This window comes from Paraglaciecola sp. 25GB23A (genome assembly GCF_040012495.1).
Taxonomy (GTDB): domain Bacteria; phylum Pseudomonadota; class Gammaproteobacteria; order Enterobacterales; family Alteromonadaceae; genus Paraglaciecola.
In genome coordinates this window covers 1-115,343 of sequence record NZ_JBDYKM010000003.1, presented here as the reverse complement: position 1 = coordinate 115,343, position 115,343 = coordinate 1, and the positions used below count along the sequence as shown (strand labels likewise).

Genomic DNA, 115,343 nt, shown 5'->3' with positions numbered 1-115,343 from the left:
TCAAGGTTGTAGCTTTTGTCATTAATTTTAATACTTTTACTCATTGCTCACTCCTAATGGCCAGTTACACATATCGCTAAAGGCGCACTGTGCACCAAGGCACTCTGACGGTTTTAATTAATTACAGACTATTATTAATCACTATGTAAAGCTTCAATGGGATTTAATTGTGAGGCTTTGATGGCTGGAAACACACCAAAACCAACGCCAACCGCAATACAAATTCCCAAAGACAAAAAGATCGCTACCATAGACCAACTTACGGCCCAACCAGAATAAAAGCCTATTATTTCTGATAAAGCTAAACCAAAGACGATACCTAATAAACCACCTAACACCGAAATGGTAAAACTCTCAGCGATAAACTGGAATTTAATGTCTTTTTGGGTCGCACCCACCGCACGTAATAAGCCAATTTCTTTAGTGCGCTCTAATACGTTAGCTAACATTATATTCATTATGCCAATACCGCCAACTAATAGCGATATACCGGCAACACAGGCCATCACAATATTGAATATCTGTTGGGTTTGCTTTTGCTGCGCTAACAAGGCTGCAGGCACAATAAGCTGATAATCTTCTGCCTCGGCATGACGCAATTGAAATAATTGTTCTACTGCTTTGGCAGCAATGCTAGGGTCAACTTGTTCAGATATTTTTAATTTAATGGTATCTAACTCGCTGGCTAGTGCCACGCCACTGAGTTTTTTTAAGCTGGTGGACAAGGGCACAAACAAACGTGCGCTATCACCACCAATTTTTACCCCTTGAAACTCATCTTTGCCCAAATAAGGATTATAAAGTACACCCACTACTTCGAGCCATAAGTGATTGATTTTAACATATTGTCCGATGGCATTACCCTGCGGAAAAAGTTCTTCTGCTGCGGAAGCACCTAAGACTACGACTTGTGCAACATTACGGTCATCATCTTCGTTTAGTAATCGACCCAAAGCGGGTTTCATATTAGATAAGGTAAAATGGCTGGCGGTTACGCCAACAACACTGGCATCTGAACGACCTTGGTCACTGTATATGGACTGGGTTTTTACTTTACGCTCTGCGCTAAAACTTTCGACAAAGGGCAGGGTCGCAGCCGCTGCATCTAAATCAGCTAAGGTTAAACCCAGTGAGTCTTCTCGTATCTCCATTAGCTCATCATTGGCAAATTGTTTACTTTCGACAATAAGATTGCGCAGGCCCATGGAATCAATCAGTTTTAAGGCTTGGCGTTCAGCTCCCTCGCCAATATTTAGCATCGCAATAACGGCACCTACACCAAAAATCATGCCCAACAAGGTCAGTAAGGTGCGGAGCTTATGAGCGGCCATTTCTTTTAACGCATCGACAATGAGTGGTTTAAAGGTCGAGATCATATTATCTATACTCCCTCTGGAATGCTGAGGGCAATAACATCGCCTGGCTTAAGACCATCAATGATTTCGACAAAATGCAGGTTTTTTTCTGCGGTTGAAACAGCACGTCTAATAAAGTGCTTACCTTGTTGTAGATAGACAAAATTTTCGCTCTTATCGTTAAAAATAGCTTGCAGAGGTATGGTGATTTTATTGCTTGTTTCACTTGCTTTGATATTGGCCAGCACTTTTTGGGCCGGCTGCAGTTTAATATCACTTTGTGGAATATTGACTGTTAGTTCAAAATATTTCGTTGGATTTCCACGTTTTATGGTGCGCGAAAAGCCCGATACGCTGTCAACCACACCATTGAGTAATTGCTCTGGTAAGGCTTCTAGGTGTAATTCAACCTTTTGCCCTTCTTTTAAACCAATTGCATCTTTGTCGAGCACATACACTTTGGCCTGCATCTTTTCTAAATTCGGAATTTTAGCGATGGTACTGCCGGGAAATACGGTTTGCCCGACACTGGGTTTATCGCCACGAAAGTTTTTTTCATAAACCAACAATCCATCATAAGGGGCATATATCTCTAATTGAGACAAAGCCTCTTGGTGCTGCAAATATTTGTCTTCATGGCCCTTTTTACGGATATCTAATATTTGTACCGAACTTTGATTACGTTCACCTATGCTGTCTTGTTTCCAATCAATGAATTCTTCTTTAGCCCCCAAATAATCACGATTCGACAAAGTGTCGATAATTTCTATTTTGGAATATAAACGCATGTCATCAATGGCAAAAGTATCGACAAATTTAAACTCTTTGCCAACAAACACTTCTTCTGAATTGAGTTCATTCTCTTGTTTGGTTTTTTCGGCATAGGTTTGACGCATGTCTTTGTCGAGCAACATCATTTCTAGCTCTTCTTCGCGACTATCCAATAACAATAGTTCAGCGTCGAAACGCGCCACAACTTGCCCTTTTGTCACCTTGCTATTTTCTTGCGCCAGCCATTCAATCATCATCGGACGTCGCCCAGGTGCTGCTATAGTTTGAGCTTCTGCCGCTTCAAGTTCGCCAAATGCAGGGATCACGATTTCAAAAGGACGTGAACTTACCTCGAAGGTAGGAATGGTGGCAATGTCTGGGTCGGCGCAGGCGCTTAACCCCAAGGCAGTAAATAAAGCAAAATATCGAATAGTCAGTCTATTCATGAGCCTATTACCTCCACTTTGGCTTTCATGCCAGGACGCATAACCTCAGGTTTGTTATCATCTAGTTCAATGAGTGCATCAAATACCACTTTGGCATTAGAGTTTGATTTGGGGTAGTAGCTTTTGCCCAGTTCGGAAATTTTGCCCATATAAGCATTTTCTGGATAGGCTTCAAATATCACTTTAACCACCTGCCCTGTATGTAATTTTGCCGTATCCGGCTCGGCAAACTCAGCTTTTATTGCCACGTCGTCTAAAGAGGGTAACTGCATTAAACTGCGGCCCATCCAAACCGTTTGGCCAACTGCGGCTTTTTCGCCATCATCATCAGCGGTATACATGACTAACCCATCTTTTGGGGCCCTGACCGTGAGTTTGGCAATGTCGCGTTCAATGCTAGTAACGCGACTTTGCAGCATGTTAATCGCGCCTTGATCAACTTTTCGGTTGATGTCCATAGCTCTTATGTGGTGTGCCAATTTTTGTTTGGCCTGGGCTAGGTTTTCAGTTTGGTATTCGTATTCAGCCTGTTGTTTGTCGCGCTCTATTCGTGAACGAGAGGCATCAGTGATGTCGGCTTTACGTTTGGCTTTTTGAAAATTCATCTCGGCTTCAGCTAAAGCTAAAATTAAATCTTGTTCAGTCGCATCATCCTTAAGCTTTTCATTTTCTGCCTTTTTGACCTCAGCAGCTAAACGACTGGCATGACCAATTAAGTCTGTTTTTAAGCGCTGAGCATCAAACACAATTATCTTGTCACCTTGTTTGACTAATTGATTTTCTCGGGCCATAAATTCAATTTTGTATTGCCACATACGTGACACACTAGGGGGGCCGAGTGTGGCGTTTTTTAAGGAAATTAATTCTGCCGAGGCCGTCACGTTAATGGTGGCAATCTCTTGTGGTTCAACTACGTCTGCTTGGCATGCAGCTAGCAAAGATATACAGGCGGCAGCGAGCAGGCTATTTTTAGTTTTCATCCATACTTCCTTCTTGCTGTTCAATGCGCACACTCATACCGGGAAAAATATCGTCTTTTACCGCTTCATCGAAGGCAATGTCCAAACGGTAATAAGCGCTATCGCTCCATTGGTTGCGCTGCTCAGCTTGACTACTCATGCTCAGTATTTTGCCTTTGTATGAGTGCTGAGGATAGGCATCTAACGTTAATTTTAACACACCGTCATTGATATTGAGTTTCATTGCATCAATCTCATGGACCCACGATGTTACTTGATATAAAGACTGCGATTGCACTCTAATCACTTCCCATGAGGTTTGCACATTTGTGCCTGCTGAAATTTTTTGCTGCATCCATGGATGCATAACATGGGATATTGGACCTGTCATAGCAGCACTGACACTGAGCTTTTCGATTTGCCCCTGATCATAAGTGATTTTTTCTTCTAGTTTGGTTATTTCAATTTGTTGCTTTGATATACCTACATCACGTTCAGTACGTTTTAAAATGAGATTTTCTTGCGCTTTAAGTTGTTCCATCAGGGCCTTTTCATAGGCAATAACAAATTTTCCTTTTTCATAGTCACTCACTTCGCCATCTGGGATGTTTGCTTCGATACGGGTCTTTTTGACTGAAATAGCCGCCAGTTTGACTCGACCTTCTGCTTCAACTAGGGCTTGGTTTAAATCCATTTCGGTTTTGATCAACTGCAATTTTTGCGTTTGCAGATTTTCTTGGTTCTCTTCTAATTGGGTTTGAATGCCGCCAGAGTCAAAAACAGCAATTAGGTCGCCTTGTTGTACTATGGCGCCTTCCTCTGCTAACCATTGAATTTGAATTTGCCAACTTGAACTTTTAGGTGCAGTTACTGTTTGGCTTTGTGCTGACGCCACTTCGCCAGTTAACAACAATGGAATTTCATCGGCCCAGCAGTTAACACCGTAAATTGCTGCCCCCAACAGTATAAATTTCCGCAGTATGTTAGCCATGTTGTTACCTTGTAATTGGGTTAATCTTGTAATCAAGGTCGAGAACCTTGCCGTCACGCATCATTACTACACGTTGGGCGTGAGCAGCAATATCATCTTCATGGGTTACCATGACAATGGTTTGCCCTTGTTTGTGTAGGTCGGTTAATAAGCCCATAATTTCTACTGATGTTTTACTGTCTAGGTTGCCCGTTGGTTCATCTGCAAGTACCACAGTAGGGTTATTAATCAACGCTCTAGCAATGGCCACCCTCTGACGCTGGCCACCCGACATTTCAAATGGTTTATGATGCATACGATGGCCCAAGCCCACTTTTTCAAGTAAGGCAATAGCCCGATTCGTAGCTTCTTCGTCACTGACATCAGTGTATCTTAGTGGCAATTTAACGTTTGCAATGGCATCGAGTTTAGGCAGTAAATGAAAGGTCTGGAAGATGAAGCCAATGTGTTTGTTGCGGATGCGCGACAAGGTGTCATCGTCCAAACTGGCAACATCTTGATTGTCGAGCAAGTATTGCCCACTACTGGGCGCATCGAGGCAACCTAATATATTCATCAAAGTCGACTTTCCCGAGCCCGAACTGCCCATAAATGCAACAAATTCGTTAGTTTGGATGGACAAAGAAATGTCATTTAGGGCATGTACTTGTTCTGCGCCATTGATAAAAGATTTGGAAATATTACGAAGTTCTAACATAGTGTTAACTGAAAAATGACGAGACGCTAACCTTACTGTGATGGCTAGACTGACGCAACAAAGCGACATTGAAACACAGCTGAATAAGGGTCATTAAATGTTTCAAAATGTGTATTATTGCCACCGTGTCGCCAAAGAATTACGGATTATTAATTTGCCAACATTTTAACAAAAAAGCATAAGCTAAAAGTAAACAATAGTAATGACTATCAAATACTCTTAGCTTTTGATTATTCTGGTTTAAAACCAAATGAAAGAGGCAATAATTCGCTAAATGTCACCGTTTTTAGCTTGCCTTGCTGTGTAGCCAGATGCACTAGAGTATGTTTATCAGCAAACTCGGCTATTTTTTGTCGGCAACCACCGCAAGGAGGGCAAAAGTCATCATTCGGGCTGGCAATCAATATTTCGCGGATTTTTTTACCACCATTCACTACCATGCTACCAATAGCTGTAGCTTCAGCGCACTGGCCTAAGGGATAAGCTGCATTCTCGACATTACAACCATTGTGAACTTGGGCGGTATCATCAATAAGAGCTGCGCCAACCTGAAAGTTCGAGTAGGGGGCATGAGCGTTTTTTTGCGCTAATAGCGCTTTGTTTAGTAATTGTGTGTGCAGATCGCTAAGAGTTGCAGACATGGTTTCCTCGGGTACAACAATTCTCGGCCACGCAGTTTGTCTTATTTTTACCGTTTGATACAAGTTATATTGATAAATTTAGCCACAAGTACCGCCCTTATCTTTACTTTTAAGCCCAATTGCGCGATTCTAAGTAACTACCATTCTTTCACTTTCAATGATTATTGATGACGGCAAAGCAGCAGTATACTTAACGTTGAGCCCGTCCTTGTTAATCTCAACCAGGTTATATCAGTCATTCTCTAATTATGTATAAACGTCTTATCTCTTTATTATTTTGTAGTGCTGTATTAACAGGTTGTGCCTCAAATACAGCTCAACAGCAAAGTCACGGTCAAATGAGTAATTTACTCTTGGCTGAACCTGCGCCCATGAGTGCTCGCTCGCAAATGGCTATCGCTCGTTATAACCAGATTTTGGCGCAAGCCAATTTAAAAGACGAAGAGCGTGCGCAATTATTACAACAGCGAGGTATGTTATACGACAGTGTGGGCTTGGCTGGGTTAGCCCAGTATGATTTTAATCAAGCCATACAACTTAAACCTGATCTAGCTGAAGCCTATAACGCCCTAGGGGTGCACTACACTCAGCAGATGGAATTTATTCAGGCCTATGAAGCCTTTGACGCGACCTTAGATATAAACCCAGATTATGATTTTGCTTTTTTAAATCGTGGTATTGCTTTGTATTATGGCGGTCGCCCTGATTTAGCAGTGCAAGATTTGAGTGCCTTTTATGCTAAAGATGAGACCGACCCTTACCGAGCCTTGTGGAGTTACTTAGCTGCCAGTCAAATTGATCCGGCTGCGGCTCTTAAGTCATTAGAAAAAGCCCGTAACGTGCTAGATAACGACAACTGGGCCACCCGAATGGTGGACTTGTATTTAGACCGAGTGACTGAAAATCAACTCCTCAGCGGACTTATTCAAGGTGTAGTCAGCCAGCAGCAGTTAACTGACCGCTTGTGTGAAGCCTATTTTTACTTAGGTAAATATCATGCCGCACGGGGAAACCGTGGTGTAGCGTCTAACTATTTTAAATTGGCTCTCAGTACCAATGTGTTTGAATATGTTGAATATCGTTATGCACGTTTAGAGCTAAATTTACTGCGTGAAGATGCTAACAAAGAAGATTCTGCCGATATTCAAGCCCAATAACTCGCCGTGTTTAAGCAGCTTGTTGTAGCTTTAGGGGTAACGCTTGCGGCTTTACCCCTATTACTTATAACAATAACGGCCCTATCGCCTGGCCCTAAGACTCTCACCCTAGAACGTGATCCACAGCAAGACATTGAGGCCGCTAATCAGTACCTAGTAAAAGGGCTGGCACAGTGGCATCTACAACAGTATTCTCTCGCTTTACAAGACTTTAGCTTTGCCGCCAACTTAGGCGCTAGCGACGCGAAGGTCTACCAACATTATGTTCAAGGCTGGCTAACTGAAAATCAAGTCAAGCATGAGCCGACTTTGCCAACGGAAATATGGGCATCGAAGGGGTGTCTACAGCAAATTTTATTGGTCAGTACCGAACTTGAATCCTTAGTACAAGCCAGCCGATTTATGCAGCTATTTCAGTCTGACAAACGACTGACGTCATTACCTATTTGCATTGCCCCACAGATTGTTTTTGCGCCAGACTTATTGCCTTGTCTTAATGAAAACCAACAGAGTCGCATAAGTTGTGACATTAAACCTTTAGCACCTAAACTCGAAAACAAACAATTTACCCATTTAGTGGTGTTCGCCAAACAGGGAAAAGCCTATGTGCATAACGGCATTATGTATCTCGATCAGCAAGATACTTACGATGTCTTTGTGCATGAACTGGCCCACTTTGCCGGATTTGTCGATGAATACCCTTTATCCGCGGAATTAGCCAAACGCGTCTGCAATGAAGCTAGGGCACCCAACTTGGTGTTTAAACAAGTGAGCCAAGGCCAAATTGATACGCAATATTGGCAGCAACTTAAGCAGAAAACCGATGTTGCTCTTACGCCTGCGCGCACCTGTGATAATCATGCCACCCAAGCCTTCAAACCCAGTGCTAAAATGACATTTATGGAATATTACGATGTCACACGTATTCCTGATTTTTATTTAACTGCTTGGCACAAAGCTTTACAACGGCAGCAAAATCTAACACCTGCCTTTATTAATTTTGCGCAAGCCTTTGATGAGCAGCCAAGCGATCCTCAAGCCCTGTATTGGCGCAAGCGCTACGAGCAATACCATCAAGCCAGTGTGCGTTAATTAGTCGCACAAGATGTCATTTTTATTTCATATGGGTATAATACCCAGACGTTATTTTCCCGATAGTATCGAGTCAGCGCCTCAGGTTATCTATGTCACAGCTTATCGCCGTCGAAAAAGTCGACTACCCATTTCCTGCTAAACCTAAAACATTGTCTGTTGAACAACAGCAGTTTTATGTGCAAGAAATAAAAACACTTTTGCAAAAGAAAAATGCGACCTTAATTGCGCATTATTATACTGATCCAGAAATTCAAGCCTTAGCAGAAGCTACCGGCGGTTGTATTTCTGATTCACTTGAGATGGCTCGTTTTGGCCGAGACTGCGCAGCCGATACCTTAATCGTGGCCGGCGTAAAATTTATGGGCGAAACAGCTAAAATTTTGAGCCCTGAAAAAACCGTGTTAATGCCAACGCTAGAAGCGACTTGTTCGCTGGATATTGGTTGCCCAGTCGAGCAATTCTCGGCCTTTTGTGATGCCCATCCTGATCACACGGTCGTGGTATATGCCAATACTTCAGCTGCGGTAAAAGCCCGCGCTGATTGGGTAGTAACCTCGAGTATTGCCCTAGAAATCGTTGAACATCTAGATTCTTTGGGTGAAAAAATCATCTGGGCTCCTGATCGCCATTTAGGGGCCTATATCGCCAAACAAACCGGCGCCGATATGCTGATGTGGCAGGGCGAATGCATCGTACATGACGAGTTTTCGGCGAAAGCCTTATTAGATATGAAACATTTATACCCCGATGCTGCGGTATTGGTCCATCCTGAATCACCCGCCAGTGTAGTGGCCTTAGCTGATGCCGTTGGTTCAACAACTCAATTGATCAATGCAGCAAAAACCTTGCCCAATAGTCATTTTATAGTGGCGACCGATCGCGGTATTTTTTACAAAATGCAGCAAGCAGCGCCAGGTAAAATATTGCTTGAAGCGCCCACCGCTGGCAACGGTGCTACCTGTAAAAGTTGTGCCCACTGCCCATGGATGGCGATGAATGGTTTACAAGCCATTTATCAATCACTGACAGATAACAGCGGTCATGAAATATTTGTAGATGAAGCACTACGCCAACGCGCTTTAGTTCCGCTTGATCGTATGCTTGATTTTTCAGCACAGCTAAAAATGAAAGTGAGTGGTAACCTATAGTTCAGTTTTTAGATTAGCTACAAGATAAAAGCCAGCTTTGCTGGCTTTTTCATTTTTAGGCCGCATAACTGACTAATGAGTCTAAAATTTGCAACAACAATGAGGAGTGATATATGCCAGATTTAAGTCGCTATAAAGGTATCGTTTTTGATATGGACGGAACCTTGATCGATTCAATGGGCTCACATAGCACAGCTTGGCAACAAACCTGCCAACAGTATGGCTATCCCTACGACGGTGACTATATTCATAACCTTGGTGGCGTACCCACTAGAGAAATTGTAAAACTACTCAATGAAAAATATGGCCGCAACCACGACTTAGATGAAGTGACCGAGACAAAGCGTCAAGCTTTTCTCGACCTAAATGATAGTCCCAGCGTCATCGATGAAACCTTTCAAGTCATGCAACGGTATAAAGGTATACTTAAAATGGGTGTAGGTACTGGCTCAGAGCGCAGTAATGCTATAAGCATGCTGACTGAAACAGGCTTACTCGACAGAGTTGAAACCGTCGTTACCGCTACCGATGTTACCTACGGTAAACCTCATGGCGAAACATTTTTGACCGTTGCGAAAAACATGGGTTTAAAGCCTGAAGAATGTGTTGTTTTTGAAGATACCGAAATCGGCCGACAAGCCGCCCAAAACGCTGGCATGGACTGCATCATGGTGGTTTACGGTAAGATAGTCTTGCCTGTCGAGCGACGCGAACAAATCGGTGATTAAGGTGAAAGCGTAATAAAAAATGCAAAATAGCCAATAAATAAGCAAGTTATACGCTAGTTTGCAGTTATCACTTGCGCAGTCCAACAGTTTTCCCTAACATACGCGCCTCTTTCGCTGGAGCGCACAGTTTCTTGGCTGTAGGAGTGGCTTTAGCCGCGAAGCACTGGTTGGACAGCCGGTGTGCAGATCATCAGAGACGTGTTAAGTCCGAGATATAATCGAAAAGCAAAGACAAAATTTGGAGAGGTGGCTGAGTGGCTGAAGGCGCACGCCTGGAAAGTGTGTTTAGGGTTAAACCTAACGAGGGTTCGAATCCCTCTCTCTCCGCCAAATGAAGGTTCAAAGAGAACCAATAACGACCCGCTGAGCAGCTAAATACATGCTTTTGCGGGTTTTTTTATGCCTCTAATGTCCTGCATGCATTAGTCACACCTTTTACTTTTGTAACACTTAAAGTAACACTATGGACAATTTTACTAAAGTTGCGTCACTAAAATGCCAAAATCAACCAAACCTCCTACCAATACAAAAGTGAGCCACGCAAAGCCCAAAGACCAAATACACAGAGTATAATTTGTCAGACGGGGGAGGATAGCTACTAACAAAACACCTACTAACGAGACACCCATCGTAAATAATGTCAAATGATATTAAATATTTGTTTTTTAGAATGGCTGTCTTGTTAAGCGTTAAGTGGTGATACCAAAAACGTTGTCGCAAAAACGTCTTTGGTTTAGAGTCATTAAGGTGGTATCTCGAAACATACAGAGAATATATTAATATGAAAAAGCAAACGTTGTTGTTACTTGCTTGTTTAAGTGTTTTTTATTCAACCAACCCTCAGGCCAAGGAAGAGCTTGTGGTCCGTATTAATGAGAATGCTTACCCTTCTGGTTTTAAAAACGCTTTGGGATGGCATGGAATGGATGTAGATGTGTTAAACGAACTGATGTCGGACACTGATTTAAAATACAAAGTGATCTTGATGCCGTTTAAACGCGCAATGACGGAGATCGCGGAAGGTCGTATCGACCTAATAGCAAATTTAACTAAAAGCCAACAAAGAAGCGAAAATATGTTCTGGATAGGCCCTTTACGTACAACTAAAGTTGGCTTAGTTGTATTAAAGTCGAATCAAGGAACAACAATTAATAACATTGATGAATTGATTAGCATACTCGAACTTAAACAACAGCAGATAGGCCATGTGATAGGCGTCAGTTACAGTCCTTCTTTAGATGATATCTTAGAGCACAATACACAATTCAACGGCCACATTTGGAAAAGCGCAACAAGAAGACAAATTATTGAAATGTTGCATAAAGATCGCATATTTGGATTTTTTCAAGATGAATTTGAAGCTCGAAGTTTAATGGCAGCCAACAAAGACGGACATATCAACGCATATTCAGAATTTGTGATCAGAGAGTCGACTATTGATAACGCCTTATCCGGGGCCTATTTTGGCGTATCAAAACATCTTGAACAGACCACAATAGACAAGTTAAATCGAGCTTTTCAACAGATGCAACAAGATGGCAGGTTGCAGAAAATAACCGAAAAATGGTCGTCCAATCCATCAGTAGTGGGCATTGAGGATAATTAGTGACTTGAAGGTCATATGACTGCGCCGGTTACTCGCAGTACATTAACGGTAGATAGAGAGCTAGGTGGCAAAGAATCTTGTCGTAAAGGGTTAATGCCAGCCTTTTTCTGGTCCCCAGACCGGATAATATAACGATACAGTTTTTCGAGTTTGCGCCTATCCTGCATGCTCTTAAACAAAAAGGACTCAAAAAGGGGGCGTCATGTTGTATTGGTGACGGGTAAACTACCGCTTTGACCGTTGAACGAATTTAAACTGGATCTGTATATGTTAATAAGGCAAGCTGTGTCGGCATTTTTATCTCCTAAGACATTAGGATTTGTTCAGATTTATTCAACAGTATTCTGAAAACTTGAGGTATATAAATATATATAAACTATCTTTTATATAGTTCATCAGTAGTAAGGCCAGTAAATGTCCCTTCGGAAATTTTTTTTCCTTTATTCTGTATTGTTAATGTTGGTATTGGTTGGTGCATTACTCACCTATCGTGCCTTAGTGTCTATTCCTTTATTGAAGAGTAATGTTTTGGCTTACCAGCAGAGGGAAATGAGTACGGTTTTTTTGTCATTCAACAGCCAATTTGAATTCTTACAAGCCATCAATTATGACTACAGCGTGTGGAATGACAGCTATGATTTTATAAAGGATCTTTCCCCTGAATTCATTAACAATAACTTTATTTCCGATACCTTCATTTCCTTAAAAATAGACGCTGTTTCCTATGTTAATCTACAAGGAGAAGTAGTTTGGAATATGGGATTTGACTGGGAACAAGAAAAGGAAATTGATATTGGCATCAAACCAGAGTTCCACAAGCAGGTTCTTAAAAAATTGCTGGAAATCAAAAGTAGCGATAACAACTATACAGTGCCTCAGATGTCTGGATTTATGCTTAGTAATATTGGTCCCACTTTGTATTCGGCGACATTATTAAGGCATTCGGATAAATCGGGACCTAACGTTGGTTTTTTATTGTTTGCTCGCAAATTACGACCGGGGGTGATGGCAGCTGTTTCTAAGTTGGCTGGGGTTAAAATTAGTAGTTCCTCCCAAGCCACTGATGCTGTTTTGCAGGGCAAAAATTTAATGTTGAAGCCTGAAATTATCGATATCAAAAAAATAAGACACTATTTTGTTGGCGATATAAATGGTCAACCGGTGCTTAATTTAGATATTGAGCATTCGCTCTACGAAGAACTAGAACTACTCGATAATCAAACCCTGTCAATTATCGCCTTGTTGGCAATCATCCCTCTTTCTTTATTGTTATTGGTGAACTTTTCCTTACTTAGACCTTTAATTCACAGTATTAATACAGTGGGGCACATGCTCGAAAAAGAACAACTGAAAAGGCTCAAAAGTACCGCTTTAATCACTGAAATTAATACACTTAATCAAGATTTTAATCAGCTGATCGATACTATAAGCGAGCAGAGAAATGTGATGGAAAATTTGTCTTTGCATGATGGGCTGACCAATATAGCTAATAGACGTGCGTTTGAAAAACATTTTATTACTAGCTGGCAGTCTATGTTACGCAACAATGAACCTCTGGCTGTGCTGATGTGTGATATAGATTTTTTCAAACCCTATAACGATAATTACGGCCATCTTGCTGGTGATAGCGCGCTAATTGCGGTCGCCCAAGCCTTGCACAAACGAATAGCAAGACCCCATGAATTGGTCGCTAGATACGGAGGCGAGGAGTTCGTTGTTATCTTACCTTTAAGTCAGTACGCACAGTGCAAGCAGGTGATAGAAGCGATACAAAGTTTGATTCAGGAATTAAATATTCGACATGACTTTTCTGCGGTGAGCAATATTTTGACCATGAGTATAGGGGCGGCGATTATTGAACATGCCGATGAAAAGTTACGAAACAGTAATCCTGATGATTTTTTAAGGCTTGCCGACAATGCCTTATATCAGGCTAAGTCGGAAGGTCGTAATCGTTATGTGATTAAAACCTATAGTGTCTAAACTCAAAATCGTTATTTGAGGCGGTACTCTGCTTTGTGGGGGTAATAATTCGACGATTTATCATTATTTAGTTGATGGTGACACGATTGATCTCGATGGACAGTTTTTACATACCTTGCATCTACTCGGACACTCACCCAGCGGCATCGAGTCAAAAAATCAAAAAAATGGCTTAAAGTGGACGGGAGATAGCTTCTGTTTTGGTTAAATTTAACCCAAAGATAAAAAACACATCCGACGGTATAGCATCAATCTTTAGATCAATTGATTACCCAGGTCCCCAATCTCAACCCTTAGTTGCCTAGTCACTAGGGTGCAACTTACTTACTGTCTTACTGTGGCGGTTCGCACAATACTAACAAGACACCCATTGTAAATAATGTCAAATGATATGAAATATTTGGTTTCTAGAATGGGTTTTTAGTTAAGCCTTGTAAGCAATGAGTGGTGCGCTTAAGTGCAAATTAATATCCTTTCTTCGGACAAATAATGCGTTAACGCCCTGTTTTACGGTGCCTAACGTATCTGATACTTGGTAATGAGTAAAACTCAGTCACATTTAACACAGAGAAAAATGAAAAGTAATAAATATTCCTCGCTATAAACAGCTAAAAACTAATTTAACTCTGTTCTGCCCCGATATGTTTAGCCCGTTATAAACCATTATGGTATTGAATATTGGTGGATTCTGGCACCATGGTTTTGAGTGTATTATTAAGCACAGCACCTAACTCGCTGCCCCTGCTTGAATCGCAACTTAGCAATTGCTCAAATTGGCTTATAAGTAGGGCTTTGTCGGGTGATTGTTTATCTCCAGCGCCAATATTGGTTAGATCAATCATAAATTCATCGAACAAATCGGCCAGGTCGTCAATGATTTCGGTATTCAAGAATTGGTCTTGGTTATAGATGCTGGGGTAACCCGCTTTTTGTTTATCAATGGCAAAAGAATCACCTTTTAGATTGGTGATGCTGGTGGATTTATCGCACGACAGCATGCAGCCATTATCTATACGGGGCTTTTCACAGCCAACACTTTGTTGAAAGAAACACTGTCTGCTGACCATTAATAAAATAGGGTGATAAATGCTGTACAGCAACTTGAAATTCTTTGGTCGAGCTATGTTTTTAATTTGCAGCTTATTAATTTCGTTAGAGATAAACGCGCCGCTGCAATTAAGCCCTTCTTGCATAGCAAGCAATGCATAAGTATTGGTGGTGTTTAAAAACGGGCCCGCAATCCACTCTATGCCAAGCTCGTAAGCGCGATGGGCAATGCCGGTGTTATTGGTCACGATAAGTTTTGGCTTCACTTGTTCCAAAATATTTAGTGCGACAACGTAGTCTTTGCCAATTAACACTGATGGAAACCAAGGGATCAATCGAGGGTTATTGAGCAGAAAGTCGACATATTTAGTGCAACCTCGTTTGTAGGCATCAGGCAGTTTAAAGTAGATGTCCGCATCACTTGCATCAGTCAACTTAACATCAGCTTCATCACAAATTAGGAAGGACAAATTAGCCCGTGTATTGGCTTTTTTAGGCGGTAATTTTGCGTGATGTGTGAGTTTGGGTAATAAGACTTCAGGCAGTACTTTCTGACCACTGTTTAAGCAGCGGGCCACTTCATTTTTTAACCAGGCAAGCGCTTTGAAGGGTAAACTCACGTTGTCAGCTAGTTGCTCGGTATTGAGAAAAGTCAAAATAAAAGCGGCATTGTTTAAGCTTTTAAAGCGCTTATTGATCGTCGCGTGGTCTAGAGGGTCTTTATCATTTTTAGACAGTAAGTCATCTGATTGCACAACAAAGGTCTTGCTCGTTGTTTCAGCAGACGAAGCCAAGGACGATGCTTCTTGTGTTGTTACGGTGATCGTCAGCGGCTGCCCATCTTTGCCAGAAAAAACCAAACTAAGCAGCGGTTTTGCAATACTCAAATGTTTGATTTTTTCAAAGACTGATGCGCTAATTTGGTCTTTTTCATTATTTAAGTTTTGTTCAACCTGGTGAATTTGCACAATCGAAATCGCCTTACTGGAGGCAATAGCATGGTTTTTAGAGTTATCACGTGGGTTTTCTATAAACATTGACTGGTTTAAGTCACCACGTAAAAAAGCGTTCGTAAAATCACGATTAAACACTTTATATAAACGCTCACCGTCTTGCGTTAACTTGCCCGTACTCATAAAACCATCAATCTGTTTTCTAAAGCTATCAACTACTGTGTGAACGTAGCTTGCGCCTTTGATCCGCCCTTCAATTTTAAACGAATGCACACCTGCATTAATCAGTGCAGGTAAATCAAAAAAGGCCGAATTATCTTTTATGTTTAATGGGAATTTATTGCCTGTTGGTGTGGTTTCATACTCTTCACGACACGCTTGACTGCAACGTCCGCGATTACCTGAATTACCCACACTGGCCGATGTTGAGTAACATAAGCCCGAAAACGCAACACAAAGTGAGCCATGCACAAAGACTTCAGTTAAGACATTATGTTTATGGCCAGCGACTGCCATCTCAGTTATTTCATTGAGGTTTAATTCACGCGATAAGTTAACCCGAGATGCCCCAAGTCGTTTAAGAAAGGGAATTTGCCCGATGTTATGCGTAGTTAACTGAGTTGATGCGTGAATATCAAGTGTCGGGAAGTGCTTTTTCAGAATGTAAAACATGCCGATATCTTGCACAATTACGCCATCTAAAGTGGTATTCACCAGTCTACTGAGCAGATTGCTCAGGGATTTAAATTCACGTTCTAAAATCACGATGTTCAGGGTTAAAAATATTTGGCATTGATATTGATGCGCTAAACGAATGACGCCAACAAGCTCCTCAAAGGAGAGGTTTGACGCGCGGTTACGGGCGTTAAAGGTATCTAAGCCACAATATACTGCGTCAGCGCCGGCTATAATGGCCGCTTTGATCGCGTCAACATCACCGCCAGGTGCTAACAATTCAATTTTAGGATTCATTTATTCAACTTATTGCCAAGGACTATATCTGTAATCGTTCAAGATTATTTGCGCGATGGATTTTACACGTGTAATCCTTCTCTGAATACCGCTAAGATCAGTCAATACAGTAACGAGCAACAGGCTCTGGTTTTAAATTAACCCAGACCAAGGCGAATACAAATCTATGACCTTACCTATTTTGTACTCTTTGCGAAATTGCCCTTATGCAATGAGAGCGCGCCTGGCCATCTACAAATCTAAACAAGTCGTTGAGTTACGTGACATTGTGCTTAAAAACAAGCCCGCAGCGATGCTTGCGGCATCGCCTAAAGCAACGGTACCTGTATTGGTGTTAAGTGCTAACAAAGGTGTTAATGCTGATGTACTGGATGAGAGTCTCGAGATCATGCTCTGGGCTTTAGCTCAAAGCGATCCATTTAATTTATTACGAACACAGGTTTTAAAAAGCCACACAGCTTCAAGTGAGCTTGAATCATCAACAAAACTAACCGGCATTCTGCGCCTGATTTCTCTATTCGATGATGAGTTTAAAACTTGTTTAGAGGCCTATAAATGCGCCAAACGTTATCATGAAACAAACCTTGATGACTGCAGACAAGCCTGTGAAGTTTACATTCAAAACTTAGAGCAGCGCCTGAGCAAGCACAGGTATATGTTTGATGAAAATGAAAGTCTGGCTGATTTGGCCCTGCTACCTTTTATTCGACAGTTTGCAAGGATAGAACGCCAGTGGTATTTGCAGTCACATTATCCCGAGGTCAAACGTTGGCTTAATCAATACTTACAAAGCCCAATGTTTACCAAAGTCATGGCTAAATATCCCTTATGGTCGCCAGAACAGGCGGTGATAAAGTTTGGTGATATTTAAGTTAACCTTGTTCTGATTTCAAACTTTTTGAGCCAGTGAAGCCAATAACGTATTTACCGCATTTTTTGGGGTTTTAGAGAGCTTTTGAATTAATGCAAATGGCACGTCTGCTCCCGTTGTTTGTTGGGCAATATCTTGTAGCATGGCCATCCATAATTTTGAGGTCATTTCTGAGTCAAATAAGGCTCTGTGAAAGCCTCCCTGTGATGGAATGTTTTTGTAGGCGATGAGCGAACCGAGTTTGTGATTAGGGGCGTGTTGATATAAACGTCTGGCCACCAATAAAGAGCAAGCAAAAGTACCACTATAGGGTCGAGAGATACGACGTAATTCTGCATCCAAAAATCGTTTATCAAAAGACGCATTATGCGCAACAAGGTTACTGTTACCCATAAAGTGAGCAAACTCATCCATGACTTCATCACAGGGAGCCGCTTTGCTTAACATCTTATTTGTGATTCCGGTGTAATTTTCAATAAAACTACTGACCCGCTGGCCTGGATTCATCAGAGCCTGAAAACGCTCAACTACTTCACCCTTTTCAAGGCGAACAGCACCTATTTCGATGGCTCTATCACCCATATCGGGAGAGAGTCCTGTGGTTTCAAAATCGAGCACAATAAGAGAGTCAGCGCAGTGTTGCGTCATCAAAAAAATACCTGTGTGGTGTGAGGACTATATGTTAACAAAAATGCGGTGGGCTTAGGTTAAAATTAAACTGTCCCTATTACTAACTTACCGGTTTATTCATTGGGTAAGTGTAAAAATTCCCCGAAGCCCAAAACTAATCTTAAACACAAAAACACACATAGCATTGAGAATAATTAAGTCCACGATGCTTCATGTTTAATCACTAACATGGGTGTCCTGATAAGCAGGCAGTACTAACATGGATGTCCAAATAGGCAGGAACAACTGAGTCCAAGATGCTTACAGTTTAATCACTAACATGGATGTCCTAATAGGCACTTATAGGCAGTAAGTATAAAAGCAGCCGTCCTCTGGGGGGAGAATGGCTGCCAAGTATGCTTAAAGTGGGCTGTTAATCTTGACTACGGTTTTACCAAAGTTTTTACCGCTCAACATGTCGTTAAACGCGTCGATGGTATTTTCGATACCTTCAACCATATGCTCACGATAACTGATCTTGCCTTCTTGCAACCATTTTTGCATCTCTTTGCTGAAATCGGCGTAATGAGCGCCGTAATCTTCAAAAATTATAAAACCCTGCATTTTGATGCGTTTTCTGAGTAATTGGCCCATTAACATAAACATGCGGTCGGGTCCGTCGGGTAAGCTGGTGGCATTGTATTGTGAGACTAATCCACATACTGGGATGCGAGCACAAGAATTCAGTAGAGGCATTACAGCATCAAATACTTTGCCGCCTACATTTTCGAAATAAACATCAATACCATTATTACAGGCTTGTTTGAGCTGTTCTGCAAAATCGTCGGCTTTGTGGTCAATACAGGCGTCAAACCCTAGTTTTTCAAGGGCGTATTGGCACTTTTCACTGCCGCCAGCCACGCCCACAACCTTACAGCCTTTTAGCTTGGCAATTTGGCCAACCGTGGCGCCTACTGGGCCAGTCGCGGCAGCAACAACTACAGTTTCACCTGCTTTTGGTGCGCCAATATCAAGTAAACCCATGTAGGCAGTAAACCCTGGCATCCCCAGAATACCTAAGGCGTATGAAGGCTTACTCGGATTTTTACCAAGTTGCGTAAGGCCTTCTCCGCTAGAAATGGCATAGTCTTGCCAGCCTGTATGAGCAAGTACCCATTCACCTTCAGCAAACTTAGGGTTTTTTGACTTTTCGACTTGGCATACAGTCGCACCGATCATGACATCGCCCACTTTGACAGGCTCGGCATAAGACTCTGCATCACTCATGCGTCCGCGCATGTAGGGGTCAAGCGACAAATATATTGTTCGAAGTAAAACCTCACCCTCTTTTAAGTCGGCTAGGTTAACTTTTTTCAGCTCAAAGTTTTCTTTGCTTGGCACGCCGATTGGACGCGAAGCAAGTATTAGTTGGCGAGACATTACTGTCATAGAATTCTCCAAATAGTGATAAATTACTGAGGTGCTAAAGTGCAAGTCCATGCTAAAGCACCTCTGATAAATGTCTATTAGTCTAGACTTGCCATATCGATGACAAATCTGTAGCGCACATCATTTTTTTCCATTCGTGTAAATGCATCATTGATATCGCTCATCTTAATCGATTCGACTGTTGCAACAACGTTGTGCTCACCGCAAAAATCGAGCATTTCTTGGGTTTCTTGCAGTCCACCAATGAAGGAACCCGCAACCGCTTTTCGCCCAGTCACTAACATTGCACCGTTAACACTATCGAGGGGCTCAATTGCGCCAACCAGACACATGGTCTTATTGTATTTCAGTAGCTTTAAATAGGGATTGAGATCGTGGCCAACGGGAATGGTATTGAGCAAAAAATCGAATTTGCTTGCCCATTTTTTCATATCGTCTTTGTTGCTCGAAATTAATACTTCGTCGGCACCTAAGTCTTTGGCATCTTTGGCTTTGCCTTCTGAGGTGGTAATCATGACGGTGTGAGCCCCCATTGCAGCAGACAGCTTGATGCCCATATGACCGAGCCCTCCTAGGCCAATTATGCCCACCGTCATACCCTGCTTAACCCCATATTGATGAAGAGGGGAGTAGGTGGTAATACCGGCACACAAAAGTGGCGCGGCCCCAGCCTTATCAAGGTTTTCAGGTATTTTTAGTACAAACTCTTCACGCACAACAATACGTTTTGAATAGCCGCCGTAAGTAAGACCGCCGGGATCTTCGGTTATGCTGTTGTAGGTCATAGTGGGTCGTTGCAGGCAATGTTGTTCTAAGTGCTCGTCGCACGCTTCACAGCTCAAACATGAGTCGACTAAACAGCCAACGCCCACAGTGTCCCCTTCTTTATACTTTGACACCTTACTGCCTACTTTTTTGACTACACCAATAATTTCGTGGCCAGGTACTAGGGGATATTGTGAATTGCCCCAATCATTCTTGATGGCATGCAAATCACTGTGGCATACGCCACAATGTAAAATTTCTATCAGTACGTCGTTTGATTGTACATCGCGTCTTTCAATTGAATGCGGCTGCATTTTTCCATCGTTAGACTTGGCTGCATAAGCTGAAATTGTAGACATTGATACTCCTTGGAGTTCTTATTAAAAATAAACGAATTACCGCAAATTGTGATGATTGCCACAATGTATGACATAGTAATTAACCCGATATAAAAAATGCGTTTGACTATCCGCGCTGCCAGTTAGATACAAAAGCAGCAACGCCACTTCTATCTAGCGGCTCAGGTGAGACTAACTCTCTTAGTATCCGAATGTCGTGCCACAAGGTTAACATACTGATAGACATAAATATTAATCGGCTTGTCCAGTAACACTTGGTGTAAAAGATGAAATGTTTTCAAGGGGTTTTGTAAGCCTTACTTAACTCACTGAGAAAAACGTAGGGACATTTGGTGTCGATTTATTTAGTCGAAGTCGACACTACACAGAGTGCGTCGGCCTTTGTCCTGTTGCATATGAATTTGACCCTGTACTAAAAAACGGTGTGAATTTAGCATGTTGCTATAAAGGCTATTTCATTTTTGGAGATTAAGATGGCGGGCGGTTGGGCAAAAGATGGAGCGGTGCAAGAGCAGATAGACGCGAGTGTTGACGAAGCTGTGGCAAGGGCAAAAAGTCAAATACCGCAAGGGCAAAGTGCTTTTTACTGCGAACAGTGCGCTGCCCCCATTCCCGAAGCGCGGCGTGTCGCAGTGCCTGGTGTGCAACTGTGCATAAACTGTCAATCAGCATCAGAGAAACAAAAAGTGGCACAATCGACTATTAATCGACGAGGCAGTAAAGACAGTCAACTAAGATAAAGACTACTGCAATTAAGCGAAGGTGCTTTAAGTTCACCCGAGAAATGGCAAGTATACTTGCGCTCAAGCCCTTTTTGTTATGCCTTTGCTTGACCGTTGTTAACACGCAGCACAAAAACATTAGGTATTTTGTTGCAAGACTTATCTTGCAGACATCGTCTTAAATAAGCCACCTAGATTGTATTTATTAAATCCCTATTCATCACAAAAATAGAACGTCATTTATATTTCTGATGCATCACTGACCTCGCCATAAGGTATTCTCGAATGACTATGGTGCTGAATTGAACATGTTTTATTAAATATGTTTAAGTTAAGGAGATATTGGATGACAGGACATTTCTATTTAAGTGGAACACAAGTCAAACGTGACGATATGCTCGAGCGAGCCAAAAAGTTAGCCTATATTTTCCAGAGTAAAGGCGTCAAAACAGGAGACGTAATAGCGGTTTTACTGAGAAATGACACTGCATTGTTTGAGGTGGTCGAAGCTTGTCGCTATGCAGGGGTGTATTATGTCAATCTGAACTGGCACAGCACACAAACCGAGCTGATGCCCATACTTATCGACAGTGGAGCGAAGATTTTAATTGCGCACAGCGACCTATTAGCGGCCTTTGTTGAACCTCTTCCGGCTGGTATTTCTGCTTTAGTCTTTGCTACGCCAGCAACAATAATAGAACGTTACCCAGTCAAAAAAAGTATAGACAAGACGCAAGCTTATGAATGGGAAGATCTAAACGCACTGCTGGATGATAGTCCGCTTATTGATTCTGAACCTTTGCGCTTTAGAGGCATGTTTTCATATACCTCAGGCAGTACTGGCCAGCCTAAGGGCATTAAGCGTGAATACGATGAACAAAGACCAGATCCTTATACCGTTTTTGCTGGTCTAGCTAAAAATTTACTGCAACTTAACAGGGGCGACCGTTTTTATATTGCAGCTCCTCTTTATCATAGTGCGCCACACGCACTGACATTAAGCTGCCTAGCTGCCGGAGATGTAGAGGTTTTTATTGAAGCGAAATTTGACCCTGAGCGTTTTCTGGCCGATGTTCAAGAGCACAAAATCACTCATACCTATATTGTGCCAACGATGATGATCCGCTTACTCAAATTGCCACTCGATGTGCGTAATAAGTATGACATGTCTAGTTTACGTTATGCGCTATCGACGGGTTCGGCCTGGCCTGTGGAGGTTAAACAAGGGATGATAGAATGGTTTGGCCCGATCTTTTTTGAATCTTACGGTGCCAGCGAATTGGGCTTTATGACCCTTATTTCGTCTAACGAGTCGATTGAAAAACCGGGCTCGGTAGGTAAGGTTATTCCGGGTGGTTCGATAAAAATCCTCGATGATCTTTTGCAGCCACTGCCAACAGGGCAATCGGGTTTAATATATGTATACCTGCCTATGTTCGGTCCGTTCAAATATACCAATACCCAAGGTAATATTGAGGGTTTGCATTATCAAGACCACACCACCTTGGGTGATGTGGGCTATTTAGATGAAGATGGATTTCTGTTTATTAATGATCGCAAAAAAGACATGATCATTTCGGGCGGGGCCAATATCTTTCCCGCTGAGATCGAAGCTGTGCTGGTAGAAATGCCCCAAGTACTCGATTGTGCCATCTTTGGCGCGCCTCATGCTGAATTTGGTGAAATGGTCATTGCTGCTGTGCAGTGTGCTCCGGGCGAAACACTGTCCATTGAGCAGGTCGACGCTTTTATGGAAGGCAAATTAGCCCGTTTTAAATGGCCAAAAAAATTAGATCTGCATCCGTCATTGCCCCGCGAAGACAGTGGTAAAATATTTAAACACCGATTGAAAAAAGCTTACGCTTGATGGCATAGAATAAACGAGTGTTATTAATCCAATACAGATTAACCGATAAGATCTTCTATTGATTAATCTGGCTGGGGTTAAATAAAGTGACTAACAGTCAGGCCTTGGTATTTTTAACTGCGGGGACGGAAATTAGTTGCTGCCAAAACAGATTTATCTTTGGTCTGCGCCCAATATTTTTTGGGTGGGTTAAGGCAAATCACAGCGCCACAAAAATTGCGAATATGAAAAGCCAAATCCTGCACTGTAAATACGGGATGTTCTTTGTAGCTTGAATTTAACTGGAGCGTCTTGCACTTTAACCCAACAATCTAGCTCTTGTGAGGTGAGAGAGGTAAAAACAACCTCGGTGATACCATAGGTATTAATCGAGAAGGTGGCACAGGCAAAACGACGGCAGATAGGCTCACCCGCAGAGATAGCATCAAATGAAAGCAGCGATGTTGCGATAATAAAACTTCTAAACATGTACTTTAACATTAATGCGACCTCATTAAAGACGGCAACGAATATTGGATAATACATGTATCGACAAGTAAGGGAGTATTGTTAAGTATCCTTTGATAATCATTTGAAAAGATTTACCAAGGGAACACTTGTCATTTATTCCACACTTTTATTTTTCAATGAACCTGCCCCGCAGGCAGTTTAAGCGCTTTGCACTATTTTAATAACTCATGATCAGCGGGTAACTGTTTCATGATCCACACGACTAAGCGATGTTTTAAACTGGCTAAGTCTTCCTTGTTTTCTGGTAAGGGAGTAATCAATTTGTCATGTACTAAAAGTCGATACAAGCTCTCCACTTTTTGTTTGACAGAGTCAGTAGGTGAAAAACCTTTGTAGCCTCGGGTTTTAGCATAGTGCTCAGCGACTGCAATCGCTTTTTTAAGCAGGGCCGTTTCATTTTTAATTTTTTTCATTCATCAACAATTCAATTGGTCGGTTCGAAGGATAAACTATGTACCAATTTAGCTAATTAAGATAGACAATCGGCCTGAATGATAGGTGATCCCGATAGTTTCGAGGGGCAATAACGTCGTCAGAAAAATTGATAAGGTGCACATCCAAAGTCTCTCGCCACTTGGGAAAAACCTTTGCAATTGTCTTGCTTGCTAACTTTGTTTTGTTTTTTTGCTGCTCAGCTCTGCCCGATAACATCCTTTACAGAGTCACTACTAAAACAGCGCATCACAATTTACGCTTGGGCAAACTCATTATTTGGCTATTTCGTATTTTTAGCGGCTACGCCAACACTAATATAAGATGCAAACTTGGGTGTGCCTTTTATATAGCTACTTTCAACCCAATCAATAGTGAAGCCACTGCTTTGTATATTTTCAATCATAGGCCTATTTAAATTACAGCCACCAAAACAATTGCCCCACATACTGTTGAGACGATTTTGCCATTTTTTAACTGAATGATCTGGCGCTTGTCCATGTTCACAAAAAAGAATTTTCCCGTCGGTTTTTAACACTCTGTGTATTTGCTGCATTGCTGCGCGCCAATCAGGAATAGTACAAAGGGTATAAGTTAATACGACTGAATCAACCGAGTTATTATCGAGAGGGATTTTTTCACCAGGCAGACTCAGCCACTCAACGTGGATAGATGATTTAGCTAAATTTTTAAGCGCCTTTTTACGCATTCCAACAGAGGGCTCCAGCCCCCACACCATATTTACCTTAGCAGGATCGTATAAAGCCATATTAACTGCAGAGCCCATACCTACTTCTAGTACATTGCCATAAGCTAAGGGAACCACTTTTTCCCTCAATGCCATGATTGCGCGTGACGAACATGCACAATTTATAATGTGCGGAAGAATGTTGTTTTCATAAAAACTCAAAGGTATGGCCCTCTATAATTTGGGATCTAAATACTTAGCTTATTGGATATCGCTTACCGCATATCATTATTGGGTGAACACAATGTGGAAAAGTTGATACTTTGCTATTTCTTTGCGCTTAGTAAAAATAACGGAAAAGCCCCGTGTGGTCTGCGCATAATACTTGCATCCATGACTTCAACATCGCGGAAACCTGCCTGCTTTGCAACAGTAGCAATCGCGTCTCGGCCAAAACCAAAATGGTAGACACCTGTGTCTTCTGTATGGAAGCTGCCATCTTCCTTGTCAAGATCAGCAATAGCGATTACGCCGTCATCATTTAACATAGCGTGAAATTTAACGAACATTGCCCCAATATCTTGTACATGATGCAGGGTCATGGAAGAGATAATGCCATCAAATTTCATAGGTATATCCTTAGATTCTAAGTCAACTTCTAAGATATTCAGTTCGCAGCTGAGACTAGACCTTTTTTTCTCAAGTTGTGCATTCATCGATTTTGAAATATCAACAGCAGTAATTTTTTTGACAAATGGCGCGATGCGTTCAAGCAGTAAGCCCGTGCCTGAGCCAAAATCCATTAAGTGCATTGCTGAGTTAAGGCTGACATTTTTGATAACAGCATTGGCAATGTTTTCGATGTTTGACACTCTGTTATTATCTTTATCGTAAATATGGGCTTTATGTTCGAAAAAATCATTGCTCATCATTATTTCTCGTTATGTTGCATCGTTTGATCATCAAAGTTCCAAGGATTTTTCGATGAAAAGTGTTGGCTATTTTTTACTTTCATCCCGCCACTGCAATCTACTTTTTTCTACGCATAGCGCAATAGCTTCGCGACAGGTTTAATGATCGCTATGTTGAATTGCATTTTCTTGGATAGTGTTTAATTTTGCTGTCAGTTAAAGTTACCATGCAGCTTACTTACTAAGATGATAAACAGTAAAAAATTACGCGGCTTAACTCCCCTCAGAAGTGACTACTATATTTCTGATGTTTTTTAAGTACTCAATTTAATGTCTAGTTTTAGAGTATTTAAAGGATGTGCTAGCTCGATACAAATGGCAACATAGTCGGCTATTGAAAACATCATTTTGCCATAAAGTTGAGTTGTATCATTTGAAATATTCACAACGCGCACAAGCTATTTCACCCTTTTTTGCCATGGCTTTTAGTGAAAAAGCCGCCCGTTTAGAAGCACAAGGCAAACATGTTGTTAAATTGAACATCGGTGAACCTGATTTTGGTGCTCCGCCTGACGTATTGTTGGCAATGCAAGACCTTGCGCGCAATGCGCGTCTTCCTTATACCTCAGCACTCGGCTTACCAGAACTGCGTGCTGCCATTGCTGGCTTTTATAAAACCGCTCATCAAATTGAACTCGACCCCCAGCGTATTGTGGTCACGGCTGGCGCATCGGCTGCCTTATTGCTGCTGGCGGCGGCCTTTGTTGATGAAGGCGACAAAGTGATAATGGCGGACCCCTCTTACCCCTGTAATAAACAATTTATAAAAAGCTTTGGTGGCAAGGTGCACTTAGTGCCGACCCAAGCCGATTCGCGTTTTCAATTGAATAGGAGATTGCTTGAACAACATTGGCAAGCCGGCACGCGGGGTTTAATGCTCGCGACTCCCTCTAATCCGACTGGTACATCTATAGCGCCAGATGAACTCGCCGCAATGTGCCAATTTGCGCGTAGCAAAGGGGCGTGGCGAATGGTCGATGAGATTTATCTTAATTTGCATCATGGCGCAGCCGATTCACAGCCGATGAGTGCCTTATCTTTTGATGATGAGGCCTTAGTCATCAATAGTTTTTCAAAATATTTTGGTATGACGGGTTGGCGACTAGGATGGTGCGTGGTGCCTGAGCGTGCAGTGGATGTCATGGAACGATTGGCGCAGAACTATTATATTTGTCCGTCTACGTTGGCGCAAAAAGCCGCGTTACAGTGTTTCACGCCAAGCTCTATTGCGGTGTGCGAGTCACGACGGGCGACGCTTGTTGCCCGTAAAAATTTAGTACTGGCTGGATTAGCAAAATGTGGATTGGCTGTTCCTGTTCATCCTGACGGAGCCTTTTACGTTTATATCGATGTCAGTTCTACAGGGCTCTCAGCTATGACCTTTTGTGAAAGGGTCTTACAAGAAGCACATGTGGCTCTCACACCCGGCAACGACTTTGGTGAATACCAAGGCGATCAATATGTGCGTTTGTCATTCGCTTCTGCTGAAGCTGAACTGGAAGAAGGTTTGCATCGGCTTGCACTATTTATGCAGCGTTTAAATAGCTGACTGAACTTGGCTTAACTATCGTGCAGAGCTCAAATTAGCTCAAATTAGCGAAACTATCGGGGGAATGTTGTCAATTGATGTTATTGAGTGAGCAGGAGCAAGTTTAACTTTCAGGATAGCGATATTGTTACCCCAATAAAAAATTGTTATGAACTAAAATTCAAGGATCAAATTAATCTTCACTTAAGCGCATAGCGGCGTAGGGTGGTAAACCAATAGCTAAACAAAAGAGTCAAGATGTCTTCTAAATCAATTCAAGCACCTACCATTGCCGTGACCGGACCCAACAAGGGTGGCACCGCAGCTTGGTTATTTACGGCACTCAGTGTGAAATTAGCCGGTGGTAAGCCTGTGCGGATTGTACCTGATGAGTTCGACGGTTCCCTTAATTATGATGGGATTATTATTGGCGGCGGCTCAGATATTCATCCGAATAATTTCAAGAAGGAAAAGCTTCCAGACGTAAAACGCTCGCTTTTTCTGCGGTTTAAAGAAAATATGTTTTATCCGATGGAATTTATCAGCGGGCGGTCAAATTCTTCCTACGATAAAGAGCGAGATGAAATGGAGATGAAATTCATCGATTTTGCATTAGAGCAAGGTAAGCCGATATTAGGAATTTGTAGAGGACATCAGCTACTCAACGCAACATTGGGTGGGACAATGTACGAGTCCACACTGCCTTTGTTGAAAAAAACAATGAGGATACGCAGCCCTTTCCCCCGCAAGACAGTCATTTATACTCAAGATGATTCATTGATAGCAGATATAGTCGGTGATGATCCAATCAAGGTAAATGCTATACATTCTCAAGCAGTCGGCGAGCCTGCCGAGGAGTTAAAAGTTACAGCGAAAGAAAAATCGGGCATCAATCAGGTAATAGAGAAAAAAGGAAGTGACATAGTACTAGGTGTTCAATGGCATCCTGAATATCTCTTTTATATGTCAGTACAGCGCAAGATCTTTAGTTGGTTAGTCAATAAATCGGCAAACCCGCAGATATCTCTGAGTAAAATAGAGTAAAACTGGCAGTTATGTAATCTGAGTATATTCCCAAGCTGGTGCTGTTGTTTACTTCAAATAGCGTTTAACTTTAAGCGCTGTTTAATACAATACAGACGCTGGCCTTAGTGCCTGAAAGGCCACTATTTTGTGCTAAATATATAGTGGCCAATATCGTTAATATCACGGCGCATTTCTTGCTGAAAATACAAATAATTTAGGTGTGAAAACGCTTCTGCAATGGCAAAAAATAGATTGTGCTCATTTAATTCCCGTTTAAATAATACCGGCAAGCAATCCTTGATAGTTTTGCCTTCTTTACAAAACTCTCTTAAGTGTTCTAAGTGCTCGTGGTGATGCTCAATTAACTCATCAACGCGATTATGCAGACCAATAAAAGGTTGTTTATGCGAAGGCAATACTAGGGTGTCTTCAGGTAAGTTTTTAAACTGCGGTAAGGTGTCTAAATACATTTTCAAAGGATTGGCATTGGGCTCTGTGCTATACACCCCTATATTGGGCGTAATAATGGGTAATACGTGGTCGCCGGATATTAAGACATGGGTTTGCTTGTTATATAAACATACATGTTCGGGTGAATGTCCTCTGCCAATCATGATTTGCCAGTGATCAGTGCCGATTTTGATTTCTTCACCTTCTTGCAATCGTTCATGTTGCAAGGGAATAGGCAGGATAACTTGGCCTACTCCTTTATTGTTTTTACGTTTTTCGCTTGCTTGGGTAACGTAATCTGCTGACATACCACAGCGCACTAAATATTCATCGTCTTGCCAGCCTGATGCACCTCTGCTGCCAGCAGAAAGTGCCCTTGCAACAAAGTATTCAGAATGACTCATGTAAAAGGGAACGCGAAATTTGTCGACTAAATACCCAGCCATACCGATATGATCAGGGTGCAAATGCGTCACAATGACCTTGGTCAGCGGCGCATTAATCTTTGTTAACAGGCTATCCCATAAGGCTTGTGTCTTAGGTAAACCAATGCCAGTGTCTATCAGCGCGTAACCTTTAGTTTTGCTGGTAGCATCATAATCTTCAATCAAATATAAATTGATATGATTAAGGTCGAATGGTAAAGGCATACGTAACCACAAAATTCCTGGAGATACCTCTTGCCACTGACCGGGCTCAGGAATCTCTACATCAATAAAGTCGACTGCCACTGAGCGCACTCCATAATTTTAATTGGGGTATTACAATCAACTTTGGCCCAAACCACCACGCACAACGATGAATCATTAACTATCAGTGTCTTGAATACCAAAGTATTTCTTGATTTTGAGCGTCAGATATTTACTAGAACGCCGTAAAAGTGGCTGTCCTGTTAAGTGCAGGTCATTACTCTTCATCGGCTCTGATCCCCTAGTTTTCGGGATATATATAGCAAGGAGGTTAAGGGCATCAGCGGCAGGTGTTCCAGAGCATGATCTCATTCAAAATAAGGAGTGTTTTTTGTCGCTTGAATTGAACTTGGCGTCTTGCACTTTAACCCAATAATCTAGTCAACAGATCTTCTTCAATGGCCTAGTTCTCAATACTTCACAACAAATTCTTGTATTACTGATTAATTTTGTAAAGAGAGTATGCTTGATGTTCTCGCTGCAATCTTAGGCTAATCTGATTTTGGTAATGTCCGAAAAACAAGACAGTCAAAACTTCGAATCTACTACGGTTGAACCTATAGTCACCGAAGGTGAAACACAGACTCGCGTTAGCTTTCCAATCGTTGGTATCGGGGCTTCCGCTGGCGGATTAGAAGCATTTTCTAACTTCTTCAAAGCATGTCCGGCAGATACCGGCATGGCCTTTGTATTGGTGTCGCACCTAGCTCCCGATCATCACAGTCTGCTTACCGAAATATTGCAACGTACTACCAGTATGCTTGTCACCCAAGTAGTTGATCATGAGCGAGTTGCCCCTAATCACGTATATATTATCCCACCCGCCTATGATATGGCCTTATTTAATGGGGTGTTACAACTATCGAGAACTGAACTTGCGCGAAGTCTGCACTTAACTATTGACATTTTTTTTCGCTCGTTGGCCGACGCTCAATCTGAGCGAGCCATCGGTATCATTCTCTCAGGAACAGCATCAGATGGCACTATGGGGCTCCGTGCCATACTCGGTGCAGGTGGTGTTTGCATAGTACAAACACCGAGCACCGCCAAGTATGATGGCATGCCGCAAAGCGCTATCAATGCGGGATATGCCACACATGTTCTGAATGTGGAAGATATGCCGGCGATGTTGCAGAAACTCTCGTTTCAGTCAAACTTACCAATAAAACTGCCTCCCATCCTATCGCCTAATACATTAAGTAGCCTCAACCAGATATTACTGCTGGTCCGCAGTAGTATGGGCCATGACTTCTCCTTGTATAAAAAGAGTACCATCGGTCGCCGGATTGAGCGCCGAATGGCATTGAACCATATTACAGACATCGCTGTGTATGCTCGTTTTCTCAAACAAAATGCCAATGAAGTGCATGCCTTGTTTAATGACATGCTGATCAACGTCACCAGTTTTTTTCGCGATGCTGATGCTTTTGTGATGCTCAAACGAGATATTCTGCCTAAATTGCTGGCAGACAAGCCGGAAAACTATGTTTTTCGTGTTTGGGTGGCGGGCTGCTCTAGTGGTGAAGAAGCCTATTCTATTGCCATTGTATTACGCGAATTGATGGATGAAATGCATATAGATCTTAAAGTTCAGATCTACGCCACAGATTTGGACGATGAGGTTATTAATACGGCCCGCAGCGGCAGTTATTCCGCTGGCATTGCTCTGGATGTTGGGCCCGAGCGCCTACTGCGTTTTTTTACGCTTGACGGTCATGGTTATAAGATCAAGAAAAATATCCGCCAGATGGTGGTGTTTGCTGTGCAAAGCATTATCAAAGACCCACCATTCACCAAGCTCGATTTACTCAGTTGTCGCAACTTGATGATCTATTTGGAACAGGAACAACAAAACCGACTGATCCCCATTTTTCATTTCGCACTTAATCCTGGCGGTGTGCTTTTTCTATCTAATTCAGAAAGCATTACCAATCATCATTATCTTTTCAAACAGCTCAATCGAAAATGGAAGTTTTACCAAGCACAAAAAACTGAGAACACACTCAATCTTACCCAATTCGAGAGTATTGCGATGACCAACAAATCTCCCCAAGTGCCACAGAAAATAGCCACGACAAAATTGCCAGCTATTAGTGTTGAGACTATAACCAATCGGATCTTGTTGCAGTCCTACGCCCCTGCCTCCGTCACTACCGATATTCGGGGTAATATTCTTTACGTTCACGGCGACATCAGTCCCTATTTTTTCACCCCATCTGGCCCAGTGACTACCCATATGGTCGACATGGCGCGCGCTGGATTGCAACTGCCACTGCGTACCGCACTGCAAGCAGCTATGCGAGGCGAAGTTACCATGAACAAAGAGGTAAGCATCAACACTAAAGGGGGCCATACTAAGGCTCAGTTTAGTGTGCGTCGACTGACTTTGCCTGTAAGTGAACCCAATAACGATGATTCTTTGTTATTGGTCAGCTTTCACGACGTGGTTGGTCAGTCAGAGGCCAAACGGAGGCGCGGTAAGCCAATTACAAGCTCAGAAGAGCATCTGCGCAACGAACAACTAGAAGGTGATTTAATCTACGCGCGTGAAAATCAGCAAGCCACTATCGAGGAAATGCAGGCGACCAACGAAGAGCTTAAATCGGCGAATGAGGAATTACAGTCTACTAACGAAGAACTGCAATCCACAAATGAAGAATTAGAGATGTCTAAAGAAGAGCTGCAATCGCTTAATGAAGAAACTATCACGGTTAACAATGAGTTAAGCAATAAGGTAGAGCAATTAAGCATGTCGCAAAACGACCTAAAAAATTTGATGGACAACATCACCACAGGCATTGTGTTTATGGACTACGAGCTGAATATTCGTAGTTTCACACGGGAGGCTGTGAAAGCCTATCGGCTAATTGCCACTGATGTAGGGCGGCCGCTGGGCGACATCACCTCCAATTTACAAGAGGGAAACTTGTTAGCAGAACTTAATACTGTGCTGAAAACACTGGTTCCCCAAGAAATCGAAGTTCAAACCCATGGTGGAGTTTATTATCTGGCACGCATACAGCCCTATCGCACCATGGATAATGCAATCGAAGGCTTGGTCATCTCTTTAACTGACATCGACATTTTGCGTAAAACCACCATCAAATTAGCTGAACTCGAACTAGTGCAACAATTAACTGAGGGCATCGTCAATACTGTTGTCGAACCCCTTGTTGTGTTAGATAGCGACTTGCAGGTCATCAGAGCCAGCAGAACATTCTTACAATATTTCATGGTGACGACAGAACAAACCATAGGAAATAAAATCTATGACCTGGGTAACGGCCAATGGAACATCCCGTCTTTGCGCGAACTGCTTGAAGAAATCCTACCTCAGAGGCAAACCATAGAAGGTTTTGTGGTGGAGCATGATTTTCCTGAGTTGGGCAAACGTCGCATGGTGCTCAACGCTCGTCGTATTAAAAGTTCGCTGGGCGATACTGAGTTAATTCTATTGGCGATGGTGGACATAGAAATAAAGGACTCGTGATGAAAAAAGATAATTTTGATAAGAAGCGAGCTGACAATAAATTGCGGGCTGCCGCCGAAGTGCAGTTGGTCGCTAGCCTACCACCTGACATCATGGTTCGGCCTATTGCCGAAGTACTGCACGAATTGCACGTACATCAACTCGAACTGGAAATGCAGAACGAAGCCTTGCATCAAACACAGCAGGCATTGGAAGAGTCGCGGGACAGCTATATTGAGCTGTATGAGTTCGCTCCCGTTGGCTATATCACGCTCAGTGAAAAGGGTCTGATCACCCAAATAAACCTTACCGGTGTCACTTTGCTGGGGCAAGAGCGCAGTAAGTTAATTAACAAAAGCTTACGTAAGCTGGTTGTTGCAGCAGATCAAGACAGATGGGTTCGTCATTTTATGGTTTTTAATAAAATGTCTAAGGTCAACAGCATCGAATTATCCATGCTACGGGGAGATGGTACTGTGTTTCAGGCAAATCTTGATTGTGTGGGTAAGCCATTAGGGGGATGCTTCACCTTAAGTGATATCTCCCTGCGCAAGCAGAGCGAGAAGGAACTGCGAATCGCTGCCACCGCCTTTGAATCACAAGAAGGTATGATGATAACTGATGATGATAATATGCTAATTCGGGTCAATAAAGCATTTACAACCATTACTGGCTATAGCGCAGAAGAAGTCCTAGGTAAGGATCCTCGCATTTTATCTTCGGGCAAACATGAGAAAATTTTTTATGACGAAATGTGGCGCAAAATAATTGCCTCCAACTACTGGGAAGGTGAAGTTTGGAATAAGCGTAAAAATGGTGAAATTCATCCCGAAAAACTCACCATTACCGCGGTAAAAAATCCAGACGGCAGGGTGACTAATTATGTGGGGACGTTTACTGACACTACTCTAAGTAAAAATTCCGAACGAGAAATTGAGTATTTAGCTTTTTACGATCCGCTTACAGGTTTGGCTAATCGTCGGCTGATGCTTGACCGCATTAAACATGCTATGGCAACGAGCAAGCGAACTGGAAATTTATGCGCTTTACTCTTTCTTGATATTGATCACTTTAAGACACTTAATGACACCTTAGGCCATGATATGGGTGACCTTTTATTACAGCAAGTTGCAGTGCGTCTGAAAGAATGTATACGTGAAGAAGATACCGTTTCTCGTTTTGGTGGTGATGAGTTTGTTATATTATTAGAAGGTCTAAGCTCACTGCCGATCCAAGCCGCCACTCAAGCAGAAGATATTGCCAACAAAATTTTGACTTCGATTAACAAACCTCATCAACTTACCGGAAATAAGTACACCAGTAGTACCAGTATTGGTATTACCCTATTTAGCGCCCATGAATCTGAAGCAGAAGAGCTTTTAAAGCAAGCTGACATCGCTATGTATCAGGCAAAAGCTGATGGACGTAAGGTACTGCGTTTCTTCGATCCTCGCATGCAGTCAACCATCACAGCCCGTGCAGAACTTGAACAAGAATTAAATCAAGCGATAGAGCTACAGCAATTTCAATTGTATTACCAAATACAGGTGGATAGTGCTTTACACACCATTGGCGCAGAAGTCTTAATCCGTTGGATCCACCCAGAGCGAGGCTTAATTCCGCCTTTAGATTTTATTCCACTTGCGGAACAAAATGGGACTATTTTGACAATCGGTCAGTGGGTGCTCGATAGCGCCTGCGCTCAACTTAATGTTTGGCAACAAGATGTGCGCACTCGTGATCTGACCTTATCGGTTAACGTCAGTGCTAAGCAACTTGGTCAGTCTAATTTCATCACGCAAGTTATAGAGAGCATCGAACAGCATAAAATTAATCCTAAGTATCTTAAGTTAGAATTAACCGAAAGCGTATTACAAGATGATATAGAAGACATCATTACTAAAATGAAGGTATTGGCAGATATTGGTGTTCAATTCTCACTGGATGATTTTGGAACTGGCTATTCATCATTGCAATATCTTAAACAATTACCGCTATATCAACTAAAAATCGACAAAACATTTGTCGATGATCTTGTTAGCAATAGCAATGACCAAGCCATTGTTCGTACCATTATTGCTATGGCACATAGTTTGGGATTGAATGTTATTGCCGAAGGTGTAGAAACAAAAGAGCAACAACAACGATTATTGACCGAGGGATGCTCGGATTATCAAGGCTATCTATTTGGTAAACCTTTGCCGATTGAAGAGTTTGAAGCTTTACTTGAAACCTTGACGAACAATCAAACGAGTTACAAAAAATCTGGCGCTTAGATAGCTCTTTCTACCCAGTATTCTTTAACTGCGTTTATCTGTTAAGTAAATGAAAAGACCTAATGCGGTTAAAAGAAATGCCGTACTCATAATGATTGCGACTGGATAGTATAAATTACCAGCTAAATCTAATTGACTATATTTAATAACCATAATCAAGCCTTCAAGGGATAAAGCCACGCAAACCGTTCCGATAAACCTAGGAAGTGTTTCTCGTAAGCTAGAGATAGCATCCTTGTCATCGTTTTCAATAGAGCCCGAATATTCTTTATTTATAATAAAGGCTAACTCAAAAACAGCCAGTGCGATAATGCCCGTATTTATACTCCCTAAAAATACTTGTGTGACATTTTCTTTGCTCAATAATCCTTCTACCACGTTGAAAAGTAGAGAACAAACAATCACAACCGCCAATCCAAAAAAGATCACGGTGAGTATTTTTGCAAAGATTTTTCTTATTAAAGACGTTTTTTGATGATTCATTATATCCCCCAATAATACGTAAAATTATTTTTGAGCCATCTATAAAGGTTGAGGACAGTCTCACCAGTTTGTCGAAACGACAACAATACAGCAATATCACTACTTATACTTTGTAAAGGAATTACCATAACGTTATCCAGTAGAACACTCATTTGTGTCGACGACATACTCTTTTGTTATTTTCTTGAGGGGCACAGACATTGATTTACGCTGCGTTATCATTCAGGCCCTTTTTGTTTTAATAAATAACGACTTCTTTGTCACTACCATCTTTACGAGGTGTAACTTCGCCAATCTTGATGACGCCTTTAATATTTGCCAGTTGTGCCCCCACCTCTGGCGATACTGATACCAATAGGCCGCCGTTGGTTTGCGGGTCAAAGAATAAATCAATGACTTGCATGTTTGCGGTTTTACTCACAGTGCAGCGGTTTTTTAGGGGCAATAACTGAGGAAGTAAACTTGAGGCAATACCCGACTGCGACAGTGCTAGTGCGCCAGCAAGTAAGGGCACTTTATGGCTGTTGATGTTTATTTGGAGGTCTGAGTTGTCGACCATTTCTAGGCAGTGACCAACTAAGCCAAAACCGCTGACGTCGGTTGCTGCATGAATGTCATGCTTGCGCAGTACTTGGAAAAAAGCGCGGTTAGAAGTCAGTAAATGTTGCCAAAGTTGCTCAACAATTTCTGCATCGGCCTTACCTTGCATGTCAGCGGCTAAAATGATGCCTGAGCCTAGGGGTCTATTTAGTAATAGCCAATCGCCAGCTTTGAGGTTGTTTTTAGGCCACACGTCACGCTGTTGGCCGTTGACCACAATGGCCAGGTGCGTTTCTTTGCCTTCAGTGCTGTGACCACCAACCAGAGTAGTTTGGTGATTAATGAGTGTTTCGCTTATGCCACTCATCAACTGCTGAAAGTCACGCTTACTCAAGCGAGGGTGGGCGAAAGCAATATTGGCCCAGACTTGTGCACTGGTAGCTTGAATACCCATGGCGTACAAGTCATTTAGCGCATGATGAGTAGTCACAATGCCAAAACGATAGAGATCATCAGTAAAGGCGCGAAAGCCATCGATACTCTGAAATACGCTGTGCTCTTGGTTGTAAATGGCAAGTGCAGCGTCTTCGGCTTTAGATAAGTTAATTGCTAAGTTTGTTTGCTCGTAAATGGGCAAGCCTTTGAGCGAGTCTTCGAGTAATTGCGGACCAAGTTTGCTGCCGCAACCGGCGCAATGCATGGCTTCATCCATATCACTGGGCATATTCGGTAAATCTTGTTGAAACAAATTCATAAAACTTAAATCGATGTGGTCTTTCCAGCGCCAGACCCACTTACCAGAAAAACTGAAGCCCCATTTTTGCCCAACAGCATTGCGAGCGCCCAGCGAAATAAGAGATAGAAACCCACTTTGTAATTTGGTTGTGGTGAATGCTTTGTGGGTAAGAACAGCCCGTAAGTTTTTTTCTAAAAAAGGCGCTGAACGCACCGCATAAACACCTGCCTTAGGCCGGGGGGAAAAGGTCATACAGGCGACATCACCGGCAGCAAAAACATCAGGATGAGAGATGCTTTGCAGGTAGGCATTTACTTCAATAAAACCTTGAGAGTCGGTTGCCAGCCCGGCTTTTTTGGGCCAGCTGGGTGCCGTGGCTGGGGTGCACCAAATCGATTTATCAATGCTCATGGTTTGTTTGTCGTCTGCGACTAACTGATGTTGCTCAACTTTAGCCACCCTAAAATTATTCACCAAGTTTACCTTTTGATGTTTTAGCGCACTGCGGACGCGCTTTTGCACACCGCTCTGGTAACCTGCCAGTAAGTCTGAGCCTGACTGCACCAACGATAACTGAATAGGTTTATGTTGTTCTGCAAACCGGTGAGCAATCGCCAGTGTTATTTCCACACCTGCAGCCCCAGCTCCAACAATCGCCCAATGGGGCGTCTTGCCGTGATAATCATGAGCGAGCAATTCCGCCCACGCAGCAGTTAACTGGCTAATTGGTTTCACTCCAACCGCAAATTCTTTAGCACCGGGCAGGGTTAGATTAGGCGTCGAACCGACATCGATTGATACTTTGTCGTATTCAATATCAGGGTGGTTTTCTATTTGAATCCGTTTACGTTCAAGATCAAGGCCGATAACACTGCCATGAATAAAACGAACTTGAGCGACTCGAGTCAGTTTATTCAAGTCAATATGAGTTTGTGCTTTGGAATAATGTCCACTAATAAAACCCGGTAGCATTCCAGAGTAGGGGGTAAGACAAGAGTCTGAGATAAGGGTGAGCCGCACATTGGGGATGGGCTTCATCGCTAACATTCTTAGCACTAATACATGGGTATGGCCGCCGCCAATAAATACCAGGTCTCTTTCGTTCAAGAAGGTTGCCTCATTAATTTGATAAAAACCGATTTACTTATGCTGTTTTGTGCTGTGATAGCCAATCGAGGATCTCCTGATGACTACCTTCAAAAATTTTGAATTTGGCTTTTGCACTTAATTGATATTCATACATTGGATCGTAATAATCACTCAGCAGCACCTCAATTATGTCGTCAAACTTGCTCCAACTGCCCTGATTCGACAATTGTATGACGCCACTGTCCAGTAAAGTACTTAGATTTTTAAAACGCTCACCACCGAGGCGATTTTTTATCCGTGTCAAAGCACCGCGGATAAAACCATCAAGGTAGGTTAAGGCCACATCTTCACCTTTGCTCAGTTGTGATTGGTAGGCATGGACAAAATAGTCTTTGCGAATTCGCTCAATCCGCTCTTGCAAGGGGGCGATGAGTACTATGATCGGTGCCTGCTTACTCAGGGCTAAATACTCTGGCAACAACGCAATATGACCAATCATGCGTGACTCATCTTCAAATAAGACTGGTGTATTGTTTTTATTGGCATGTTTTAACCAGCTCACCGACCAGGCGTTTTCAAAATCAATTTGGCTGGGTTGTTTACTGCCAGTACTGCCAAATGCACTGCCGCGGTGATTGGCTAGACCTTCAAAGTCGACTGATTGGGGCCATTCGTGAATCACTTCCGTTTTGCCCGAGCCCGTGGGACCTGATAGCACTTGGATATTTCCTTGGCTAATACGTTCATGCAGTTGCGCCAATAAAAACTGACGCATCGCCTTGTAACCGCCTTCGATAAAAGGCATGTCGATGCCCGCTTCGCTCAGCCATTGTTGGGTCACTCGGGAACGCAGACCACCGCGAAAACAATATAGAAGACCTCCGGGGTTTTGCTGATGAAATTGCTGCCAAGCTCCGACCCGTTGCGCTTTAACTTCGCCCTTTACTAAGCTGTTGCCTAAGGCAAACGCTGCCTCTTGGCCTTGTTTTTTGTAACACGTACCAACGGCCTCCCGCTCGGAATCGTTCATGAGTGGATGATTGACAGAATGCGGAAAAGCACCCTTGTTGAATTCAATCGGGGCTCTTACGTCCATCATTGGAATATCATTAAGAAACAAGGCCGTATAGTCGGCGGTAGTTTGCAAGCGCAGTCCTTAAAAGTTTAATTCGAGGCCTAGCTTAGCAGAATTGTAATAACTTTAGTGCTCCCAAGTATAAATGGACAGATAGAAAGAGCGCTTGCAGGCTTCTATTGTGAGCACTTGATTTGCGTGAAAAAGCCCCCAACTCTCTTAATCGAACATTTAGCATGCGTTTGTGCTGGTGCAACTTGAATTTTGGTGGCACCGACCTGCGCTATGAAACTAACCGATAAAAATGAAAGGACGAGCAAATGATTGCAGATCAAAAAGTAGTATCGCTAAACTTCACCGTTAAAGACACCGAGGGACAAATTGTTGATAGCTCTGAAGGTGGCGAGCCGTTAGTTTACCTACATGGCCAAAACAATATTATCCCGGGTTTAGAAGCCGCACTCGTGGGCAAAGCCCCAGGCGATGAATTTGCAGTAACCGTTGAGCCGACCGAAGGCTACGGTGAATATAATGCCGAAATATTACAAGTCGTGCCTCGTGAAGCCTTTCAAGGCGTTGAAAATATCGAAACAGGCATGGTATTTACTGCTCAAACCGAGAGCGGGCCGGTGCAGTTAGTCGTCGCTAAAGTAGAAGACGATAATATTACTGTCGATCCTAATCACCCCTTAGCGGGTAAAACGCTGAATTTTTCAGGCTCGGTAATTGAAGTGAGAGAAGCGACTGAAGAAGAGCTCGCTCATGGTCACGTGCATGGCGCAGGCGGTCATCAGCACTAAGCTCCGCCCCTGATAAAATAAAAAAGCCAGCACTTTTGTGCTGGCTAATTCCTGCATTTAAAAGGTCGCCATAAAATTTAGGCAGCCTGATTTTCTTAATGTCCTAGTACATTCTTGTCAGTTTTCTTTGATTGCTTGGCCGCTTTCTTTTCTTTTGCGTTTAAAAGCGGTTTCTTTTTAGAATCTTTTTTGCTGTCTTGTCCTTTGCTCATAATATTTACCTCTAGCCATCATTTAAATTAACCTAAAGTCAGTTTGAGCCAACCTGAGACTGTTCCTAAAAATTGACATCAATGAAAACGGTAATGTCGATATATAGGCGCCTAGTATGAGCCTAATAGGGGGCAACTGAAAGATAATGTTAGCGTGGGTGTTTGAATATTTGCTGGCCTAGCTTACTTGAAAAAGCAGTTTGGAATTACTCCAAGTCTTTATCATTCTTACAAATAATATGATTCACTAGACAAAATTAATTTGGTGTATACATGCATCGCCTGAAACGCTAAATAAAAACGCCCACGTCTGTGGGCGTTTATCTCTATGCTAAGCGTTAACGCTTGGATGTTTAAGGTTCGTCATTGACCAATAAGGCTTGAGCGCGATGTTGATAAAACTCTGGGTTTAAGCCAATCAGCTGTGGAATGGTTGCGGATACTGCAATTGACGATAGCGTACCCACTACCACTCCAGCAAAAAGACCAATCGCAAAACCTTGCAGAGGCTGACCACCAAATATCCAAATTGCGCTGATAGTTGCCAGTGTAGTGCCAGAGGTGATAAGGGAGCGAGTTAGGGTCGACTTAATTGCAGTATCAACTATGTTACTCATACTCATATTGGTTTTTGCACGCATGACCTCACGTAATCTGTCTCCGATAATAATGGAGTCGTTGAGCGAGTAACCAATAACAGCGAGTACACTGGCCAGCACCGTTAAATCAAAAGGTAGGCCAAGCCAAGCAAACAAACCGAGCACCACCAATACGTCATGCATTAAGGCGACCAATGAGCCACAGGCTAAACGCCATTCAAAGCGCCAGGTTAGATACATCATCATCGCGATCGCGGCAAAAAGTAAGGCTAAACTGCCGTTGTCGATAAGTTCTGAGCCCACTTGTGAGCCGATATACACTGAGTCTTGCGGTGTAATGTCATAGCCGCTTTGGCTGGTAAAAGTATTCAACCACTCTTTGTCGATGATATGCGCTGCGCCATCTGCTTGACGGATCGTCCATTGGGTTCCGAGCGCGTTACTGTTTAGCTCAAAGTCAGCGGATAAGTGCGTTGTTAGTTGGCTTTTCATTTGGTTTTTATCGATGCTTTGTGAAGTGGTGAACTCGGTCATGTAACCACCAGTAAAGTCTAGCCCTAGGTTTAAGCCTTTAAAACTTAGGCCGATAAGCGACAGCACTATCAGGGTAATCGCCAGATAAAAGCCTGCTAAGCGGTACTTGCTGAAAGTGGCTAAGGTCGCTGTAGCATTTGTGGTTTGCTTAAGCTCATCTTGTTTGCTGCTGATAATTGATTTACTGCTCATTAGATTTGCTCCTTATGTTTAAGCGCAATTTGTGGTTTAACTAAATACGTCAGGGTGTGGGCGACAAATACACCGGTAAACATGCTGGTTAAAATGCCTAAGCTTAATGTTATGGCGAAACCTTTGACTGGCCCGTAACCAATACTGAGCAAAATAAGCGCTGTGATCATGGTGGTCACATTGGCATCTAAAATTGTTGCGAAGGCTTCTTTGTAGCCGGTTTCAATGGCCAAAAAGTTACTGCGCCCGCGCTGGCGTTCTTCTTTTATCCTTTCAAAAATCAGTACGTTAGTATCTACCGCCATGCCCACGGTTAAAACCAGTCCGGCAATGCCTGGTAAGGTCAGTATCACGTTAGGTAATAAGGCCATTAAACCTAATAAACACACTAGGTTTAGCACCAAACTAGCATTCGCAATAAGGCCCAATTTGCGATACCACAAGCCCATAAACAGTAAAGTGATACTCAAGCCTATGGCCAAGGCCATAATACCGTTACTGACGTTTTCTTTACCCAGAGAGGCTTGAATGGTGCGTTGCTGCACAATGGTGATGGGCGCGTCTAATGAACCAGCGCGTAATAATAAGGCCAGATCGGCAGCCGCCTGCGGGCTGTCTAAATTGGTAATGCTAAAGCGCTTACCTAATTGACTTTGAATAGTTGCTACGCTGATAACTTTGCTACTTTTGACCATCTCATCGGCAGGGTTTTTATGATATTCAGAAAAAATAGTGACCATAGGCTTACCGATGTTATCTCGGGAAAATTCCGACATATTCTTACCGCCGATGCTGTCAAGCGTCAGATTTACCAGTGCCATACCCATTTCGTCACGCCCGGCATGGGCATTTTCGATATTTGCGCCAGTAAAGATAGGTTTGGGCGCAACAAGTAAGCGCCGCCCATTTTCATCAATAAAACTTTTGGCAGCGACTATGTCGCTATTGGTCATTTGATAAAAGTCTAATGAAGCAGTGGCACCAATAATACGTTTGGCTTGTTCAGGGTCTTTTACCCCAGGCAGCTCGATGCGAATGCGGTTTTGTCCTTGACGCTGAGTCACCGCTTCGGTGATACCGAGCTCTTCGATACGACTGCGCAAAGTCGTCAGGGCCTGAGCCATAATTTCATGGTGAAAAGTACTAATATTTTGTTCTGAAAAAGTCAAAGTACCACTACGATCGTCCGTTTTTGCGTAGCTTATGCCCGGCAAACGTTGTTGTAATTCACTCACCACGGCCTTTACCTGAAAGGCCTGCTCACTGAGAAAGCCTAACTCGATTTTGTTTTCGGCCGCCGTTTTACTATCAGTTTTGTCAGTGACAAGAGCCACTTTGACACTGATACCTTTGAGGTCTTTATCATGAATGATCTGTAAGGCTTCGTCCTTAGCATTGCTAAGACGTTCTTGGTCAGCTTTGTGGGTATCCACTTCTAGCACAAACAGCACACCGCCGCTTAAGTCTAAACCCAACTTAATAGGTGACATGCCAAGCCCTTGCAGCCAATCAGGCGCAGCCGATTGGTTACTTAAGCGCACGTGATAGTCATCACCCAAAGCGTTCTTTAGCTGTTCTTGGGCGCGAACGAGTGTTTCGTCATCTCTATCAATAACGATTTTGCTGTCAGTTTCACTATTAATGATTTGCTTAACTTGAATATCTGCTAGCTGCATTACTTTGCGTAGCTGCTCGGGTGAAGGTAAGTGTTGAATATTCGCTTGGGATTGAGTTGAATTAACGGCGCTGATCAGTAATGCATTGTTATTGCCGTATAAAGTAGGGATGGCATTTAAGCCCAAAATAATCACAGTGATAATGATCAGTAAAATTTGCCAAGTGTACTTGGACTTTGTTGTTTTTCGCATGTTTGTTCTCTTTTGTTCCCCAGAGACAGTCATCAGACGTTTAACGACTTATGGCTAAAATGGGGGGCGCAGGCGCAGTAATACGCAAGCGCGAAATTAATTTCAGTACAGCAGTACTTACAAAAAAAGTGCGCTGTAATAGCGCGAGAACGAATTAACTCAGGTAGGTTATGCTAGCAGTGTACATGGAATTACCGTCTTTCCAGCCGGCAAGGCGACCATGCCGATTAGCTGCGTCGGGACGCAAGTACCATGGCACGGCGCTGTTTGTGATCAAGGGCGCTAAAAAGTATTTTAACCCTAAGATTTCAGGTAGAAATTCGTGGCTTAAAACAAAAATTGGTTCAATTTGAACCACAGAGCCAAAAGCACTAGCGGCTTGGCGCTCAAAGGGAGGCAAACTGATATTGGGATTAAATCTGCGCTGATAAGTAGGTGTCTTACTTGAGCTGTTGCTCTCGTCGTTGTCAGCCAGTGTGTTTGATTTACTTTTTTGCACAGGTAACACGCAGTCAAAAGATAAGGTCTGGGTGAGCAAGGCATGGTGACTAATGGTCTTGCTGCTTTGGGCATCGCCGAATTGACTATGCAAATCAACAAAGTTATCAGCGTTAATATTCTGCGATTGTAATGGATTTTCAAGTGCGCAGGCAGGGGATGATATCGCTGCAAAAAGAGCCATACTCAAACTGAAAATAAATGCGCGCCAAATCCACATAAACGTTAATTAATTTGTTGTACCAAAACTGTTCAATAAATGGGGGCTGAAATACACAAATACAAGATCAAGGGTAATAAAATACCAATATGCCGTTATTAATAGTCGAACGGCTTACAGGTAGAAACTGATAATTTTTAAATTCATCTCATCAGTACATTCGACAGTTTCCTTAGCCACTCAATATAGATGTCATCTAAATCTATTAGCTTAAGTCTTTGGACGGTAAAGCAATATTGATTACATGCTTATAAAAGCGGTCTGATTAAATCATCTGCATAAATGTAAGTTAATTGATCCTTTTGTGTTAAAAATAGTGTAAAAGTAGCTGTCCGACTTGGTAAGCAAGTGGTAAGGAAGCGACATATTAAGCAATATGAACCGTATTAAATTTAGCCCAATAATGAGAATAAACCTATGCTAAAGAAAAGACCTGATGGAGAAGTTCAACCCGGTTTTAATTGGGGGCCTTTTACGATGCGGATACCCCTCATTCATTTACGTTTTTCCTTGTCTGATATGCTTCAAGGACTAGCCGTTGCCGGTGCTACAGGCATGGCCTTGGTACCCTATTTTATGGCCTTGTTAGGGTTAAATTTTGAAGAAGCGGTCACTATGGCGATGTTTCATAGTCTGCTTATTTCTTTTTCTTGGATGTTTTTTGGCGACCCGTATGCCCCCGGTTGGTTAACTCCAGCGATACCCTTTGTTGTGGCATTTATTACCGCGCCCGCTTATTTAGGTGACCATACCTCACAGTTTCAAGCCATGACTGCACTGTCATTAAACTTTGCTTTTATTTTGATTGTATTGGGGGTGACCGGACTTGGCGCTAAGTTGATTAAAGTGGTGCCTAATGTATTTAAAGGCGGCATTATTCTTGGTGCCGCCGTTGCGGCTTTTTTACGGGTAACCAAAGATGGTGATGCGGCCAACGTATTTCAGTCTGCCCCAATCGCTGGAACCTTGGGGGTAGTTGTTTGTTTGGTCTTTGCTTTTTCTAAACCCTTACAGTCCCTTGCGACAGATAAAAGATGGCTAGCCACTGTACTTGGTTTTGGTTTACTACCTGGCTTTGTTATCGCTGGGACCGTTGGGTATTTTACCGGTGAATTTGAATACAATATTCGTTGGGAAATTCTGGATGTAGGCGCATCGACCGCCTCTTTATGGGCAAAAGCGTCACCTTTTGCTATTGGTTGGCCGCCTATTGAGACCTTTTTGTCCTCCTTCCCCTTGGCGCTCATAACATACATTTTATTTTTTGGTGACGTAGTGACTGGCAATGAAATGATAGAACAAGCGCAAGTGATTCGCACAGATGAAAAGCTTGAATTAAATGGTAGCCGAGCGCATATGGCCACAGGTATCAGAAATATTTTGATGGGTATTATTGCACCTTTCTTTGCCACTCAAGGCGTATTGTGGACCGGTATACAAGTTGTGCTGCTTAAGCGCTGGACACAAGGGCGGGACAAGATAGATTCGATTTTTGACAGCATAGGCAGTTTTTACGCTTTTGGTTTGCCCTTTTTGTTTATATTTCTACCACTAGTGACGTTGCTACAACCACTGCTGCCAGTTGCGTTAGCGGTTACCCTTGTACTGACTGCGTTTGCTTGTGCAACCTTGGCTTTATCATTGGTACATGATGCGACAGAGCGTGGTGCAATGGTTATTACCGCCATGGCATTTAGCATTTTTGAACCTTGGTTAGGTTTGTTGGTGGGGATTATCACTATTGTCGCTTTATGTGGGCTTGGTGTTTTTAAACCCAAAAAAGACAGTTAAGGCAGGTTGAGCTTAATTCTTTCGCTAGCCCAAGAGATAAAAAGTGACTACTCGTTGCTACCTTTGATGGGCTTGGTTATTTAAAGCAAATCAAAGGTAGCAACGAGCAATAAGTCTACAGGTCTTATTTTACTGTGGCTTCGGTTGGCCTAAGTGAGTGTTCACTAGCAAAGTACAGCTACTATAGACTGCAAAGAGTCAATGTAAGCATTAACATCACCCTCAGCGCCTTTTACTTTGAGATGGTGAGCAAAGGCAAGTTTAGCAGTCATGAGCAACCAGAAAATGGCGCTAATCAATCCGACAAAACGCCATAAGTTTGATTTAGCCCACTTAAGCGCAAAGGTAATCGACAGTACATACAAAACAAAGCCAGCCAGCTTAGATGAAGCCCAACCATTGACAAAAGGGTACAAATTAAGTGGATTCACCGCCACCATGTAAATAAAGGTGATGACAAACAAGGTGTATAAAATATGCGGGCCAATTTTTAATATCTTATTATTTACCGCATCGGATTTTTTAATCGTCAATACAAAATTGATAATAAAAAACACGAAAGTCAGCAAAATTATCGTGAGGTGAGCATGTTTAACGATCATGTACATGGTAGTGGATCCCTGAGTTTATGATTTTTGAATTTGTCTTAATAAAAGCACTGTTGATAACTGATACAGATAGTAACGTAAAGTAGATTGTTTAAATTGATAAATTACCTCAACAACATATATTTCTGTTTTTAAACCGATAAAACTAACTTAAAAGGACTATCTTTGGTGCCTGCAGGGCAGGTTGATTGCAAAGCTATTAGGAAATGGCATTAATAGCTATGGTTGGTGTCGATCAGGGCTTTAGTCTTATTCAGTCTGCTAAAACAGAGCGCAAGATAGATTGTTACTCAATGAGTTCAAAATCAGATTTTGACGCCGAACAGTCTGGGCACGTCCAGTCATCTGGGATGTCTTTAAAGCGAGTGCCAGCGAGAATACCCTCATCAGGAAAGCCAAGCGCTTCATCATAAATTAAGCCGCAGGTGATGCAGCAATATTGGCGGTAGGCTTGTGCTGTCATGGTGCAGTTCTCACTTATCTTCTGCTATTTCTATGAAATCGGGCTTGTCTCTGACAAAGCAATCTGGGCAGGGGAAGTCTTCAGGAATATCTGCCCACAATGTACCAGCTGGGTAGCCTTCGTGGGCTGCGCCTTTATCTTCGTCGTAAATATAAGCGCAGTCTGGGCACTCAAATTTTGCCATTTTTATTCTCCATTAAAATCATGTTTTAGTGATGAGTTCAGTTGAACTTTGCTTACTCGTTCAAATGTTATAGTGTTTTACGATGGTAACGTTTGAACCTGTCGTCTTTTGCCACTGGATCCATATTGACATTATTCATATCGCCTTGCGCCCAATCGGCAACCTTAGGATCCATAACTGAAAACCAAACCTTGGGAAATAAGGCTAAGATATACATCCATGGATAACCCGCATGTAGCTTAGGCACATTGTTGTAATCACGCAGCACTTGATACGGGCGAGTAGGGTGGGCGTGATGATCAGAATGGCGTTGTAAATGCAACAGGAAGAGATTGGATACTTTATGATTGCTGTTCCAAGAGTGCTGCGGTTTACAGCGTTCATAGCGACCATTGGCTTCTTTTTTGCGCAATAAACCATAGTGCTCGATATAGTTTGCAGAGGTTAAAGCCCAATAACCGTAGGCAGCAACAATAGCCAAAAATGGGATCATCAAGGGGCCAAAAAAAGCTAACATTAAAGCATAGGCGGTGATGGTAATTAACGCGGTTTGAATAATTTCATTTTGCATTGACCATTCTGACTTACCGAGGCGCTGTAATCTTGCTACTTCCAGCGCCCTTGCCCGACGAAATGCGCCAGGTATTTCACGCAGCACAAATTTGTAAATGGATTCTCCCATTCTGGATGAGGCAGGATCCTCCGGTGTGGCCACATCTTTATGGTGACCTTTGTTGTGTTCAATAACAAAGTGGCCATAACCACTCAAGGCAAGGGCCAGTTGTGCAGCAAGTTGCTGCCCTTTGTCATTCACCTTATGGCCCAACTCATGGCCGATGTTGACACCCGATGCCGCCATAATTCCCCCACTTAAGGCTGCCCCTAAAAAGCTAAACCACGACCACTCGTACTGTGTGACAACATAGGCTAAAACGATTACTGCTAACCACAACATGGGTACTGCGATGAACAAAACATATTTGTAGTAAGCCTGATTTTTAATTTCTTCAACCAAGGTCTCGCTAGGGTTGGCGTCATCATCACCAAAAAACTTGTCGAGCAGGGTGATACCAGCATACAAAAAAACAAAGGGACCCCACAGCCATAAACCATTGCCACTTGTTACTGCATAATAAGCCGATAATAAGGGTAAAATAAGTACGATAAGTGACAGTGCATAGCAGTATTTTTTGCTTGCTATCCAAGCTGAATTATCTGACGGAGTATTAGAGCGAGCGGCGGCCAGCATATTTGGTTCAAACTTATTTTCCATAGTGTCTCTTGGGTCGGAATAAAAGAATCGTTATAAATTGAGTAAGATTTTATCTACCTTGAAATGCAAGCGACATGGCCTTTAGTGCCAAGCGTTGGTCAATTAGTGTCATGTTTAGAAAATTATTACTGACTGTTGGAATGCAGTGTTTTTAAGATATTTAGTAAGGGTTATGCATTGCGCTAACAGCCTAACTCGGACTACAGAATGAGACGATGTTGTTAGGTGATTATTGTTGCTGTTGCTGCTGTTTCTCGCGGTAGGCACCGGGTGAGCAAGCAAACCAGCGTTTGAAGGTGCGGCTAAAATTAGATACATCTTCATAGCCCAATTGCATGGCAATAACGTCTATTTTTTGGTTGGTTTGATGTAACAAACGACAGGCATCACGTTTTTTCAGGGTTTCGATAATACTTTTGAAAGAAGTGTTTTCTTGTCGTAGTTTTCTAATTAGTGTGCTTTTTGACAGATTGAGTTTGTGAGCAGCTTCTTCAATAGTCAGTTCGTAACAGCGAGAGGCTTCAAGCAGATGAATAATTTTGTCTTCATAAGTATGCTGCTGGGCTAATCGCAGAAGCTCCACTTCACATTGTTCTTGCGCCATATTTAGCGAGTGTGGATCACCGGATAAACATCGGATCGCCAGCCAGGCGACAGGGAAGCGTATTCTTGCTACTGGCGCAGAAAATTGAATATGCGGTCCCAAAAAGGATGGGTATGTAGCGTGCCAAGCTGGTGCGTCGTAGGGTAATTCAATTAAACACTCATTCACCAAATTACCAATAGCAAAGCGAATAAAGTTATGCAGCATCTTGATGACGCCTTCATACAGAACTATTTCTACTGGTGACCAATCTCCAGAGGGAGTAATCGAAAGATAAATATAATCACTTTGGGTGCTGAGACTGAAATCGACAATTTGCGAGCGGGTTGGATAAAATTTAACCACAAAATCGAGGCATTGCTTAAAATCTTGCGCATGGGACAAGCCAAAACCTAAGTGGCCATGGCTTGAGACTGAAATACTATCAGCTACTTCTAAACCTAACCACGGCGGTATGCCTTGTTCAAGCATAACCTCAATCAGCAATTTTACGTGCGACAAGGGGATGTAATGCTCAGTTGCATCAAGGTTAGAAAGTGCGCCCAATTGCTGTAAATTTACATTGTGCTCCTGTGCATAACGTAAAAAATGGTTCCAATAGGTCACTGAAATTAAGTGTTCTGACTGCATCAAACACTCTGCTCTTTGGCTTTTTTATAAAGATAGTTAATCTTAATGGTCTGTGACTTTATTATCAATCACGCTTATATGCCTGGTGGGTGAGAGGTAAGCTCCAAGGAGTAGATTGAGTTCACACGAGAGTAAGGATATAAGGCTGAATACACACTGTTTTACTATTAATCGGGTGAGTTTAAACAGCGGCCGCCGTTATGGCGGCGCTAACAGCCTCGTCTGAATCAATGAGTTGTTGTAAGCCGGAACATTGTGTCACCGGCATACTTTGTCTCAACTTTACTTTTGTTTTTCACTAGTGGCAGGTTGACCGTATTTTTTAGAACGTGGGCCATGCAACAAACCATTATAACTTTCAGCAGAAAACAGTCTGTTAGAGGTGATAGCTGCGATATCGAAGCCCCTATCAGTAACCGTTTCAATAATCTGATTTAACGCTGCTTCTACCAACATACCGACTAAGCCGCCGCCATTATTACCCCGTGTTTCTGCACTCGATGCACTAGCGGCACCTTGCCAAAGTACATCACCTGTTCTTAAGTCGACTAAAGTTGCGGAAACACTTACCACAGTGTCACTGGATATTACGACGTAGCTTGTACCATATTGCTCTATAGTCAGATACAACGCTGCATCTGCGGCAAATATTTCGTGAAGTTTTTGAATCGGCACTGCATGTATGTCGTTGGCAACGGTTAAACCATTGTTCTTAAAGGTTTGATCAACCACGGCGACAGGAAATACGTAAAAGCCCGACTCGGCAATAGGCGCAACTAATTGTGCCATGACACTGTAGGGCGCGACTACTTCTGTTGATTTATTCAGAGGCAGTAATACTACAATTGAGTGGGGATCGGCGCTTCTAAAAGCCGTATAATCTTGGCCGGGAGGCATAGATACACAGGCACTGGTTAATGCAACAGCAATAAGCACGATGACAAGTTGAAGATGTCTCATATTTTTTCTCCAGCCGTCTTATTCATTAAAAAGTCGAGGTAAGCAGCCGACTCTGGGAACAAGGCTTTTTCTTGTTCAAAATGAGTGGTACCTTGTTCTGCGTTACCTGATTCAAAATACAACATACCGAGGTGGGCATGTACGCCAGGTGCAACCGGCTTGCCTTTGCCTCGAGCTTGTTCAATGACCTGCTCTAAAATCATAATTTGCTGACTAATCGATGTTTCGTCAGCCTTAAAGTAGCTATATATGGCTTCTGGATAGGCACCATAATAATATGTGGGCTCAACGGTTTTACAACCGGATAAAAAAAACACCGCAGAACAAATAACAAACAATACGCGCATTTAAGTATTTCCTTATTTAATTATATTTTCCAAGTTCCAGTCTCAAGACCTGTCACTAAGTTGTTAACGGCCTCACGAATAGCTAAATCTAGTACTTTGCCGTTCAGTGTTGCGTCGTAACCCGCAGTACTACCAAAGCCAATTACTTCGCGCTCAGATAAACTGTATTCACCTGCACCCTGCACTGAATAAACCAGTTCGGACGTTGTTACATCTACAATGTTGAGGGTGACCTTGGCGTAGGCTATTTGCGATTTACCTTTACCTAGCAGACCAAATAACTGTTTGTCACCCACATCTTTGCGGCCAAATTCAGTTACATCGCCAGTCACTACAAATTTTGCACCTGCTATGCTTTGCTCTGCGCCAGCAATATTTGCTTCATTTGCTAGCATTGCCATATTGTCGCGGTCTAACACCGAAAAACGGTTTGTTTGCTGTAAGTGGCTTAGCAAAGTGGTTTTTGCTTGACTACCCAATCTATCGGTACCTGATGAAAAAATTCCATTTTGGAAACTTGACCTATTCACAAAATTACCCACAGCGATCTTGTTTTTAACTCCTGCATAAGCAGTATTGTAGGTATTAACCTTAGGCGTTTCGATAACCTTAGATGTAGTGGTTGCGCAACCTGATAACAATATTACAGTTGCCCCGGTTACTAGAGCTGACATAGAGATTTTTGATATTATTGATTTCATTTGTATTCCTTAAATTAAAGTCGATTAGGTCAAAAATTAGCGAATAAGATATGCCTGAGTAGGTAGATGTTTGCATCGGGCTTACTACCTTGTAAACCAATTATTTAGAGGTGACTATTCTTTATCGTTGAGCCGCATTTATAATCCAATTTATCAATAAGTGCTACTCCTTTGCCAAAACACTTTGACTTTTGCAACGAAAAATTACAGCGCTAAATTTAATTATTATCACTCCTTGGCGTTAATCGAGTTTAGCTATGGTTATTTCAATATTTTTACTGCTTCCTGCAAACCAACTTTGCACGTAAATACTGCCGATAACGGGAGGCATGCCATCTTCTGGCACCTCTTTATATCGAACGCTATTTTTATTCTTTTTCTCTAATTCAAACTTAACTTTTTTCTCAGACATAATTCAGTTTAGCTATTTGAGTATTAATGACTGAAATATAACCTAAAACCCTCAATTTCTTTTAAGTTTATTAAAATATTTGAGTAACAAAAAAGACCCAAAAACTGAAACAGAGAGTTCACAGACATCAGTCAGCAAGAACAAGTAGAGTAAGTTTTAAATGCTTTAATGTGCTATCTCTGTGCCGAGCCACTGATTAACCGTTGAAACAATCTCGTCCGCTTTATTCTCTTTCATTCCGGCATTGTGGCCCACTAGCCAGCGCACTTTGTCCATCTCTGGTTCAAAGATAAAGGCGCTGTCTCCGCTAAAAATTTCATCAGGAATTGGGCCAGTTGCCAATGCAAGGCTATAATTTGATTGGGCGGTTTTGCTACTTTTCCTTTGTCTTTCGGCGTAGGCGTAGAGCACTGGCTTAATTGGCCTTGTTTCGCTGCGCGGACGGAAGAGATGAATTCGACCAAGGGGCAACAAGGGCTCAGTGGTTCGGGTAATTGTACCTGCCTCACGGTCAAAATGGATAAGTAACTTACGTATAGCCAATGTAAATAAGCCAAGAAATAGCAAACCCACAAATATAAGGATTAATTTGTTTATTAGAGGATAGTCCGTCATCGGTTGCGGTTCGACCGAAAAACAGAATCCAGCCAAAATCACTCCAACAATTGGCCAACCCCAAGGAGTTGATGAAAAAATAAGATGCTGAGTCGAGTTTTCTTTTATATTCACCGTGGCCTTCTGATCATGAGATGTGTACTGTGAAAAAAATATACACCAGTTTGCTGATAAAGATATCTACTGGCGTTAAATACTTTTATGCCTACACTCATCAGGCTTAAAGTTAAGGCAGTAATAAGCATGTGACTACAAACTGTAAAACTCATTTATCAACATAGATGTTCTGAGCTTGGAATAAGCTTTAACATTAGCAGAGAAATTCGCTCTTTGGTTAAAGCATAAGTTTATTGAACAAAGCACAAATGTATCTGCAATAATAGCCCGAATAAGTGAAGTTGGTTTGAGCATGACGTTGCGGCAATATTCACATTAATTTGTGCAATCGACTCTACTAATCAGCTTGTTATTGAGCACTAAGGAAAACATCTAAACATGAAAAATATTGAAATTTATCAAGAGCCGATAGCCTTGTATCAACTCTTAAAGCTTGAAGCCTTGGTATCCAGTGGTGGAGAGGCCAAAGCGGCCATTGATGCGGGTAAGGTGTTAGTTAATAACCAAGTGGAAACCAGAAGGCGCAAGAAAATATTGTCTGGCGATATTATTGAGTTTGAAAAACAAGCGTTTGAGATTGTGTTAAAGCCAAAAGAGCAGTAGAGATAAATAATCTGTTAGTTTTTGATTTCCATTTATTGTTGTTAGGGCGATTAGCAGGGTGTTAGGAAAACCAATAAGCTGAAGATTTTACAAGAAAAGTAACTTGGCTAGTGTGATTAACTAGCCAAGTTTGTATACCTATAATGAAGCGACAAGTTGTTCTTTAAGTATTTCTGTATCGTCGGGGAGGGGATCAAGAGGCTTACTACCTTCACATAGCTTAGACTCTTCTCGAACCAAAAAAACCTCAAAGCGCTTTCCAGGCAGCAAATTCACTGGGCTAGCTGGCTTGGCTGTAACTTTATAACTTGCACCTTCTTCAACATTAAGGACGAAATTAACCTGATCAGCCTCACTACCACCGTAGATTGAAGATCTCTTGCAATAACTTTGGGCGCACACTGCATAACCTCTAAAAGAATGCAATCCTGGCGTCAGGTTGAGTGAAACAAAACCACTTGCTTCAATACTGCCAAGCGGTAATCCATTTGCTTTGGGAATATTTAGCTGCTTGTCATTATGCTTTTCAATAACTACAGAGTAGTCTCCCTGAGCAACAAATTGGTTACTGACCAGTTTCCCACATGTTTCTGCATTAGCATTTAATGATAAAAAAAGGGCTGACATTGACAAAAAAGTATATTTAATTTTCATAGTAATTCCTTCTAAAATGTTTTTTCCCGTGGTTTTTGAACCACCATTGATGACTATATTATATACGGTAAGAACATAACACTTTTTATCTGTAATAACAGTGGGAGGAATGATCACCACTTATTGATAGCTGCGTGATCTAACCTGTGAAATGGCAGAGCCGATAAAGACTAATCAGCCATGGCTAAATTCAAAAAAAGGACTCCAATCGGTATATGGCGATTCAGTGGTAGAGGTATAATATTACTGTTTTAGATATTCTAGCGTGTCAACCAACTCAAATTTAGGGCTGCGTTGGATAAATTCTCGTAACATGGCCGTATGGGCTGAACCCATTAAAATTAACACTCGATCATTTTTGGTCATTTTTATTCGATTTAAGTTCGAATAAATTTTCATATTTCTAAGATAAAACTGAGCGGCTTGTTCAGCACCTTCAAACCCATTATCGATGGCAACATAAAGCAGCTTATCGGCGTTAGTATTCAAAGAGTAATCGAGCATTATTGGGTGATTAGTTAAGCTTAACTTTTCGATTAATGATAACTGATCAAAACGACTGTCTAATTCACCGATCTCTGGATGATGTTTGAATGGCTCATTGGTCAGTTCCAGGTAGGTTTGTGGGTCAACTGAATTTTCCAACTCAGGACTGCTTTCGATAAAATCACCCAGACTATAGTTATAACCCATATGGTTATCGATACCATACACTTTCTCTAAACCGCTCAATCTAGCCACATCAAACCCTATCATGCTTAATTCTCCATAAGTAGAGTCCAGCTGGCTGGGATGATCTAAAAAGGCTTGGTAGGCTTGATTTATTTCATGTTCATTTTCGGGTAAGAATTCAAGGCAGATTATGGTTGGTTTAAATCGAGCAATGAGCTTTGAAATTGTTTTTATTTCTTGTTGGTTACTCAGATCACTTTCATCAAAATCGACTTTCGTGGCGTCACTTGTCGTACCGAAGTGAAAGCTTCCAACATTCAATACTTTAATTTTACTCTCGGTCACAGAAACTGTGTCAACAACAGGTATTGAGGATGATGTTATTGGCTCAGCACTACAAGCTACGATAAGGAAAGTAACAAAAAAGATGATATTTTTCATTTATAAAAGACAGAGCCTGATTAATTGATCAATTTGAGGTGGCTTAAAGCTTTAGTTTATCCCCACGCTTAAACCAGCAATTCGAGTAACAGTTAAACATGCCCGCAGAATAAATAAGATCCGTCTTATAAGCAATAAGCGCAAACTTGCTTAGATTTTTATACGGCATATTTATAATGAATACAGCTGTCAAAACACTTTTTGTTCTCGAGTCTGCTATGGCAGCCCTTGGGCATAGAGGAGACGGTTTCGTGTCGATGAAACTCACCAATATCGTTTTGTTGTATTTCGGTATTCATCCATCAGTATATGAAAATGCTAGGATATTCATATTATGAATTATGGAGAGGCGATTTGTTATTAAATATTATGTGCCCTTAGCGCTTATTTATCATGGCTGTCCATGTAACGATATTATGTGCCCTTAGCGCTTATTTATTATGGCTGTCCACGTAAGGATATTATGTGCGCTTAGCGCTTTTTATTATGGCTGTCCACGTAAGGATATTATGTGCCCTTAGCGCTTATTTACTATGGCTGTCCATGTAAGGATATTATGTGCCCTTAGCGTTATTTATCATGGCTGTCCACGTAAGGATATTATGGGCCCTTAGCACTTATTTATCATGGCTGTCCATGTAAGGATATTATGTGCCCTTAGCGCTTATTTATTATGGCTGTCCACGTAAGGATATTATGTGCCCTTAGCGCTTATTTACTATGGCTGTCCAAGTAAGGATACGATAAGGACAAATATTTTAGGATAATATGAAAAGGAATCACCTAAGAAAAAAGCTGGGTTTATTTGTCTGGTACAATACGCATTTAAGCGCTCTTCAACCGTTATTTTTATAAGGCCTCACATGTCATTTTCAGCACTGAAGTTATCAGCCCCCATTTTAGAAGCATTAACTGAATTAGCTTACAGTCAAGCGACACCCATTCAAGAACAGGCTATTCCGGTCATTTTAGCCGGTAAAGATCTTATTGCTGCTGCGCAAACCGGTACAGGTAAAACCGCAAGTTTTGTCTTACCTATTCTGCAAAGGCTTAATACAGATCGTAAACTCCGGGGGAAACGCATTCGTGCACTTATTTTGGTACCCACGCGAGAATTGGCGGTGCAAGTTGAAAAGAGTATTGGCGCCTATGGTCAATTTTTAACGCTTAGCTCCATGGCAATGTATGGTGGCGTTGATATGGATGAACAAAAACAGCGCTTAATTGGCGGTATTGATATCCTGATAGCCACGCCAGGGCGCCTACTAGACATGGCGCATCAACGCGCATTGCACTTTGATGAGCTTGAAATACTGGTATTAGATGAAGCCGATAGAATGCTGGATATGGGTTTTATTACCGACATTAATAAAATTATTGAACGCCTTCCTGAGCAGCGTCAAAACTTACTATTTTCTGCCACTATTTCAGATGAAGTGCGTGCTTTAGCCAAACGTTCTATCAATAATCCAGTGGAAATATCGATAAAGCATAACGAGGCATCCGCGCCCAAAATTGAGCAATGGTTGGTCACGGTTGATAAAGACACTAAATCGGCTTTATTAAGTCACCTCATTAAAGAGCTAGCTTGGGATCAAGCGCTTATCTTTATTGAAACTAAACAGGGGGCGGCTAAGTTAGTCAGTCAATTAGAAAAACGGGGGATTCCAGCAGAAAGTATTCACGGTGATAGAACCCAAGCTGTGCGTGAACAAATCTTGGCAGACTTTAAGTCGGGTAAAATACAATTTTTGGTAGCAACTGGAGTGGCTGCCCGTGGTCTAGATATTCAAAATCTATCCCGCGTGGTTAATTATGACTTACCTGATCAAGTAGAAGATTATATTCATCGAATCGGCAGAACAGGTCGAGCAGGGGCAAGTGGGGAAGCGATTTCATTTGCGGCTAAGGATAACTTTAGAAACCTGTGTGCCATTGAAAGCCATCTTGGTCATGTAATTACTCGAAAAACGTTTGAAGGTTTTGATGTGAGGAAGGCCGTGCCAGTTTCCATATTAAATTACGTGCCCAAAAATAAACGTTAATTACTTTTTTAACTCGTCATTAGTAACTCTAACTACTAGGAAGGCAAACGAGCCACGGGTCGTTTGTGTGGTCTTTTTCGCTATTCATCCTTCACTATAATAGAATGCGGGTATATCTACTCAATAGCAGCTTTCTTTATGAACCAAGACGATAATTCAATTCAAGTTAATCAATCTAGCCCTGAAAAAGGCCTACTATTTAATAAAAAGAACAAGGTATCGGTATGGGCTTCACAACATCCTTACGCTGATATTCCCGATGATTATTTTGCTGAGACTTTTTTCAAAAACGATACTCGGGCAAGAAATACGTGGTCAAATAATTACAAAATACGGTATTTCGTGCCAAATCAGATGGAGACCAATGGTGCTCATGAAGGCACGATTGATATTCATACTGCAGCGGGCAACTGTTCTTGTTCCAGCTCTTTTATTGTCAATTTGATGAGTAAGGCCAAGAAAAACAAAATGGAGCAAGTGACGTGGATCATTTTACTTTTTGAACAAGAATACAGTGTCAAACTCAGTGGTGTCGCTCACGATGAATACACCACCTTTTTGGGTGCCTTCAATTATGATGCCTCCAGCGCAAGCTTGCTGGGCGAAGAAGAGCCACAAGAATAAGCCCGACACAACAAGGTTATCTCAATATCTACCACTTTCAGCGACAATTAGCATGATTTTTGGCAATATTGACCCTTAAACAGGAGTACAAGATGCAAGCAAAATTTACCGTTCAAATTGATTCTTTTCATAAAATCAACAAGATTAAAAATGCATGGTCAAATGAGGATTATCATGCCCTCATGACGATTATGGATTTTGACGATAATCTAGAACAAATGGACACCACAGAACTGAGAGAAATGTGCATGATGTCGCTCAACGATCTTGAACCTGATGAGGCGGCCAAAGTGGTATTAACCCGTCTATTTCCTGATGAATCACAAGGCAAAATAGAACAACTAAGCCACGATATGCCAGATGACCGCCTATGGGAGGAGTGTCCAGATTGCCTATATCACGAACGCTTATTCAGTGCTTATGCCTTATTACGAGAAGCATTTAATGGTGTTTTTGCCCAACCAACAGGAGTTGAACTGACCCTTACTGTCACGGGCCATGATAGCGAAGATATGCTGATATTTGATCAGTCACCCTATTCCGCTATCGTACGTTTATTCGCAAGTGGGCAAAGTGATGACGCGCTCATAAATCGCCTATACGAAGAGCAAATCCAAGGTCAACAGTTTCCTGAGGCACCCGGTATTGTTTGGCAGTTGAAGCAGATAGCAGATAATGGCCTAACACGTCAATTTAGCTTAGTCAGTTCATACTTCTGGCTTAAGAACTTTCAGCAGCTTGATAATTTTAAAGCAGTATCCCATGCCGATGCAGTCGATGAGGATGAATAAGTCTGAGTTACTACAGATAATGAGCTTGTTAGGGGCAGAACAGTATCAATGATTTGATCATGAGCTGCCATTGCTGATTAACCTTGTTAAGCCTTGTATACAGATGCTTTACATATCTTCCATTGAACTTATGTCCATGCTCAGGCGTTTCTTTTCTTGAGCCATGTGCTGTCTTAGATTTTCAAAAAGCTCTTGCACATTGGTAGACTCGTCTGCCCCTGAAAGTCCTTCGTAAAGATCGCAGAAATACTCATCAAAACGCTGTGCTATATTTTCAACATCAGCAGAGTTGATTTGGCTGCGCTCAAAGTCGGGATTAAACAAATGTTCAACACTCTGTTCGCGATCAAATTGAATAAACGTTTCACGCACTTCAACGGGGGAGCTTTCGATATAGCTATCCACGAAACGTAATAACTCAAGCTCATGTTTCACTAAAATATTAAGTAGCAGTTTGACTCGCTCATTGGTGGCATCTAGCGACAGCGAGCGATAAAACTCAGCAATACGTGCATGTGATTTTTGAGTATGCAATAAAAAATCATAAACCTTGGAGAAGTTACTCATGGATGTTCTTCCTATTTTAAATTCGCTAACGTGTTACTCACAGTTGATATTTTTGATAACTGCTTAAGCACATTAATCTAGCTGTTGGCACCTACGGTAACACGTGAATGTACTTTAAACTTGTTTTCAAATCCCTTAATTGCTGCAAGGACTTTGTTGGTTTAATACCCGCTACTGAGTTGGCATTAGAGTAATTTCACGCACGTCGCAGCGCGGATTGGCTGAAATAGCATAAACCACCGCATCAGCTATATCGCTGGGATCTAACTTGTCAGGTTTGGCTTCGTCGAAAAACGGCGTGTTTACCATGCCTGGGCATATAATCGTGCAGCGACCATTCCATTCAGCCATTTCGGTGGCTAAATTTTGGCCAAATCCGTAGGCGAACCACTTAGATGCGCCATACACTGAGCCCTTGAGTGTTATCTTGCCGGCTATTGAACTGGTGATAATAAAATGTCCCTGTGTTTCTCTTAATGAGGGCAAGCTGGCTTTTGCAGTAAACAATAAAGCGTTGATATTAACGTCGAGCATGGTTTTCCATTCATCGGGATCACCTTTCTCAATACCAGCAGAATTTGTGCCCGTGCCAGCATTCGCAAAGACAACATCTATTCGACCGAATTTGTCTTTAGCTTTGGTAACCACGTTGTTAATTTCGTCCAATTTTGAAACATCTGCAGTTACTGCCAAAACATTATCTTCACCCCAACGTTTGACTATTTCATTGAGTTTGTCGGTGCTTCTTGCCGTGATTACTGCTTTGTGCCCTGCTTTAAGTACCTTGTCGACGGTCGCAGCACCTATGCCGCTGGACGCACCAGTAATGAGTATTATTTTTTCATTATTCATTGATTTTATCCTTAATCTAAGACGTGCTTTGCTAATACCAAAGCAATACTGATACCACTTCAATGCATATCAATAGCACTGGGTGCTTGATAGAATCAGTCACATCAGAATAGATAAATATATAGCGTAATTTCGTAACTATTTTACGCAGTATGTAAAATTTTCATGGTGGGTAAGCACAAGTTAATTTTAACAATTTACTCATACCAACAAGGACAAATATCTTGGCTTAAAAAAAGCCAAACTAAACTAGATTACTTGAATTAAGGTCAACTTAAATTTAAGTGCGACTGCTCACTTTAACTTGGTCAACATGATGCTTGAAGCGGCTGAGTAATAAGCTTATTTTGGGTTGAATGTAGGTTTGGCAAAACGGTCTGTCGGGCGCGGTATAAAAGTAGTTTAAGAACTCGCTTTTATTCTGTTTGAATTGTTTAAAAGGGTAGACCTGAGTAATAACTGTTTTATCGAAACTGGTCTTTAACATAATTAAACTGTCAGAGGCTTGATTAAATTGAACGTCATCGTAGGCATATATTGCCGAGCGATATTTTCCACGCATAGCATGATTGGATGTGCTGGCGTGGGTATGAAGATGAATTTCGATTAAGTCTGTCAACGAGATGACTGCGGGCTCAAAATGGACTTCAATTGCTTCAGAAAAGTCACCGTTTTCGCCGTTTGATGCTATCCATCCTTGATTGACTTGAGTAACACCAATCAGTGAGCTAAATACGCCTTCGGTGCACCAATGACAACCACCACCTAAACCAATTTTACGGATAGTCATAGTTAAATTACCACGTCTCTGGGCAGGCTAAGTCATTGTACTTAATGTCTATTGCCCTCAGGTCAGGAAAAGTCATAGTGATAAAATTAATACCGCTGTTAGTTAGTTTTGTTGTTCAGGCCCAAATGACTACTGCAATGATTAATTTAGTCCCTACTAAAGAGGGGCAGAGTGGACTGCTTTAACCACACTGTCCCATCTTTATATAGGGTGCTGACTTTACCTACTTGGCGTTGAAAGCAGGGTAATCACTGTAACCTTCCTTGCCACCACCATACCACTGGCTTGCATCATCAAAAGGTGTCACCTGCCAACCATTTTTATACCGGTCCGGTAAGTCAGGGTTGCTAATATAGGGACGTCCAAAAGCAATTAAATCAGCTTGGTCGTTGGCCACCGCTTCGCTGGCACTTTCATAAGTATAACCACAATTACCTATAATGGTTTGCTTAAAAAGAGGCCTGATATCGTCGAGGGTCATTGGCTCGCCTAGCTCGTGAAAGCCAAAGGCAAGGCCATCCATCACGTGCAGAAAACCAAGTTTTTGTTCATTCAAACGTTGAATCACTGTGGTATAGAGTTCGCGATAGTCTGGGCAGCCCATATCATTAAATACGCCATTAGGAGATAGTCTTACCCCTATTTGACTGGCGTCAAAAACTTCTTTCACTGCCGCCAACACTTCAAATAGAAAACGCATACGGTTTTCTATACTGCCACCGTATTCATCATCTCGTTTATTGCTTTTTGTATCTAAAAATTGATTTAGCAAATAGCCGTTGGCAGCATGTACTTCGACACCATCAAATCCCGCTTGCTTGGCATTGATTGCCGCTTGTTTGAAATCATTGACGGTGCGCTGGATATCATCTTTTGACATTGGCCGAGGCGCTTCGTAGCTTTTTTTACCTTGAGACGTGTGGATCCCATCACCATCAATGGCTACATCTGAGGCACTAAAAGGCAGCTCTCCATGGTGAAAGTCGCTGTGCGAAGCGCGGCCACAATGCCAAAGTTGCAGCACTATTTTGCTGTCTTTGTTATGCACACGGTCAACAATCTGTTTCCAACCCGCTACCATGTCTTGGGTGTAAATGCCCGGTGAGTCTATCCAACCAATGCCTTGTTCTGAAATCACCGTTGCTTCTGTGATCACCAAACCAGCAGTAGCTCGTTGTTCGTAGTAATCACCCATTAATTTATTAGGTATACGCGTTTCAGTCGCTCTTCCACGGGTTAGAGGTGCAAGTACAAAGCGATTTTTAAGCTCAGCCGAGAACAAATTATGCGAATCAAATAACGTTACTGTAGACACTAAGTCTCCTTTAATTTTTTATATTATGTGTCAAAAAGCAGCAAAAGTGCCTGATTGACACGCTTTAGTTAGATATTGGTAGGTGTGAGTATGCTGTGAACAGCAATTAAGTTCAGTTTGTGCTGTTTAAATTGTATGACCCCGAGTCAAGGTTCGCCTAAAGTAAACTATCGGGGTCGGACCAAATTTAAGTTTTCCACTCATTTGGCTGCAGGCAGTTTCCAGTTAGGTCTGGGAAAATGACAAGTGTAACCATTAGGGCGAGTTTCTAAGTAGTCCTGGTGTTCAGGTTCTGCTTGCCAAAAGTCACTGACAGGCTCGACTTCAGTGACAACTTTTGCCGGCCATAATCCCGATGCATCCACGTCAGCGATGGTTCGTAATGCCTCTGCTTTTTGCTCATCAGAAGTAAAATAAATAGCTGAGCGATAAGATGCGCCGCTGTCATTGCCTTGTCTATTTACGGTACTTGGATCATGTATTTGAAAGAAAAATTCGAGGATCTGTCGATAAGTAGTGATGCTGTTATCGAACATTATTTCAATGCCTTCTGCATGGTTACCGTGATTACGATAAGTCGCATTTGCCACTTCACCGCCGGTATAACCCACACGGGTTGAAGTGATGCCAGGGCGTTTGCGAATTAAATCCTGCATCCCCCAAAAACAGCCACCGGCTAATACTGCACGTTCAATTGCCATTACGAAATATCCTCAATTTGGTCTATATAGGCTGCATAACCTTGGTTTTCCATTTCATTCTTAGGGATAAAACGTAATGAAGCGGAATTTATACAATAGCGCAAACCACCTTTATCTGGTGGGCCGTCATTAAACACGTGGCCTAAATGACTATCACCATTTGATGAACGCACTTCAGTGCGCAGCATACCGTGGGTGGTATCAGTAATTTCATTTACATGGGCAGGCTCAATGGGTTTAGTAAAACTTGGCCAACCACAACCTGATTCATACTTGGCAGATGAAGCAAATAAAGGCTCGCCAGAAACTACATCGACGTAAATACCAGGCTGTTTATTGTTGAGCAACTCGCCGGTGCCAGGGCGTTCAGTGCCGTTTTGTTGGGTCACACGGTACTGCTCAGGGGTCAGGGCAGCAATTGCATCCTGTGATTTTTGATAAGTACTCATAATCTCCTCATTGCTATTAATATTCGGGCCTATTGGAATACAAAAGACCAGCTGCTGAATAGTTTTATTACAATTCGAGAATAAAGATCACTATTTCAACAGTACCAAAATGATATGGGGGGTAGAGCACCCTTAAACAAGGTTCGAATATTCAGGGGGCTTACATGTAAACTCTAAGTTACGGATTCACTTGTTTTAAGCGCAAAATCTTTATATTCAAAAATGCAAACAACAGGGCAATAACGGGGTTGATTAAGTTAAAGAAGCAGTAGGGTAGATAAGCGATGGTGGCGACAGCTAGCGTACCGGCCATGTATACGCCGCAGGCATTCCATGGGATTAAGGGCGAAGAGAGTGTGCCGGCATCTTCTAAAGTACGGGACAAGTTAACACTGGCGAGCTGGCGTTTGTTATATTCAGACTTCCACATATGACCGGGTAGTACCAGAGACATGTACTGATCGCCGGTGACTATATTTACGCCTAAACATGTGGCCATAGTTGATGCGATAAGCGAGCCGGTAGAGCGGACAAACTTCAACATGAACCTCATGAGAACATCAATATAGCCGATTTTTTCAAGTACCCCTGTCATCATCATCGAAGCAATCACGAGCCATACCATATTGACCATCGATGCCATGCCTCCTCGGGATAGCAAGGTGTTAACACTGGCATTGCCAGTGGTGATAGAAAAACCATCGAATAACACTACCCAAAATGATTTGATAAGCGTTACAGCATTAGCACCGCCCGCGAATGCAAGTAAGGCTTGGTATTGAAATATAAGGGTGAATACACACGCTAACAGCGACACACCCATAATGGCGAGAAACGCAGGTACTTTTTTTACCGCCAACCACAACAATAGCGCGATAGGAATTAAGTTAATGGGTGAAATAGTGAAATACTGATCAAGGGTTTGCACAAAAGACGCGATACTTGCTTGACTACCCTCCGTGACGTTGGTGTTTAGGCCAATCACTAAAAAACCTAATACCGCGATAATAAAACTTGGAATGGACACCCACGCCATATGCCGAATATGGTCGAACAATTCGCTGCCTGCCACAGCAGGCGCTAAATTAGTCGTTTCTGACAGGGGTGACATTTTATCGCCAAAATAGGCCCCTGACACAATCGCCCCAGCGGTGATTTCAGGTGATAAAGCAAAACCGTAAGATACACCAATCAAGGCTACACCAATAGTGGCGGCCGTGGTCCAAGAACTACCAATACAGGTAGCCACCAAAGCACAGATTAAACAGGTCAATGGGTAAAAGTAGGTGGGCGACAAAATGTTGAGGCCGTAGTACAAAAGACTTGGCACGGCACCCGACAACATAAAGCTGCCGATCAATGCGCCGATGGATAAAAAAATCAAAATTGGGCCGACTATTTTGGTCGACGAATAGATAATGCTTTGCTCTATTGCACTCCAACTCAGCCCATTTTTAATGCCAATCAAGGCAGCTAAAAAGCCAATAGTCATCATCGCAACTTGGGTGGCCCCTGCCAGCGCGTCACTACCAAATATGCCGATTACAGCACCCATTAAACTCAGCAGAATCACAGTGACGACAAGAGCGTCAACGCGGCCTAAGGGTTTGTTGCGAGTGCTTAGTTGGTCTGGCTCGATGCGCTTCCCCTAATTATCTCGTAGAATTTCTCGTGCTGCATTATGCCCCGGGGCTCCGGTTACGCCGCCTCCAGGATGGGTGCCTGCGCCACACATATACAAACCTTTAATAGGCGAGCGATAGTTACCATGACCTAATAAGGGTCTAGTGCTAAACATCTGATCCAAACTCATGTTGCCATGCATAATGTCACCTTTAGTAAGCCCGAATATCCGTTCGAGATCAAGAGGGCTTAATACTTGGCGACCCAGCACTGATTGTTTGAAGCCCGGTGCATATTTTTCGACTTGTTCAATAATTAAATCTGCCGCTATTTCGCGCTGTGTATCCCAATCAATATCCGGTTCAAACTGTTGGCAAAACAAACTGGCTACGTGCTGTCCTGTTGGCGCTAAGGTGTCGTCGAGTGTGGAAGGAATGAGCATTTCAACAATAGGCGCTTTCGACCAGCCGTATTGTCTTGAATCACGATAGGCCTGGTCTATGTACTCGCAGGTGGCACCAATAATAATGCCACCAGTCAAGTGCTCCGCGCTAGCGCGCTCTTGTTTGGCTAAGCAGGTAAATTTAGGTAATTCACTCAAGGCCACGTTCATCCTAAAAGTGCCTGAGCCATTCTTATAGTGTTTCATGCGACGCGCAAAATCGACGGGTAGGTCTTTGCTATCAACTAATTGGTTATACAACAGACTTGGATTGAGATTTGACGCGATGATCTTTGCCTCAAGGGTTTCGCCATTTTCGAGCAGTACACCGTAAGCCTTACCATCTCGAACCAGTACTTTTTTCACCGCGGCATCGGTCTGAATTTCAACACCTTTAGCCAGTGCTGATTTGGCCATGGCTTGGGTAATGGCGCCCATACCGCCAATGGCGTGACCCCAAACACCTTTTTCACCATTTACTTCACCAAAAGCGTGGTGCATTAACACATAAGCTGAGCCGGGCGTTTTTGTATCGGCATAGTTGCCAACAATGCCATCAAAGGCAAAGGCTCCTTTGACAAATTCGTTTTCAAAATACAGATCCAAAAAATCAGACACACTTTTAGTAAAAATATCGAGGACAATACGTTCATCTTCAATAGGTAGTTTGCGCAGGCGATTACCAAATTTTGCGGCTTTAAAAATGTCTTTAATACCTCCGCCAACGTTAGGCGGGGTCTCAAGTAAAAAGTCACGGATCAGATCAGCTACCATGCCGGTATCTCTAAAGTAACGCTCTAATGCCTCAGCATCACTCTCAGAAAAGCGCGCTATCTCGGCCTTTAGTTTTTCTGAACCCACCACAAAAGCTAAAAATTCATCGTTGTCGTGAGGCCATAAATTGTTGACCTTTCTGTGCACAATATTTAAGCCATACGCATGCAATTTGAGATCACTTATGACTTTGGGATTGAGCAAACTGACGGTATATGAGGCTACCGAATTGCGAAAGCCGGGATGAAACTCTTCGGTAACAGCTGCGCCACCTACTACATTGCGACGTTCTAATACCCGTACCTTTTTACCTGCCATAGCTAAGTAATTTGCACAGACTAAACCGTTGTGTCCGCCGCCTATAATGATCGCGTCTAACATCTATATTCCTCGAGATTATGCTACGTGAAGATTGACAGTATTGAACACTCGTTCAATACTGTCAATCCTCCAAGGTAAGCAGGTTAGTCACACGCTATGACGCGGTTAAAATTAGACAAAATCACTCAATATATCGCGGCGCAACGACCCGGCTATTCACTCGCTCAAGCTTTTTATAAAGATGTAGATGTTTATCAGGCTGAAATAGAACATATATTTTTAAAACATTGGTTATACGCCGGTCATGCCTCGCAAATTCCACTTGCTGGAGATTACTTTACCTTTGACTTTGATACCGAGTCGGTGATCATTGCACGCACCGCAAGCGGAGATGTAAAAGCCCACATGAATGTTTGCCGTCATCGTGGCTCGAAAATTTGTCTTGAGCCATCAGGTTCACAAAAATCCCTTACTTGCCCCTATCATGCATGGAATTATAATCTAGACGGCCAACTTATCTCTGCGCGTAATATGCCCGACGATTTTGACCGCTCTCAGAATGGCCTGCATAAGGTGAATGTTGCCTTGTTACATGGGCTAATTTTTGTGTGTCTAAGTAAAGAGCCACCAAGCTTGAGCGCTTTGCAAAACGAGCTAGATGAGGTGTTTGAGTTATTCGGTTTTAACAACATGAAATTGGCTGAGAAGAAGTCCTACCGTATTCCAGCTAATTGGAAGTTGGCGGTTGAAAATTATCAAGAATGTTATCACTGTGCGCCCTCTCACCCAGAGTTTGCCCAAATTCATGCCATGGCCAAGCCGCCCAAAGTATTTCAAATGGCCAAAAGCGACTTCGCTCAAGCGAATCAAGGTCAGCCAAAGTTTAAACAGTTAAATCGTTATTTTGATTTAGCTGAAGTAGGGCAAGAAGGTTATCAATACGACCGCAACCCACTACTACGTAATGCGCTAAGTGGCAGTGCGGGGGGGAAGCCCGTAGCGCCCTTACTTGGCTCGATTCAGGAATATGATGGTGGCGCGTCGGAGCTGATGATAGGGCCGCTCAGCTACTTTTTAATTTATGATGACCACATGCTTGGTTACCGCTTTTTACCCAACTCGGTGGATGAATGTATCTGCGATGTTTCATGGTACGTCAATGAATCAGCAGTGCAGGGCAAAGATTACCAACTCGAACAGCTTACTTGGTTATGGGATGTGACAACGCAAGCAGATAAAAAAATCATCATGAATAATCAAAAAGGCGTCGACTCCAGATACTATCAGCCAGGCCGTTTGTCTGAGATGGAACATTTTCAACAGAGTTTTTTAACCTGGTATCTAAAAACCTTAGCTGAATAAGCCTCAACTGCTCAATTAGGCTTAAGCTCAGATGAAATGATCAAGACACATATGCCCACTCCTTGGATAGTCTGGTTAACACTATTATTTGTCAGCTCACTACAAGTAAACAGCAAGGAATAATGGTCTGTACCCTTTAAGTCATATGACGAAAAAATCGAAATATCGCCAACTTTCACTCCATCAAGGATGTAAAACAGATATAAATATGCGGTAATCCGGATCTTCATCTTATGAAAATGACGAGCTATTTTACCTATGCTCAGTGATAGCAAAGGGTCACACCAACAAGCTTCTATAATAGGCTTTGCTTATTTGATCATTTAAGCAATTTAACAAACAACCTTAAATCAAGGTTTTTTTCATTGTGGATTTATCTGTTAATTTAGGGCGGTATGATTTATCAATAAATCTGGCAGATTCAGATTTTTACTACTGCGTATTTTGAAATTTTACTAATAATTGAATTTAATTTGGGGTTTATGCTGTCTGCTTACAAAAAGAGTAGCAATAAGACTTTTCTGTGATTAACTTCAATTTTGTATTGCCTGTAAAAAAAGAAATAGGAAACCAATGGATGTTGAACAGTATTGTTAAAAACCTTATGTTAAAACTCGTTATATTCACGTTCACATTTAACTTGTGCGTCGCAGTTGATGCCTCAGAATTACACATTACCTTGCTTACTTCTGACGCAAAGCCCATGCCAAATGCAGTGGTCTACCTATTGGGTTCAGGACAATCTGGTCAACAAGAAATAGATCGAAAGGCAATTATGGACCAAATTGATGGGCAATTTTCGCCACACATATTGGTAGTGCAAAAAGATACCCAAGTACGCTTCCCCAATTCTGATTCTATCAAACACCATGTTTATTCATTTTCACAGGCTAAGGTTTTTGAATTACAGCTTTACAAAGGTTTGGACGCGGAGCCTTTACTGTTTTCTAAAACCGGAGTGGTTGAGCTAGGCTGCAATGTACACGATTGGATGTTGGGGTATATTTTAGTGGTAGATAGTCCTTATTTTGGCAAAACTAATGGCTCGGGGGAGATGACACTAAACGTGCCGAATGGAGATTATCAACTGCATATTTGGCATCCTAGAATTGTGCAAACATCTGAAAGTTTGAGACAAAACATTAATATGAATGGCGATACGACTTTGTTGCTCAACTTAAGTCAGGCACTTTTGCCTGATTTGAATCAATATGAAGTTGAAAAGGGAGATTTCTCTGAATATGAATAGCGCTCAAGTTGCCGCTAGTATTTTATGTTTGTTTTTTTCGGTGGCTTTTGTGAAGGCGGCTGAGGTTAAGGTGCTAGCTCAAATCAACCTAGTGAAATCAGACAGACAGGCATCTTGGTTTGAGGCCGATACAGGTATTTTGGCTTATTCGGAAAATGGATTTAATGTTCAACAAGGAATATTGAAGCTAAGCGATTCGATTAGCTCTAGTTTAAGCTACGACATGGTGGCGAATTATTATCAACTAGGAGAACAACATCTCGGTTTTTCACAGGCCCAACTAATTTATAAACCTTTGAGTGCTAGCAAGATACGCTGGCGCGGGCGTGCTGGTTTTTTCTATCCTAATATGTCTCTAGAAAATGTCGATGTAGGTTGGTTGTCTCCCTATACCTATACTCAATCAGCCATCAATAGTTGGATTGGTGAGGAATTACGGGTTGCTGGACTTGAATTGACGGCATACAGTCCTGGAAGGTCGCGTAATAGTCCTTTTTCGTGGGAGTTTCATGCTGCTGCATTCAAAGCAAATGACCCTTTAGGGGCTATTATTACGTGGCGCGGATTTGCCTTGCACGATCGACAAAGCTTAAATAATGAGCGGATAAGGTTTGCGGCTTATCCTACTGTAGTAGAGACGGATAGAATAAATCATCCTAATTATGTTGAGCCTTTTCATGAATTTGATGGTCGCCTCGGATTCTATATAGGCACTCATCTCAATTATTTTAGGCAAAGCAGTCTGCGCTATTATTATTTTGATAATCAAGCTGACCCTAATCAGGTTAATCAGCAGAGGCTGTATGGATGGCGGACACGTTTTCATTCGCTAGCAGTGCAACACGAATTTAATGCTCAAAATCGTTTAATTGCCCAGTGGTTGTCGGGCGATACAGTTATGGGGGAGCGTTTTGTGGCAGCTGATTTTGAGTCTTGGTATCTGATGTTCAGCCACAGTAACAAACAGCATAGAGTGAGCATTCGTTATGATAATTTTAAGGTTATTGAAGATGATGTTTTTGCTTGGGATATGAATGACAGCAGGGGCGACGCATTAACTTTGGCCTGGCGATACACAATAAATTCTTATTGGCAGATTGGTTTAGAGCATCATCTCAACACTAACTATGCAGCAAGTCGGCAATCATTGGACCAAGAGTTGAGTATTCATCAACAGCAAAGCTTAGCGGTATTACAATATCGGTGGGGGCAATAAAAGTTAAAAATTCGGCCTAATTAAGTGGGCTTCGCTGACGCCTGATTGTTTGGATAAACGAATAAACCAATATGACTATAGTTGGCGTTTCTAGTTTTTCTTTTGGATTTCCGTCAGTGAGTGTTTGACTAGATTGTTGCGATGACATTACTGAACGTAATAAAAATTTCTAAAAGCAGAGTTTATACGCTAGCGTACGTTTTCTCTTTTCAGTCCTTTAACACCAGAATGTTGACGCCAAACTTGGGGATGTGTCCGCCATCATTTACTGTCTTCAAAATATTAGACATAGATTATGTTACTAATAATTATATAGCTTAACACTACTATTTGAGCGTTTTTGGGAGTGCTAATCTCATGCTCTATGATTACCAAAGGTGTTATTGTTGTGGTGTATTATATGTATCTAGTCAAATCAATTTCTGTCCGCATAGTGCACATCTTACAATATCGGATATAATTTACTCTATAAATCTTTTAAATTTAGACTTCAGGGTGTATTACAGTATCAATAACTGGCTAGAAAAGAATTAATGAAAATCTTTGTAGTTTTTCTACTTTTTACCACTGTCTGTTCGGCATCAGAATATCATTTTGTCTCTATAAATAACCTAATCGAGCAAGAAATTGGAAGACTTGTTATTCCTCAGATTTATAGAAAATTAGGCATAGATATAACGATCACCCCGTTACCAGCAAAAAGGGCGCAACTAGAAGCGACCTCAGGTAAAAGTGATGGCGAGATAATGAGAATTTATAATTATGGTGAAGAGAATCCCACGACTATCCGTGTTCCTACACCGTATTATAATTTAGAAACAATGGCATTTATCAAGAAAAATGCTGGCATTGAAATAACGAAAAAAGAAGACCTAGGTAAATATAAAATTGTAAAAGTGCGAGGGGTTAAGCATACCAATAACATTACACAAGGCTTGATAAACGTAAGCGATGTTGACTCCACAGAACAAATGATGTGGTTAGTGGAAAAGGGCATGGTAGACGTTGCATTGACCAACACAATAGATGGTTTGATGGCTTTAAGGATACTTAACATCGATGATATTGTGCCACTTGATGCACCTTTAGCGACCCTAGATTTATTTCATTATATTCATGAAAGTCACAAGGATCTTGTTCCTCTTGTTGATAACATAATAAAAGAAATGCTAGCTAGTGGAGAGCTGGCATCAATCATTAAATCTGCAGAAAAAAAAGTGATTACTCTTAGCGTAGCGACCTTAAATAATACTATACCCAATTGATATTACACGTATACCCTAGTTCTTATATGTTAAGCGAATGACTTACTTCTCCTCCTGCGGTTACTTACAAGCCGCATCCACCCATTGCTCACATAACAATATTGCTTCGTCAGCACTAAAGGTTTCACTCGATAAACACCACTCTAACCATAAGCCGTCAATGATAGCAGTGAGGCCGATGGCAGCAAGTCGGGGGGAGGGCGAGACAGGATGTATATTGTTGAGCTCAGCAAAACTTTGCTCTAGAAACACCCGAAATGCCTGATTAGACGAATCATGCGCAGCTTTGATTTGCGGGGCTCTATCAATCATGCTCCAAAAAACCACCCAAGCCCGCAAGATCTTACGTTGCATCACCGCATCACCAAAGGTTTCTTGGATAAAAAACGATAGTTTTTGCCGTGCAAGACCGGTGCTTTGTGATTTCATAATGGCCTTATCCATTAATGAATAGGCCAGATTTAAATACGTCGTAGCCAGTAAGTCATTGAGTGTGCCGAAGTGATAATTAATCAGTCCCACTGCTGTGCCGGCTCTTTCACAGATTTTACGCACCGAACAGCCGTCAATGCCCTCGTCCATTAATGAATCGAGAGTCGCTTGAATCAACTTGATTTGGGCCTTGTTATAAGCTGGCCGAGCCGCGGTGTTTAAGTATGAATGAGTCATGGTGCAAGCCTAAGGTAGCCTCAATAAAATGTCATCTTGAATTTATAGTCAGTTAATTAGCCCCTTTGTCAGAGCGAGGCTTAAACACCTAACTTTATTGTCTCCCGGTTGGCAAAATGAGCAAAACTGACTCTTTTTTCACTTAGCAATTAGGCCATAAGTTGATGTGATTTGAGCGATGAAGCGACTTGAATGATATTATCAGAATGACAATTAGCGCAAAGTTAGCCAGACCTTCTTTCTAATTCATCCAAGATAGCCCAGGTCATTATAAAGCAAAAGTGCTTAAACCGTAGTGTTTACACCATAGTGCTTAAGGATCAGCGATCACTGCGATGGTAAAGAAATATTAATGACGGTCCTTTCTCCCTTAAAGATTGCAGCCTTATTGCCCTCCAAGTGTCAGCAGTGTCAGTTTTTTACACTGAAACTTAAGCATTTGTGTTTATGAATAAAGGGGGCAGTGACAATTTAACTAACCTATAATTTTATACAGGCTCATTTTTTGTTGGCGATTTTTTATGGCTAGCTTTATTTGACGCTGACCCGGTTTTTTTTTTCAATTGCAAAAGCCTTCATCTCGGGTAAAACTGGGCTATTGAAATTTCAGGCTCAGGGTAAGATTTAAAATATTATGTCAAATAAACTCAACGCTCTCGATCTCGCCTTTTTGTCCTTAGAAAAGCAACGTACCCCAGTCAATGTAGCCAGTCTGACAATGTTTGATATTCCTGAGGATTATCAGGGAAATTTTACTCGTGACTTAATCGAGCAACTAGAGCGACAGCCTGCTGGCCCACCTTTTAACCAAAAACTCAGTTCAGTGCACAGTGCTGCCTTACCCAGCTGGGTAGCCGATGAGAATTTTGACATTCATTACCATGTTAGGCATTCGGCTTTGCCGAAGCCTGGCACCATGGCTGATTTACTGGAGCTGGTCTCACGCTTACATAGCCGGCTTCTTAATCGTGAGCGGCCTTTATGGGAATTTCATTTAATTGAAGGACTGGAGAACAATCAGTTTGCCCTCTACATGAAGATGCACCACGCTGCCATTGACGGTATGGGGGGGATAGAAATTATGGAGAATTGTTTTAGTTTATCGCCCAATGAAGAAGTGAAAGCGCCTTGGAGCGGCATGCAAAAATATCGTAAATCTGCTGGAAATGACTCCTTAGGCTTATTGGCCAAAACTAACAAAATGATAGGAGAAGTAAGTAGCGGTGCCAAGATGGTACAAGATCTGTCGAAAATGTTTATGAGCCAGGGTCTAAAAGCGGTAGGTATAAGTAATAATTCCTCGCCGGTGCCCTTTAGTGCGCCCAAATCCATATTCAACGTGCCTATCACCGGTGCTCGCCGCTTTGCGGTCAAATCTCTGCCTCTGTCAGAAATCAAAGCCCTGGGCAAAGAGGCGGGAGCAACGGTAAATGATATTATTCTTGCCCTATGCTCCGGTGCTCTACGTAAGTATATGCAAGAAAAAAATGCCTTACCAAAAAAGTCCCTTATTGCCTCTGTGCCCGTGTCGGTGCGTCAGGTGAATCGCTCTGGCAACCAAATTACCTATGTGATCGCAAATTTGGCCACCAACGAGCCGGATACCATGACCCGACTGGCAAAAATTGCTGCCTCTACGATAGATGCCAAGAAAGAATTGGGTGATGTGTCCGCCGATGCGGCTACCAACTTTGCGGTGATTGCTCAGGGCCTAGTGGCCGTAATGAATCAGCTCAATATGACCAGCTTAATTCCACCTGCAGCTAATGTGACAGTATCTAACGTACCTGGACCACGCCGGTCCCTTTATTTTGGTCAGGCTGAGCTTAAGTCAACCTATCCCCTTTCGGTATTAATAGACGGCCAATCACTGAACATTACCGTGGTGAGTTATCGTGACTCCATTGACTTTGGACTCATGGCCTGCCGCGACACTATCCCAGATGTGAACGTACTAGCCGACTATATCGAAGCTGCAGTAGACGGCATTAAGGGCGGGATTTATATGCAAGGTTTATTACAAGAGAAGAAAAAAGCGCTATCTCATAAGCCCTGATTTAATCGTAGTTATGGATAAAGGGGGTGTGTCAAATAAGCATATTAAAGCAAGCTTTGATCGGGCTGCTAGCGGTGCTCGATCCGCTAAAATCACTGTGTATTTAACAGATAAATGTTAGCGTTTATGCTACTCGGTTGTGTTTGTAGGTGAGTCGTCGCAGGAATAGCATGAAAACTAAAAAACTTTGCATAATCGGTTTGACTATTATTTTTTTACTGTTTTTGTGTCATCAGCTAGTGAAAAATCAGATATTTGACTTAGAACAGGCAGGAAACTTAAAAGCGTGTTCGTCACAATTTGATATGGTGTTGGTACAAGGCGGGACTTTTAGTATGGGGGCCGGTGCAATGTATCCAGAAGAAACTCCTGTTGTGAACACAAGCGTGAAGAGCTTTTATATGAGTATTCACGAGGTAACTAATTTGGAGTTTACTGAGTTCGTTGCGGCGACTAACTATGTTACCGTGGCTGAAAGAATACCTAATGCTAAACACTATCCTAATATACCTCCTGAGCAGTTAAAGCCCGGCTCCGCAGTATTTGTCAAATTGTCGCAGGCAGTTGAGGCTGCGACATTTATGAATTGGTGGCACTTTGTAGAGGGAGCCAGCTGGCAACATCCGCAAGGACCGAGTAGCAATATTCAAGACAAAGATTTCTACCCTGTTATCCACATAGCTTATGAAGACGCTGTTTCTTATGCCAACTGGAAAGGACATCGACTGCCAACCGAAGCAGAATTCGAGTTTGCCAGCAGAGGCGGCTTAGCTGGCAAACAGTTTGTCTCCGGGAATTCACTGACTGAAAACGGGCAACACATTGCCAATACCTGGCAAGGGATTTTTCCATTTAATGATACTGCGGAAGACGGCTATGTAGGGTTAGCACCTGTCGGTTGTTATCCACAAAATCCTTATGGTTTGCACGATTTGATCGGAAATGTGTGGGAGTGGACTCAAACAACTTACTATCCTCGACATTTTGCCCCTGCCAATTTACCGGATAATTTACCTGTAACTGGATTTGATGAGAGGCAGCCAGGAGTACCGGTGGGGGTTATCAAAGGAGGCTCATATTTGTGTGCTAGTGATTTTTGTATGCGCTACCGACCTGCTGCTAGACAGGCGCAAGACACCGGTTTAGGGACTAGTCATATTGGCTTTAGGACCGTGAGAGATGCATGATCAATGTTGTGATGGCATAAATCTGTTTCATTTACCTGCCGTTAGTTTTTGGGATCGCTAGTTTCTTGTACTCAATGATTACTTGCCTCGTTTTTAGCATCTGAATGTTTATTTCTTGGTATCAGTCTCGCAATAAACACATTGATAGTCTACTTGGTTTACCTGAGGCTAAGTCGCTATGAATTAGCTATGGTTATCGCATCCCTCCATCTTCTTAGCCAAAAGACCCAAGCAGCAAAGAGTGAGATAGTAAAACTAATACTGCCTCCCCCTCCAGAGGGAGCAGAATTGTCACCAGTATTGGCTTGTGATGGCGAAATATTAAGCGTAATTAATTGTTGTGTAGTCTGGTAAGTGTCATTGGCACTAAACACTAATGTTATTGATGATGCCGCATAGTCAGATGGAATTTGAACCGTATAATTACCAAGGGTTGGCGGCTCACTGAGTGAATTGGCCGGCAAATCTTCGCTAGTTATATCTAAGCGTATGTAGTCTTTATTGGCGTCAGTGGCGGTAATGTTAAAATTGACTGTACTTCCTTTTGTAATTTGTTGAGTAATTTGGGAAATTGCTAAACTCGGTGCAACTTGGGTTGGATTGATGCGCACTGCAAATTGTTTTCTAAGTGTTTGTTCTCCATCCTTCGCAATAAATGAGATCGCAATATATTCTGCTTGAGTCACTTCTGGGACTACAAAACTTAAGGTATTGCCATTTTTCGCTAGTGTTACCCTTGGTCCCATAAATTGTTGGTAAGTCACTGATGCTGAATTACTTGCATTAGTCAGTTGGTATGTGAGGCTTACCGTTTCTCCAGTATCAACTACTTGTTTGTCAGTGACTAACTCAAAATTGAAATTAACTTGGATTTTTTCTTCCGCTAATAGGTATTGTTCTTTTGCTTTGCCCATCGACTCATAGTTAAATGCACCTGCGCGATAGTTTGGATTAACGCTGGGAACCACGGCTTGACTGTCGATTAGGTGAGATTCTAAGAGAGCATCAAGCGCGCCAACTTTATCAGCATGTTCATCAGCAACATTAATTAATTCGGATGGATCGGCGTTGAGATTAAACAGTTGATAAAGATGGCCCTCATTTTTTCCATAATGAAAGGTGCGTATCAGTTTCCAACCGTCTTGCATAACGGTAGCCGAGGGCGGTAACCAATCAGGCACTCTGGGTTCTGCCGGATAAAAAGAAAAAATGGGCATCGAGTTTTGGGCATCGCCCTGCAATAATGGTCGAATATCGCGACCGTCAACAATATGCGTTGATGGCCATGTTAAATTCATGCCATTTAGTAAGGTTGGGAAAAAATCTACTGATTGTATTGGGGTATTACTTAGGGTGTTTGGCTTAGTAATACCGGGCCAAATAATGGCTGTGGGCACTCTTAGGCCGCCATCGTATTGCGTGGCTTTTCCGCCTCGAAGTGGAAAGTTACTGGTAGCATGAATGGTGCCCAGCACGTCATACATGTTACCACCATTATCTGAGGTAAAAATGATGATGGTATCATCTGCTACTTTAGCCTCAACTAAGGCCTCCCATAGTATACCTACTGCGTCATCAAACTGTTTGATCATTGCAGCATAAGTCGCACTGCGTTGACTGTGATAAGCAGAACGTTTGGTGGTAAAATACTCAACTACTGCTGGGTCAGCATTAAAGGGCGCATGGACGGAAAATGCCCAAAAATTTAAAAAGAATGGCCCATTATCCTTTATCTCCAGTATCCAATTTTTTGCTTCTTGGGCGAGTCGAATATCAATATGTTCTCCAGCCTGCTGGGGTTGCAGGTTGGGGGCAAAACTCCAAGGTGCAAGAAATCCACTGATGGGGCCTGGGCCATCAAAATGCGGAATATCAAGCTCAAAACCATGTTCCAATGGACTATAAGGACTTGCGCCAAGATGCCATTTGCCGAAATGAGCAGTATGATAATTATGGGCTTTCAGTATTGCTGATAAGGTGGGGAGACTGGTATCCAAGCGAGTCACCGTTTGGGGGACAATCGACTTCTTATTTGTTTCGGCAGAGGCGTTTAAGGTTGGTATGAGTCTTACTAATGGCAAATGGTGGTTTGGCGTTGTGGAGCCATGCCTTGCTGGTGTTTGCCCTGTCAATATGGAAGCCCGAGTTGGCGAACACAAAGGGCTATTGGTATAAGCGTGACTGAACACCATGCCTCTTGCAGCAAGCGCGTTAATATTAGGTGTCTCAAGAAATTGACTTTGTTGAAAAATGTTTGTGTCATTCCAACCAAGATCATCAGCCAAAATAATAACAATATTTTGTGGTTTTTGGTCTGCTGCCTGAATACAAAATGACAACACCAACATCATCAACATTAAATGCCGTAGCATACTAAAGAGTCCTTTTGACTAGATTGTACGAGAGCTTTTCAAGCGGTGAATGATTAGAGCATAAAACAGCAAGAATTAAGCCGGACGTGGTTTAAAAAAATTGATTAAATGGTTGTTTCAATATGGGCATCTTTCGATGCATAGAGTCGAGCCCTAAGATGCAACAGAGATGCAGAAATTAATTGAATTGTTTTGTAATGTCGATAACTTTTGCGAAGTATTTATTTCACACTAGCTTCAGTCACTGCTTAACGGTGGCAGTTGACAGAGGTGCTTTGAAGGCATCATATCTAAAGGCGCAGTCATGCCGGTTATGCTTTTTTTTACCTGTCCCATTGTCGAGATTTTAAATATTATTTCTCAAAGAATGCCTCTGATGATTCGAAGCTAAATACACAGCTCCGTTTTCAAACTTCAATTTAGGCAAGCGATAGAGGGGGGCAGTGAGGCAACTCAATACTTATATTACAATATTAAAAAACGGAGGATACGAATGCATCCTCCTGATTATCAAGTGCGTGTTATTTTATGCTTGTTGCAGTGACTGCATATCAATCACAAAGCGATACTTAACATCCGATTTCATTACACGCTCATAGGCTTGGTTAATATCTTGTATGTTGATCAACTCAACATCAGAGACAATATTATGCTCGGCACAAAAATCGAGCATTTCTTGGGTTTCTTTAATGCCGCCAATTAACGAGCCGGTGATAATCTTTCTACCAAATACTAAGCCCATAGTGTGCATGTCAGAAGGCGTGGCGCCAACGGTTGCCAGGGTCTTACCAAATTTTAATAGTGGAATGTAAGGATCAAAGCTGTGAGCAACCGGTATGGTATCGAGCAAAAAGTCAAAACTGCCTGCTTGTGCTTGCATTTGTTTTTCATCAGAAGACACCAATACTTCAGCGGCACCTAAACGTTTAGCATCTTCACCTTTGGCGGGCGACGTTGTGTTCATCACTAAATGGGCACCCATGGCGGCGGCAAATTTAACACCCATATGGCCCAAACCACCCAAACCAATTACGCCGACTTTATCACCGGCTTTAATATTCCACTGACGAAGCGGTGAATAGGTGGTGATCCCTGCACAAAGCAGCGGAGCTAAAGCCTTGATATCCAGCTTTTCAGACACTTTTAATACAAAATCTTTATCCACTACAATCTGCGAAGAGTAACCACCTTGGGTAAAACTACCAGGCATATGTGCATCAGGACTGCCGTAAGTCATGGTCATGCCTTTTTCACAGTGCTGCTCTAAATGGTCTTTGCAAGGTTGACACTGCCTACATGAGTCGACCATACAGCCAACACCTACCAGTTCGCCAACTTTAAAGTTAGTTACCTCTGTGCCCACTTGTTTCACTCTGCCGATAATTTCATGCCCTGGCACCATAGGATAAACCGTCATGCCCCAGTCGTTATGAGCCATGTGAATATCACTGTGGCATACCCCGCAATAGGCAATATCGATATGAACATCGGTCGCTTTAAGGTCACGACGTTCAAAATTAAACGATTTGAGTGGTTCGGTACTGTCATATGCCGCATAAGCTTTAGTTTGCATTGACGTTATCCTTAAATAAGGTGCCTAAATACAGGCGCAAAAATACGATGTTATTTAAACTTCCACATTATCATGGCCCAGTCGCTGCGTTTGTCAAATCAATAGTAGAGCACAATAGTTAGTATTATTTGCTTGGCGCCTAAGGGTGATAATCCTGAGGGAAGCGCTGAAGTGGCGCACTAAATTTGGCTTGTGGGTAACAGTTCACCCGCATATAAGTAAACGCTTTCTTACTGAAAAACATTCATTACAAGGCGGCGCTCAGATGTGAATATAAAATCCATGAGCCGATAAGCATAAGAATAATGCCGCCAAAGGCTTCGGCCCTTTTGCCGACAATGGCCCCCAAGCTAGTGCCGAGTAGCGCGCCAATAGTTACCATTAGCCCAGTGGCTAGCCCAATCAATAAAGCGGCGATAAAGATGTTTACCTCTAAAAATGCAAATGTGACACCCACCGTCATAGCGTCGATACTGGTGCCTAGCGCAGTTAAAATCGTTGTCGCCAGCGCGCGTTTTTGGCTGACTGGATTAGCCGCGATTTCTTCATCTTCCTGTTTGAAACTTACATATACCATATGTAAACCCAATAAAAATAACAGGGTAAATGCTATCCAATGATCGATTTCCTGCACATATGCCGACCCCGCCGACCCTATTGCCCACCCGATGATAGGGGTTATGCCTTCAACGACACCAAATATTAAGCCCATTTTTAGCGCATTGATAAATCGTGGACTTTTGAGTTGCACACCTTTGCTAATTGAAGCGGCAAACGCGTCGCTAGACATGGCAAACGCGATAAGAACTAAAGCAAATATGCTCATGTATAACGATCCTTTAGATAGATATGAGGTTTAGGTGCTCAAATAAAAATTAGATTTTATTCACTTCGACAGTGAGGTGGGAAATATCAACATCACGGCAAATAATAGCTTTAAAATCATCTGGTGTTTTGTCTAGTGGTGTTGCAACAGCAACAATGGCACTAAGGTGTTTGCTCGATAGTTTCCAAAAATGTAAATCGGTGACTACTGTCACACCATCTTCTTCTGCACACGCGACTATTTTATTCGCGGTTGATTCGTTTGCCGCCTTATCCAGTAATATGTCACTGCTGTCTATCAACAGATTATAAGCCCATTTAGAGATGATAATAGCGCCGACAATACCCATTAGAGCATCTGCCCACAGCCAATCAAAATAATTGCCCGCGACTAGAGCTACGATAGCAAACACCGATGTGAGTGTGTCAGCTAAGACATGAAAATAAGCCGCTTTTAAATTATGGTCGTGATGATGGTGGCTATGCTCTTCATGATTGTGTTCTTCGTTGTGTTGATGATTATCGTGACTATGTTCATGATGATGAGCATGGTGGTGGCCATCGTGCAGCAGAAAGGCCGAGACAATATTAACGATAAGGCCAATTATCGCTACGCCGATTGCTTCATCAAAGCGTATCGCTTGAGGTGAAAATAGCCGTCCGACAGACTCTATAATCATCATGAGTGCAACCGTGCCTAGCGCCACCGCACTGGCAAATCCGCCCAGCGTATTGACCTTACCTACGCCAAAAGAGTAAGCGCGATTATTACGATGTTTGCGTGAATACCAATAAACAAAAATCGAAACAGCAAAAGCGGCTGAGTGGGTAAACATATGCCAGCCATCTGCTAACAATGCCATTGAGCCAAACCAGGTTCCAGCAACAATCTCTAAGACCATCGTTACAGTGGTTATCGCAAATACGATAGTCACTTTCTTTTCAGACTGGGCAGTGTCGATAGCAAAATGGTGAGAATGACTCCATTTTTCGGCTGCATGCTCGCGCATTCCGTTATCTCTTAATTAATGAATTATTTTAATGTACTATACCCCAGTATAGTATTTGAAACAATTGGAGTAACGATGGCACATATAGAAAAAAACAAAACGGCCTTACTCACCAGAATAAAAAAAATCCGCGGTCAAACAAACGCATTAGAAAGAGCCCTAGAGCAAGAACCAGATTGTATAGCGATATTACAACAAGTCGCTGCAATCCGCGGGGCGGTGAATGGCCTCATGAATAAGATACTTGAAGACCATATAAGACTGCATATCGGCCAAGCAGATATGAGTGACGAACAAAGAGCGGATGAAAACGAAGCTTTAATTTTGATCTTAAAATCTTACCTAAAATAAGTCAGGCTTAGCCTGTGGTGGATATTTTATTGAGCTAATACCTATGCTACTGTTTTATTGGAAATCACAACTTAAAAAAGGAAATGAGAATGAAAAAAATCGTTATGTTGTTAGTGTCTTCCACTGCGCTATTACTGGGTGGTTGTGGAGTTAAGTCTGAGACTGTTTGTACTAGTGAGCCGGCGACAAGTTGGATGGACCAAGCTGAGTTTCAGGCTCAATTGGTGGTTCAAGGTTACACAATCAATAAATTTAAGGTAACCGAAGGTCAATGTTATGAAATCTATGGCTACAACCAAGAAGGCCAAAAAGTAGAGATTTATTTCAATCCCGTTACCGGTGAAAAAGTTAAGGAAGAAATAGAGTAGTGCCAAGCAATAGGGTCTATATATGGAATGTGTTCATTCGCGTCTTGCATTGGTTGTTAGCAGGATTTTTTGTGGTCAATTATTTTATTTTAGACCCTAGTTCTGAGCCCCATCAGATCATCGGTTATTTGGCTGTTTCAGTGGTGTTTATCCGACTAATTTATGGGCTAAAAACCAAAGGTTTTGCTGGTTTCAATCATGTTGACCTATCAGCTAAATCCTTTCGGGCCCATACTCAACATTTATTGCAGGGTAACTTACCAATCAATGAAGGGCATAACCCTTTTGGCTGGTTAATGATTTTTGTCATTTTTGCGCTATTTACTACGCTAGCAACCAGCGGATTTTTACTGGAAGAAACGGATAGGTTTTTCGGTAGTGATCTGGTGGAAAGCATCCACTCGCTGGCTGGAGATGCGCTTTTTGTTTGTGTATGCTTGCATATATTGGCTGTTTTTGTGGTGGGTTACCGTGGCAAGGTAGCGCTTTATTCAAGCATGTTGACCGGCTATCGCAAGTCAAATGATAGCAAAGAATAGCCCGCCTTGATAAATGGTAATAAGAGCAGTCCTTATATTATTAAGGTGTCTGCCCTTATTGATACCAAAGTGCTTAAAATAACTCACTAACCCTGCGTTTTTTATTTTTCGCTTGGCGACATGTTCTTTTCAAGTTCAAGCACTTGGCGAATGGTTTTTAGTACCGTGTCTGGGGTGAGGCTGATTGAATCAATGCCAATTTGTACCAAAAACTCCGCTATCTCAGGATAGTCTGAAGGGGCTTGCCCACAAATACCTGAATGTTTGTTGTTGCGCCGTGCGCCCTCAACCGCCAGTTTGATCATCTGTTTAACCCCCGCATCGCGCTCATCAAAATCAAAAGCGACGATTTCAGAATCGCGGTCTACGCCTAAGGTAAGTTGGGTTAAATCGTTAGAGCCAATCGAAAACCCATCAAATAATTTGGCGAATTCATCGATCAAAATAACGTTATTAGGTATTTCGCACATCACATAGATTTCTAGTCCGTTCTCGCCGCGCTTAAGGCCGTTTTGCGCCATCACTGCCAAGGCTTTTTCGCCTTCTACAATACGGCGGCAAAAGGGGATCATCAAAATAACATTATCAAAGCCCATGTCATCACGCACGCGTTTCATCGCCGCGCACTCTAAAGCAAAACCTTCTGCATACGCGGGATGACTGTAACGGGCCGCACCACGAAAGCCAATCATGGGGTTAGATTCAACCGGCTCAAAGGGGGCGCCGCCCAGTAAGGTGGCGTATTCGTTACTTTTAAAATCACTCAGGCGCACTACGCATGGCTTGGGATACACCGCAGCGGCGATAGTAGCTACACCTTCAGCTAAAGTTTTCACAAAAAAGTCTACTGGATCTGCAAAGGCTCGGCTGATATCCGCTATAGATTGACGGGTTTCGTCATCGAGTTTTTCAGGGTGAATAAGGGCCATGGGATGGGCTTTAATGTATTCGTTAATGATGAATTCCATGCGCGCCAAGCCAATGCCGTCAACGGGCAGTGATGCCAGACCAAAGGCCTGATCAGGATTCCCCAAGTTCATCATAATTTTAGTTTTTGTGTGGGCCAGATCGCTAAGATCCGTTTCTTCAATATTAAACTCAAGCATGCCTTCATAGACTTTACCGATCTCGCCTTCGGCGCAGCTCACGGTAATTTCTTGGCCGTTAACTAGAATATCGGCGCCATTGTCAGTACCCACGATAGCGGGAATACCCAGTTCACGGGAAACAATCGCTGCATGGCAGGTCCGGCCGCCGTGGTTTGTTACAATCGCTGCGGCGGTTTTCATCACGGGCTCCCAATCTGGGGTGGTGGTGTCGGTCACCAGTACTTCGCCCGCTTGGAAGTCACTTAAATTTTTCACATCATTGATCACCCGGACTTTGCCCGCGCCAATCCGAGTGCCAACGGCCTGACCTTTGGCCAACACAGCCGAGGAGCCGTTAAGATGGTAGATCTTTAACACATTCCCCGACCTTTGCGATTCAACGGTTTCGGGCCGTGCTTGCACCATGTAGATATGGCCATCAAGACCGTCTTTAGCCCATTCCATATCCATGGGTTTGTGTTGGCCTTTTTGTTTCGAATAATGTTTTTCTACTTTAATTGCATAGTCAGCAAGCACCATGACATCTTCGTCAGTGATGCAAAAATGCCCTTGTTCTGCGGTGTTGGTTGGGACGTTACAGGTATATTCAACGGCAATGCTGTCGGTATTAAGAGTGTCGGCAAAAATCATCTTTAATTCTTTTTTACCCAAGCGGCGTTTGAGTACCGCCCTAAAACCTTTGTCGAAGGTGGGCTTGTGTACATAAAAACTGTCTGGATCGATGGTGCCTTGCACGATGTTTTCGCCTAAGCCTAAGGCGGCGTTGATAAAAACCACATCCTTAAAACCCGTTTCGGTATCCAGTGAAAACATCACGCCGCTAGCGCCAATATCACTGCGCACCATCTTCATGATCACCACACATAAGTCCACTTTGAAGTAATCAAAGTTGTTATCGTACTTGTAATGAATAGAGCGGTCAGTGAAATTAGATTCCAAACAACGACGATAAGCATCAAGCAAGGCTTCGTCACTGCTGATATTTAAGTAGGTGTCGTTTTGGCCCGCAAACGAGGCTTCGGGCGAATCCTCCGCCGTTGCTGAAGAGCGCACTGCCAGCGATACATCATCGCCATATTGTTCTTTCAGTTTGACATAGTGGGCGATGATTTCGTCTTGTAAGTCTTGCGGTAATTCGCAGGCAGCAACAATGGCTCTGGCCTTGGCACCGCGCGCCTGTAAATCCTTCACATTGTCGGGCTTAAGCCCATCAAGGGCCTCATGCAGTTTTGGCCACGCCTTGTTAGCATCTAGTACTTCACGGTAGGCCTCGGCGGTAACAGCAAAACCATTGGGTACTCTCACACCTTGGGCGGTGAGTTGTTGGAACATCTCGCCAAGTGACGCGTTTTTGCCGCCCACTTGGGCCACATCGTCCATACCTACTTCTTCAAACCAACGAATATATTTGTTTGACATATCAACACCCATTTGTGAATTGAATTAAGGTTGTCTGCAAGCGTCACTGCAGAGCAAAACACCAAACATAAGCCAAGGAAACAAGGCTGTCGGTGCGCTCCCAAACAATTGGCAAATAACCAAGAATATTGCGCTTCTCATGTAGCGCCTAAATGGCAAAGTTACTGCGAATTGAATAATTTAAAGATACAGCAGAAAATCTAGGCGAGTGTTGTCTTGGATCAAGTTTACCCAACAAGAACGCAGTAATTACTATTGCACGGTTTAGCACGCGGTTGCTAGCTAAGGGGAATTGGTAAAAGAGGTGAATTCAAAGTATCGCTTTATATTATTTAACGGTAGTCTGCCCCCGAGAATTATCTTCATTTTGAATGTTATTTTGGTTGGTGTCGATTTGTTGTAGATAATACGCAAGGCTTGCTTGCGACAGTTCGCCCATGCGATTTGCAACCAGCTTGCCCGAGGCATCGAAGAAAAGTGTAGTGGGTAAACCAGCTGCACCTGACTCTCGACTTAATTGACTGGCGGGATCATAAAAAACATTATCTAGCTCTAAGCCTTGTGACTGCAAAAACTCACTGACTGTTGAACTATCTTCTCCTTGATTTACAAACAAAAATGTCACCTTAGCGTGTTGTTGCTGAGCTGCTTGTAAAACTGGCATTTCTTTGCGACAAGGTGGGCACCACGTAGCCCAATAATTGATGACCAGTGGTTTTCCTTTAAATGTTTGCAGACTAATTTTTTCGCCAATACTATTGCGCACGGGGAACTGCGGCAGGCCAACTTCAGTGTTATATAAGAAGACGGCATATTTTAGCGGTCCGATTAAGCACAGTACAACTATACCGGCTTTTAAATAGACTTGGCTTATTTTACGTTTGCGACTAGACGCGACAATAAGAATAAAAACACTCGCAATCCAACCATAATAAGGAATAAACCCACCATCTCGAAGATTAAAAATCTGCCACCAATCCGCCTCATATTCAGTCCACAAGGTCAGGACAAAGGCTAGACGGGCGAATATAAATCCGATCCATACGGCAGTAAAAATTGCATCAACAGCTTGCTTTTTTTCAGGACTTTTTCGCGTAAGCCAATGTGTTGTGGCCCAGAATACGATAATGCCGATGATATTAATAAAAAGTGACACTGACAGGGCAAAAGGTCCGATGGATATACTTAACATAGGGTGTATTTATCTAGTGTTGTCATTAAGCACCAAAGAGGTAGTAACAGCTTAAGCGAATATTGCGATATTACACATGTTTTAAGGGCTAAGGTACACAGTCTTTAAAACTGGTTAATAGAGAGTTATGCTGGCTTTAAGCTTAGCGAAGTATCAAACCCATCTCCTTTTGGTAAACAAACAAAATATAGGTGTAGCTAAAATTTCTTCACAATATATAGATAGTTTTATGATTTGGTATTAGTTGAAAAGGGCTTTCTAGTTAACAATATCTGTTATACCCCAAATTCTATAAAGGCTAGTTAATTTTTTTGTCGCCGGCCCTTAGATAAGAGTCGAAGGACGGAGCTGTGTTGTCGTATTTAAACTACTGAATGTTGTCTAACGAGGTTGTGGTAAACATTGTGTAGCCTATCGAGTTTATTGCGGTCAATGTCATCATTTTGTGCAATATCTTGAATAACTTTGTCGAATTCGAACAAAGATTGACGAGTGACTGGGTTGGGAATCAAGCTTTGCATCCACGTGATTGCCGCTAAACGAGTTCCTTTAGTCACGGGGGTGACGCGGTGCAAGGAACTTGAAGGGTAAACCACTGCATCGCCCGCTTTGAGTTTGACTTTTTGCTCGCCAAAATCAGTAGATATCAGTAGTTCTCCACCTTCATAGTCCTCGGGTGAGCTTAAAAATAAGGTCATGGAGTCATCGCTGCGCATGACCTCTTGGCTATTGGGCAGGCGCATAATGGAGGCGTCCACATGGTAACCATAGGTTTCACTTTTGACGTAACGATTAAAACAAGGTGGAAATATTTTATGGGGTAATACGGCCGATACCAAGCTTGCATGTTCCCCCATTCTGGCTAATAAATTGTTAGCTAAGGCCATAACATGAGGATCTGTTGGCTCTGCCTGTGAGTTACGTTTTACATCGGCCGCCATGCCCATCGCTGTTTTTGTACCATTTCCCCAGCCTACCTTGGTCAGTATTTTGGTATATTCTGCCACTTGTTGTGGGCTAATTAATGCTTCAATAATGACCAAGGTGAGTACTCCTTTTAAGTTAAAATTTCCAACTGGCGGTGGCTCGGACATTACGTGCTTCACCGAGGTACATAAATGTGCCTGAGCGATAAGCCGCAGTCCAATATTCATTGTCTGTCACATTACCAATATTCAAACGAAAATTAAGGCTATCCGAATAATAGTAATTGGCGAACAAATCAATCACGTTATAGCTAGGCACTACGATGCTGTATTGACCAGCGTCTGCATCATAACCGGCTGCGCTGTCGGGTTGGCCGCCGAACATTTCACTTTTATACGTAAAGGATGTGCCAAAGGCGAAAGTTTCATTTGGCTGGTAACGCAACTGTAAATACAAGGATTTGTCGGCAAAATTGCTCAGGACTAAACCTACAGATGTATCGACATAAGACTCTAATATCTGGGAGTCCATAAGTGCCGCACTCATTTGTACACTGAGTTCTTCTGTAATGGCGCCTGACAATGAAAGTTCTAGACCTTTAACTCGGTTTTTGCCAGTATTTAGGGTGCCAATAGAGGCGTAGTCATCATCTCCAATACTCTCCATAACATCACTTTTGGTGATTTGAAACCAGGCAGCGGTGGCGAGCAATTTATCATCGAATAATTCCCATTTACTGCCTAGCTCAATGTTTTCGACCCGTTCAGGATCTGAGCGTTGAACTTGACTAGGGTCACCACATAATCCGCCATAACCACAACTGCCCCCTACATCAGATTCGCCGCCATTGATATTGGTTGCGGTGCTATAAGTGAGATAAACATTGGCTTCTTCGTTAATATTGTAAACAAGTCCGAGGTGACCATTGGTGAGAGTATCTGAATAGTCATAAGCTTGTTCGTTTGCACCAGCGCCCACAGTATTATCATAGTCAAAGGAGTCTGCCCGTAAGCCAAAAAACACATCAAACTCTTTGGTTAAGGCTAGGGTATTTATTATGTAGAAGGCTTGGGTTTTAACATCCATTTGTGCGTCTTTAGCACCCTTTAGAAAAGTGCGCTGTGTAACACTTTGCAGGTTGGCGTCGCTAGCGTTAACACAATAGCCGTCACTTACGCCACGTCGGCCAGCAAGACGGCAGTTTGAATCACCTAGATAGGCGATATCGTAAACGCCGTTATCCACTGATTCTTGACTGAATTCAGCCCCGAGTACCCATTTGTTTTTCAAGCCCCAAATGGTGTTGTCCCAAAAAAAGTTAAATTGACTGGCGATATAATCAATCTCTTGCCAACCTTGGTGAGTGCTTAAACGCAAGGTTGCAGCTCCAGGTGCAATGGGGTCGCTGGTATCTCTCGTGGCTGCGCCTATCCCTGTGGTGATATAACCGTTAGCTGTTTTGCCCCAACGTGTGGCATTGTAAAAGCGCATGTTTTCATTGATTTCGTAATTAGTACGCAATGTTAAGGCTTTTACTTCTGTATCTAAAAAATCTTCTTTTTGGGCATAAACCGGAATACCTTCGACCGGTTTACGGGTAGTTCTATTAAAATAGCTGCCCATATCAGGCACATCTTCAGCATTTAAATAATACGCATCGGCTACAAAATTAAGCTTTGCTGTGGGTTCGATGTAAGCTGAAAGCAACAAACCTTGGCGAGTGCTTTTTATGCCTTCACGGTTTGGCGCATCTTCACTTGCTTGCAACACATTCAAGCGCAGAGCCGTTTCGTTACTGATTGCCACGTTAGAATCAACGACAATGCGATAATGTTCGTCTGTACCAATACTGCTATCTAAACGGTTGAAGTCGTAATCTGGAGAAGCTTGCTTGGTAATGCTGTTTACGGCACCGCCCGAAGAGCCACGACCTGCAAAGGTCGAACTTGGGCCCTTGGTTATTTCAACCTGTTCGGTGGCAAAACTTTCACGGGTCGTCATGCCTGGGTCACGTAAACCGTCTACAAATATATCGCTACGCGCTTCATGACCACGGATAACATAACGGTCGCCAAAGGCATTACCATTTTCGCCCGTACCTATTGTGACACCAGATTGAGTGGCTAAAATTTCTTTAAGATCTGACTTACCCGATTCGAGAATTTGTCTTTGTGTTAATACTGATATTGTTTGCGGAGTGTCAGCAAGTTCAGCTAAGTGACGAACATCCCCTGACTTTAGTGCTCGATACGGAGACTGAGCCATTCCGAATACTTCTACTATCTCGATTTCTTTGCTTTGTGCTTTGCATTCAGTGTTTGGAAGTGTGTTGCCGTTTTCACATTCTGTTTCATTCGCTTGCACAGAAACTGCCGCGAAGGTAAAGGCAATAGCCAAGGCCTTAGAGCCCAAGTTGTCATTTTTATGCTTATTCGTTTTTTTCATCGTGTTCTCCTAACTCAATGTGTGTTGTCTTTAAGTATTAAAAGCATAATTAAAACTAAAACGCATTGCAAATGATAATTATTATCATTTAGATTAAGGGTTCAAATATTAACTTTCTGGAGATTTGATTGGCGGATTTGGTATTGGGTGAGGGGGAATTCACGACTGAACAACAGTTACTGGGCGCTTACAGATTAAGCTAAGAGCAAGACGTTTCACCGCTGAGTGTTTCGCTGCACAGAGGCTTCGCTCAGAGAGAAAAAAAAGCAATGTATTGTTAATAAAACGACTTAAAATTCTAAATCCATTAAGCTCTTACCCCAAATTTTGTTTGTCAAATAGGCTGTTTTACTATCCGCTGGGTAGTTTGTATTTCAAAGGCTTTGGTTTTGGTACTTGTTTTTTTTAAGTGATTCATTTGTTTAAAACCTATAAATCGGTAAGATAAAAATAGCTTAGGTAAGTTGCTGATATTCCACAGGCAATGTGAGCTGTATCTGATGTAAATATCAATAATTATAATGAATAGGCCATTTCATATGAATCGAAACGTGTTTGTGTATCTGTTTGTCTTGCTCAGTGTTTCGGCATGTTCAAGTGATAAAGTAGCGGTAGAAGAAAAAAAGTCCCAGGCCATGGTGGTAACGGCTAATCCTCTTGCGACTGCAGCGGGTTTAGAAATCTTACGGGCTGGTGGCTCTGCGGTTGATGCAGCCATCGCAATTGAGGCAGTGCTTAGCTTAGTTGAACCTCAAAGTTCGGGATTGGCGGGTGGTGGGTTTATGGTTCACTTTGACGCATCAGAAAATGAAATATCGGTTTATGATGGTCGTGAAACGGCTCCAGCCGCCGCAACTGCCGATATGTTTTTGCTGGATGATAATACCCCTATGGCTTATCTGAACGCTAAAAACAGTGGATTATCGACTGGTGCACCGGGTGTATTGGCCATGCTATCGCTGGCTCATAAAGATCAGGGGATATTAGAGTGGAAGAACTTATTTAAGCGCGCCGAACAATTGGCAACAGATGGCTTTAATATTTCTCCCCGCTTATACGGTATGTTAGATAATTACGGTAAATATATTCCTAAGACCCCCGAGGAAGGGCCAATTGATGCATACGAGTATTTTTTTGACGAAAATGGCCAGCCCTATCCAGTGGGACATGTACTAAAAAATCCAGAGTATGTTAAAACCTTAAAAATTGTAGCTGAAGATGTAAGTGCATTTTATAAAGGACCAATCGCCGCGGCAATCGCAGAAATGGTTCAACGTGAGCCGCGAGCAGGCCGACTTACCGCCGCAGATATTGCTAGTTATCAAGCTGTTAAACATAAGGCTCTATGCCAGCCTTATAAAAAGGTTCAGGTATGTGGACCACCACCGCCTTCGTCTTGGCTGGCAGTGGGTATGATTTTAGGTATTATAGAAAACAGTTATGGTTTCTCCGACTTAGGCGCTGCAGATCCTAAAAACTGGGCGCTTTTTGCCCAAGCACAACAATTGGCTTACGCTGATAGAGATCAATATGTCGCTGACAATCGACAAATTGATGTGCCCTTAAAAGGTTTGCTCAATCCTGATTATTTAGCCAAACGCGCCGCTACACTGACCACCGACAAAGCACTGTTGAACATCACAGCTGGTGACCCTTGGCAATATAATGGCACCACAACCACTCAGATTAGTGGTATAGACGCGACCCAAGATGTGCACGGCACTACCCACTTTGTGATCGTAGATGCACAGGGTGATGTGGTATCAATGACCGCAACGGTTGAGAGTATTTTTGGCACCACGCGTATGGTTGGCGGTATGTTTCTCAATAATCAGTTAACCGATTTCTCCTTTCAGCATACCGATAAGCAAGGTTTACCTATAGCCAATGCTGTTGCCCCCAATAAAAAGCCGCGTTCATCGATGTCACCAAGCATTGTTCTAGATGACAAGGGGCAATTTTTAATGGCTACCGGTTCGCCTGGTGGCAACAATATTATCGCTTACACCGCGAAAACATTAGTAGGAGTATTTGACTGGGGACTCAGCCCACAAGAGGCCGTTGACTTGCCAAATATGGTCGCTCGCGGTGATGTAGTGCGAATGGAAAAAGACGCAAGCTCTGATTCTTTAATTAAAGCGCTACAAGATTTTGGTCTCAATGTAGATGCGTCACGCGGTGAAAATTCAGGTTTAAGTGTTATTTTACGTAAACCAGATGGCACCCTAGAAGGCGCCGCAGATAAACGCCGAGAGGGAGTTATTGGTAGTTTGTGAGTGGTTTTTTATTGAGGGTTCTCCGCAACGGATGCTATCCGAGCGGAGCATTAGTTAGTTGATGTGGCATGGAGTTTTGAAGGGCCTCCTACAAAAGAGAGGGAATTCTTTTGTAGGAGGCCCTTTAGAGCCGAACAGCACTAAGTCCAGCCTTAATATTGACTGCTACATGGCATTTTTTACCACTAACCAACAAGCATTTATGACAGTAATTCACCCCATAAAGAATCGGCTTTGGGCATTGCAGTCGTATTACTTTTAAGACCAGCAGCCACGGCTTGAATAGCGTCGGCGATCTTATTTACGTTCGCTTCGCTCATGCACGGATGCAAACTTACCCTTACCCAACCGGGTTTTAAGTCCTGTCGCTCATCATCAAGCAGGTCGGTAATGGCTTGCGACGCACAATAATCGATGCCTAACAAATGATGACCATAGGTTCCGGCACAAGCACAACCACCGCGTGTTTCAACTTGATGTTCATTGCTCAAACGCTGAACGGCCGTCTTATAATCGACGTTCTCAAATACAATCGAGAAAATGCTGAGTCTGTCCTTATGCTGATCTGACAAAATTCGCACTCCGTGCATGTTTTCTAAGCGGCTAAACATGATTTTATTCAAAAAGTGTTCACGCTCCTCAATACGATCAACACCCATTTCTTCTTTGAGTTTGATGGCTAAAGCCGTTTTTAATGTTTGCAAAATACCCGGTGTACCGCCACTTTCACGTTGTTCGATATTCGCAATAAAGCGATGTTTACCCCAAGGATTAGTCCAAAGCACTGTGCCGCCGCCAGGTTGTTCTGGCACTTTGTTTTGGTAGAGCGAATTATTAAACACCAGTACACCAGAAGACCCTGGGCCACCTAAAAATTTGTGGGGGGAGAAAAATATTGCATCAAGCCATTCGTTGTCAGCGGGATGCATATCCATAGTCACGTAAGGACCAGACGCTGCAAAATCGACAAAACAATATCCACCGGAGGCGTGCATCATCTTTGCAATATCTCGATACGGTGTTTTTATACCAGTAACATTGGAAGCCGCGGTGATAGAGGCAAATTTAATTGTGCGATTGTGCTCTTTGATTAAGTCTTGCGCCAACCAACTTAGATCTATTTCATCGCCTTCTAGCGCTGGGATCATACGCAACTCGACTAAGCTTTCTAGCCACATCGTTTGGTTACTATGGTGTTCGCGATGCGTGATATAGACCAAGGGTTTTTGACTCATCGTTGCTAAAACAGCTTCACGATGTTGTTCATGACACCACCATCCCATTATCCGCATGAGCTTTGCTAACGCTCCAGTCATGCCGTTTCCGACATTTAGCAATACATCATCACTAGAGGCATTTACGTGGTTTTTAATATGCTTTTCAGCTTCGTGTAACCACGTTGTCATTACACGACCTGTATAGCTGTCTTCGGTGTGAGTATTGGCCATTAAGCCGCCGGCCATATTGGTAATCCGATCTTCAATAGGGCGAAACAAACGTCCACTCGCGGTCCAGTCTGCATAAACACGGTTTTGATCCTTAGGATCAAATACGATTTGGCTGGCGATTTTTCCCCAAAATTCATGGTCGCTAGCCATCTGACCAAGTGGATTTAATAACTCGCCGGTGCTGTGCATGGTAGGGGGTCACTGATTGGTTTATTTGCAACTATGATACAAGCGAGTTGCTAGAATTAAGTTTTGTTTTTACTCTAAATAACCCAGTTTAAGGGTTTATTTTTCTATTATCTTTATTTTTATAAAAATAATAAACCTCTTTATCCGGTTGGGGTAGAATTGTCTATAATTCGGTTTTACGTTTTTATAAGCACTTGACATCAAAAACCAGAAAAATCTCACTCACTAGAGCTCAGCAAAGCAGTATTTTTAAGCGAACATTAAGGATACTTTGTCAATAAGACTGCTAGGCAACTTCAACTAAGTGTTTTGCATCAACATCATTATTAGACCACCGCCTATCATAAATAAATTTTCACTCAACGATACAAAACCCAAAGGGACTTGGCTATCGCCACCTACACAGGCACATTTTAGTTCACGTTTGTCGATGTAAACCGCTTTATAAACTGAGATTGCGCCGACGCTGCCAATAAACAATGAAATAGGCGCAACCCAAATGGCTGACATTCCTGCAATCATGCCAATACCCGCATAGGCCTCTAGGAAGGGATACAGGTAGCCATAACGAATATTGCGCATAGCTAGTAGGTCGTAAGTAATAAATGAGTTGGTAAAACCAAATAAGTCTTTTAGTTTTTGCAGGGCTAACATGACCATGGATACGGCGATAAATAGCAATAGTGTGCGCGCCGAAATAAATGTTGCCTGTGCCGAGAATTGAATAGCTAAGGTCATTAAAGCTGCTATGCTAAAAATCGCAATTACGGGCGTATAAGTCGTGCCGTTTTGGCCAGCTTTGTCCATACCAAAAAACTCGCGCAGGTCGTCGTAACCACCAATGCGCTTGTCATCAATAAAGGTTTGCGGGGTAGTTTTGACCTTATGTTGCTCTTTGAACTTGTCTGTTTCGGTGCGAGAGCTCAGTTTATGATCTTCAACTTCGTAACCTTGGCGTTCGAGTAAATCTTTAGAGCGTAATCCGAAAGGACAAATATGCTGGTCGGTCACCATGCGGTGTAAAATGGCTTGCTTACTCATTTTTATCTCCTGTGTTTTATCTGCAATGTCAAAGTCGGTTTACCTTGCTTGGCTTAACCATGTCATTGTTACCCACCTTTAAATTAAGCTGGGTAATATTTACAGACTCTAAATGTCATGTAATAACACTATAAGATAGAGAGCAATAACTGTTCCAATAACTTGATATGGTATTGGATGGTAAAGAGCTTACTAGTTGAAATCGCTCGAACATGGCAGAGTTGGTTTAAGTGCCGATGGGAGCTAAACTATTGCTAAGCTTGATCGAATCTTTATTTTTTGCGTAAAAAGCAAAAATCGAATCACAAGGAAACTGACTTATGCGTGTGTTCATAAATGTGTGTTTATTTATTAGCTTAATCGGCTCGCAGTGTGCGTTTGCCCAAAGTAGTAGTTTTATCATTGAAGGCAACGACGGTACAAAACTGCAGGCCACACCTCTGGAGACGTTTAATAACGCCTGGGCGATGACTTTTTTACCTGATGGCAGAGCTTTAGTAAGCGAAAAAAGCGGTGAGATTTGGTTGTTAAGCCAAGAGGGACAAAAACTATCACAAGTGGTGCAAACACCTAAAATAGTTATGCGTGGTCAAGGTGGAATGGGAGACATCATCTTAGCCGATGACTTTGCCACATCGGGCCTAGTATATTTGTCTTATGTTGAACGTGATGCGAAAGATGATAATTTAAGTGGTGCCGTGGTTGAAAGGGCAAAGCTCACTCTGTCTGCTGAAACAGCGAGTTTGTCTGAGCGTGGCATAATTTGGACGCAAAGTCCGAAAGTGACTGGCAATGGTCATTACAGCCATAGAATCGCCCTGTCACCCGATGGCTATTTATTTATTACTTCAGGCGACAGACAAAAATTTAATCCTGCACAAAATATGGCAATGAATTTAGGCAAGGTTATTCGCTTAAATCTTGATGGGAGTGTGCCACAAGACAATCCGTTTTTTGGTAATGGCATTGTGGCTGACCAAGTATGGTCATTGGGGCATCGTAATCCTTTAGGTATTGCTTTTGACGAGCAGGGTACACTTTGGACTCATGAGATGGGGCCGCGACACGGTGATGAGTTAAACCGTATCACCCGAGCAACCAATTATGGTTATCCTTTTGTCTCTGAAGGTGAGCATTACAATGGCACCAAAATTCCCAGTCATGCCTCTATGCCTATTTTTCAGGCACCTGATTTTGCCTGGGTACCGGCTATTAGCCCAGCGGGTTTAATGATTTACCAAGGTGAGCGCTTCCCTGCTTGGTCGGGCCATGCTTTTATTGGTGGTTTGTCATCTCAAGCATTGGTCAGAGTAGATTTGGGACAAAAATCGACGGGGGCAAATAAAAAGCCTAGCGAAGCTGCCCGTTATGAATGGGGTAAACGTATACGTGAAATTGAGCAAGGGCCAGATGGCCTAATTTACGTATTAGAGGATTCCACTGGCGGACGCTTACTCAAGCTTGAACCAATGTAAAACTGCAAGGATAATATTTGTAAACAATCATAAAAAAAGGCTTATTGCCTTCTTTATGATTGTTTCGTTTTATCAAATTTTTCGGCTGTGTAGGCAGCGCCAACTCATTTCTAAAAGTACTGCATTTGAGTACTTAATTCAGCTAAAGTTAGTGGTGCTCTTCTTGGGAAGATTGCACGCTTAAACCTTCGGCTCGAACCACTGGGTAGCCTTGATTCATCCATCCGAAAATACCTTCGTATAACACCGCAGTATTGTTAAAACCTAACTCTGTCAGTTGCTCAGTTACGTATTCCGCTGCCGCTCGTGGGCATGAACAGTAAGCGACTATTTGTACATCTTTAGGCAGCTCACCGACGCGGTTTTGTAGTTCTGAATAATAGGGAAAAGGTACTGAGCCTGCCAAATGTGCTCGCTGCCATACTGATGTTACTCTGGTATCCAATAAGACCATGCGCTTTTTGGCTTGCATGGCAGCAAACAGAACAGTAGACGAGATAAATTTGCCATCTTGCAGTTCAAATTCAGGATCGTCACCTTTTGGGTTAATAACATATTGGTCGGGTGTGGGCAGCGCACGTAATTGTACTTGAGTGATTTTTGCATCACTGGCTTTACTGCGTATATAAGCCGTAACGTTATCGATATCGGCTGTGGATAGCCTATCTGCAAAAGGTAACATGGGGGTGCCATCACGGCCTTTTTCGATAGCGTAACGAATGAATTCATCTTTATTGTGGACCAAAAATGATTGATTGGCTAAAGCTGGAGCAGTAATACCTTCGCCATTTTTACCATGGCAACTACTGCAGTTTGTTTGAAAAACTTTTTCGCCCTGCACGATATCGCCAGACACTGGGTTTTCACTCAGTTTTACCCGCTCTGCGCCCGATTGCCAAAATAACCAGTAGGTCAGATCCCAAGTTTCATCTAATGTCATTGGGCCACCGACTTCATCTAAATAACCGCCCATTGCCGTACCCTGACGACCATAAGACATAGGACGCAAAATGGAATGAGGTACACCTGACTCAAATAAACTTTTACTGCGTAAGGAGGGGGCATGATCGTTTTTGTGGCCTTCACGATTTTCACCGTGACACAAGGAACAGTATTTTTGGTAGTTGCTGGCGGCTAGTTCGGCCTGCTCAGGGCTAAGTTCTCGAGGCGGCGGCTCTTTTTCATAGCTTCGTTCAGCTAAAACTGAAAACGAAACACCCAGATATCCAACTGCCAACCAGACAAAAGCGGAAAGATTTTTCACTGTGTAGCTCCTTGTGATTTTTTTAATGCTATTTGTATGCTGTGTGAATCCAAAGCATAAGCAATTTTTCTATTTGACGCCAGAGACTCGCGCTTAGTAATCTGCGACGAGAGTAGCGCAATTGCTGGACAAAGACTATTCGCTCGCCTGATGAATAAGGCATGCTGATATACATCGAAGAAAAGATGAAATTTTCAATAGAGATCACAAAGATAGATGTGCCTACTTACACGATTTTTATTGCGTCCAAAGTTGCATGAGCACTATATCCAGTTCTAATAATTTTTAAAACCAAGTAAAACTCACAATTAAAAAATCCAGTGATATTTTATCACTGGATTTTTATTGATGTAGATAAAAGTGTAAGTTGATAAGTGGCTCATCAGGTTCAGTCGCTGATGTTTAAACTGGCACTTTATTCAGCCTTACTTTTTTTACTTTGTAAGGAGAATAATGCACTTGCCTTAGGCAAGGGATAGCGTTGTTTGCCAAGTAAAATATAGATAAAACAAGATAAACCAAGGCCAATGACGAGTGCGCCTACCCACTGTATTTGAATAAATTGTAAGCTGAAAAGTACCGTCAATAACATCATTAAAAAACCATGCAATATTATATAGTTGTGTTTACCAAAACGCGCTACGGTGAGGTTTAGGTTGTCGGAGTACAGTCTGATCAGGGAGTCTAAGGAGTTAATCACAAATACCACACCCACAAACACCATGGCGTAATTTATTAGACCAGAGGTTTTTAGGCCTTTCAGGTGAAACAAATACAGCACGCTAAACCACAGTCCTATTGCCAATGACGGCCATACCAGCATGGAAAAAAACAGCCAAACAGTGCGCATATTACCGACAAACCGTGAGGTAAATTGGCCGATCATAATGCTCCAAGCAAACCACCAAAACAGATAAAAGGCGTGGTAATCATTGATGGGCAAGATAAAACGGTCTAAATGGGCGAAGTAATCTGTCAGTAGGGGAAGGGTATTAAAGTAGTCTGGCGCTGATACCTTAGCAGACATGAAGGCGATACTGCCGAGTCCAATAATCAGGGCAAAAAATAAGGTGCCAGATGACAGGCTTAGAATTTTAACAAACTTAAGATCTGTACTTGAGTAAACCGCTAACAGGATAGTGACCCCCACGATGAGGGCATAGTACCAAGGGAAACCGTCAGTGGCTGCAATACTGGGCAAATACCAACTCAGATTGGCAAACAGCAAATGCGCGGTGAAGGCGCAGGTGCCAATGATGACCAGATTATTGATCCACTTGACCCAAGTGATTTCAAAAAACTTTACTTTGGGTTCAATGGCGCAAAAGTAAAAGCAGGTTACAAAATAGATAGCCCAAACCAGAAAGCCCCAAAAGCCAAACTCGATGGCCAAGGGATTACTAAAGGTGTATTCATTGTTCGCTTTAAGGTTGGCATAGACCGGAAACTCGGTTAACGGGAACATGATCAGCCCTACATCTAGCCCAGAGGTAAATAAAATGGCGATAAAGGTTAGGGTGGATACTGGATAACGACCATGCAGTTTTAGTCGGCCCCAACGCACTAGGATAAAGACTACTAGTGCCATAAAAAAGAGCATACCAAAACTGACTAACATCATCATGAGCTAGCTCGTTTTGCTTTTCCTGGGCGTTGAGCTTGCTGCCAATTTGTATCGCTATAAACCTCTACGCTGGCTGAGGGCAGTACTTGCTGCTTGATAATATCAGCGGCACGTTCTGCTACCATGATGGTAGGGGCATTCAAATTACCGTTAGGCAAGGTTGGAAATACCGATGAGTCCACTACACGCAGCCCCTGTAAACCGCGCACCCGCATGTGCGGATCGACAACGGCGTTGACATCATCAATCGCTCCCATACGGCAAGTACCACTGGGATGATAAGCACTTTCTACCGAACTACGTACAAAGGCATCTATCTGCTCATCAGTGACCACGTCTTGACCGGGCTGTATCTCTTCGCCGCGATACTTATCCATAGCGGGCTGAGCAATAATTTCCCGAGATAAACGCACGCAAGCGCGAAATGCTTCGATATCATCTTGATGCTGTAAGTAATTGAATTGAATTTTAGGTGGGGTAAAAGGGTCGGCATTGCTGACTTTCACCCAGCCGCGGCTTTTAGGTTTATTGTGGCCAATGTGTAATTGGAAACCATGACCGTCAAACGCTGATTTACCATCGTAACGCATGGCTGCAGGCAAAAAGTGATATTGCAAATCAGGCCATTCAACCCCTGCTTTAGAGCGAATAAACCCGCAAGATTCAAAGTGATTGGTCGCACCTAAGCCCGACTTAAACAAAATCCAGCGCACGCCAATAGCCAGCTTACTGAGGGGACCCAATTTACTGTTTAAACTGATAGGCTGTTTGCATTGATACTGAAAATAAAACTCGAGGTGGTCTTGCAGGTTCTCACCGACGCCCGGCGATTCGTGCTGGACCTTGATCCCAGCCGCAGACAAGGTGTCACTGCTGCCAATCCCTGATAATTGTAATATATGCGGCGAACCAATAGGGCCGGCACTTAAAATAACTTCTTTGTTAACGAGAAAACGGGTTTGGGTTTTTCCTTCATACAGTTCAACACCCACCGCTTTTTTATCTTCTAGTAATACGCGGTTCACTTGAACCCCAGTTAAGACAGTGAGATTTGGCCGTTGCATAGCCGGTCTTAAATACGCGTTAGCGGTGGACCAGCGAACGCCATTTTTAACCGTCATGTGCATGGCACCAAAGCCTTCTTGCTGGAAGCCATTATAGTCGTCGGTGCCCATATAGCCGGCATCAATTCCAGCGTCGATAAAGGCTTTGTATAATGGGTTTTGCATCTTATTACCGTTATTGACCGCTAACAAGCCGCCTTTAGCACGATAGTCATCGGCGCCAAACGCCCAGTCCTCGGCTTTTTTAAAATAAGGTAGACAGTGCCGATAATCCCAATCTTGGGCGCCGTGTTGATGCCATTCATCAAAATCTCGCGCATGACCACGCACATAGACCATACCGTTAATCGAAGAGGAGCCACCTAATACTTTGCCGCGAGGGCAGTGCATTTCACGATTATTTAAAAAGGGCTCGGGCTGTGTGTGGAATTGCCACGCGTATTTTTTACTGTTCATTGGGATAGATAGGGCGGTAGGCATCTGAATGAAGATACTGCGATCTGAGCCCCCTGTTTCTAACAATAATACAGAGGTATCAGCATCTTCTGTTAGCCGGTTAGCGAGCACACAACCCGCTGAACCGGCACCTACAATGATGTAGTCGTACGTCTTATTAACTGGCATTAGAATGGCCCTTCGAGCTTGTTCATTCCCACATAAATGGACTTGGTTTGGGTATAGGATCTGAAGGCTTCAATACCATTTTCGCGACCAATTCCAGACTGTTTGTAGCCGCCAACTGGCATTTCGACTGGTGAATTACCATAGGCATTAATCCAACAAATCCCTGCCTCTAATTGCGCAATAACCCGATGGGCACGGCGAATGTCTTTACAAAAAACACCTGCAGCAAGGCCAAAATCACTATTATTGGCTCGTTGAATAACTTCGTCTTCGGTCGCAAACTTGAGTACTGACATAACAGGTCCAAAAATTTCTTCACGGGTAATCCGCATGTCATCAGTACAATCAGTAAAAATAGTCGGACCAACAAAAAAACCGTTTTCGCAGCCCAGTGGTTTGATACGTTCACCGCCAAAAGCCAGTGTGGCGCCTTGGTCTTTACCTAATTGAATATAGTCCAGCACCTTATGCATGTGGCTGCTTGATATTAATGCGCCCAAATTCGTTTTGGGATCCAATGGATTACCCACGATAACGTTGTTTTTGCTACGCTCTAATAGACGTTCCAAAAAAGCGTCATAGCAATCTTGGTGCACAAAGACGCGCGTACCATTGGTACATACTTCGCCTTGAGTGTAAAAATTACCTATCATGGCGCCGGTTACAGCCTCATCGATATCGGCATCGTCAAACACGATCAAGGGAGATTTGCCACCGAGTTCCATAGTGACTTTTTTCAGGGTTCCGGCTGCAGCAGCCATGACTTTTTTGCCGGTGCCCACTTCGCCGGTTAACGAGACTTTGGCAATAGCGGGGTGTTCAACCATATAGTTGCCCACTTTGCCGTCACCGTGCACGACATTAAATACCCCTGCAGGTACACCGGCTTCAATAAGTATTTCTGCTAATAAAGTGGCGCCCCGTGGCGTTTCTTCTGAAGGTTTAAATATCATGCTATTACCGGCAGCAAGCGCTGCAGCGGCTTTCCAGCAAGCAATTTGCAGGGGATAATTCCATGCACCTATACCAAAACACACCCCTAAAGGCTCATGTCGGGTATAAAAAAAGTCATCGCCGACACTTTGCTGCTCGCCCATCATTGAGGGGCACAAATTAGCAAAGTACTCGATGGCGTCTGCACCGGTTTGCACATCAACGACAGCTGCTTCTTGCCAAGGTTTACCGGTATCTAACACCTCGACTCTGGCCAACTCATCGTTGCGCTCTCGCAAAATTGCGGCGGCCCGTTGCAGTATCCTCGCCCGCTCAATGGCGGGAGTCTTGGACCATTTGATAAAACCTTGCTGGGCACTTAACAAAGACTGTTCTAACAAGGCTTCACTGGCAGCCTCGACGGCGTAAATAATCTCGCCAGTCGCCGGATTGATCACATCGAAACAAGTATTGTCGTTATGACTGACATAACGGCCATGAATGAAATTTTTAAGTAGTGTAGAGGACAACGATGACTCCCATTTATAGTGGCAATGGATTACTTAACGCCGTGCAGTGTAAGCACGTCATTAATATATTTTTTACAGTGGCTTTTAGCTTGGGCGAATCTTGCTTTATTAGTGCGACTTAAGGCACAGCGTAACCAAAAGCCATCAATGAGTGCGGCGGTAACCTCAGCCGCTTCTTTGGCGTTTTGCGGATCTAATAGTTGTTTAAAGCTATAACGTAAATTACTGACCAGACGACGTTTATTAAGCTCTTGCAAGCGATAGAGCTTAGGGTCATGCATTGATCTGCCCCAAAAGCTCAACCAAGTCTTAGTACTTGAATCAGCTTGTTGAACATCGGAAAAGTTTAAATCAACAATTTTCATTAAACGTTCATAAGGACTATCTGGCGAATGCTCCATTTTAAGTTGGGAAAGCAGATAACGAACAGAGGCCTCAATAAGCGCTTGTTTGCTGCCAAAATAATGGCTGATAATACCTGATGACATGCCAGCACGGCGGGAGATCAGATTAATGGTCGCGCCACCGAGGCCGACTTCTGCCACAACTTCTATGGTGGCATCAATTAATTGCTGCCGACGCATGGGTTCCATTCCTACTTTAGGCATGTTTTTCCTACACTGTTGATATTTTTAATAAGGTTCAAGGGTCGACAGTCGAAAACGATGTTCGTTAACTACCTCACCTCTTTCATCGTACAGACCTAATGTGACAAGAGGATCATCTTTTTCCCAATCCACATTTAATCCACCATAGTTTACGGTATTGGTAAACGCGCCGATACGATGCTTGTTTGGACTAACGTTTTTCCATTCTTGAGTCAAACCTGATGAGGTGACTTCCCATAAGGGATAATCTAAGTCCTCAGCATAATAACTGACCTCACCCCAGTGGGTATCGCCACTTATTAGCACCAGTCCATTGACCTTATGTTTTTTTATCAAGGTCAGTAAACGTTGGCGATCAGCAGGAAAGTTAGCCCAAGATTCCCAACCAGTAAAGTCTGCTAGAAACTGCAGGCTTGACCCTATTACTTTTATGCGGGCGGGCTTTTGTAACTCAGCTTCTAGCCAAAGCCATTGTTTCTCACCAATCATGCTTGCGTTTGGATCGCTATGTGCTTTGTAGGGACCCATGTTTTTCGGTTTACGCACTTTGCTATAGTCGCTGCGTGATACATGGTCTATCGCATCGCGGTTCCAGCGCAGATCCGGTAAAATTACATGGATGCTTTTTTCACCTTGACCGTAAGTGTAAGAGGTATAAATGCCATCTTCACGGCTACGGCGCGGCGAGTCTTGCGGTTCTTCCCAGAAATTAAGCATGATTTCACGAGAGGCTTCTTTTTGCGGATACTCTTTACCCGCATCGTTTGCGCCAAAATCGTGATCGTCCCAGATAGCGATTAATTGAGCCTGCTCTTTTAGTTGTTTAAAACCAGGTTTAGCACCTAGTTTTTGGTATTTACTCTGCAGAGACGCCATGTCTTCTGTGTCGCCATAGATATTGTCCCCCAGAAAAATAAAAATTTCGGGTTGAGCCTTAATTATGGCGTTGAAAATCGGAATATCTTTATCTTGGTGGGAGCATGAACCAAATAAAATACGACTTGGTGCATTGGCACATACCAAGCCGGTAAACAATAAAGTAGAAAACGCTAATAATCTCAACATGCCTATTTATTGCCTTTTTTGCTAATGATTAGATTAGCCACAGACAATGTAATTGCCTGTGGCTACGAGCTGCTATTACATGACAAATTTAGCGTTGAGCGCTGCTATGCGCGGCGCACCAATCCAACCTGCGTTTGGCGCAATTGAACCCAGATACTTTTCGTCAAAGACATTGTTGACGGTAAAGCTAAGTTCAATACTGTCGATGGCTCCACCAATTTCATAGGCTGTTTTACCAACATATAAATCACTCACTATATAAGAGTCGCTTTCTTGTGTATTAGCTTGGTCTAGGTAACGTTTACCGACGTATTTAGTACTAAAACCAGCATAAAAATCACCTTTGGTATAATCAAAACTAAGCACTGCCATATCTTGCGCGCTGCCTAGTACGGTATTACCGCGGAAATCGACGTCTGTATAAGTTGAGTCATTTTTAGTATATGAAACGTAAATACCGAAATTTTCGTTAACGTTATAATCTATCGATGCTTCAATTCCATCAGATTCAATACCACCGTCGTTAACAAATCCACCTGCTGCCGACTCTAAAAAGTCAATGCCATCAACGTCTTCATTACTGATAAATGTGATGCGGTTATCAAACTTGATTGTGTAGTAAGTAACACTGGCTTTAAAATCACGGCTTGAATAACGCAGACCAAGGTCAATGTTATCTGCGGTTTCAGGCTCAACTAAACTCAGGTCTGTATCATCACGTTCTAATACCGCATCTTTGATGGCGGCAAAGTTTTCTGCATAGCCACCAAAAACTTCTAAGCCATCTAAGGGTAAAGGAGCAACAAAACCGGCTGATAATAAAAAGTCAGAGTCAGATGACACAGTCAAATCATTGGCAGGGGTAAACTGGTCTTGTTTTTGTACTTCAACATTAAACTTTTTGGCACCCAGACGGAATTTTGCAAAACCAGCATCGATTTCGTCTTCAAGGTAATAAAACAATGTTTCTACCGGAAATTCACGATCATATTGAATCCAGTAAGGATTGTTTTCTGCACGTGGGCCAGATGCTGCATCAATGGTTTTATGCCATTCACGGTATTCATCGCGCTGGTAATCTTCATACCAGAAACCACCGCGTACGGTATTTGCCATATCCGCGATGGTGGTATTCCAAATAAAGTCTGCATTGGCACCATAACGTTTTTTATTATAATGGGTATGACGATTTGAACTGACCGGCATAGCACCTTGCTCATAACAACCCGGGTCAATTGCAGCACCGCCGCCGCCATAAGGGAAACCAATCGAGCTGGCACAACCATCAATGGGTGAAAGTGAGTTACCTGCGCGGTCAACAAAATAAATCAGACCTTGTGATGCGCCACCATAGGCAGTAGTTGATGAGTCTAGTTCAGAGTGCGGATTACCTGCACCGTCATCGGTTACATCGGCCATGTAGTAGGGGATCCATTTACCGGCACCTTCATTTTGGTGATAATAAACGTTGGTACTTACATCAACCTCACCTAGTTTGAAATCAGCTTTAAGATAACCGAAAAGGTTCTCACGCTCAGTCACCCAGCCTTCACGCCAGACTTGATCCTGATAGGGAACCCCTGTCCAATCTTCGTTTAGGCCATCCCAGTCGGGATTTTGTTCATATTGTGCTAAACCGTAAACCCGCTGATAAGTATATTCTTCAGCATCGTCATAACTGAAGTAAGCGGTTAAATCGACTTCTCCGACCCGGCTGATTAACTTACCTTCAGCATGATCTCGTGTATTGGTAACGGCACCGTCCATGTAGTCATCGTTCTGTTGGCTTGATATAGAAAACCACGCAAACGTATCTTCAGCGATTTGGCCAGTATCATAGCGCAGGTACACTTTCTTGGCGTTGTACTCTGCTAATGTAGTGCTTACGGTGAATTTTTCGTCGAATGCGGGCATGATGGTGGTGAAGTCCATCGTACCGCCTAAGGCTTCATTTGAACGAGATTTTATATCGGAGGTGCCCTGAGACACTTCTATGCCGCGCAAGTTTTCGGTATCAATATATCGGCTAGCTTTAGTACCGCCGCCGTAATTTGAATTACCGTTAGCAATCCCATCAACAGTCATACCAATTTGCTGAGCTGCTAAGTCTAACTGGAAACCCCGAATAGTAATGCTTGTTGACCATTCGTCAGAGCCAAAAGGGTCGCCCTCGTTTACTAGGACTCCAGGCAGGTTATCAATCAAGGCTAAGGCACTGGTCATTGCCGTTTGTTGTTTTTTCATGTCACTTGAGGTGGCGTTATTGGCATAAGAAACACTGCGTCCGGTGACGACAATGGATTCCATTTGTTCTTTTTCTTTTTGTTTTTCGGCTTGTTGGTCTTGGTTTTCTTGCGCCATTGCTGGCAGGCTGGTAATTGATATCGCAGATAATACAGACAGCGCGATTAGGCTTTGCTTCATAGGCATATAGGTGTTCATAAAAATCCCGTTTAGTATGGTTTAAAGTATTTTGGTGAAGATCCTCAGTATGCGGAGTTAAGGGTTCAGAAGTTGTATTTTAACTGAACAGTCAATTAAAATCAATTTTAGTTAATTGACCGTTCAATTAAAATAAAATCAGGAGATAAATAAGTGGGTCTGAACTTGGTTTGTTAAAGCGTCATTATATTGCCAATTTTTTGGATAAAAAGTGCAGCAGAAAGCCAACTAAGCTTTAGTTATTCTGCGTGAGTGAGACGTGGGTGGAATGCATTAATTAATGCCAAAGTCAGGATGTAGAGCAATGGCAATAAAGCTAATGCGTTTTTCGATTTTGGCAATATACCAAAGAGATGGTTTAAAAGAGCCTTATTAAATTATTAAAGCGCCTATCTTGTGATGCTACTTTTGTTCAAGGTTCAAATGTTTTGTCAGGGTAAATGCACCGCGAATATCACCCAGCGAAAAACCAGTAGCCATGTCGCTTGGATAATATAGATCGAGTTTTTTTTGCACAGCTGGCGCAATAGTACTTCCATGACAAGACAGGCAGAGACCTTCGGTTGGGATGGCTTTCATCAATCTAAACTGATTTTCAGACAGGTTTGTTGTTACTAGACTGCTTATCTCTGCGCCCTGAGCTTTGCGCTGTACAAACTGTTGCATGACTTCACGCTCCCAGTCATTGGGTGCATTATTGCTGTTTCTGCTACGCAGACTCGTTCTGGCGAGCAGCCAACCGTCGTTAGATAATTTTGCGGCAATTTGTGGGGCTTTTTCGTGACAGACTTCAACACCTGCTTGCAATCCACCATTTTGAATGGCGGCACTGAGTTCACCTTTTAGCTCCTGGGCAAATTGAGCAATACGTTGTTTGGCTTGTTGCACTAATTGCTCTTCGGTTTCTGCGCTTAGAGCTGCAGTAGAGGCGAACAATAAACTAAGTGCAAGGGCAAAGAGTGGAGTCACTAGATAAGTGGCTTTTTTCATGGGTATTGCCCTTAATGGATGTTGGTTTCTGCAGTGGTCAGCAGGTTTAATTGCGCCATGATAGGCGTTAAATCAAAGCCTATTTTGGCACTGTCAGCCACAATATCTTTGATCTGACGCTTACCGGCCTGCGCTAGGGCCCACAGATGAACAATACGCGTACCGCTGCGACAAAAGCCGTGTACCTTGAGTGCAGGGTTACTAATGGCAGTATCAAAGCGATTGATAGCCGTGCTTGGATACTCAAGTGACTTAACGGGAATAAATACATAGCGCATTCCCAAGCTTTCTGCTGTTTGTTGATAGTCGTGTGAACTTATTTGCTCAGAGGATTCGCCATCAATACGTGAATTAATAATTACATCAATGCCTTGTTTTTTAAGGGTGACGAGGTCTGCGAGGCTTACGACCCCGGAAAGTGAAAAGCTATCATTAATTATTTTACGTTCCATACTGTCTCCTGCAACTTGTAGCAGTTACGCTTGCCATAGTTGGTAAAGTGAATGAACTAACATAAACAAGCCCAAACCAATAAGCATGATGCCAAAGACTTGTTTGATGCGTTTTTGCGGCAAGCTGCGACTCAATTTAGAACCGACGATCACGCCGCCACTGCCAATCACTATCATGGTGAGTACTACGGGCCAGTTAATCGCAATTTGTGCTTGGTCTAATAAATAAGCATATTTGAAAAAGCCAGTGAATGACTGCAATGCGATGATCACTAAACTGGTAGCGGTAGCTTGTTGCAGGGTTAAACGGGCCAATAGAAACAGGGCAGGTACAATCAGAAAACCGCCGCCTACGCCGACAAAACCAGCGAGTATGCCAACGGCCACACCCACCGCACTGACCCCCACTAAACTACTTGAGGGTTTGGGCTCCATATTAGCGATGGGGCTTTTTAACATCATGCGGCTCGATAGCAGCATGACAATGGAAAATGTCAGTACCTGAACCACGCCTGTGACAAACTGGGCACTCCAAGCGCCAATATAAGTGCCCATCATACTGGGTAAGCCAAACCATAGAATGTAACGCAGATTAATTAGTTTGGACTTCGCCAAAAGTAAACTACCTACTGTGGCAATACTACCGACAATGAGCAAAGATTCAGCAATGGCTAACTTTTCTGTTTCACCTACTACATAAAGCAGCAAGGGCATGGTAATAATGGAGCCGCCTGAGCCGAGTAAACCTAAGCTCAAGCCTATTATCACCGCGCCAATAATAACTAATACATTCAAAATAATGCCTCGCTACAGCAGGTTGAGGGGAATTTTCAAATAACGTTGTCCGTTTGCTTCAGCGGGCGGCAGTTCACCACCTCGAATATTGATTTGAATCGCTGGCAGCAATAACTTAGGCACATCTAAACCGGCATCGCGAGTTTCTCGCATGGTCACAAAGTCTTGTTGGCTGATGCCTTCATGCACATGAATATTATGGCGTTTTTGCTCAAGCACTGATGTTTCCCAGACAAATTCACTGCGCCCTTTGGGCAGATAATCATGGCCAACAAAAATACGGGTGGTGCCGGGGCATGCCAGAAGCTTTTGGATAGACTGATAGAGTCGATGAGCGCTGCCATCGGGAAAATCTGTACGGGCGGTGCCGTAGTCAGGCATAAACAAGGTATCACCAACAAAGGCGCAATCTTCAACCAGATATGAAACACAGGCTGGGGTATGGCCAGGCGTGTGCATAACACGCACATCTAAATGGCCTAATCGAAATTTTTCGTCATCGCTAAATAAGTGGTCAAACTGATGGCCGTCAGTGACAAACTCATCTTGCAGATTAAAGAGTTTTTTAAAGGTCGATTGCACACGCACGATGTGTTCGCCAATACCAATACTGCCACCCAATTTTGCTTTTAAATACGGTGCGGCGGTTAAATGGTCGGCATGGGCGTGGGTTTCTAGGATCCATTCGACTTTATAGCCAAATTTGTCAATGTGACTGACAATTTTGTCAGCAGACTCAGTTGAAGTGCGGCCAGAATTGGCTTGGTAATCGAGCACGGGATCAATGATCGCACAAAGGCCTGTGGCCACGTCTACAGCGATGTAGGTGACAGTATTTGTTCCATTGTCAAAAAAGGCATCTACCTTGATTTTGCTCATATTATGGTATCCATTAGCAAAGGTTAATCATAACAAGGCAAAAAGCCTGCCAACTGATCTTGAGCTTATACGACATCTTATTATGAGGGTTGCTATAAGAGCAGTTCGCTGGTTTTATGCGAGTCTTTTGTTGAATGGGCAGGCCAAAACGCTGGTCGTTCATACATCAGTAAAACAATGCATTTATCTTGCAGCCAAGGTTGTAGTTTAGTCTAAATATTGTCGGCAATAATAAGGTAGTCGTAATCTATGGTTTGATTATCGCTGGTGATCAGTTGATTGTTTTTTGCATCAATTTTATCAACCCGAGCACAAATAAAGCCGATCTTCTTTTTAGACAAATACTTTTCAATGGGCAAAGTAATCGCATCGGGTTCGCGCCAGCCAACAGCTACCCAGGGGTTTGAAGGCACAAACCTAAACATGGGACGTTCATTCACCATTACCACTTCATGCTCTTTACCAAGGGCTTCTTTGGTTTCATATGCGGCGGGCATGCTACCGGTTCCTGCTCCTAACACTACAACTTTGGCCATGGGTATTCCCCACTGTGGGGTATCAAAGCAATGTAAGTATTTAACTGAAACATTGCGCTAGTATGTAAATACCTTGTTAAAAATAAGCGTGCCATTCTGATTTTATTATTTAAAATCATTAGCTTAGGTAAATATATTAAATTGATAATTTGTATTGCGGAATACTTCATGTCATTTATGGCAAATAGTGCTGTAATAAATGACATTTTTGACAGTGATGTCGCAGATATTAACTCAAACTACTATCGGGGAAGCTAATGAATACCTCAGTTGTGCAATCTATGATCAACGCTATTGATAAACCCACCATATTTATCACCCCAGATTATGTGATCAAAGCGGTTAATCAAGCCTACTTAGATACCTATGATGTTGATGTTAAAGTGGGCCACAGCAAATGTTTTGAAATATCCCATCAGAACCCCTCACCTTGCGATAAACACGGCGAAGCCTGTCCTTTACAAGAATGTGCGAGTACTCATCGAGCTGCCAGCGTGGTTCATATTCACGCTACCGGTAAGGGTAAGTCATATTGCGATATACTGATGAGACCGGTGCAAGATGAGGATGGTATAACCATTGGCTTTTTAGAAATACTCAACAAAATTGATTACGCTGCAGCCGAATCAAAACAACATAAAATGATCGGTAAGTCCTCAGTATTTAAATCAATGTTAAACCAAATTAATCGGGCGGCACAATCGAATATAGCCGTGTTATTGCAAGGTGAAACGGGTACCGGTAAAGAGTTAGTCGCCCAAGCCGTGCATCAAGCGAGTAAGCGCAACGACAAACCTTTTGTAGTAATTGAATGCACCGGTTTAAGTGAAAACTTATTTGAAAGTGAACTTTTTGGCCATGAAAAAGGAGCCTTTACAGGGGCGACCACAAGTAAAAAAGGACTAATTGAGATTGCCCACGGCGGTACGGTCTTTTTCGACGAAATCGGTGATGTGCCCTTAAATATGCAAGTTAAGTTGTTACGTTTATTAGAGACGCAGTCATTCCGCGCAGTAGGGGGCTTAAAACAAAAACACTCAGACTTTCGTTTGGTGTGCGCCACTCATAAGAACCTATTAGAGCTGGTGGATAAAGGTGAATTTCGACGAGATCTGTATTATCGTATTGCCGGGTTTCCCTTGCATTTACCGGCTTTGCGTGACCGTAAAGAAGATATCCCCGGCCTAATTAAGCACTTTTTGAAATACTCTGATTATCAGCATAAAACTTTTTCAGCCGGAGCTATAGCGCGTTTGTGTGAGTGCGCTTTTCCAGGCAATATTCGAGAGCTTAAAAGTGTGATTGAACATGCTGCGCTGCTGGCAAATGACGATGTGGTGCATGCTGGTGATTTGGTGATGCTTAATCCACAAAAACCCAGTGTCTTGCAGACCAATACCTTGATGTCATTAGATCAAGCAGAAGCAGAATATTTACGCACTGTGTGTGATGATTTTCAAGGCACACCAGCAGAATTGGCTGATAAATTAAAAGTAAGTACCCGCACTCTTTACCGAAAATTACAGCAATACGGCCTAAAGTTGACTACCTCAGGCTAGTGTTTAAAGAGGGAGTAGCAAATAATTGAACCTTGTTACTTAAGCTTTTGTCCTGACAAATCTTGGTTATTTAAATTTAATGTTAGCCCAGTTACCTTGCCACTTTTATCCTTCATGTAATCGATGCATCAAGCTGTGCGAACACAAATCGATTACAGTAACTGAGAAAATAGGCAATTTAAACGTGTCGCGAATGAAGCAGATCCTGAACGTCTGGTTATTGCTAATTGAGTTGGTTCATCGAATAACATGGAAATGACTGCAATTGGTCGTGGGTTCAGCAAGTCGGCTAAACATATTCGAGCCAGTCAGTGCCAATTAAATAGTAATAGTATTTTGTGCCTGCTTTTTCTCTGCACTCTCTGTGGTTAACATTTTTTAGCTAATATAGCCAAAAAATAGAGCGATTGTGGCTTAAAAAACTACCTGAATAACGGGTGTTAGTAATACGTTGATAGTCCTTATCCGCACTTTTTATAGTCAGAATGAGGGATTGAGTGATAACTCATGCAGCATAGGCTAATTCATTTTATGGTGTTTATTTTATCGAGCGTTTAGGTGCCATTTCTAAGGTCTGTGGGTGTCATCTTCGACCATCGTTTAAAGGACCTTCTGAAGTTTGCTGCATCACTGAAACCCAACAATGCCGCTATTTCATTAATGGTGAGCTGGGTTCCGCTTAGATATTCATGGGCGAGCTTATGCCTAACTTGATCGAGTATTTGCTGGAACTTATAACCCTCTTTAGCTAAACGCCGCTGTAGAGTGCTCTCGCTCATGTGCAGTTGATTTGCAACCCGCTTACTAGTGGGAAATTCTGTCCCTGACTGTAAAAGTACCTCTTGCACTCGCTCGCTTGTCATTCCTCTGTGCGCATCCCTGGATAATAATCTATCGCACTCTTTTCTAAATATGTCTCTGGCAACGGGGTTGGCGGTTACGATGCTCATATTTAAACCTGCTTCATCAAAACTTAACACACTTCTATTGCTGTTAAATTTTACCTTTGAACCAAATAGTTTTTGATAAGGGGTTTTGTCATAGGGCGGATCATAAGCAAATTCCACATGCACGGATATTCTGCCTTTGGGTATTAAAGTATTGCCGCTGCGCATGATGGCAGCATAAAGAAGTTCAATGTAGAAACGCTCTAAGTCATCGGGTAAATGCGGTGCTTTGATGCGCACCTCAACGCGACTTTCCCGTGACAACATTTTCACATCTAAATTGGGCAATAAGGCTTTGTTATATCGCACCATTAACCTAAGTGCATCGCCGATCGTAGGGCTGGTAATGATTGCGTAGCCAAAAATACCTTGAGATGGAATATCCATGCTCGCACCAACCAATAAACCCAATTGGCGATCCTTGCTCAATTCAATGGCATTGGTTGATATCGCATTAAGTTGTTGAGCCGTCAAATTTAACTCTTTTTCTAGATCAACTTGCTTAATACCTGAATTATTGAACAGCATGTTTACATCAAGATTTCGTGCTTTAAACACATTTATTAGGGTTTTTACATAGTACGAATGCATAAGCGAAATTAAATAATATCAGTGGGTTGATGGTATTTGACACCATTGTTGATGGTATTTAACCCTTTGTTTATTGGTGGGTCAACTATAATCGTTACAGATATTTTGTAAGCGAACGAACACAGAAAGGTAAACCGTATGCCAATATATAAAGCACCTTTAAGAGACATTAAATTTTTAATGAGAGATGTATTAGATTACTTTCCTCATTATGAATCGTTAGCAAACGGCGCAGATGCAAGCCCAGAGATGGTTGACGCTATATTAGAAAGTATTGCCACCCTAAGTGAAAAAGTATTAGCACCACTTAATTTATCGGGTGACAAAGAAGGCTGTCATTTTAATGAAGGTGAAGTCACGACACCTAAGGGTTTTAAAGAGGCTTACAAAGAGTTTATTGCTGGTGGTTGGCAAGGTTTATCTTTCCCTGAAGAGTTCGGTGGTCAAAACCTACCCACGTCGATAAATCTTATAAAAGCAGAGATCATCGGCAGTGCTAACTGGTCTTTTGCAATGTACCCAGGTTTAAGCATGGGTTGCATCAATACCATCTTAGAATATGGCTCTGAGCTACAGAAAAAACAATTTATGGCGCCCTTAGTAAGCGGTGAATGGAGTGGCACCATGTGCCTTACTGAACCTCAATGTGGAACCGATCTCGCGCAAGTAAAAACTAAAGCCGAACTGAACGAAGAAGATGGCAGTTATCGATTGACCGGAACTAAGATATTTATCTCGGCGGGTGAGCATGATTTAACCGACAATATTATTCATATTGTGTTGGCGCGCATTCCTGGTGCACCAAAAGGCACCAGAGGCATTTCATTATTTATCGTTCCAAAGGTGAACATTGGCAATGATGGTGAGTTAACCACAAGGAATTCTGTATCTTGTGGTTCAATAGAACACAAGATGGGTATTCGCGCTTCAGCAACCGCAGTGCTCAATTTTGATGGTGCGACAGGCTACTTAATCGGCAAAGAAAATGAAGGTTTACAAGCGATGTTCACTTTTATGAATACCGCCAGAATCGGCACCGCGCTGCAGGGAGTTTGTCATGCTGAAGCATCATTCCAGGGTTCACTCGCTTATGCCAAGGACCGTCAGTCTATGCGTGCTTTATCGGGCAAAAAACAACCTGATTCTGTTGCCGATGCGATTATCTGGCACCCAGACGTGCGTAAGATGTTACTAACTCAACGTGCTATCGCGGAAGGTGGTAGGGCAATGATTTTTCATGCCGCAAAAATTGCGGATAAAATGTTTAATGCGACTGTTGCTGGTGATGCAAAAAAACAGCAAGCCTATGATGATGAATTAGGTTTTTATACTCCCATCCTTAAAGGGTTTATCACTGAGCTAGGGCTAGAGTCGGCAAACTTAGGTATGCAGGTATTTGGTGGACATGGTTACATTCATGAACATGGAATGGAACAAATCGCCCGTGATGCCAGAATAGCGACTCTTTACGAAGGTACAACGGGCATACAAAGCTTAGATTTATTAGGGCGTAAAGTATTGATGTCAAACAAAGGGCAATCAATTCGGGATTTTAGCAAAGTGATTTTTGCCTTTGCTAAACCACACTTATTCTCACGTAGCCCAGTGGGTAGTATGGCTCGAACTCTATGTAAACGAGCCATAGAGTGGAACATTATGACATTGAGGATTATGGTTGGCGCAGCAAAAGACCGGGAGTTAGTTGGCTCAGCCTCAGTTGATTATCTCATGTACTCTGGCTATGTAATGATGGGGTATTTTTGGGCATTACAAGCTGAAAAATCAGCAACATTAATAAAAAGTGGTAAAGGCGAGGAATCGAATGATTTCTATAAATCAAAAATTCAAACTGCAGAATTCTATTTCGCTCGTTTAATGCCAAGAGCATCAGCACATAAACAGTCAGCATTGGCTTCGACGAAATCTTTAATGCAAATGAACAATGAGCATTTTAATTTTCTGTAGGACATAGAGTGATAACACACTCATATCAGCCATGTAATACAAATTTCATGGCTGATATGTCGAATGAAGCCGCAATTAACGGATCACGAATAACCGTCGGTGGATATTGCTCAAAATATAAGCATGTAGCATAAGCCATTATCCCTATTAAGACAGCCATCATAATAGCCCTATTATGATAGCCCTATTATGACACCCATCATAAACTGGCAAAAAGACAGGTTTGAACTATGCTTTAAAGGTTCAAACAACCACGGATGGTCTGTCATGCCGCAATCACGTCAAAGCCAAATCAGTCTTATTGATACTCCTTATTACCACTGTGTCTCGCGCTGCGTTCGTCACTCTTTTTTGTGTGGCCGAGATACTGTTACCGGCCAAAGCTATGAACACCGCCGCGGCTGGGTAGAGGCGCGTTTATTGTTTTTATCATCCCTCTTCGCTATTGATATTGCAGCCTATGCGGT

Annotated in this window: 98 protein-coding genes, 1 tRNA gene and 1 pseudogene (1 of these 100 running past the window's edge); 34 read left to right on the top strand and 66 right to left on the bottom strand. The window is 42.6% G+C overall.

The genetic code is table 11. The annotated features are described in order from the left end of the window. The 7 genes from ABKW31_RS07820 to cdd form a co-directional block, all read right to left on the bottom strand. Positions 1 to 44, bottom strand: partial view of a (2Fe-2S)-binding protein gene (locus ABKW31_RS07820; protein WP_348615768.1) — the start only. 424 nt of this gene lie to the left of the window's left edge; 44 of the gene's 468 nt are visible here — the first part of the coding sequence; its start codon is at positions 42 to 44; the stop codon falls past the left edge of the window. Between the two features lie 90 nt (positions 45 to 134). Continuing rightward, complete coding sequence (locus ABKW31_RS07815) at positions 135 to 1,376, bottom strand: ABC transporter permease (RefSeq protein WP_348615767.1); 1,242 nt, start codon at positions 1,374 to 1,376, stop codon at positions 135 to 137. Positions 1,377 to 1,381: 5 nt separating this feature from the next. Next, positions 1,382 to 2,572, bottom strand: a complete 1,191-nt coding sequence (locus ABKW31_RS07810) for an HlyD family efflux transporter periplasmic adaptor subunit (RefSeq protein WP_348615766.1) — start codon at positions 2,570 to 2,572, stop codon at positions 1,382 to 1,384. Next, a complete protein-coding gene (locus ABKW31_RS07805; protein WP_348615765.1) occupies positions 2,569 to 3,552 on the bottom strand; it encodes an efflux RND transporter periplasmic adaptor subunit in 984 nt (327 codons plus the stop codon). Before ABKW31_RS07805 ends, ABKW31_RS07810 begins: the two co-directional genes overlap by 4 nt. Continuing rightward, a complete protein-coding gene (locus ABKW31_RS07800) occupies positions 3,542 to 4,522 on the bottom strand; it encodes a hypothetical protein (RefSeq protein ID WP_348615764.1) in 981 nt (326 codons plus the stop codon). Before ABKW31_RS07800 ends, ABKW31_RS07805 begins: the two co-directional genes overlap by 11 nt. A 4-nt stretch (positions 4,523 to 4,526) precedes the next feature. Then, positions 4,527 to 5,219: an ABC transporter ATP-binding protein gene (locus tag ABKW31_RS07795; RefSeq protein WP_348615763.1), complete on the bottom strand. Its 693-nt coding sequence runs from the start codon at positions 5,217 to 5,219 to the stop codon at positions 4,527 to 4,529. Between the two features lie 230 nt (positions 5,220 to 5,449). After that, complete coding sequence (cdd, locus tag ABKW31_RS07790) at positions 5,450 to 5,860, bottom strand: cytidine deaminase (protein ID WP_348615762.1); 411 nt, start codon at positions 5,858 to 5,860, stop codon at positions 5,450 to 5,452. Between the two features lie 248 nt (positions 5,861 to 6,108). Between cdd and nlpI the strand changes: the two genes are divergently transcribed. From nlpI to ABKW31_RS07755, 7 genes are all read left to right on the top strand, one after another. After that, complete coding sequence (gene nlpI, locus ABKW31_RS07785) at positions 6,109 to 7,017, top strand: lipoprotein NlpI (RefSeq protein ID WP_348615761.1); 909 nt, start codon at positions 6,109 to 6,111, stop codon at positions 7,015 to 7,017. A gap of 6 nt (positions 7,018 to 7,023) precedes the next feature. Then, on the top strand, positions 7,024 to 8,109 hold the full coding sequence (locus ABKW31_RS07780; protein WP_348615760.1) for a hypothetical protein: 1,086 nt from the start codon (positions 7,024 to 7,026) through the stop codon (positions 8,107 to 8,109). Positions 8,110 to 8,201: 92 nt separating this feature from the next. Next, positions 8,202 to 9,260 (top strand): quinolinate synthase NadA, encoded by a 1,059-nt coding sequence (gene nadA / locus ABKW31_RS07775; RefSeq protein WP_348615759.1) that lies wholly within the window; start codon positions 8,202 to 8,204, stop codon positions 9,258 to 9,260. Between the two features lie 113 nt (positions 9,261 to 9,373). Next, complete coding sequence (locus ABKW31_RS07770; protein WP_348615758.1) at positions 9,374 to 9,988, top strand: beta-phosphoglucomutase family hydrolase; 615 nt, start codon at positions 9,374 to 9,376, stop codon at positions 9,986 to 9,988. A 240-nt stretch (positions 9,989 to 10,228) separates the two neighbouring features. Continuing rightward, positions 10,229 to 10,318: transfer RNA gene (locus ABKW31_RS07765), tRNA-Ser, on the top strand. Between the two features lie 451 nt (positions 10,319 to 10,769). Then, a complete protein-coding gene (locus ABKW31_RS07760; RefSeq protein ID WP_348615757.1) occupies positions 10,770 to 11,594 on the top strand; it encodes a transporter substrate-binding domain-containing protein in 825 nt (274 codons plus the stop codon). A 414-nt stretch (positions 11,595 to 12,008) separates the two neighbouring features. Beyond that, positions 12,009 to 13,577: a diguanylate cyclase gene (locus tag ABKW31_RS07755; RefSeq protein ID WP_348615756.1), complete on the top strand. Its 1,569-nt coding sequence runs from the start codon at positions 12,009 to 12,011 to the stop codon at positions 13,575 to 13,577. A 653-nt stretch (positions 13,578 to 14,230) separates the two neighbouring features. Here the strand turns inward: ABKW31_RS07755 and ABKW31_RS07750 are convergent. After that, entirely contained in the window at positions 14,231 to 16,549 is a 2,319-nt protein-coding gene (locus ABKW31_RS07750; RefSeq protein WP_348615755.1) for a peptidase U32 family protein, read from the bottom strand. Positions 16,550 to 16,715: 166 nt separating this feature from the next. Here ABKW31_RS07750 and ABKW31_RS07745 point away from each other — a divergent pair, with 166 nt between their 5' ends. Continuing rightward, positions 16,716 to 17,420, top strand: a complete 705-nt coding sequence (locus ABKW31_RS07745; RefSeq protein ID WP_348615754.1) for a glutathione S-transferase — start codon at positions 16,716 to 16,718, stop codon at positions 17,418 to 17,420. Positions 17,421 to 17,438: 18 nt separating this feature from the next. Here ABKW31_RS07745 and ABKW31_RS07740 read toward each other — a convergent pair whose 3' ends face one another. From ABKW31_RS07740 to ABKW31_RS07730, 3 genes are all read right to left on the bottom strand, one after another. Then, on the bottom strand, positions 17,439 to 18,068 hold the full coding sequence (locus ABKW31_RS07740) for a 3'-5' exonuclease (protein WP_348615753.1): 630 nt from the start codon (positions 18,066 to 18,068) through the stop codon (positions 17,439 to 17,441). 381 nt (positions 18,069 to 18,449) lie between these two features. Then, positions 18,450 to 19,478 (bottom strand): NADP-dependent oxidoreductase, encoded by a 1,029-nt coding sequence (locus ABKW31_RS07735; protein WP_348615752.1) that lies wholly within the window; start codon positions 19,476 to 19,478, stop codon positions 18,450 to 18,452. 77 nt (positions 19,479 to 19,555) lie between these two features. Then, positions 19,556 to 20,602, bottom strand: a complete 1,047-nt coding sequence (locus ABKW31_RS07730) for an NAD(P)-dependent alcohol dehydrogenase (protein WP_348615751.1) — start codon at positions 20,600 to 20,602, stop codon at positions 19,556 to 19,558. 473 nt (positions 20,603 to 21,075) lie between these two features. On the opposite strand from ABKW31_RS07730, the gene ABKW31_RS07725 reads away from it, so the two are divergent. Both ABKW31_RS07725 and ABKW31_RS07720 read left to right on the top strand, forming a co-directional pair. Next, a complete protein-coding gene (locus ABKW31_RS07725; RefSeq protein ID WP_348615750.1) occupies positions 21,076 to 21,342 on the top strand; it encodes a DksA/TraR family C4-type zinc finger protein in 267 nt (88 codons plus the stop codon). Between the two features lie 328 nt (positions 21,343 to 21,670). Then, positions 21,671 to 23,191, top strand: coding sequence for an AMP-binding protein (locus tag ABKW31_RS07720; protein WP_348615749.1), 1,521 nt, complete (start codon positions 21,671 to 21,673; stop codon positions 23,189 to 23,191). Between the two features lie 189 nt (positions 23,192 to 23,380). Here ABKW31_RS07720 and ABKW31_RS07715 read toward each other — a convergent pair whose 3' ends face one another. The 4 genes from ABKW31_RS07715 to ABKW31_RS07700 all read right to left on the bottom strand — a co-directional run bounded on the left by ABKW31_RS07715 (position 23,381) and on the right by ABKW31_RS07700 (position 25,753). Beyond that, positions 23,381 to 23,671: a hypothetical protein gene (locus ABKW31_RS07715; protein WP_348615748.1), complete on the bottom strand. Its 291-nt coding sequence runs from the start codon at positions 23,669 to 23,671 to the stop codon at positions 23,381 to 23,383. A gap of 182 nt (positions 23,672 to 23,853) precedes the next feature. Next, entirely contained in the window at positions 23,854 to 24,114 is a 261-nt protein-coding gene (locus ABKW31_RS07710; protein WP_348615747.1) for a DUF5062 family protein, read from the bottom strand. A gap of 302 nt (positions 24,115 to 24,416) precedes the next feature. Then, on the bottom strand, positions 24,417 to 24,977 hold the full coding sequence (locus tag ABKW31_RS07705) for a class I SAM-dependent methyltransferase (protein ID WP_348615746.1): 561 nt from the start codon (positions 24,975 to 24,977) through the stop codon (positions 24,417 to 24,419). Positions 24,978 to 25,147: 170 nt separating this feature from the next. Then, positions 25,148 to 25,753 carry a class I SAM-dependent methyltransferase gene (locus ABKW31_RS07700; protein WP_348615744.1) on the bottom strand — a complete coding sequence of 202 codons (606 nt, stop codon included), beginning with the start codon at positions 25,751 to 25,753 and terminating at the stop codon, positions 25,148 to 25,150. 412 nt (positions 25,754 to 26,165) lie between these two features. Here ABKW31_RS07700 and ABKW31_RS07695 point away from each other — a divergent pair, with 412 nt between their 5' ends. Continuing rightward, positions 26,166 to 27,341 (top strand): aminotransferase class I/II-fold pyridoxal phosphate-dependent enzyme, encoded by a 1,176-nt coding sequence (locus ABKW31_RS07695; RefSeq protein WP_348615743.1) that lies wholly within the window; start codon positions 26,166 to 26,168, stop codon positions 27,339 to 27,341. A 237-nt stretch (positions 27,342 to 27,578) separates the two neighbouring features. Beyond that, positions 27,579 to 28,364, top strand: a complete 786-nt coding sequence (locus ABKW31_RS07690; protein ID WP_348615742.1) for a gamma-glutamyl-gamma-aminobutyrate hydrolase family protein — start codon at positions 27,579 to 27,581, stop codon at positions 28,362 to 28,364. 122 nt (positions 28,365 to 28,486) lie between these two features. Here ABKW31_RS07690 and ABKW31_RS07685 read toward each other — a convergent pair whose 3' ends face one another. Continuing rightward, a complete protein-coding gene (locus tag ABKW31_RS07685) occupies positions 28,487 to 29,527 on the bottom strand; it encodes an MBL fold metallo-hydrolase (RefSeq protein WP_348615741.1) in 1,041 nt (346 codons plus the stop codon). A 466-nt stretch (positions 29,528 to 29,993) separates the two neighbouring features. Between ABKW31_RS07685 and ABKW31_RS07680 the strand changes: the two genes are divergently transcribed. Together ABKW31_RS07680 and ABKW31_RS07675 are read left to right on the top strand one after the other, a co-directional pair. Beyond that, positions 29,994 to 32,975, top strand: coding sequence for a chemotaxis protein CheB (locus tag ABKW31_RS07680; RefSeq protein WP_348615740.1), 2,982 nt, complete (start codon positions 29,994 to 29,996; stop codon positions 32,973 to 32,975). Continuing rightward, positions 32,975 to 35,230, top strand: a complete 2,256-nt coding sequence (locus ABKW31_RS07675; RefSeq protein ID WP_348615739.1) for an EAL domain-containing protein — start codon at positions 32,975 to 32,977, stop codon at positions 35,228 to 35,230. Before ABKW31_RS07680 ends, ABKW31_RS07675 begins: the two co-directional genes overlap by 1 nt. 24 nt (positions 35,231 to 35,254) lie before the next feature. Here the strand turns inward: ABKW31_RS07675 and ABKW31_RS07670 are convergent, their stop codons facing one another. From ABKW31_RS07670 to mnmH, 3 genes are all read right to left on the bottom strand, one after another. Continuing rightward, positions 35,255 to 35,713, bottom strand: coding sequence for a hypothetical protein (locus ABKW31_RS07670; protein ID WP_348615738.1), 459 nt, complete (start codon positions 35,711 to 35,713; stop codon positions 35,255 to 35,257). Positions 35,714 to 35,951: 238 nt separating this feature from the next. Further along, positions 35,952 to 38,096 (bottom strand): selenide, water dikinase SelD, encoded by a 2,145-nt coding sequence (gene selD, locus ABKW31_RS07665; protein WP_348615737.1) that lies wholly within the window; start codon positions 38,094 to 38,096, stop codon positions 35,952 to 35,954. Positions 38,097 to 38,133: 37 nt separating this feature from the next. Next, entirely contained in the window at positions 38,134 to 39,225 is a 1,092-nt protein-coding gene (gene mnmH / locus ABKW31_RS07660) for a tRNA 2-selenouridine(34) synthase MnmH (RefSeq protein ID WP_348615736.1), read from the bottom strand. A gap of 248 nt (positions 39,226 to 39,473) precedes the next feature. On the opposite strand from mnmH, the gene ABKW31_RS07655 reads away from it, so the two are divergent. Continuing rightward, on the top strand, positions 39,474 to 39,953 hold the full coding sequence (locus ABKW31_RS07655) for a peptidylprolyl isomerase (RefSeq protein ID WP_348615735.1): 480 nt from the start codon (positions 39,474 to 39,476) through the stop codon (positions 39,951 to 39,953). A gap of 565 nt (positions 39,954 to 40,518) precedes the next feature. On the opposite strand, the gene secF is transcribed toward ABKW31_RS07655, so the two are convergent. The 3 genes from secF to ABKW31_RS07640 all read right to left on the bottom strand — a co-directional run bounded on the left by secF (position 40,519) and on the right by ABKW31_RS07640 (position 44,040). Next, the gene (gene secF, locus ABKW31_RS07650) at positions 40,519 to 41,490 is read right to left on the bottom strand and encodes a protein translocase subunit SecF (protein ID WP_348615733.1); all 972 of its coding nucleotides are present in this window, start codon (positions 41,488 to 41,490) and stop codon (positions 40,519 to 40,521) included. Continuing rightward, positions 41,490 to 43,358 (bottom strand): protein translocase subunit SecD, encoded by a 1,869-nt coding sequence (gene secD / locus ABKW31_RS07645; protein ID WP_348615732.1) that lies wholly within the window; start codon positions 43,356 to 43,358, stop codon positions 41,490 to 41,492. The genes secF and secD overlap by 1 nt, the downstream gene beginning before the upstream one ends. A gap of 154 nt (positions 43,359 to 43,512) precedes the next feature. Then, entirely contained in the window at positions 43,513 to 44,040 is a 528-nt protein-coding gene (locus tag ABKW31_RS07640) for a hypothetical protein (protein WP_348615731.1), read from the bottom strand. Positions 44,041 to 44,493: 453 nt separating this feature from the next. Here ABKW31_RS07640 and ABKW31_RS07635 point away from each other — a divergent pair, with 453 nt between their 5' ends. Beyond that, complete coding sequence (locus ABKW31_RS07635; protein WP_348615729.1) at positions 44,494 to 45,867, top strand: xanthine permease; 1,374 nt, start codon at positions 44,494 to 44,496, stop codon at positions 45,865 to 45,867. 164 nt (positions 45,868 to 46,031) lie between these two features. On the opposite strand, the gene ABKW31_RS07630 is transcribed toward ABKW31_RS07635, so the two are convergent. The 10 genes from ABKW31_RS07630 to ABKW31_RS07585 form a co-directional block, all read right to left on the bottom strand. Then, a complete protein-coding gene (locus ABKW31_RS07630) occupies positions 46,032 to 46,475 on the bottom strand; it encodes a SirB2 family protein (RefSeq protein WP_348615728.1) in 444 nt (147 codons plus the stop codon). Positions 46,476 to 46,761: 286 nt separating this feature from the next. Next, positions 46,762 to 46,938, bottom strand: a complete 177-nt coding sequence (locus ABKW31_RS07625) for a rubredoxin (protein WP_348615727.1) — start codon at positions 46,936 to 46,938, stop codon at positions 46,762 to 46,764. Between the two features lie 10 nt (positions 46,939 to 46,948). After that, positions 46,949 to 47,122, bottom strand: coding sequence for a rubredoxin (locus tag ABKW31_RS07620; RefSeq protein WP_348615726.1), 174 nt, complete (start codon positions 47,120 to 47,122; stop codon positions 46,949 to 46,951). 67 nt (positions 47,123 to 47,189) lie between these two features. After that, positions 47,190 to 48,395, bottom strand: coding sequence for an alkane 1-monooxygenase (locus ABKW31_RS07615; RefSeq protein ID WP_348615725.1), 1,206 nt, complete (start codon positions 48,393 to 48,395; stop codon positions 47,190 to 47,192). 229 nt (positions 48,396 to 48,624) lie between these two features. Further along, positions 48,625 to 49,629, bottom strand: a complete 1,005-nt coding sequence (locus tag ABKW31_RS07610; protein ID WP_348615724.1) for an AraC family transcriptional regulator ligand-binding domain-containing protein — start codon at positions 49,627 to 49,629, stop codon at positions 48,625 to 48,627. Positions 49,630 to 49,911: 282 nt separating this feature from the next. Further along, entirely contained in the window at positions 49,912 to 50,589 is a 678-nt protein-coding gene (locus ABKW31_RS07605) for a DUF799 domain-containing protein (RefSeq protein WP_348615723.1), read from the bottom strand. Then, positions 50,586 to 50,936, bottom strand: a complete 351-nt coding sequence (locus ABKW31_RS07600; RefSeq protein ID WP_348615721.1) for a DUF4810 domain-containing protein — start codon at positions 50,934 to 50,936, stop codon at positions 50,586 to 50,588. The genes ABKW31_RS07605 and ABKW31_RS07600 overlap by 4 nt, the downstream gene beginning before the upstream one ends. Positions 50,937 to 50,956: 20 nt before the next feature. Next, complete coding sequence (locus ABKW31_RS07595; protein WP_348616025.1) at positions 50,957 to 51,610, bottom strand: CsgG/HfaB family protein; 654 nt, start codon at positions 51,608 to 51,610, stop codon at positions 50,957 to 50,959. 268 nt (positions 51,611 to 51,878) lie between these two features. Further along, positions 51,879 to 52,049: a hypothetical protein gene (locus ABKW31_RS07590; RefSeq protein ID WP_348615720.1), complete on the bottom strand. Its 171-nt coding sequence runs from the start codon at positions 52,047 to 52,049 to the stop codon at positions 51,879 to 51,881. 165 nt (positions 52,050 to 52,214) lie between these two features. Further along, the gene (locus tag ABKW31_RS07585; protein WP_348615719.1) at positions 52,215 to 52,778 is read right to left on the bottom strand and encodes a hypothetical protein; all 564 of its coding nucleotides are present in this window, start codon (positions 52,776 to 52,778) and stop codon (positions 52,215 to 52,217) included. A gap of 381 nt (positions 52,779 to 53,159) precedes the next feature. Between ABKW31_RS07585 and ABKW31_RS07580 the strand changes: the two genes are divergently transcribed. Next, positions 53,160 to 53,384 (top strand): RNA-binding S4 domain-containing protein, encoded by a 225-nt coding sequence (locus ABKW31_RS07580; RefSeq protein ID WP_348615718.1) that lies wholly within the window; start codon positions 53,160 to 53,162, stop codon positions 53,382 to 53,384. Between the two features lie 138 nt (positions 53,385 to 53,522). On the opposite strand, the gene ABKW31_RS07575 is transcribed toward ABKW31_RS07580, so the two are convergent. Together ABKW31_RS07575 and ABKW31_RS07570 are read right to left on the bottom strand one after the other, a co-directional pair. Further along, complete coding sequence (locus ABKW31_RS07575; RefSeq protein ID WP_348615717.1) at positions 53,523 to 54,038, bottom strand: hypothetical protein; 516 nt, start codon at positions 54,036 to 54,038, stop codon at positions 53,523 to 53,525. A 243-nt stretch (positions 54,039 to 54,281) separates the two neighbouring features. Next, positions 54,282 to 55,151, bottom strand: coding sequence for a DUF5694 domain-containing protein (locus ABKW31_RS07570; RefSeq protein WP_348615716.1), 870 nt, complete (start codon positions 55,149 to 55,151; stop codon positions 54,282 to 54,284). Positions 55,152 to 56,014: 863 nt separating this feature from the next. Here ABKW31_RS07570 and ABKW31_RS07565 point away from each other — a divergent pair. The 3 genes from ABKW31_RS07565 to ABKW31_RS07555 all read left to right on the top strand — a co-directional run bounded on the left by ABKW31_RS07565 (position 56,015) and on the right by ABKW31_RS07555 (position 58,611). After that, positions 56,015 to 57,196, top strand: coding sequence for a DEAD/DEAH box helicase (locus tag ABKW31_RS07565; RefSeq protein WP_348615715.1), 1,182 nt, complete (start codon positions 56,015 to 56,017; stop codon positions 57,194 to 57,196). A 138-nt stretch (positions 57,197 to 57,334) separates the two neighbouring features. Beyond that, complete coding sequence (locus ABKW31_RS07560; RefSeq protein ID WP_348615714.1) at positions 57,335 to 57,820, top strand: immunity 22 family protein; 486 nt, start codon at positions 57,335 to 57,337, stop codon at positions 57,818 to 57,820. A 92-nt stretch (positions 57,821 to 57,912) separates the two neighbouring features. Beyond that, positions 57,913 to 58,611, top strand: coding sequence for a hypothetical protein (locus ABKW31_RS07555; protein WP_348615713.1), 699 nt, complete (start codon positions 57,913 to 57,915; stop codon positions 58,609 to 58,611). Positions 58,612 to 58,719: 108 nt separating this feature from the next. Here ABKW31_RS07555 and ABKW31_RS07550 read toward each other — a convergent pair whose 3' ends face one another. From ABKW31_RS07550 to ABKW31_RS07515, 8 genes are all read right to left on the bottom strand, one after another. Further along, the gene (locus ABKW31_RS07550; RefSeq protein WP_348615712.1) at positions 58,720 to 59,178 is read right to left on the bottom strand and encodes a hypothetical protein; all 459 of its coding nucleotides are present in this window, start codon (positions 59,176 to 59,178) and stop codon (positions 58,720 to 58,722) included. A 171-nt stretch (positions 59,179 to 59,349) separates the two neighbouring features. Next, positions 59,350 to 60,030 (bottom strand): SDR family oxidoreductase, encoded by a 681-nt coding sequence (locus ABKW31_RS07545; RefSeq protein WP_348615710.1) that lies wholly within the window; start codon positions 60,028 to 60,030, stop codon positions 59,350 to 59,352. 280 nt (positions 60,031 to 60,310) lie between these two features. Then, entirely contained in the window at positions 60,311 to 60,820 is a 510-nt protein-coding gene (locus ABKW31_RS07540) for a peptide-methionine (S)-S-oxide reductase (RefSeq protein ID WP_348615708.1), read from the bottom strand. Between the two features lie 223 nt (positions 60,821 to 61,043). Continuing rightward, a complete protein-coding gene (locus ABKW31_RS07535) occupies positions 61,044 to 62,135 on the bottom strand; it encodes an alkene reductase (RefSeq protein WP_348615707.1) in 1,092 nt (363 codons plus the stop codon). A gap of 200 nt (positions 62,136 to 62,335) precedes the next feature. Continuing rightward, complete coding sequence (msrA, locus tag ABKW31_RS07530) at positions 62,336 to 62,836, bottom strand: peptide-methionine (S)-S-oxide reductase MsrA (protein WP_348615706.1); 501 nt, start codon at positions 62,834 to 62,836, stop codon at positions 62,336 to 62,338. After that, positions 62,836 to 63,285 carry a peptide-methionine (R)-S-oxide reductase MsrB gene (gene msrB / locus ABKW31_RS07525; RefSeq protein WP_348615705.1) on the bottom strand — a complete coding sequence of 150 codons (450 nt, stop codon included), beginning with the start codon at positions 63,283 to 63,285 and terminating at the stop codon, positions 62,836 to 62,838. The genes msrA and msrB overlap by 1 nt, the downstream gene beginning before the upstream one ends. A gap of 178 nt (positions 63,286 to 63,463) precedes the next feature. Further along, positions 63,464 to 64,924, bottom strand: a complete 1,461-nt coding sequence (gene nhaC / locus ABKW31_RS07520; RefSeq protein ID WP_348616024.1) for a Na+/H+ antiporter NhaC — start codon at positions 64,922 to 64,924, stop codon at positions 63,464 to 63,466. 9 nt (positions 64,925 to 64,933) lie between these two features. Beyond that, positions 64,934 to 66,505: an NAD(P)/FAD-dependent oxidoreductase gene (locus ABKW31_RS07515; RefSeq protein ID WP_348615704.1), complete on the bottom strand. Its 1,572-nt coding sequence runs from the start codon at positions 66,503 to 66,505 to the stop codon at positions 64,934 to 64,936. A gap of 96 nt (positions 66,506 to 66,601) precedes the next feature. Between ABKW31_RS07515 and ABKW31_RS07510 the strand changes: the two genes are divergently transcribed. The 4 genes from ABKW31_RS07510 (at position 66,602) to ABKW31_RS07495 (ending at position 71,537) form a co-directional block, all read left to right on the top strand. Next, positions 66,602 to 67,807 (top strand): aromatic ring-hydroxylating dioxygenase subunit alpha, encoded by a 1,206-nt coding sequence (locus ABKW31_RS07510; RefSeq protein WP_348615703.1) that lies wholly within the window; start codon positions 66,602 to 66,604, stop codon positions 67,805 to 67,807. A gap of 577 nt (positions 67,808 to 68,384) precedes the next feature. Next, positions 68,385 to 69,056 carry a methylamine utilization protein gene (locus ABKW31_RS07505; RefSeq protein ID WP_348615702.1) on the top strand — a complete coding sequence of 224 codons (672 nt, stop codon included), beginning with the start codon at positions 68,385 to 68,387 and terminating at the stop codon, positions 69,054 to 69,056. Continuing rightward, complete coding sequence (locus ABKW31_RS07500) at positions 69,049 to 70,272, top strand: hypothetical protein (RefSeq protein ID WP_348615701.1); 1,224 nt, start codon at positions 69,049 to 69,051, stop codon at positions 70,270 to 70,272. Before ABKW31_RS07505 ends, ABKW31_RS07500 begins: the two co-directional genes overlap by 8 nt. 533 nt (positions 70,273 to 70,805) lie before the next feature. Continuing rightward, entirely contained in the window at positions 70,806 to 71,537 is a 732-nt protein-coding gene (locus tag ABKW31_RS07495) for a transporter substrate-binding domain-containing protein (RefSeq protein ID WP_348615700.1), read from the top strand. 60 nt (positions 71,538 to 71,597) lie between these two features. Here the strand turns inward: ABKW31_RS07495 and ABKW31_RS07490 are convergent, their stop codons facing one another. Next, entirely contained in the window at positions 71,598 to 72,206 is a 609-nt protein-coding gene (locus ABKW31_RS07490) for a TetR family transcriptional regulator C-terminal domain-containing protein (RefSeq protein WP_348615699.1), read from the bottom strand. Positions 72,207 to 72,840: 634 nt separating this feature from the next. On the opposite strand from ABKW31_RS07490, the gene ABKW31_RS07485 reads away from it, so the two are divergent. After that, positions 72,841 to 74,262, top strand: coding sequence for a wax ester/triacylglycerol synthase family O-acyltransferase (locus tag ABKW31_RS07485; protein ID WP_348615698.1), 1,422 nt, complete (start codon positions 72,841 to 72,843; stop codon positions 74,260 to 74,262). A gap of 170 nt (positions 74,263 to 74,432) precedes the next feature. Further along, complete coding sequence (locus ABKW31_RS07480; RefSeq protein WP_348615697.1) at positions 74,433 to 75,449, top strand: formylglycine-generating enzyme family protein; 1,017 nt, start codon at positions 74,433 to 74,435, stop codon at positions 75,447 to 75,449. A 176-nt stretch (positions 75,450 to 75,625) separates the two neighbouring features. On the opposite strand, the gene ABKW31_RS07475 is transcribed toward ABKW31_RS07480, so the two are convergent. The 4 genes from ABKW31_RS07475 to dmeF all read right to left on the bottom strand — a co-directional run bounded on the left by ABKW31_RS07475 (position 75,626) and on the right by dmeF (position 81,229). After that, positions 75,626 to 77,821 (bottom strand): sulfatase-like hydrolase/transferase, encoded by a 2,196-nt coding sequence (locus ABKW31_RS07475; protein WP_348615695.1) that lies wholly within the window; start codon positions 77,819 to 77,821, stop codon positions 75,626 to 75,628. Positions 77,822 to 78,347: 526 nt separating this feature from the next. Continuing rightward, complete coding sequence (locus ABKW31_RS07470) at positions 78,348 to 79,394, bottom strand: NAD(P)-dependent alcohol dehydrogenase (protein WP_348615693.1); 1,047 nt, start codon at positions 79,392 to 79,394, stop codon at positions 78,348 to 78,350. Between the two features lie 247 nt (positions 79,395 to 79,641). Then, complete coding sequence (locus ABKW31_RS07465; RefSeq protein WP_348615692.1) at positions 79,642 to 80,220, bottom strand: manganese efflux pump MntP family protein; 579 nt, start codon at positions 80,218 to 80,220, stop codon at positions 79,642 to 79,644. Positions 80,221 to 80,269: 49 nt separating this feature from the next. Next, entirely contained in the window at positions 80,270 to 81,229 is a 960-nt protein-coding gene (gene dmeF, locus ABKW31_RS07460) for a CDF family Co(II)/Ni(II) efflux transporter DmeF (protein ID WP_348615691.1), read from the bottom strand. Positions 81,230 to 81,304: 75 nt separating this feature from the next. Here dmeF and ABKW31_RS07455 point away from each other — a divergent pair, with 75 nt between their 5' ends. The 3 genes from ABKW31_RS07455 (at position 81,305) to ABKW31_RS07445 (ending at position 82,487) form a co-directional block, all read left to right on the top strand. Continuing rightward, positions 81,305 to 81,580 (top strand): metal/formaldehyde-sensitive transcriptional repressor, encoded by a 276-nt coding sequence (locus tag ABKW31_RS07455; RefSeq protein ID WP_348615690.1) that lies wholly within the window; start codon positions 81,305 to 81,307, stop codon positions 81,578 to 81,580. A gap of 89 nt (positions 81,581 to 81,669) precedes the next feature. Beyond that, positions 81,670 to 81,948 carry a PepSY domain-containing protein gene (locus ABKW31_RS07450; RefSeq protein ID WP_348615689.1) on the top strand — a complete coding sequence of 93 codons (279 nt, stop codon included), beginning with the start codon at positions 81,670 to 81,672 and terminating at the stop codon, positions 81,946 to 81,948. A gap of 29 nt (positions 81,949 to 81,977) precedes the next feature. Next, positions 81,978 to 82,487, top strand: a complete 510-nt coding sequence (locus ABKW31_RS07445; protein WP_348615688.1) for a cytochrome b/b6 domain-containing protein — start codon at positions 81,978 to 81,980, stop codon at positions 82,485 to 82,487. A 101-nt stretch (positions 82,488 to 82,588) separates the two neighbouring features. Here the strand turns inward: ABKW31_RS07445 and ppsA are convergent, their stop codons facing one another. The 4 genes from ppsA to ABKW31_RS07425 all read right to left on the bottom strand — a co-directional run bounded on the left by ppsA (position 82,589) and on the right by ABKW31_RS07425 (position 89,579). Beyond that, positions 82,589 to 85,015 carry a phosphoenolpyruvate synthase gene (gene ppsA / locus ABKW31_RS07440; RefSeq protein ID WP_348615687.1) on the bottom strand — a complete coding sequence of 809 codons (2,427 nt, stop codon included), beginning with the start codon at positions 85,013 to 85,015 and terminating at the stop codon, positions 82,589 to 82,591. 328 nt (positions 85,016 to 85,343) lie between these two features. Next, a complete protein-coding gene (locus ABKW31_RS07435) occupies positions 85,344 to 86,207 on the bottom strand; it encodes a TlpA disulfide reductase family protein (protein ID WP_348615686.1) in 864 nt (287 codons plus the stop codon). Between the two features lie 362 nt (positions 86,208 to 86,569). Continuing rightward, a complete protein-coding gene (locus ABKW31_RS07430) occupies positions 86,570 to 87,250 on the bottom strand; it encodes a Fe2+-dependent dioxygenase (RefSeq protein WP_348615685.1) in 681 nt (226 codons plus the stop codon). A gap of 19 nt (positions 87,251 to 87,269) precedes the next feature. Further along, a complete protein-coding gene (locus tag ABKW31_RS07425) occupies positions 87,270 to 89,579 on the bottom strand; it encodes a TonB-dependent receptor (protein WP_348615684.1) in 2,310 nt (769 codons plus the stop codon). Positions 89,580 to 90,118: 539 nt separating this feature from the next. Here ABKW31_RS07425 and ABKW31_RS07420 point away from each other — a divergent pair. Next, entirely contained in the window at positions 90,119 to 91,855 is a 1,737-nt protein-coding gene (locus tag ABKW31_RS07420; RefSeq protein WP_348615683.1) for a gamma-glutamyltransferase family protein, read from the top strand. A 200-nt stretch (positions 91,856 to 92,055) separates the two neighbouring features. Here the strand turns inward: ABKW31_RS07420 and ABKW31_RS07415 are convergent, their stop codons facing one another. Both ABKW31_RS07415 and ABKW31_RS07410 read right to left on the bottom strand, forming a co-directional pair. Next, positions 92,056 to 93,492 (bottom strand): aminotransferase class V-fold PLP-dependent enzyme, encoded by a 1,437-nt coding sequence (locus ABKW31_RS07415; RefSeq protein WP_348615682.1) that lies wholly within the window; start codon positions 93,490 to 93,492, stop codon positions 92,056 to 92,058. A gap of 300 nt (positions 93,493 to 93,792) precedes the next feature. Then, positions 93,793 to 94,533: a glutaredoxin gene (locus tag ABKW31_RS07410; RefSeq protein WP_348615681.1), complete on the bottom strand. Its 741-nt coding sequence runs from the start codon at positions 94,531 to 94,533 to the stop codon at positions 93,793 to 93,795. Between the two features lie 320 nt (positions 94,534 to 94,853). Between ABKW31_RS07410 and ABKW31_RS07405 the strand changes: the two genes are divergently transcribed. Next, positions 94,854 to 96,008, top strand: a complete 1,155-nt coding sequence (locus tag ABKW31_RS07405) for a PQQ-dependent sugar dehydrogenase (RefSeq protein WP_348615680.1) — start codon at positions 94,854 to 94,856, stop codon at positions 96,006 to 96,008. Positions 96,009 to 96,156: 148 nt separating this feature from the next. Here the strand turns inward: ABKW31_RS07405 and ABKW31_RS07400 are convergent, their stop codons facing one another. The 12 genes from ABKW31_RS07400 to ABKW31_RS07345 form a co-directional block, all read right to left on the bottom strand. After that, positions 96,157 to 97,272, bottom strand: coding sequence for a c-type cytochrome (locus ABKW31_RS07400; RefSeq protein WP_348615679.1), 1,116 nt, complete (start codon positions 97,270 to 97,272; stop codon positions 96,157 to 96,159). A 415-nt stretch (positions 97,273 to 97,687) separates the two neighbouring features. Further along, entirely contained in the window at positions 97,688 to 98,896 is a 1,209-nt protein-coding gene (locus tag ABKW31_RS07395) for a BCCT family transporter (protein WP_348615678.1), read from the bottom strand. After that, a complete protein-coding gene (betA, locus tag ABKW31_RS07390; protein WP_348615677.1) occupies positions 98,893 to 100,584 on the bottom strand; it encodes a choline dehydrogenase in 1,692 nt (563 codons plus the stop codon). The genes ABKW31_RS07395 and betA overlap by 4 nt, the downstream gene beginning before the upstream one ends. Then, positions 100,584 to 102,047 (bottom strand): betaine-aldehyde dehydrogenase, encoded by a 1,464-nt coding sequence (gene betB, locus ABKW31_RS07385; RefSeq protein WP_348615676.1) that lies wholly within the window; start codon positions 102,045 to 102,047, stop codon positions 100,584 to 100,586. The genes betA and betB overlap by 1 nt, the downstream gene beginning before the upstream one ends. A gap of 29 nt (positions 102,048 to 102,076) precedes the next feature. Continuing rightward, positions 102,077 to 102,655 carry a transcriptional regulator BetI gene (gene betI, locus ABKW31_RS07380; protein ID WP_348615675.1) on the bottom strand — a complete coding sequence of 193 codons (579 nt, stop codon included), beginning with the start codon at positions 102,653 to 102,655 and terminating at the stop codon, positions 102,077 to 102,079. 24 nt (positions 102,656 to 102,679) lie between these two features. After that, positions 102,680 to 103,720 carry an alkaline phosphatase D family protein gene (locus ABKW31_RS07375; protein WP_348615674.1) on the bottom strand — a complete coding sequence of 347 codons (1,041 nt, stop codon included), beginning with the start codon at positions 103,718 to 103,720 and terminating at the stop codon, positions 102,680 to 102,682. Positions 103,721 to 103,795: 75 nt separating this feature from the next. Next, positions 103,796 to 106,162: a TonB-dependent receptor gene (locus ABKW31_RS07370; protein ID WP_348615673.1), complete on the bottom strand. Its 2,367-nt coding sequence runs from the start codon at positions 106,160 to 106,162 to the stop codon at positions 103,796 to 103,798. 402 nt (positions 106,163 to 106,564) lie between these two features. Then, positions 106,565 to 107,152 (bottom strand): DUF3365 domain-containing protein, encoded by a 588-nt coding sequence (locus tag ABKW31_RS07365; RefSeq protein WP_348615672.1) that lies wholly within the window; start codon positions 107,150 to 107,152, stop codon positions 106,565 to 106,567. A gap of 11 nt (positions 107,153 to 107,163) precedes the next feature. Continuing rightward, positions 107,164 to 107,604 carry a TIGR01244 family sulfur transferase gene (locus ABKW31_RS07360; RefSeq protein ID WP_348615671.1) on the bottom strand — a complete coding sequence of 147 codons (441 nt, stop codon included), beginning with the start codon at positions 107,602 to 107,604 and terminating at the stop codon, positions 107,164 to 107,166. A gap of 24 nt (positions 107,605 to 107,628) precedes the next feature. Beyond that, positions 107,629 to 108,399, bottom strand: coding sequence for a sulfite exporter TauE/SafE family protein (locus ABKW31_RS07355; RefSeq protein WP_348615669.1), 771 nt, complete (start codon positions 108,397 to 108,399; stop codon positions 107,629 to 107,631). 12 nt (positions 108,400 to 108,411) lie between these two features. After that, positions 108,412 to 109,278, bottom strand: coding sequence for an MBL fold metallo-hydrolase (locus ABKW31_RS07350; protein ID WP_348615668.1), 867 nt, complete (start codon positions 109,276 to 109,278; stop codon positions 108,412 to 108,414). A gap of 212 nt (positions 109,279 to 109,490) precedes the next feature. Continuing rightward, on the bottom strand, positions 109,491 to 109,814 hold the full coding sequence (locus tag ABKW31_RS07345) for an FAD-dependent oxidoreductase (protein ID WP_348615667.1): 324 nt from the start codon (positions 109,812 to 109,814) through the stop codon (positions 109,491 to 109,493). Positions 109,815 to 110,071: 257 nt separating this feature from the next. Between ABKW31_RS07345 and ABKW31_RS07340 the strand changes: the two genes are divergently transcribed. After that, positions 110,072 to 111,373, top strand: a complete 1,302-nt coding sequence (locus tag ABKW31_RS07340; RefSeq protein WP_348615666.1) for a sigma-54-dependent Fis family transcriptional regulator — start codon at positions 110,072 to 110,074, stop codon at positions 111,371 to 111,373. A gap of 554 nt (positions 111,374 to 111,927) precedes the next feature. On the opposite strand, the gene ABKW31_RS07335 is transcribed toward ABKW31_RS07340, so the two are convergent. After that, the gene (locus ABKW31_RS07335; protein ID WP_348615665.1) at positions 111,928 to 112,848 is read right to left on the bottom strand and encodes an AraC family transcriptional regulator; all 921 of its coding nucleotides are present in this window, start codon (positions 112,846 to 112,848) and stop codon (positions 111,928 to 111,930) included. A 201-nt stretch (positions 112,849 to 113,049) separates the two neighbouring features. On the opposite strand from ABKW31_RS07335, the gene ABKW31_RS07330 reads away from it, so the two are divergent. Together ABKW31_RS07330 and ABKW31_RS07325 are read left to right on the top strand one after the other, a co-directional pair. Beyond that, on the top strand, positions 113,050 to 114,876 hold the full coding sequence (locus tag ABKW31_RS07330; protein WP_348615664.1) for an acyl-CoA dehydrogenase C-terminal domain-containing protein: 1,827 nt from the start codon (positions 113,050 to 113,052) through the stop codon (positions 114,874 to 114,876). 267 nt (positions 114,877 to 115,143) lie between these two features. Beyond that, a pseudogene (locus ABKW31_RS07325) lies at positions 115,144 to 115,343 on the top strand (transposase); the annotation flags it as partial.

Coding starts and splice junctions, on each gene's coding strand:
- ABKW31_RS07655 (WP_348615735.1), top strand. CDS start 39,474: ATGATTGCAGATCAAAAAGTAGTATCGCTAAACTTCACCGTTAAAGAC.
- ABKW31_RS07800 (WP_348615764.1), bottom strand. CDS start 4,522: ATGGCTAACATACTGCGGAAATTTATACTGTTGGGGGCAGCAATTTAC.
- ABKW31_RS07340 (WP_348615666.1), top strand. CDS start 110,072: ATGAATACCTCAGTTGTGCAATCTATGATCAACGCTATTGATAAACCC.
- ABKW31_RS07595 (WP_348616025.1), bottom strand. CDS start 51,610: ATGTCAGCTCTAGTAACCGGGGCAACTGTAATATTGTTATCAGGTTGC.
- ABKW31_RS07475 (WP_348615695.1), bottom strand. CDS start 77,821: ATGCTACGGCATTTAATGTTGATGATGTTGGTGTTGTCATTTTGTATT.
- ABKW31_RS07710 (WP_348615747.1), bottom strand. CDS start 24,114: ATGAAAAAAATTAAAAATGAAACGGCCCTGCTTAAAAAAGCGATTGCA.
- ppsA (WP_348615687.1), bottom strand. CDS start 85,015: ATGTCAAACAAATATATTCGTTGGTTTGAAGAAGTAGGTATGGACGAT.
- ABKW31_RS07465 (WP_348615692.1), bottom strand. CDS start 80,220: ATGAGCATATTTGCTTTAGTTCTTATCGCGTTTGCCATGTCTAGCGAC.
- ABKW31_RS07815 (WP_348615767.1), bottom strand. CDS start 1,376: ATGATCTCGACCTTTAAACCACTCATTGTCGATGCGTTAAAAGAAATG.
- ABKW31_RS07755 (WP_348615756.1), top strand. CDS start 12,009: ATGTCCCTTCGGAAATTTTTTTTCCTTTATTCTGTATTGTTAATGTTG.
- ABKW31_RS07810 (WP_348615766.1), bottom strand. CDS start 2,572: ATGAATAGACTGACTATTCGATATTTTGCTTTATTTACTGCCTTGGGG.
- ABKW31_RS07740 (WP_348615753.1), bottom strand. CDS start 18,068: ATGACGCAACACTGCGCTGACTCTCTTATTGTGCTCGATTTTGAAACC.
- ABKW31_RS07545 (WP_348615710.1), bottom strand. CDS start 60,030: ATGAATAATGAAAAAATAATACTCATTACTGGTGCGTCCAGCGGCATA.
- ABKW31_RS07420 (WP_348615683.1), top strand. CDS start 90,119: ATGAATCGAAACGTGTTTGTGTATCTGTTTGTCTTGCTCAGTGTTTCG.
- nlpI (WP_348615761.1), top strand. CDS start 6,109: ATGTATAAACGTCTTATCTCTTTATTATTTTGTAGTGCTGTATTAACA.
- ABKW31_RS07570 (WP_348615716.1), bottom strand. CDS start 55,151: ATGAAAAATATCATCTTTTTTGTTACTTTCCTTATCGTAGCTTGTAGT.
- ABKW31_RS07485 (WP_348615698.1), top strand. CDS start 72,841: ATGTCAAATAAACTCAACGCTCTCGATCTCGCCTTTTTGTCCTTAGAA.
- ABKW31_RS07795 (WP_348615763.1), bottom strand. CDS start 5,219: ATGTTAGAACTTCGTAATATTTCCAAATCTTTTATCAATGGCGCAGAA.
- ABKW31_RS07720 (WP_348615749.1), top strand. CDS start 21,671: ATGACAGGACATTTCTATTTAAGTGGAACACAAGTCAAACGTGACGAT.
- ABKW31_RS07730 (WP_348615751.1), bottom strand. CDS start 20,602: ATGTCTACAATTTCAGCTTATGCAGCCAAGTCTAACGATGGAAAAATG.
- ABKW31_RS07480 (WP_348615697.1), top strand. CDS start 74,433: ATGAAAACTAAAAAACTTTGCATAATCGGTTTGACTATTATTTTTTTA.
- nadA (WP_348615759.1), top strand. CDS start 8,202: ATGTCACAGCTTATCGCCGTCGAAAAAGTCGACTACCCATTTCCTGCT.
- msrB (WP_348615705.1), bottom strand. CDS start 63,285: ATGAGTACTTATCAAAAATCACAGGATGCAATTGCTGCCCTGACCCCT.
- ABKW31_RS07600 (WP_348615721.1), bottom strand. CDS start 50,936: ATGCGCGTATTGTTTGTTATTTGTTCTGCGGTGTTTTTTTTATCCGGT.
- ABKW31_RS07770 (WP_348615758.1), top strand. CDS start 9,374: ATGCCAGATTTAAGTCGCTATAAAGGTATCGTTTTTGATATGGACGGA.
- ABKW31_RS07625 (WP_348615727.1), bottom strand. CDS start 46,938: ATGACAGCACAAGCCTACCGCCAATATTGCTGCATCACCTGCGGCTTA.
- ABKW31_RS07405 (WP_348615680.1), top strand. CDS start 94,854: ATGCGTGTGTTCATAAATGTGTGTTTATTTATTAGCTTAATCGGCTCG.
- ABKW31_RS07610 (WP_348615724.1), bottom strand. CDS start 49,629: ATGCAGTCAGAACACTTAATTTCAGTGACCTATTGGAACCATTTTTTA.
- ABKW31_RS07540 (WP_348615708.1), bottom strand. CDS start 60,820: ATGACTATCCGTAAAATTGGTTTAGGTGGTGGTTGTCATTGGTGCACC.
- ABKW31_RS07365 (WP_348615672.1), bottom strand. CDS start 107,152: ATGAAAAAAGCCACTTATCTAGTGACTCCACTCTTTGCCCTTGCACTT.
- ABKW31_RS07425 (WP_348615684.1), bottom strand. CDS start 89,579: ATGAAAAAAACGAATAAGCATAAAAATGACAACTTGGGCTCTAAGGCC.
- ABKW31_RS07690 (WP_348615742.1), top strand. CDS start 27,579: ATGTCTTCTAAATCAATTCAAGCACCTACCATTGCCGTGACCGGACCC.
- ABKW31_RS07330 (WP_348615664.1), top strand. CDS start 113,050: ATGCCAATATATAAAGCACCTTTAAGAGACATTAAATTTTTAATGAGA.
- ABKW31_RS07500 (WP_348615701.1), top strand. CDS start 69,049: ATGAATAGCGCTCAAGTTGCCGCTAGTATTTTATGTTTGTTTTTTTCG.
- ABKW31_RS07640 (WP_348615731.1), bottom strand. CDS start 44,040: ATGGCTCTTTTTGCAGCGATATCATCCCCTGCCTGCGCACTTGAAAAT.
- ABKW31_RS07470 (WP_348615693.1), bottom strand. CDS start 79,394: ATGCAAACTAAAGCTTATGCGGCATATGACAGTACCGAACCACTCAAA.
- ABKW31_RS07680 (WP_348615740.1), top strand. CDS start 29,994: ATGTCCGAAAAACAAGACAGTCAAAACTTCGAATCTACTACGGTTGAA.
- ABKW31_RS07335 (WP_348615665.1), bottom strand. CDS start 112,848: ATGCTGTTCAATAATTCAGGTATTAAGCAAGTTGATCTAGAAAAAGAG.
- ABKW31_RS07745 (WP_348615754.1), top strand. CDS start 16,716: ATGACCTTACCTATTTTGTACTCTTTGCGAAATTGCCCTTATGCAATG.
- ABKW31_RS07410 (WP_348615681.1), bottom strand. CDS start 94,533: ATGAGTAAGCAAGCCATTTTACACCGCATGGTGACCGACCAGCATATT.
- ABKW31_RS07505 (WP_348615702.1), top strand. CDS start 68,385: ATGTTGAACAGTATTGTTAAAAACCTTATGTTAAAACTCGTTATATTC.
- ABKW31_RS07605 (WP_348615723.1), bottom strand. CDS start 50,589: ATGAGACATCTTCAACTTGTCATCGTGCTTATTGCTGTTGCATTAACC.
- ABKW31_RS07435 (WP_348615686.1), bottom strand. CDS start 86,207: ATGTTAAGTATATCCATCGGACCTTTTGCCCTGTCAGTGTCACTTTTT.
- ABKW31_RS07490 (WP_348615699.1), bottom strand. CDS start 72,206: ATGACTCATTCATACTTAAACACCGCGGCTCGGCCAGCTTATAACAAG.
- ABKW31_RS07450 (WP_348615689.1), top strand. CDS start 81,670: ATGAAAAAAATCGTTATGTTGTTAGTGTCTTCCACTGCGCTATTACTG.
- ABKW31_RS07590 (WP_348615720.1), bottom strand. CDS start 52,049: ATGTCTGAGAAAAAAGTTAAGTTTGAATTAGAGAAAAAGAATAAAAAT.
- ABKW31_RS07550 (WP_348615712.1), bottom strand. CDS start 59,178: ATGAGTAACTTCTCCAAGGTTTATGATTTTTTATTGCATACTCAAAAA.
- msrA (WP_348615706.1), bottom strand. CDS start 62,836: ATGGCAATTGAACGTGCAGTATTAGCCGGTGGCTGTTTTTGGGGGATG.
- ABKW31_RS07395 (WP_348615678.1), bottom strand. CDS start 98,896: ATGATGATGTTAGTCAGTTTTGGTATGCTCTTTTTTATGGCACTAGTA.
- ABKW31_RS07805 (WP_348615765.1), bottom strand. CDS start 3,552: ATGAAAACTAAAAATAGCCTGCTCGCTGCCGCCTGTATATCTTTGCTA.
- ABKW31_RS07715 (WP_348615748.1), bottom strand. CDS start 23,671: ATGTTAAAGTACATGTTTAGAAGTTTTATTATCGCAACATCGCTGCTT.
- ABKW31_RS07565 (WP_348615715.1), top strand. CDS start 56,015: ATGTCATTTTCAGCACTGAAGTTATCAGCCCCCATTTTAGAAGCATTA.
- ABKW31_RS07700 (WP_348615744.1), bottom strand. CDS start 25,753: ATGATGAGCAATGATTTTTTCGAACATAAAGCCCATATTTACGATAAA.
- ABKW31_RS07635 (WP_348615729.1), top strand. CDS start 44,494: ATGCTAAAGAAAAGACCTGATGGAGAAGTTCAACCCGGTTTTAATTGG.
- ABKW31_RS07360 (WP_348615671.1), bottom strand. CDS start 107,604: ATGGAACGTAAAATAATTAATGATAGCTTTTCACTTTCCGGGGTCGTA.
- ABKW31_RS07580 (WP_348615718.1), top strand. CDS start 53,160: ATGAAAAATATTGAAATTTATCAAGAGCCGATAGCCTTGTATCAACTC.
- ABKW31_RS07515 (WP_348615704.1), bottom strand. CDS start 66,505: ATGTTAGACGCGATCATTATAGGCGGCGGACACAACGGTTTAGTCTGT.
- betI (WP_348615675.1), bottom strand. CDS start 102,655: ATGCCTAAAGTAGGAATGGAACCCATGCGTCGGCAGCAATTAATTGAT.
- ABKW31_RS07415 (WP_348615682.1), bottom strand. CDS start 93,492: ATGCACAGCACCGGCGAGTTATTAAATCCACTTGGTCAGATGGCTAGC.
- dmeF (WP_348615691.1), bottom strand. CDS start 81,229: ATGCGCGAGCATGCAGCCGAAAAATGGAGTCATTCTCACCATTTTGCT.
- ABKW31_RS07620 (WP_348615726.1), bottom strand. CDS start 47,122: ATGGCAAAATTTGAGTGCCCAGACTGCGCTTATATTTACGACGAAGAT.
- ABKW31_RS07370 (WP_348615673.1), bottom strand. CDS start 106,162: ATGAACACCTATATGCCTATGAAGCAAAGCCTAATCGCGCTGTCTGTA.
- ABKW31_RS07760 (WP_348615757.1), top strand. CDS start 10,770: ATGAAAAAGCAAACGTTGTTGTTACTTGCTTGTTTAAGTGTTTTTTAT.
- cdd (WP_348615762.1), bottom strand. CDS start 5,860: ATGTCTGCAACTCTTAGCGATCTGCACACACAATTACTAAACAAAGCG.
- ABKW31_RS07560 (WP_348615714.1), top strand. CDS start 57,335: ATGAACCAAGACGATAATTCAATTCAAGTTAATCAATCTAGCCCTGAA.
- ABKW31_RS07735 (WP_348615752.1), bottom strand. CDS start 19,478: ATGACAGTAATGTCTCGCCAACTAATACTTGCTTCGCGTCCAATCGGC.
- betA (WP_348615677.1), bottom strand. CDS start 100,584: ATGCCAGTTAATAAGACGTACGACTACATCATTGTAGGTGCCGGTTCA.
- ABKW31_RS07345 (WP_348615667.1), bottom strand. CDS start 109,814: ATGGCCAAAGTTGTAGTGTTAGGAGCAGGAACCGGTAGCATGCCCGCC.
- ABKW31_RS07725 (WP_348615750.1), top strand. CDS start 21,076: ATGGCGGGCGGTTGGGCAAAAGATGGAGCGGTGCAAGAGCAGATAGAC.
- ABKW31_RS07630 (WP_348615728.1), bottom strand. CDS start 46,475: ATGTACATGATCGTTAAACATGCTCACCTCACGATAATTTTGCTGACT.
- ABKW31_RS07575 (WP_348615717.1), bottom strand. CDS start 54,038: ATGAAAATTAAATATACTTTTTTGTCAATGTCAGCCCTTTTTTTATCA.
- ABKW31_RS07495 (WP_348615700.1), top strand. CDS start 70,806: ATGAAAATCTTTGTAGTTTTTCTACTTTTTACCACTGTCTGTTCGGCA.
- ABKW31_RS07510 (WP_348615703.1), top strand. CDS start 66,602: ATGACGCGGTTAAAATTAGACAAAATCACTCAATATATCGCGGCGCAA.
- secF (WP_348615733.1), bottom strand. CDS start 41,490: ATGAGCAGTAAATCAATTATCAGCAGCAAACAAGATGAGCTTAAGCAA.
- ABKW31_RS07615 (WP_348615725.1), bottom strand. CDS start 48,395: ATGGAAAATAAGTTTGAACCAAATATGCTGGCCGCCGCTCGCTCTAAT.
- ABKW31_RS07455 (WP_348615690.1), top strand. CDS start 81,305: ATGGCACATATAGAAAAAAACAAAACGGCCTTACTCACCAGAATAAAA.
- ABKW31_RS07675 (WP_348615739.1), top strand. CDS start 32,975: ATGAAAAAAGATAATTTTGATAAGAAGCGAGCTGACAATAAATTGCGG.
- ABKW31_RS07350 (WP_348615668.1), bottom strand. CDS start 109,278: ATGAGCAAAATCAAGGTAGATGCCTTTTTTGACAATGGAACAAATACT.
- ABKW31_RS07555 (WP_348615713.1), top strand. CDS start 57,913: ATGCAAGCAAAATTTACCGTTCAAATTGATTCTTTTCATAAAATCAAC.
- ABKW31_RS07670 (WP_348615738.1), bottom strand. CDS start 35,713: ATGAATCATCAAAAAACGTCTTTAATAAGAAAAATCTTTGCAAAAATA.
- ABKW31_RS07375 (WP_348615674.1), bottom strand. CDS start 103,720: ATGTTGAGATTATTAGCGTTTTCTACTTTATTGTTTACCGGCTTGGTA.
- ABKW31_RS07750 (WP_348615755.1), bottom strand. CDS start 16,549: ATGAATCCTAAAATTGAATTGTTAGCACCTGGCGGTGATGTTGACGCG.
- secD (WP_348615732.1), bottom strand. CDS start 43,358: ATGCGAAAAACAACAAAGTCCAAGTACACTTGGCAAATTTTACTGATC.
- ABKW31_RS07705 (WP_348615746.1), bottom strand. CDS start 24,977: ATGGCATTGAGGGAAAAAGTGGTTCCCTTAGCTTATGGCAATGTACTA.